This is a genomic window from Bradyrhizobium sp. CB2312 (assembly GCF_029714425.1).
Taxonomy (GTDB): Bacteria; Pseudomonadota; Alphaproteobacteria; order Rhizobiales; family Xanthobacteraceae; genus Bradyrhizobium.
Map to the genome: position 1 here is coordinate 4,186,528 of NZ_CP121668.1, position 111,242 is coordinate 4,297,769.

A 111,242-nucleotide genomic window follows, 5' to 3' on the forward strand; every position below is an offset into this window, starting at 1 on the left:
GCGGGCATCACGCAAGGTATCGCCGGCCGCATCCGCGACGGCACCGCCGCCAACGCCAAGGCGCTGGAATCAGCCAAGCGCACCGTGCCGCTGTCGAAAGCGTCATGGGAGTACGCGCAGAAGGCTGGCGCGGTTTAGCGACAACGAAGGCGCGGCTGACGGCCGCGCTTTTTGCTTTGGTGCGCTGCTGTCTCCACAAGCTCAGTGTCATTGCCCGCGAAAGCGGGCAATCCAGTATTCCAGAGACAGCAGTGCTCGAGCCGAAAAGCCGCGGCGTACTGGATGCCCCGCTTTCGCGGAGCATGACACCGGCTTTGTAGGGACACTTGCGAAAGAACGCTGATCACATGATCGACCACGCCACCTTCATCACTTACATCCTCATCGTGCTCGGCTTCGTCTTCATTCCGGGCCCGGCGACGCTGCTCACCATGGCGCGGGCCGTCAGCTCGGGGACGAAGGTCGGCATCGCGACGGGGGCGGGGATCGCGGCCGGCGATCTGATCCACACCTCGATGGCGATCGTCGGCCTCTCGGCGATCATCGCGACCTCGGCGCTGCTGTTCAGCATCGTCAAATATGCGGGCGCGGCGTTCCTGATCTATCTCGGCATTCGCGCCATGCTCGACAAGGCGCCGATCGAGCTGAACGGAGGCGCGCCGGCGATCGGTGCCGGCCGCGCCTTCCGGCAGGCCGTGCTGACCGAAGTGCTCAATCCCAAGACCGCGCTGTTCTTCCTGGCCTTCCTGCCGCAATTCGTCACGCCGGAGCACGGCGCGATCTCGCTTCAGCTCGCCATCCTCGGCGTCGTCTTCGTGCTGCTCGGCCTGCTCAGCACCGTCGTGTTCGCCGTCGGCGCCGGCCGTCTCGGCAATCTCCTGCGCCGCCATCCGGCGGTGGTGAAGTGGCAGGGCAAGGTGGTCGGCACCGTCTACTGCGCCGTCGGCGTCCGGCTGGCGTTGCAGGAGCGATGAGGCACGTACTCTTGTAGGGTGGGCAAAAGCGCGTAGCGCTGTGCCCACCAGCTCTCCGTGTTCATACCGAGGATGGTGGGCACGCTTCCGCCTTCGCTCTGCAAGCTACGGCGGACAAGCCGCTTTGCCCACCCTACGGCACCTACGATGCCGCCTTCGCACAATGCGCGATCAGCTTCTCGACGAAGCCCGCGCATTTCTCCAGCTCCGCCATCTCCACGAACTCATCCGGCGTGTGCGCCTGCGCGATCGAGCCCGGGCCGATCACGACCGACGGCACATCGGCCATGCTGGCGAACAGGCTCGCCTCGGTGCCGAACGCGACCTTGGCGTGGTCGTTGCGGCCTGCAAGGCTTTTTGCCAGCGTGACGATCGCCGCATCGGCGGCGGTGTCGAGCGCGGGATAATCGAGGATCTCCTCGAAATCGATGCCGCATTCGGGATGCCTCGCCTTCATCGTCGGCTCGAGCTCGGCCTTGGCCCAGGCGACGATCGCATCGGTCACTTCCCGGGATTCGGTGATGCCGATGCCGCGGCATTCGAAATCCACCGTGCAGGTGTCGGGAACGATGTTCAGCGCGGCGCCGCCATGTACGATGCTGGTGAGCAGCGTCGAATGCGGAACGTCGTAGAGGCTGTCCGTTGACCGCGCGGCCGCGAGCTTCTCGGCGCGGCGGCGGATCTCGACGATCAGCTCGGCGGCATATTCGATCGCGTTGACGCCGTCAGGCGCGATCGAGGAATGACGGGCGAGGCCATGGAACGTGGCGCGCACGCCGTGCTTGCCCTTGTGGCCGATGATGACCTGCATCTGGGTCGGCTCGCCGATGAAGGCACCGAGCGGCCTGACCTTCTTCTTTGCCACCTCGCGCAGCATCGGCCGCACGCCGACGCAGCCGATCTCCTCGTCATAGGAGATCGCCAGATGAATCGGCCTGTTCAGTTTGGCCTCCAGCATCTCCGGCACCATGGCGAGGCATACCGCCACAAAGCCTTTCATGTCGGTGGTGCCGCGGCCATAGAGCTTGCCGTCGCGTTCGACCAGCTTGAACGGATCATGGCTCCAGTCCTGGCCGATAACAGGCACGACGTCGGTATGGCCTGACAGCACGAAGCCGGGGCGATCCTCGGGCCCGATCGTCACCCACAGCGAGGATTTTTGCCCGGTCTCGTCGATCATGCGCTCGCCCTTGATACCGAGGAAGGCGAGATAGCTCTCGATGTGGGCGATCAGGGGCAAATTGGTGCGATCGCTGATCGTGTCGAAGCCGACGAGGTCGGCAAGCAGGTGGCGGATGCGATCGGGTCTGGAGCTCGGGAAGATCGGGTTCGGCATTGTCTTTTCTTGTCGGGGATTGCGGAGGCTGAAGTTGGTTGCATGAACCATACCAACGTGGTGGGTAGTCGGGCAAATCAAGATCGCAACCGTCATTCCGGGACGATGCGGAGCATCGATCCCGGAATCCATCGGGCCGCATCACGCGCGGCGAAATGGATTCCGGGTTCGCGCCTTCGTCGCGCCCCGGAATGACGAGGGAGAGCTGCATCTCGTGTTGCCCGTCGGGCAAAACACCCCAATGCTCGGTCAACCCGCGATCTCAAATATATTCCGCTTTACCGAAATTCGGAAATCGCGTATGTGTCGCCGCAACCCGGCCCAAGGAAGAGGGGCGTATCGCGATCGTCACGAACGTGGGCTGGGCGGCGGTGGGCGTGGACCACATCGGCGCGAAAAGCTTCGCAGGGCGGGCAACCGTGAGCGAGGGCCTCGCGCCAACGACAGGTGCGGTTCACGTACGGCAAAATCGTGTGGTCCTGACGCCCGGGGTCTGTGCGTCAAGTCTTGCGGTGATGTGTGCTGTCCAACCGGGCACGCGCATCAGTCATCCGCACGGTGACGGGGGCAATAGTGCATCGCTCCCCGGGGAGATCACGACATAAGCCGTAAAACCACTGCGCAGGGAAGGCCGGGATGTCTCCGGTTGCCCTGTTACCCGCTGTGCATCGTAGCGCAATCTACTCATGGCATAGCGGTCAATGGGAGCCAGCCGGCTCCCGGTCTTCCCTGCGCCCTCTTTCACTGGGGGTGATGAGATGCAGCAAAGCTCGGGCGGAAGATGCCGCGAGGATGCGAAGGCGTGTCTGCGATGAAGATGCAAATTGAAAGAGCGACGCCGTCACCCCACACTCCGTCATTGCGAGGAGCCCTTGCGACGAAGCAATCCAGAGTCCCTCCGCAGAGAAGATTCTGGATTGCTTCGCTGCGCTCGCAATGACGGCGTTGCAACAGGTGTGCACGAAAACTCAGGTCCCGTGCCCCGGACGCGGCGCAGCGCTTCTTCAGCGGTGCGCTGCTGAGCCGGGGCCCATGCTTGAGGCACTCTGGGTCCCGGCTCTGCGCAGCAACGCTTGCGCGTTGCAGCGCGTCCGGGACACGAGAGGGTTAAACCGGCTTGCCCGTATACGGCATCGAGGCCGTCAGACCACCATCCACCGGGAATGCCTGCCCATTCACATACGATGCTTCGTCGCTCGCCAAGAACAATCCCATGGCGGCGAGCTCGTGCGGCTGGCCGGGGCGCTTCAGCGGATTGAGCTGGCCGATCTTGTCCTGGGTGCCGCGCTCCTTGGCGCGGTCGAAGATCGGCTTGGTCATGCCGGTTTCGATCAGGCCGGGGCACACCGCATTGATGCGCACGCCGGTGCCGGTGAGTGAATAGGCGGTGGTCTGCACCAGGCTGATGACGCCGGCCTTGCTCGCCGCGTAGGGATGTCCGCTGGCGCCGGCCTTGAGGCCTGCCACGGACGCCGTGAGCACGATCGCGCCGGACTGCTGCTTCACCATGTGCGGCATCGCGTACTTCACCGCGAGGAACGGCCCGATCAGGTTGACGCGCAAAATCTCTTGCCAGTGCTCCACCGTTTGCTCGGCAAGCGGGACGAGCCCGCCCGAGACTCCAGCATTGGCCCAGATCACGTCGAGCCTTCCGTGCGTCTTCACGGCCTTGTCGATCACCGCGATGACGTCCTTTTCGGAGCCGGCATCGGCGACCATGGCTTCGGCGATGCCGCCGGCCTTCTTCACCTCGTCGACCGTCTCCTTGACGGCCTCGGTGCGATCGACCGCGATCAGCTTTGCGCCTTCCTTGGTGAAGAGGAGTGCGGCGGCGCGGCCGATGCCGCTGCCGGCGCCGGTAATGATGACGGATTTGCCTTGCAGGCGGCCCATGCGCTTCTCCCTGGGTTCGCGCGCGACGCTTGCCGCGCGACGGAATTTCAAACAGAATTTGAAACGGTAAAGTGTCTTGAGACACGTTCACTCCTGACGTACAGCGACATCACACGGGATGGAAGAGCTTCGATGGCAGCCGCAGACAAGCCGAAAGTGGTCACGACACGCTGGTGGTGGGTTCGTCACGCGCCGGTGCGCAATGACGGTGGCAACATCTACGGGCAGAGCGATATCGCCTGCGACACCAGCGACACCTACGTGTTCAATGCTGTTGCCAAGGTGCTGCCACGCAGTGCGGTCTGGTATTCGAGCAATCTCATGCGCACGCACCAGACCGCGGAGGCGATCTGGGAGGCGGGCTACCCGCGGCCCGCATCGATGAAGTGGGAAGCGGACCTCGCCGAGCAAAATCTCGGCCGCTGGCAGGGCATGAATCGCGCCGAGTTCATCGCAAGCCGTCCCGTCGGCACGAGCTGGTTCGCCGACATCAACGAGCCGGCACCCGGCGGCGAGAGCTTCATGGATCTCTACAACCGCACGCGCCGTACCGTCGAGCGCATCAACAATGAGGCGGCTGGCCAGGACGTCATCGCGGTCGCCCATGGCGGCACCATCAAGGCGGCGATCGGTCTGGCGCTCGAGGGCCAGGTGGAGCGGGCGCTGGCGTTCGACATCGACAATGTGTCGATCACGCGGCTTGATTATTTCTCAAGCCCCGAACGCTCGGTCTGGCGGTTGCCGATGGTGAACCAGCAGCCGTGGATCGCGGACGACGCGCATGCGGAGATGCACCAGCCGGCGGGGCCGGAAGTGAAGAAGCTCGCCTGACACCGCTGTCCGCGCGAGCAGACGCGGCGTAGACTTCAGGCCAAATCAAATCGTACCTTGGGAGGAAAGCATGACCTTGTTCGACATGAAGGGGAAAGTCGCCGTCATCACCGGCTCGACGCGCGGCATCGGGCTTGCGATCGCCGAGCGCATGGCCGAGCACGGCGCCAAGGTCGTGATCTCATCGCGTAAGGCCGATGTCTGCGAGCAGGTCGCCAAGGACATCAACGACAAGCTCGGCAAGGGCACCGCGGTCGCGATCGCGGCCAACATCTCGTCAAAAGAGAATCTGCAAAACCTCGTCGACGAGAGCAACCGCGCCTTCGGCAAGATCGACGTGCTGGTCTGCAACGCCGCCTCGAACCCGTATTACGGCCCGCTCGCCGGCATCTCCGACGATCAGTTCCGCAAGATCCTCGACAACAACATCGTCGCCAACAACTGGCTGATCTCGATGGTGGTGCCGCAGATGATCGAGCGCAAGGACGGGTCAGTCATCATCGTGTCCTCGATCGGTGGCCTCAAGGGCTCGACCATCCTCGGCGCCTACGCGATCTCCAAGGCCGCCGACATGCAGCTCGCGCGCAACCTCGCTTGCGAATACGGCAAGCACAACATCCGCGTGAACTGCATCGCGCCCGGCCTGATCAAGACCGATTTCGCCAAGGCGCTGTGGGACAATCCGGAGAATTTGAAAGCCTCGACCTCGCGCTCGCCGCTCCTGCGCATCGGCATCCCCGACGAAATCGCGGGCGCCGCGGTGTTCCTGGGCTCCAAGGCCGGCGACTTCATGACCGGCCAGACCATGGTCATCGACGGCGGCGCGACGATCAGTTGAGACGTCGCGCGGGAGAGGGCACGTGGCCCACCCAACAACAGGTGTCATCGCCCGCGAAGGCGGGCGATCCAGTACTCCGCGGCGGAAGTTTGTTCACACAACTGCGGCCGCGGAGTACTGGATGCCCCGCCGGAGCCTGTCATCGGGCTCGCCGAAGGCGAGACCCGGTGGCGGGGCATGACAGTGAGGGTGGAGATGCTCCGTCCCGTCACTCCACCGCCGCGTAAACCAGATCCCGCACCAAGGTCCTTGTAAAATCACGCTGTCCCGGGCCCTGGCTCATGAACACCGTGAGCAGATCCTCCTTCGGATCGACCCAGAAGAACGTCCCCCCGATGCCGCTCCAGAAATACTGGCCGACGCTGCCGGGGAAGGGCGCGATGCCGGCCTCGCGGCGGACGGCGAAGCCGAGGCCGAAGCCGTGGCCGGGCGACAGCAGCGTGCCGTTGGTGACGACGTGCGGCCCAAGATGATCTGACGCCATCAGCTCCAGGGTCTTGCGGCCGATGATCCTGTTGCCATCGAGCGTGCCGCCATTGCGCAGCATCAGCGCGAAGCGGGCATAGTCCATCGTGGTGGAGACCAGGCCGCCGCCGCCGGATTCCATGACCGGCTGCTCGAGCATGTTGAAGAGGGCGACCTTGTCGCCGGTCCAGGGATCGGCCGCGAACGCCTCGGCGAGCCGGCCAGCATTGGTCTCAGCGGTCGAGAAGCCGGTCTCGGTCATCTGAAGCGGCGCGAGGATGCGCTCGGCGAGGTACGCGCCGAGCGACTTGCCGCTGATGATTTCGATGATGCGGCCGAGAATATCGGTGGAGCGGCTGTAGTTGAACTCGTCGCCGGGATGACAGACGAGGGGGAAGCTCGCCACCAGCGCGGCGTGCTCGGCATTGGTGATCTTGCGGCTGCGGACGCGGGATTCCTGGTAGAGCTTGTGCACGGGGCCGTCGCCTTGGTGCTCGTAGGTCAGGCCCGAGGTGTGGCGGAGCAGGTCCTGCACCATCATCGGCCGCCTCGGCGGAACCAGTTCCAGCTTGCCGCCGCTGACGACGCCGACCTTCTGATTAGCGAACTCCGGAATGAACTTAGCGACGGGATCGCTGAGGAGGAGGTGACCGTCCTCGACCAGCATCATGATGCCGACGGAGACGATCGGCTTGGTCATCGAGAAGATGCGGAAGATCGAATCAAGCGCCATCGGCGCGGACCCCGCCGGGCTCTGCTTGCCGAGCGCCTCGAACCATCCGACCTGGCCGCCTCTCGCCACCAGCACGGTCACGCCCGGAACGGTTCCCTTGTCGATCTCGCGCTTGAACGCATCCGACATGGCCTGGAGGCGGGGCCGCGACAGGCCCAGCGTCTCGGGCTTGGCCTCGGGGAGAGGCGGGGTTTTCGGCGCAGTCGAGGGGCGGGCGGCGGCTGTCGCGGTCATGTTCACTCCCGAGGGCACATTATTGTCGGGAGCGGACTGTGGCCCAGAAGGCGAGGCACAAACAAGCGAAGCCAGCGCGCTTCACCCTTGCAAACCAGCCGCCCCCTGTGCTTGAAAGCGCCCCTGATCCGCGTGGCGACGCGAGGGTCCGTAGGAGTGTAGCTCAATTGGTAGAGCACCGGTCTCCAAAACCGGGGGTCGCAGGTTCGAGCCCTGCCACTCCTGCCACTCCTGCCAGTCCATCCAGGTAATCAGGATCGAGGCAGGTCGGGTAACTCATTGATCCGGATCAGGTCTGCGCGCGGTTGCCGCGGGCATCCGGGCTCCGCCACACCTTGACCTTTGGCCCCATCCGCAGTAGATACCCGGCACTCGCAGCCGGCCCGTTGAGATGCGGATATCCGGCGCGGCTTTAAATCCCCGAACAATCGAGCCCGGTTTCCGGCTCATCCTTCGCGACAGAGGGCTGGGCCAACGGCGGCTGTTCGGGTCCCCGAAATTCATGCGCGTCTGGCGACGGACGTTGGACATTCAAACGATGGCAGTCAGCCCGTTCAAGTTCTTGCAGGAAGTGCGCTCGGAGACCGCCAAGGTCACCTGGCCGACCCGTCGTGAGACCACGATCACCACCATCATGGTGTTCGTGATGGTCGCCGTGGCCTCGGTCTTCTTCTTCGCCGCCGACCAGATCATCCGCTACCTCATCACCTTCCTCTTGGGCATTCACTGATGGCAACAGCAACCGCTCAATTGACCGACAAGCGCTGGTACATCGTCCACGCCTATTCGAACTTCGAGAAGAAGGTCGCCGAATCGATCCGCGAGCAGGCCAAGCAGCGCGGGCTCGAGGAGCTGTTCGAGCTGGTGCTGGTTCCGACCGAGAAGGTCACGGAAGTGCGCCGCGGCCGCAAGATCGACGCCGAGCGCAAGTTCTTCCCGGGCTACGTGCTGGTGAAGATGAAGCTGACCGACGAGGCGTTTCATCTGATCAAGAACACCCCGAAGGTCACGGGCTTCCTCGGCGCGGAAAACAAGCCGATGCCGATCTCGGAAGCCGAGGCCATGCGCATCCTGCACCAGGTGCAGGAGGGCGTGGAACGGCCGAAGGCGTCGGTGTCGTTCGAGATCGGCGAGAACGTGCGCGTGGCCGATGGCCCGTTCGCCTCGTTCTCGGGTGTGGTCGAGGAAATCGACGAGGCCCGCTCGCGCGTGAAGGTCGCGGTGTCGATCTTCGGCCGCGCAACGCCGGTCGAGCTGGAATTCGGTCAGGTCGAGAAGGTCTGACCGGACGAGGCGTGAGGCTTTTGGGCCTCACGTAACAAGAGGCCGTGGGAGGACGAGGGCGGTTGCCAGCCGCTCAAGATCCCGACCACGAACCTGAAACCGCCGGCCCTGCCGGCACAACAGGAGTGATACATGGCAAAGAAAGTGACCGGATACCTGAAGCTTCAGGTCCCGGCCGGTGCGGCGAATCCTTCGCCCCCGATCGGTCCCGCGCTCGGTCAGCGCGGTCTCAACATCATGGAGTTCTGCAAGGCGTTCAACGCCCAGACCCAGAAGGAAGAGAAGAACACCCCGATCCCGGTGATCATCACCATTTACGCGGACCGTTCCTTCACCTTCGAGATGAAGACGCCGCCGATGTCCTACTTCCTCAAGCAGGCCGCCAAGATCCAGTCCGGCTCGAAGGCGCCGGGCCGTGACAAGGCCGGCAAGGTGACCAAGGCGCAAGTGCGCGAGATCGCCGAGAAGAAGATGAAGGACTTGAATTGCGACACCATCGAATCGGCCATGAAGATGGTCGAGGGCTCCGCCCGTTCGATGGGTCTGGAAGTTGCGGGGTAAGCGGTCATGGCAATCGGAAAGCGTTTGAACAAAGCCCGCGAAGGCATTGACCGCGAAAAGCTTTACCCGCTCGCGGACGCCATCAAGATGGTCAAGGAGCGCGCGAAAGCGAAGTTCGACGAGACCATCGAGGTTTCGATCAATCTCGGCGTCGATCCGCGTCACGCCGACCAGATGGTCCGCGGCGTCGTGACCCTGCCGAACGGCACCGGCCGTACGCTCCGCGTCGGCGTGTTCGCCCGCGGCGCCAAGGCTGACGAAGCCAAGGCCGCCGGTGCCGACGTCGTCGGCGCCGAGGACCTGGTCGAGAAGGTGCAGAACGGCTCGATCGATTTCGACCGCTGCATCGCCACCCCCGACATGATGCCGCTGGTCGGCCGTCTCGGTAAGGTGCTGGGCCCGCGCGGCCTGATGCCGAACCCGAAGATCGGCACCGTGACCATGGACGTCACCGGTGCGGTGAAGGGCGCCAAGGGCGGCTCGGTCGAGTTCCGTGTCGAGAAGGCCGGCATCCTGCAGGCCGGCGTCGGCAAGGCCTCGTTCTCCGAGGAGAAGCTGGTCGAGAACATCAAGGCTCTGGCCGATGCCGTCTCGAAGGCGAAGCCGGCCGGCTCCAAGGGCACCTACATCCAGCGCGTTGCGGTGTCCTCGACGATGGGCCCGGGTGTGAAGGTTGAGCCGGGCACCATTCTCGGCTGAGGTTTGGAAATTGCATGAGGCGAGGGGCGGAATTGGGCAACCGATTCCGCCCCTTTCGTTTGTCTGCGGGATTCACCGGAAACAAGAACAATGGCTGACAAGGTCCTGATCTATTCGCGCTTTCCCAAGACGATGATGGCGCGCTTCGCCGAGCGGTTCGAGCTGCTCGACACCGGTGGCAAGCCCGCGCACGAGGTGTTTCCGGCCGGCGAGCTCGGCGACATCCGCGCGATGCTGACCGCGGGCGGCTCGCCGCTCGGCGCGGAGGCGATGGACCTGTTTCCGGAGCTCGGCACCATCGTCTGCTATGGCACCGGCTATGACGGCGTCGATCTGAAGGCCGCCGCCGCCCGCAACATCGCGGTCGGTCACAGCCCGGGCGCAAACGCCGCCTCGGTCGCCGACATCGCGATGACCCTGATGCTGGCGACGACGCGGCGGATTTTGGTGGCCGACCAATATGTCCGCAGCGGCGACTGGGCCGCGTCGAAGCAGTCGCCGATGATGCGGCCTCAGGCCGGCATGCCCGGCCGCCGCATCGGCGTCTACGGCATGGGCGAGATCGGCCGCAAGATCGCCGCACGCTGCGCCGCCTTCGAGAGCGAGGTCGGCTATTTCAGTCGCACCAAGTACGATCTGCCGTATCAGTATTTCCCGTCGCTGGAGGCGCTGGCCGACTGGTGCAGCGTGCTGATGATCGCGGTCCGGGCGGGGGCCGAGACCCAGCACGTCGTCAATGCCGATATCCTGAAGCGCCTCGGCGCGGACGGCTATGTCGTCAATATTTCCCGCGGCTCTGTGATCGACGAGAAGGCCCTGGTCGCGGCGCTCACCGACAAGACCATTGCCGGCGCCGGCCTCGACGTCTTCGAGAAGGAACCGCACGCCCCCGACGCGCTGACCGCGCTGCCCAACGTCGTGTTCGCCCCGCATATCGGCGGCCATACCCTGGACTCGCATGTCGCCATGCAGAACTGCGTGCTGGCAAACCTCACCGCGTTTTTCGCTGGCGAGCCGCTGCCTTACGCGGTCAAATCGGCCTGAATCGGCCCTTATCGGCCCGTCTCAGGCCCGGCCGGCATCAGATTGGAACTGGTGTGAATTTTGCTCTTGGCAAGCGGGCAGAGAGCGGTTAAAGAACCGCCTCCGGACGTGCCGGCCTCGGCTGGCGCGTTCGTGCACGCATTCCGAAAACCCGACACGGCAGGAGATCATTCCTTTTCAGGACGTCCGCGAGGATTTGCCCGAAAAGGAAGGAAAAACTGTCGGCCGGTAGGGGTGCGGGCAGAGGTCGGGCGGTTCGCCGGCTGACCTTGTCCTGTCCAAGACTGCAGGCGCCCGCGGGGAGTTTCGATTTCTCAACGGCTTAATCGCATGGCCTGCATAGACGGGTGAAGACCGGATTTCACTTCGCACCCAGCTTTAAGGGCTGGCTTCGCGAAACGGGTCTGGTTCGGACCTCGACACGCCGTGGACCTCTAAGGGGTTCCCGGAGGGCAGGCTTTGAATCGTCGTCGTGCCCGGCGTGTCCTGGGGGATTTGGCCCCGAGGTTCAGGTTTGGGTGGGACGATGGGTGCAACCCGGCGGTCCCGCTTCTCGCGATGACCGCCAACCGGAGAGAGCTTGCTGTGGAACGAGCGGCAAAAAAGGAAGCGGTCGAACAGCTCAATGAGGTCTTCAAGACCACGAGCGTCGCGGTCGTTGCTCAATATTCCGGCCTCACCGTCGCCCAGATGCAGAAGCTGCGCCAGCAGATGAAGCAGGCGGGCGCTGCGGTGAAGGTCTCGAAGAACCGTCTCGCCAAAATTGCTCTTGAAGGCACTGACGTCGTTGCCATCGGCCCCATGCTGAAGGGACCGACCGTGATCGCCACTTCGAACGATCCGGTAGCGGCGCCAAAGGTCGCCATCGAATTCGCCAAGGCGAACGAAAAGTTCGTCATCGTCGGCGGATCGATGGGGAAGACCGTCCTGAATGTCGACGGCGTGAAGGCGCTTGCCTCGCTGCCGTCGCTTGACGAACTGCGCGGCAAGATCGTCGGCCTCATCGTGGCCCCGGCGACCAAGCTGGCTCAGCTCGCCAACGCGCCCGCGGGCAAGCTCGCGCGCGTCATCCAGGCTCATGCCTCAAAGGGCGAAGCGGCCTGACGCCCTTCGCAAAACTCAAACCCGAACCAGACATACACGTAAGGAAACTGAACAATGGCTGACTTGCAGAAGATCGTTGACGACCTCTCGAGCCTCACCGTGCTCGAAGCCGCTGAACTGGCGAAGCTCCTCGAAGAGAAGTGGGGCGTTTCGGCTGCCGCGGCTGTCGCCGTGGCCGGCCCGGCTGGTGGTGGCGCTGCCGCCGCTCCGGCGGAAGAGAAGACCGAGTTCACGGTCGTTCTCGCCTCTGCCGGCGAGAAGAAGATCGAGGTCATCAAGGAAGTCCGCGCCATCACCGGTCTCGGCCTCAAGGAAGCAAAGGACCTCGTCGAGGGTGCTCCGAAGCCGCTGAAGGAAGGCGTGAACAAGGAAGAAGCCGAGAAGATCAAGGCCCAGATCGAGAAGGCTGGCGCCAAGGTCGAGCTGAAGTAACGCAAGTTACTTCAGCGAAATCCCGGGCTCGCGAAGCGAGACCCGGGATCGTCCCAAGATCGTGGATGGCCGGGTCAAGCCCGGCCATGACGATCGGAAAGACCGAGGCCGGATGCAAAAGGCGTGCGACGGAACGACCCGACGCAGGCCGAACACGAAAAAGTGTGGGGATTTGAGGGTTTGACCCTCGAATCTGCACTATTGTCGCCCCATATCGGGTCGACAGCACGAAAGCACGGTGGGCAGGGATGCCGGATTTCCCTGTAAGCCGTTGGGAGAGCAGGCTATTTCGGGCTTTTGCAGTCCGTGAAGACGATCGTTGTGACGGGCGGGCGCGCAGCAGCGCCCCGCGCGTCGTTTTGCGTTTTGAAGGTCTGAAGAACAGATTCAGGACATTCCCGCCTGAAACTGAGTTTCCGGCCCCCAAAGCGGGTTCGAAAAATTCAACCCGGAGAGCGGTGGCAGCCGCGTTCCGGACGGCGCGCCCAGAGCGGGCGACGAAATGAGAGGCCACGATGGCGCAGCAGACATTCACCGGTCGCAAACGCGTTCGCAAGTTCTTCGGACACATCAAGGAAGTCGCCGAGATGCCGAACCTCATCGAGGTTCAGAAGGCGTCCTATGACCAGTTCCTGATGGTCGACGAGCCCACCGGCGGCCGTCTCGACGAGGGTCTGCAGGCGGTGTTCCGCTCGGTGTTCCCGATCTCCGACTTTTCGGGCACCTCGATGCTGGAATTCGTCCGCTACGAGTTCGAGCAGCCGAAATACGACGTCGACGAGTGCCGCCAGCGCGGCATGACCTTCGCGGCTCCCCTCAAGGTGACGCTGCGCCTCATCGTGTTCGATATCGACGAGGAAACCGGCGCGAAGTCGGTCAAGGACATCAAGGAGCAGGACGTCTACATGGGCGACATCCCGCTCATGACGATGAACGGCACCTTCATCGTCAATGGCACCGAGCGCGTCATCGTCTCGCAGATGCACCGTTCGCCCGGCGTGTTCTTCGACCACGACAAGGGCAAGACCCATTCCTCGGGCAAGCTGCTGTTCGCTGCCCGCGTGATCCCGTATCGCGGCTCCTGGCTCGACATCGAGTTCGACGCCAAGGACATCGTCTATGCGCGTATCGACCGTCGCCGCAAGATTCCGGTGACGTCGCTGATGTTCGCGCTCGGCCTCGATGGCGAAGCGATCCTGTCCACGTTCTACAAGAAGATCCTCTACAAGCGGACCAAGGAAGGCTGGCGCGTTCCGTTCGACGCCAACCGTTTCCGCGGCTACTCGACCGTCAACGACCTGATCGACGCCGACACCGGCAAGGTCGTGCTCGAGGCCGGCAAGAAGCTCACCGTCCGTGCCGCCCGCCAGCTCCAGGAGAAGGGGCTGAAGGCGCTGCGCATGGCCGATGAGGAGCTGGTCGGCAACTACGTCGCCGAGGACCTCGTCAATCCGAAGACGGGTGAGATCCATGCTGAGGCCGGTGAGGAAATCACCGACAAGCTGATGAAGGCGCTCAACGAGCAGGGCTACAAGGAGCTGCCGCTGCTCGACATCGACCACGTCAATGTCGGCCCCTACATCCGCAACACGCTCTCGGCCGACAAGAACATGACGCGCGAGGACGCGCTGTTCGACATCTACCGCGTGATGCGTCCGGGCGAGCCGCCGACGCTGGAATCGGCGCAGGCCATGTTCCAGTCGCTGTTCTTCGACGCCGAGCGCTACGACCTCTCCGCGGTCGGCCGCGTCAAGATGAACATGCGCCTCGACCTCGATGCGCCGGACACCCAGCGCACGCTGCGCAAGGAAGACATCCTCTCGGTCATCAAGACCCTGGTGGACCTGCGCGACGGCAAGGGCGAGATCGACGACATCGACCATCTCGGCAACCGCCGTGTGCGCTCGGTCGGCGAGCTCATGGAGAACCAGTACCGCATCGGCCTGCTCCGCATGGAGCGCGCGATCAAGGAGCGCATGTCCTCGGTCGACATCGACACGGTCATGCCGCAGGACCTGATCAACGCGAAGCCCGCGGCTGCCGCCGTGCGCGAGTTCTTCGGCTCCTCGCAGCTCTCGCAGTTCATGGACCAGACCAACCCGCTCTCGGAGATCACCCACAAGCGTCGTCTCTCGGCGCTTGGACCGGGCGGTCTGACCCGCGAGCGCGCCGGCTTCGAAGTCCGCGACGTGCATCCGACCCATTACGGCCGTATCTGCCCGATCGAGACGCCGGAAGGTCCGAACATCGGCCTGATCAACTCGCTCGCGACCTTCGCGCGCGTGAACAAGTACGGCTTCGTCGAGACGCCTTACCGCAAGGTCAAGGACGGCCGCGTCACCGACGAGGTCGTGTACCTCTCGGCGATGGAAGAGGGCCGCTACACGGTCGCGCAGGCCAACGTGCCGCTCGACCCGAAGGGCCGCTTCACCGAAGACCTCGTGGTCTGCCGTCACGCCGGCGAAGTTCTGCCGGTGACGCCGGACAAGGTCGACTACATGGACGTGTCGCCGAAGCAGCTCGTTTCGGTCGCCGCGGCGCTGATCCCGTTCCTCGAGAACGACGACGCCAACCGCGCGCTGATGGGCTCGAACATGCAGCGCCAGGCGGTGCCGCTGGTTCGCGCCGAGGCGCCGTTCGTCGGCACCGGCATGGAAGGCGTGGTTGCGCGTGACTCGGGTGCCGCGATCGCGGCACGCCGTTCCGGCGTGATCGACCAGATCGACGCCACCCGCGTCGTCATCCGCGCCACGGAAGATCTCGATCCGACCAAGTCGGGCGTCGATATCTACCGCCTGATGAAGTACCAGCGCTCCAACCAGTCGACCTGCATCAACCAGCGTCCGCTGGTGAAGGTCGGCGACATCGTCAAGAAGGGCGACATCATCGCCGACGGTCCGTCGACCGATCTCGGCGAGCTCGCGCTCGGCCGGAACGTGCTCGTCGCGTTCATGCCGTGGAACGGTTACAACTTCGAAGACTCGATCCTGCTCTCCGAGCGGATCGTGAAGGAAGACGTCTTCACCTCGATCCACATCGAGGAGTTCGAGGTGATGGCGCGCGACACCAAGCTCGGGCCTGAGGAAATCACCCGCGACATTCCGAACGTCTCGGAAGAAGCGCTGAAGAACCTCGACGAAGCCGGTATCGTCTACATCGGCGCGGAAGTGCGCGCCGGCGACATCCTGGTCGGCAAGATCACGCCGAAGGGCGAAAGCCCGATGACGCCGGAAGAAAAGCTGCTGCGCGCCATCTTCGGCGAGAAGGCCTCCGACGTCCGCGACACCTCGCTGCGCGTTCCTCCGGGCGTGCAGGGCACGATCGTGGAAGTGCGCGTGTTCAACCGTCACGGCGTCGACAAGGACGAGCGTGCGCTGGCGATCGAGCGGGAAGAGATCGAGCGTCTGGCCAAGGACCGCGACGACGAGCAGGCGATCCTGGACCGCAACGTCTACAACCGTCTTGCCGAGCTGCTCGAGGGGCGGCAGGGCATTGCCGGTCCGAAGGGCTTCAAGAAGGACACCAAGATCACCCGCGCGGTGCTCGAGGAGTACCCGAAGTCGCAGTGGTGGCTGTTCGCTTCGCCCAACGACAAGCTGATGGCCGAGATCGAGGCCATGCGGAAGCAGTACGACGAGTCGAAGAAGGGGCTTGAACAGCGCTTCCTCGACAAGGTCGAGAAGCTCCAGCGCGGTGACGAATTGCCGCCCGGCGTGATGAAGATGGTCAAGGTCTTCGTCGCGGTGAAGCGCAAGATCCAGCCCGGCGACAAGATGGCCGGCCGCCACGGCAATAAGGGCGTGGTGTCGAAGATCGTGCCGATCGAGGACATGCCGTTCCTCGAAGACGGTACGCATGCCGACATCGTGCTCAACCCGCTGGGCGTGCCCTCGCGCATGAACGTCGGACAGATCCTCGAGACCCATCTCGGCTGGGCCTGCGCCGGCCTCGGCAAGCGTATCGGCCAGACGGTCGATGCCTATCTGTCGAAGCAGGACATCAAGCCGCTGAAGGAAACCTTGAAGAAGGTCTACGGCGAGGATGAGACCATCAAGACGCTCAACGACAACGAGCTGCTTGAGCTTGGCCACAACCTCAGCCGCGGCGTGCCGATCGCAACCCCGGTGTTCGACGGCGCCAAGGAAGCCGACATCGAGGAGATGCTGAAGCTCGCCGGTCTGGACGCTTCGGGTCAGTCGACCGTCTATGACGGCCGCACCGGCGATGCCTTCGATCGCAAGGTGACGGTGGGCTACATCTACATGCTCAAGCTGCACCATCTGGTCGACGACAAGATCCATGCGCGTTCGATCGGTCCGTACTCGCTCGTCACCCAGCAGCCGCTGGGCGGCAAGGCGCAGTTCGGTGGCCAGCGCTTCGGCGAAATGGAGGTGTGGGCGCTCGAGGCTTACGGCGCGGCGTACACGCTCCAGGAGATGCTGACGGTGAAGTCGGACGACGTCGCCGGCCGCACCAAGGTGTACGAGGCGATCGTGCGCGGCGACGACACGTTCGAGGCCGGTATTCCGGAATCGTTCAACGTGCTGGTCAAGGAAATGCGCTCGCTCGGCCTCAACGTCGACCTGCACAACTCCAAGATGGGACCGGCGCCGACGTCGGAAGCGGCCGAGTAATTCGACCTTTCATGCCCGGCCGTTGACGGCCGGGCATCGGCGCCCGGCCTGAGGCCTTGAGGGCAGGGCGCCCTGCTCGAGTGATTTTCGAATTTGCGGCCGGAGGCGACCGGCACGCGAGGAGAAGACGATGAACCAAGAAATTATGAATCTCTTCAACCCGACGACGCCGGCTCAGGTCTTCGACCAGATCCGGATCTCGATCGCGTCTCCAGAGAAGATTCTGTCCTGGTCCTACGGCGAGATCAAGAAGCCGGAGACCATCAACTACCGTACCTTCAAGCCCGAGCGCGACGGCCTGTTCTGCGCCCGCATCTTCGGGCCGATCAAGGACTACGAGTGCTTGTGCGGCAAGTACAAGCGCATGAAGTACAAGGGCATCATCTGCGAGAAGTGCTCGGTCGAGGTCACGCTGTCGCGCGTCCGGCGCGAGCGCATGGGCCATATCGAGCTCGCCGCGCCCGTCGCCCACATCTGGTTCCTGAAGTCGTTGCCCTCGCGCATCGGCCTTCTGCTGGACATGACGCTGAAGGATCTCGAGCGGATCCTCTACTTCGAATACTACGTCGTGCTCGAGCCGGGTCTCACCGCGCTCAAGGACCGTCAGCTGCTGTCGGAAGACGAGTATCTGAAGGCGCAGGACGAATACGGCCAGGACAGCTTCACCGCCATGATCGGCGCCGAAGCGATCCGCGAGCTGCTCAAGGGCATGGACCTCGAGAAGCTCGAGGCCTCGCTGCGCGTCGAGATGCAGGAGACCGACTCCGACATCAAGCACAAGAAGCTCGCCAAGCGCCTGAAGATCGTCGAAGCGTTCCGCCACTCCGGCAACAAGCCGGAATGGATGATCATGACCGTGGTTCCGGTGATTCCGCCGGATCTGCGTCCGCTGGTGCCGCTCGACGGCGGCCGCTTCGCGACCTCGGACCTCAACGACCTCTACCGCCGCGTCATCAACCGCAACAACCGCTTGAAGCGGCTGATGGAGCTGCGCGCGCCCGACATCATCATCCGCAACGAGAAGCGCATGCTTCAGGAAGCGGTCGATGCGCTGTTCGACAACGGCCGCCGCGGCCGCGTCATCACGGGCGCCAACAAGCGTCCGCTGAAGTCGCTCGCCGACATGCTCAAGGGCAAGCAGGGCCGCTTCCGTCAGAACCTGCTCGGCAAGCGCGTCGACTATTCGGGCCGTTCGGTGATCGTGGTCGGTCCCGAGCTGCGCCTGCATCAGTGCGGCCTGCCGAAGAAGATGGCGCTCGAGCTGTTCAAGCCGTTCATCTATTCGCGGCTCGACGCCAAGGGCCTGTCCACCACCGTGAAGCAGGCCAAGAAGCTGGTCGAGAAGGAGCGGCCCGAGGTCTGGGACATCCTGGACGAGGTGATCCGCGAGCACCCGGTGCTGCTCAACCGCGCCCCGACGCTGCATCGTCTCGGCATTCAGGCGTTCGAGCCCGTGCTGATCGAGGGCAAGGCGATCCAGCTTCACCCGCTGGTCTGCTCGGCCTTCAACGCCGACTTCGACGGCGACCAGATGGCCGTGCACGTTCCGCTGTCGCTCGAAGCGCAGCTGGAAGCGCGCGTCCTGATGATGTCGACCAACAACATCCTGCATCCGGCCAACGGTCAGCCGATCATCGTGCCGTCGCAGGACATCGTGCTCGGTCTCTACTACGTCTCGATCATGCGCGAAGGCCTGCCCGGTGAGGGCAAGGTGTTCGGCGACATGGCCGAGCTCGAGCACGCGCTGCACGCCAAGGTCATCCACCTCCACACCAAGATCAAGTACCGGTGGGAGGGCATGGACGAGACCGGCAAGGTCTCCAAGCGCTGGATCGAGACCACCGCCGGCCGCGTCATGCTCGGCAACCTGCTGCCGAAGAACCCGCGCGTCACGTACGAGATCATCAACAAGCTGATGACCAAGCGCGAGATCTCGGGCGTCATCGACCAGGTCTACCGCCACTGCGGCCAGAAGGAGACGGTGATCTTCTGCGACCGCATCATGGCGCTCGGCTTCTACAACGCGTTCAAGGCCGGCATCTCGTTCGGCAAGGACGACATGGTCGTGCCGCACGGCAAGTGGAAGATCGTCGACACCACCCGTACGCTGGCGAAGGATTTCGAGCAGCAGTACAACGACGGCCTGATCACGCATGGCGAGAAGTACAACAAGGTCGTCGACGCCTGGTCGAAGGCCACGGAAGAAATCGCCAAGGCGATGATGAAGGAGATCTCCGCCACCAAGAAGACGGCGAGCGGAGCCGATGCCGACATCAACTCGATCTACATGATGGCCCACTCCGGTGCCCGCGGTTCGCCGGCCCAGATGCGCCAGCTCGCCGGCATGCGCGGCCTGATGGCCAAGCCGTCGGGTGAGATCATCGAGACGCCGATCATCTCGAACTTCAAGGAAGGCCTCTCGGTGCTCGAGTACTTCAACTCGACCCACGGCGCCCGCAAGGGCCTCGCGGATACCGCGTTGAAGACCGCGAACTCGGGCTACCTGACCCGTCGTCTCGTCGACGTCGCGCAGGACTGCATCATCACGCAGTCCGACTGCGGCACCAAGCTCGGCATCAAGATGCGCGCCATCGTCGATGCCGGCACCGTGGTTGCCTCGCTCGGCTCGCGCATCCTCGGACGCACGGCCTGCGAGGACATCCGTGACAGCTCGGGCAAGGTGATCATCAAGCGTGACACGCTGATGGAAGAGAGCCATCTGGAAGCCATCCAGCAGGGTGGTGTGCAGGAGGTGAAGATCCGCTCGGCGCTGACCTGCGAGCTCGTCAACGGCATCTGCGGCAAGTGCTACGGCCGCGACCTCGCCCGCGGCACGCCGGTCAACCACGGTGAAGCCGTCGGCGTCATCGCGGCGCAGTCGATCGGCGAGCCGGGTACCCAGCTGACCATGCGCACCTTCCACATCGGTGGTGCGGCGCAGCTCAACGAGCAGTCCTTCGTCGAAGCCAGCTTCGACGGCAAGATCGTGATCAGGAACAAGGCCATCGCCCGCAACAGCGAAGGTCACCTGATCGCGATGGTGCGCAACATGGTGGTGGCGATCGTCGATGCCGACGGCACCGAGCGTGCGACGCACCGCGTCCAGTACGGCTCGCGCCTGCACGTCGACGAAGGCGACATGGTCAAGCGCGGCCAGCGCGTCGTCGAGTGGGATCCCTACACCCGTCCGCTCCTCACCGAAGTCGAAGGTACGATCGGCTTCGAGGACCTGGTCGAGGGGCAGTCGATCTCGGAAACGCTCGACGAGGCCACCGGCATCGCCAAGCGCGTGGTCATCGACTGGCGCTCGACCCGCGGCGGCTCGGACCTGCGTCCGGCCATCGTGGTCAAGGGCAAGGACGGCAAGGTGCTCAAGCTCGCCCGTGGCGGCGATGCCCGCTACATGCTGTCGGTCGACGCCATTCTCTCGGTCGACGTCGGAGCCAAGGTCAATCCGGGCGACATCCTCGCCCGTGTCTCGACCGAAAGCGCCAAGACGCGTGACATCACCGGCGGTCTGCCGCGGGTGGCGGAACTGTTCGAGGCTCGGCGTCCGAAGGATGCGGCGATCATCGCCGAAATCGCGGGCACCATCCGGTTCGGTCGCGACTACAAGAATAAGCGTCGCATCTCGATCGAGCCGATGGACAAGACCGAGGAGCCGCGCGAGTACCTGATCCCGAAGGGCAAGCACATCCACCTTCAGGACGGCGACGTCGTCGAAAAGGGCGACTTCATCGTGGAAGGCAACCCGGCGCCGCACGACATCCTTGCGGTCAAGGGCATCGAGGAGCTCGCGGCCTATCTGGTCAACGAGATCCAGGAGGTCTACCGGCTCCAGGGCGTGCTCATCAACGACAAGCACATCGAGGTGATTGTCCGTCAGATGCTCCAGAAGGTGGAAGTCACCGACCAGGGCGATACGGACATGATCTCCGGCGAGCAGGTCGACAAGATCGAGTTCGACGCGCTGAACGAGAAGGCCAAGGAAGAGGGCAAGAAGCCCGCCACGGGTACGCCGGTTCTGCTCGGCATCACCAAGGCGAGCCTCCAGACGCGCTCGTTCTTCTCGGCGGCCTCGTTCCAGGAGACCACCCGCGTCCTCACGGAAGCGGCGGTCAACGGCAAGATCGATCCGCTCGAAGGGCTCAAGGAGAACGTCATCGTCGGCCGGCTGATCCCGGCGGGCACCGGCGCCTCCATGGCCAAGATCCGCGAAGTCGCGATGAAGCGCGACAAGCTGATCCTGGACGAGCGCGAGAAGCAGGCGGCCGTCGTGTCGCCGGCTCCGGAAGCGGAGCTTCCTGCGCTGCCGCCCGCGGAATGATCGTTCATCCGTAAGAATACCGAGGACAATGAAAAGGCCGGCGCAAGCCGGCCTTTTTGCTGCTTTGTTTGCCTGTTGCGGTGCGGGATCAACCTTTGTTCATCTTTCCTTCAGGCGGAAAAGCGCTTCTGCTAGGGCAGCTTAGACCGGTGGATCCCGTGACGGGGGCAGGGCCGGAGACCACGGAACTGACATGCTTGATCTCGCAATCGTAGGCGGCGGCCCCGGCGGGCTGATGAGTGCCTGGTATCTGAAGCGTAAGCTCGGCGACCTCTGCCGCGTCACCATCTTCGAGGCATCCGACCGGCTCGGCGGCAAGATCGTCACGCGCAAATTCGATTCCGCCCCGGCGATGTACGAGGCCGGCGTTGCCGAGATCTACGACTACTCGATGACCGGTCCGGACCCGCTGCGCGAGCTGATCCAGCATTTCGGACTTCAGACCATTCCGATGGACGCCGAGCAGGTGCAGTTCGGCGGCGAGCTACTCGACGATGTCGCGGGCATGCGCCGCAGATACGGCGCCAAGACCGCGGCCGCGATCGAGGCGTTCCGCGAGCGCTGCTCGGAGGTGATGTCGCCGATCGAATATTACGAAGGCGTCGGCGCGCACGACAACGAGAATCCCTGGGCCTACAAGACCGCCGAGCAGGTGCTCGACGAGGAGGTCGAGGACGAGACCGCAAAGCGCTTCTTCAAGGTGATGGCGCGCTCGGACATCGCGACCGAGAGCCACAACACCAACGGCCTCAACGCGCTCAAGAACTACCTGATGGATGTCGACGGCTATATCGGCCTTTACTCCATCCAGAACGGCAACGAGCAGCTGATCGAGTGCCTGCAGTCGGAGGTCAACGCCGACATCCAGCTCAATCACCGCGTGCTCACCGTCGGCAAGGCGCCGACCGGCCGTTATCAGCTCAAGATGATGAACGGCAAGGGTCCGGAGACGCGCGACTTCGACCTCGTGCTGGTCTGCCTGCCGCATTCCTGGCTCGCCACCATGGGGTGGGAAGGCGAGCAGCTGCGCAAGTCGATGGTCAAGCACGTTTCCTATTTCGACCGTCCCGCGCATTATCTGCGTGTCTCGATCCTGTTCGACACCCCGTTCTGGGGCGAGAAGATCCCCGGCGCCTGGTTCATGTCGGAGGCCTTCGGTGGCTGCTGCGTCTACAACGAGGGCGCGCGCCACGACGTCGGCAAGCACGGCGTGTTGAACTGGCTCATTCCCGGCTCCGATGCGCTGGCCTTCGCCAACCTCTCGGACCAGGAGCTGATCGACGCTGCGCTGAAATCGCTGCCGGCCTCGCTCGGCGATGCCCGCGCGCATTTCATGGAAGGTAAGATCCACCGCTGGCTGTCGTCGGTGAACGCGCTGCCAGGCGGCTTGCCCGTGCGCGACGTCATGACCAATCACCGGCCGGAGCCGAAGGAACATCCCGGCATCGTCGTGGTCGGCGACTATCTGTTCGACTCCACGCTGAACGGCCTGCTCGACTCCTCGGATGCCGCGACCGACATCATCCTGACCGAGATGATGCGCCTGCGCCGCGAGCGCGCGCAGGACGACCAGCCGATCTCCGACAAGATCGACCGCGACTATTTCGAGAACTATCGCGGCCTCGGCCCGTACAGCGAAGCGTGGAAGCACTTCACCGATCCCGATTATCTCACAAAACTGATCGGCATCGTCTGGGGCAAGGCAAAGGGCTCAAAGCTCCTGGTCGCGGGCTCGGCCAGCGGCGAGCTGGTGGGCGCGCTGCGCGAGCGCGGCATCGATGCCTGGGGCATCGAGAACAACCGCGCCATCCACGCCAAGACGCCGAAGGCGCTGAAGAAGTACAACAAGCTCGGCTCGATCACCGACATGCCATTCAAGGACGGCAGCTTCGACTTCGTGTTCGAGACCAGCCTCTGCCACGTGTCCCCGAAGCAGGTGGTCCGCGCGATCCGCGAGCTCAACCGCGTGGTCAGGACCGGTCTCGTGTTCGGCTCGATCACCTCGGACATGGCCTCGGTGGTGATCGACCGCTACGACCTCTTGCGCGGGGTCAAGAAGCTCGGCACCTGGTGGGAATGGTCCGAGCTGTTTTTCGGCAACGGCTTTGACCTGTCGATGCACCGCAAGGACTGCACCGACGCGCTCTGGGAGGCGACGCTTGCCGCGGGCAAGGGCCCGGGTCAATGGTACGCCGACGCCGACAGCTTGCGTTATTCGTTCTTCGACAAGGTCGAGGACGAGGACGACGACTAGCTCTCGAGGAACGACTAGCTCTCAAGGATCGGGTGAATTCGCCAATTGTTTTGCCGAATTCATTTTGATCGCATAGAATCGGTGCAATAGCGGCTCTCCGCTATCTCTTTCTCTGCGGTCATGCCGGCCGTCAGCATCGGTTGGTTTCATGGCGTCCAAGCCTCTCTCGCCCGACAAACAGAAGCTCGCCGCCGAAGAGGCGACCGAGCTCGACGACAAGCTTGCCGCCGCCAAGCCGGACCTCGAAGACGACGAGGACGATGAAGACGAGGAGGATGACGAGCTGGAGCTCGATGATGACGATGAGGACGAGGACCTCGTCGTCTTTACCGCGCGCGAGGCCGCCGGCGCGCTCGCGACCATCCTGGGTTTCGTCAAGCCTTTCCTCGCCAACTACAAGCGGATGCTGTCGTTCGTGGCGTTCGGCGTCGTCGTCGAGACGCTGTTCAACGTCATCATGCCGCTCAGCCTGAAATACCTGATCGACGATGCGCTCGGCGAGGAGGATTTCCAGGCGCTGTACAAGATCCTCGGCGTGCTCGCGGTCGCCGGCATCCTCACCTCCATCATCGCGGTCTGGTACGAGCGCTGGGACGCGCGGCTGGCCGCCTGCATCATCTCCGACGTCCGCAAGCGCCTGTTCGAGCACGTCCAGGAGCTGCCGGCGGCCTATTTCGGCCGCACCAAGCGCGGCGAGATCCTGTCGCGCTTTTCCGTCGACCTCTCGGCGTTCGAAGGCTCGGTGAAGACCTTCGCCAACAGCGCGGCGCTGCCGTTCCTGGAACTGGTCGCCGGCATCATCCTGATGTTGTTTTTGAACTGGCAGCTCGCCGTGGTCGCGCTGCTGGTGTTCCCGATCACGCTGATCGGCCCGCGCATCCTCACCCCGAAGGCGGTGCAGGCCAATTACGAGCAGAAGCTCAACGAAAGCGCGCTGCTCGGCATGGTGCAGGAGAACGTGGCGGCGCAGGCGGTGATCAAGGCGTTCAGCCTGCAGCGCAAGATGTTCGGCTTCTTCCGTTTCCGCAACGACGAGACCCGCAACAGGATCGCCTCCGCCGCGTTCCTGTCGACCATGGTGGAGCGGACGGTCACCATCTCCGTGCTCTTGCTGCACCTCGTGGTGCTCGCGATCGGCGCGTATCTGGCGACCAAGGGCCAGATCACCATCGGCACCTTCGTCACCTTCGAGAGCGCGTTCTGGGAGGTCTCCTACAACATCGCCCATGTGATGCACTTCATCCCGGTGTCAATCTCCTCGGCCGCCGCGATCCGCCATATCCAGGAGCTGCTCGACGAGCCGACCCGCGGCGCCGACCGTCCCGGCGCACCCGACCTGCCGCGCATCACCAACGACATCACCTTCGACCACGTCACCTTCCAGTACGAAGGCAGCCAGACGCCGGTGCTGGACAATCTCAGCCTCAAGCTCAACGTCGGCAGGAGCATCGCCATCGTCGGGCCCTCGGGCTCGGGCAAGAGCACGCTGCTCAATTTGATCCTGCGGCTCTATGTGCCCGACGAGGGCCGCGTCACCATCGACGGCGTCGACGTGCGCAAGGTGACGCTGGATTCGCTGCGCCGGAGCATGGCGGTCGTGTTCCAGGAGAACATGCTGTTCAACATGTCGATCCGGGAGAACATCCGGCTCGGCAAGGAGGGCGCGACCGACGAGGAGGTGGAGGAGGCAGCGAAGAAGGCCGAGATCCACCGCTACATCATGAGCCTGCCGCAGCGCTACGACACCCCGGTCGGCGAGCGCGGCGACACACTCTCGGGCGGCCAGCGCCAGCGCATCGCGATCGCGCGCGCGATCATCCGCAATCCCTCCGTGCTGCTGCTCGACGAGGCCACCTCGGCGCTGGACCAGACCACGGAGGCCGCGATCAACCGCACGCTGCTGAAGGTCGCCAAGGGCCGCACCATGATCTGGTCGACCCACCGCCTGACCTCGGTGGTCGAGATGGACGAGATCATCGTGATTTCAGGGGGCAGGGCGATCGAGCGCGGCTCGCATGCCGAACTGCTCGCCAAGAACGGCACCTATCGCAAGCTGTGGAACGACCAGATGCACCAGCCGCACGGCGCTGCGGCTCAGGCCGATGACGACAGCGAGGATGACGACGAGGAAGACGACGACCTCGAGGATGATGAGGACGAGGACGACGAGGAGGAGTGACCGAGGAAGTTCGGCTCCAGGTCGAAGGCGCCTCCGAGCGGCCGCAATAGCCCCTGAATCGACCAGGCCATGAAACGCGCCCAGCGCTGTGCCGTCCAGTAGAGGCCTGGCGCGGTCGAGACTGCGCGGAAATCGAACGCCTTCGCCGCCGACCATTCGTCGCAGGCCCGCTTGATGGGATCGGCGTAGAATGCGGCGACCTTCGCCGCATCCATCCCGTCGGAGGCGAGCCATTGCGGGATGTAGACATTGCAGAGCCGCTCGACGTCCGTGAAGACCTTGTCGCAGCCGGTGCCCGCGGCGGGGCAGGAGGTCGCGAAGGCATCGCCCACCAATACGAGGCCGGGCTGGCCGCTTGCGTCGTTCACATAGAGATCGACCGGGCGGATCTTGATCTCGCCGGGAATGTCGAACGGGCCGGTGATGCGCCTCAGCCGCGGCAGGGCGGCGTTCAGCGTCTCGGCCGGCCTGCGCCGCAGCTCGCTGAGCCAGGGATCGTCGAAGCTGCGGTAGACGAACAGATTGGCGCGCATCCGCGGGCCGATCGGAAACAGCGTGATGTAGGGAATGCGGTCGCTCGGTCGCTCCGAGAAATAGGTCAGTGCGGGGAAATCGAACGAATTCCGCCCCGCCGGCACCACGTCGAATCCGATTGAGATCGAATGGCAGGCGCTGACGACCTTCCGCACGATGCCGAGCTGGTGGCGCAGGCCGACATTGAGGCCGTTGGCGAGCACGACGAGGCGGGCCGAGATCGTCTCGTCATTGGAGAGCAAGATCCGCTGCCGCTCCCCGCTGGCCTCGACCGAAACGGCCTTGGCGCAGATGCGCTCGACACACGCAGGGATCTCGTCGCGGACCGCGGTGACCAGGGAATCGTAGAGGATGTTGAACTGCCGGCTCGGCGCCTTGTCGAGCAGATGGCCGAACCGTGCGATCCAGTTCTCGCCGGCAAAGGTGGCGCGGCGCAGGACCGATTCTCCGATTCCGGTCTTCAGGAATCGCTCGACCTGGACATGACCGCTGAGTTTCTCGACGCGAAAATCCGCCGGATAGCTCTCATGCGGATCGATCATCACTGTCGAAATGCCGGCGCGGCCGAGCATCGCAGCGGCGGTCGAGCCGGACAAACCCCCGCCGATGATGGCAATGTCGGTGTACCGCATGGCGTAAATCTCTGCCGATGGCGGCAGATTGCCGCACCAACAGGAAAAAAAGCCTTAGCGAGGGATATAAAAGTATATTTCGCCCGGATGTAAATGGGCCGCTGGGGTAGCGGAACAGGGGGCCCATGCCCATATCCGGACGGCGCGGTGAGTGCGGCAAACAGTGATTTCGACAGTCGCGAGAAGCGTTTTTGACTGTCGTTTCACCTTGACTTGACCGATTCTCACTTATAGAAAGCGCCTCACTTAACGACAGGCGGTGAGCATCGCCAACGTCGGAACGGGCCACCCGTTGACCGCCAGGGACCATATCCCGGGGGTTCGTTTAAGGCGGGCACCAACCTCGACGAATGCCGCTCAAACGCTGTCGATCATAGCTAGGCAATGCCAGTGCGATTTTAGTTCTCTTGAGCTCGTTCTCTTGAGATCGAATTCGGATGCATGACCTCGGTGCGCAGGCCGCGGCTTTACGCTGATCGGCCTCAAATATCGCGGTCCTCTGTGGCGTCGAAGCGCTTTCCGCTCGTTGATGGAGCGGTTGGCGCAATTTCGCTTTGCGCGGATTGTTCCGCAAAAAGCGGCCTCGTCGGGCGGGTGGCTCGAGAAGAATTTGCGGTTCCGGCGACGGGCCGTGCCAAGACAGCGGGCCCGGAAGGGGCCGCGACAGAACAAAGGGTAAGGCCAGGATGCCGACGATCAACCAGCTGATCGCTCAACCGCGTGAAGTGCAGAAGTCGCGCAAGAAGGTGCCGGCGCTGCAGCAGTCGCCGCAGAAGCGCGGCGTTTGCACGCGCGTCTACACCACGACCCCGAAGAAGCCGAACTCGGCGCTTCGTAAGGTCGCCAAGGTGCGCCTGACCAACGGCTTCGAGGTGATCGGCTACATCCCCGGCGAGGGCCATAACCTCCAGGAGCACTCGGTGGTCATGATCCGCGGCGGCCGCGTCAAGGACTTGCCCGGCGTGCGCTACCACATCCTCCGCGGCGTTCTGGATACCCAGGGCGTCAAGAACCGTAAGCAGCGTCGTTCGAAGTACGGCGCCAAGCGTCCGAAGTAAGCGGGAACCAGCTCAATGTCTCGTCGCCACTCAGCGGAAAAGCGCGAAGTTCTCCCGGATCCGAAGTTCGGGAACATCATCGTCACGAAGTTCATGAACTCGGTGATGTACGCCGGCAAGAAGTCGGTCGCCGAAGGCATCGTCTATGGTGCGTTCGGTATCATCGAGAGCAAGACCAAGCAGAACCCGCTCGGCGTGTTCGAGCAGGCGCTCGAGAACGTCATGCCGACGATCGAGGTTCGCTCCCGCCGCGTCGGCGGCGCGACCTACCAGGTTCCGGTCGAGGTTCGCTCGACCCGCCGGCAGGCCCTTGGCATTCGCTGGCTGATCTCGGCTGCGCGCGAGCGCAACGAGAAGACGATGACCGAGCGGCTCTCGGCGGAGCTCTTGGACGCATCGAATAACCGGGGGAACGCCGTCAAGAAGCGTGAAGACGTGCACCGGATGGCGGAAGCCAACCGCGCCTTCTCGCACTATCGCTGGTAACGGCGAAACAAACGGACTCGCAAGGAACACCCCATGCCCCGCCAACATGCCATCGAGGACTACCGTAACTTCGGTATCATGGCGCATATCGACGCCGGCAAGACCACGACGACCGAGCGCATCCTCTATTACACCGGCAAGAGCCACAAGATCGGCGAAGTGCACGAAGGTGCCGCGACGATGGACTGGATGGAGCAGGAGCAGGAGCGTGGCATCACGATCACCTCGGCTGCGACCACCGCGTTCTGGAACGGCAAGCGCCTGAACATCATCGACACTCCCGGCCACGTCGACTTCACCATCGAGGTCGAGCGTTCGCTGCGCGTGCTCGACGGCGCCGTCTGCGTGCTCGACTCCAACCAGGGCGTCGAGCCCCAGACCGAGACCGTCTGGCGCCAGGGCGACAAGTACAAGGTTCCGCGCATCGTCTTCGCGAACAAGATGGACAAGATCGGCGCCGACTTCTTCAAGTGTCTGGCCGACATCGTCGACCGTCTGGGCGCCAAGCCCGTCGCCATCCAGCTGCCGATCGGTGCCGAGAACAACTTCAAGGGTCTCGTCGACCTCGTGAAGATGAAGGGCGTCGTCTGGAACGATGAAGCGCTCGGCGCGAAGTTCGACTATGTCGACATCCCGGAAGACCTCGTCGACCAGGCCAAGGAATATCGCGAGAAGATGGTGGAAGCCGCCGTCGAGCTCGACGACGACGCCATGGCCGCTTATCTCGACGGCAAGGAGCCGGACGAGGCGACCCTCAAGCGCCTGATCCGCAAGGCGGTGCTGACCGGCGCGTTCTATCCCGTGCTGTGCGGCTCGGCCTTCAAGAACAAGGGCGTGCAGCCGCTGCTCGACGCCGTCGTCGACTACCTGCCGTCGCCGCTCGACGTGCCCGCGATCAAGGGCACCGACGACAAGGGCAACGAAGTCGTGCGCAAGGCGGACGACAAGGAGCCGCTGGCGCTGCTCGCGTTCAAGATCATGGACGACCCGTTCGTCGGCACCATCACCTTCTGCCGCATCTACTCCGGTATCCTGCAGAGCGGCACCGGCGTCGTGAACTCGACCCGCGAGAAGAAGGAGCGCATCGGGCGCATGCTACTCATGCATGCGAACAACCGCGAGGACATCAAGGAAGCCTATGCCGGCGACATCGTCGCGCTGGCCGGCCTGAAGGAAGCGCGCACCGGTGACACGCTGTGCGATCCCGACAAGCAGGTGATCCTGGAGAAGATGGAATTCCCCGAGCCGGTCATCGAGATCGCGATCGAGCCGAAGTCCAAGGCCGACCAGGAGAAGCTGGGCGTGGCGCTGGCCAAGCTCGCCGCGGAGGATCCGTCCTTCCGCGTGTCGACCGACCACGAGTCCGGCCAGACCATCCTCAAGGGCATGGGCGAACTGCATCTCGACATCAAGGTCGACATCCTCAAGCGCACCTACAAGGTGGACGCCAACATCGGCGCGCCGCAGGTTGCGTTCCGTGAGCGCGTCACCAAGCGGGTCGAGCACAGCTACACCCACAAGAAGCAGACCGGCGGTACCGGCCAGTTCGCGGCCGTGTCGTTCATCGTCGAGCCGAACGAGCCCGGCAAGGGCTACGAGTTCGAATCGAAGATCGTCGGCGGCGCGGTGCCGAAGGAATACATCCCCGGCGTCGAAAAGGGCCTGGAGAGCGTGCTCTCGTCCGGCGTGGTCGCGGGCTTCCCCGTGGTCGACGTCAAGGTGCAGCTCGTCGACGGCAAGTATCACGACGTCGACTCGTCGGCGCTCGCCTTCGAAATCGCCTCGCGCGCCTGCTTCCGCGAAGCGCTGCAGATGGGCAAGTCCGTCCTGCTCGAGCCGATCATGAAGGTCGAAGTGGTGACCCCGGAAGACTACACCGGCTCGGTCATCGGCGACCTGAATTCCCGGCGCGGTCAGATCCAGGGTCAGGACATGCGCGGCAACGCCAACGTCATCAACGCGATGGTGCCGCTCATGAACATGTTCGGTTACGTGAACAACCTGCGCTCGATGAGCCAGGGTCGCGCGACCTTCACCATGCAGTTCGACCACTACGCAGAAGCGCCGGCCAACGTGTCGGCAGAAGTCCAGAAGAAGTTTGCCTGATTGTCGTCGGTCTGAAAGCTGACGATTGAACGGAGAGTCAAATGGCCAAAGCAAAGTTTGAACGTAACAAGCCGCACTGCAACATCGGCACCATCGGTCACGTCGACCATGGCAAGACGTCGCTGACCGCGGCGATCACCAAGATCCTCGCCGAGACCGGCGGCGCGACGTTCACCGCGTACGACCAGATCGACAAGGCGCCGGAAGAGAAGGCTCGCGGCATCACCATCTCGACCGCGCACGTCGAGTATGAGACGCAGAACCGCCACTACGCCCACGTCGACTGCCCCGGCCACGCCGACTACGTGAAGAACATGATCACCGGCGCCGCCCAGATGGACGGTGCGATCCTGGTCGTGTCGGCTGCTGACGGCCCGATGCCGCAGACCCGCGAGCACATCCTGCTCGCCCGCCAGGTCGGCGTGCCCGCGCTCGTCGTGTTCCTCAACAAGTGCGACATGGTCGACGATCCGGAGCTGCTCGAGCTCGTCGAGCTCGAAGTCCGCGAGCTGCTCTCGAAGTACGAATTCCCCGGCGACAAGATCCCGATCATCAAGGGTTCGGCGCTGGCCGCTCTCGAAGATTCGGACAAGAAGCTCGGCCACGACGCCATCCTCGAGCTGATGCGCAACGTCGACGAGTACATCCCGCAGCCGGAGCGTCCGATCGACCAGCCGTTCCTGATGCCGGTTGAAGACGTGTTCTCGATCTCGGGCCGCGGTACCGTCGTGACCGGCCGTGTCGAGCGCGGCGTCGTCAAGGTCGGCGAGGAAATCGAGATCGTCGGTCTCCGCGCCACCCAGAAGACCACCGTCACCGGCGTCGAAATGTTCCGCAAGCTGCTCGATCAGGGCCAGGCCGGCGACAACATCGGTGCGCTGCTCCGCGGCACCAAGCGTGAGGACGTCGAGCGCGGCCAGGTTCTGGCCAAGCCGGGTTCGGTCAAGCCGCACACCAAGTTCAAGGCTGAGGCTTACATCCTCACCAAGGAAGAGGGCGGTCGCCACACCCCGTTCTTCACCAACTACCGTCCGCAGTTCTACTTCCGCACCACCGACGTGACCGGTGTCGTGCACCTGCCGGAAGGTACCGAGATGGTGATGCCGGGCGACAACATCGCGATGGAAGTGCACCTGATCGTGCCGATCGCGATGGAAGAGAAGCTCCGCTTCGCGATCCGCGAAGGTGGCCGCACCGTCGGCGCCGGCGTCGTCGCCTCGATCATCGAGTAATTACGAGAATAGGGACGGCGAGTAGCGAGTGGTGACATTCGCTATTCGCTATTCGCCACCCACTGAAGAGAGACCACGGCAATGAACGGCCAAAACATTCGTATCCGTCTCAAGGCGTTCGACCATCGTATCCTCGATACGTCGACCCGCGAGATCGTGAACACGGCGAAGCGCACCGGCGCGCAGGTCCGCGGACCCATTCCGCTGCCCACCCGCATCGAGAAGTTCACCGTCAACCGTTCGCCCCACGTCGACAAGAAGAGCCGCGAGCAGTTCGAGATGCGCACCCACAAGCGCCTGCTCGACATCGTCGATCCGACCCCGCAGACCGTCGATGCTTTGATGAAGCTCGACCTGGCCGCCGGTGTCGACGTCGAGATCAAGCTCTAAGATTTTGGATCCCGTTCGCGAAAGCGGACAAAGAGAACAGGAAGCAAGCCGATGCGCTCCGGAGTGATCGCACAAAAGGTCGGGATGACGCGGGTCTTCACGGAGGCCGGCGAACATATCCCCGTGACCGTGCTGAAGCTCGGCAATTGCCAGGTCGTAGGCCACCGCACCGAAGAGAAGAACGGTTACGTCGCGCTCCAGCTCGGTTCTGGCGCCCGCAAGACCGTTTACATGCCCAAGGCGGAACGCGGCCAGTTCGCGGTCGCCAAGGTCGAGCCGAAGCGCCGGGTCGAGGAATTCCGCGTCACCGCGGATGCCATGATCCCGGTCGGCGCCGAGATCCAGGCCGACCATTTCGTCGTCGGCCAGTTCGTCGACGTCACCGGCACCTCGGTCGGTAAGGGCTTCGCCGGCGGTATGAAGCGCTGGAACTTCGGCGGTCTGCGCGCCACGCACGGTGTGTCGATCTCGCACCGCTCGATCGGTTCGACCGGTGGTCGTCAGGACCCCGGCAAGACCTGGAAGAACAAGAAGATGCCCGGCCACATGGGTGTCGACCGCATCACCACGCTCAATCTGCGCGTCGTTCAGCTCGACGTCGAGCGCGGCCTGATCCTTGTCGAAGGCGCCGTTCCCGGCTCCAAGGGCGGCTGGATCCGCGTGCGTGACGCCGTCAAGAAGCCGCTGCCGAAGGAAGCTCCGAAGCCCGGCAAGTTCAAGGTTGCTGGCGACGCGGACGCCGCTCCGGCTGCGCAGGAGGCGTGAGATGGAACTGAAGGTCACCACCCTCGAAGGTAAGGAAGCGGGCTCGGTCCAGCTGTCCGACGCCATCTTCGGTCTCGAGCCGCGCGAGGACATCATCGCGCGCTGCGTGCAGTGGCAGCTCAACAAGCGCCAGGCCGGCACGCACAAGGCCAAGGGCCGCGCCGAGATCTGGCGCACCGGCAAGAAGATGTACAAGCAGAAGGGCACCGGCGGTGCTCGTCACGGCTCGGCCCGCGTGCCGCAGTTCCGTGGCGGTGGCCGTGCCTTCGGTCCGGTGGTGCGTTCGCACGCCACCGACCTGCCGAAGAAGGTCCGCGCGCTCGCGCTCAAGCATGCGCTCTCGGCCAAGGCCAAGGACGGCGATCTCGTCGTGATCGAGAAGGCCGCGCTGGAAGCCGCCAAGACCAAGGCGCTGCTGGGTCACTTCTCCGGCCTGGGGCTGACCAACGCGCTGATCATCGACGGCGCCGAGCTCAACAACGGCTTTGCCGCCGCGGCCCGCAACATCCCCAACATGGACGTGCTGCCGATCCAGGGCATCAACGTCTATGACATCCTGCGCCGTCAGAAGCTCGTTCTGACCAAGGCCGCCATCGATGCGCTGGAGGCGCGCTTCAAATGAGCAAGAACATCGAGCCTCGCCACTACGACGTGATCCTGTCGCCGGTCGTGACCGAAAAGGCCACGATCGCCTCGGAGCACAACAAGGTGCTGTTCAAGGTGGCCGCGAAGGCGACCAAGCCGCAGATCAAGGAAGCGATCGAGAAGCTGTTCGACGTCAAGGTCAAGAGCGTCAACACGCTGGTCCGCAAGGGCAAGACCAAGGTCTTCCGCGGCAATCTCGGTTCGCAGTCGAACTCCAAGCGCGCGATCGTGACCCTCGAAGAGGGCCATCGGATCGACGTGACCACCGGTCTGTAAGGTCGTACGACGATGGCACTGAAGACATTCAATCCCACGACGCCAGGCCAGCGCCAGCTGGTCATGGTCGATCGTTCGGCCCTGTACAAGGGCAAGCCGCTGAAGGCGCTCACCGAGGGCAAGAAGTCCTCGGGCGGTCGCAACAACACCGGTCGCATCACCGTGCGTTTCCGCGGCGGTGGTCACAAGCAGACGCTGCGCATCGTCGACTTCAAGCGTGACAAGGTCGATGCGCCCGCGACGGTCGAGCGGCTGGAGTACGATCCCAACCGCACTGCGTTTATCGCGCTGATTAAGTATCAGGACGGTGAGCGGGCCTACATCCTGGCGCCGCAGCGCCTGGCCGTGGGTGACACGATCGTCGCCGGCAACTATGTCGACGTGAAGCCGGGCAACGTCATGCCGCTCGGCAACATGCCGGTCGGCACGATCATCCACAATATCGAGGTCAAGATCGGGAAGGGTGGCCAGCTCGCCCGTTCGGCGGGCACCTACGCCCAGCTCGTCGGCCGCGACCAGGACTACGTCATCATCCGTCTGAACTCGGGCGAGCAGCGTCTGGTGCACGGCCGTTGCCGCGGCACGATCGGCGCGGTGTCGAACCCGGACCACATGAACACCTCGATCGGCAAGGCCGGCCGCAACCGTTGGCTGGGCCGCAAGCCGCATAATCGCGGCGTTTCGATGAACCCGATCGACCATCCGCACGGCGGTGGTGAAGGTCGTACCTCGGGCGGCCGCCACCCGGTCACTCCGTGGGGCAAGCCGACCAAGGGCAAGAAGACCCGCTCCAACAAGTCGACCAACAAATTCATTCTCCTAAGCCGCCACAAGCGGAAGAAGTAAGGAACGCCGGACATGGTTCGTTCAGTCTGGAAAGGCCCGTTCGTCGAGGGTTCTCTGCTCAAGAAGGCAGATGCCGCCCGTTCGTCCGGCCGTCACGACGTCATCAAGATCTGGAGCCGTCGCTCGACGATCCTGCCGCAGTTCGTCGGCCTGACCTTCGGCGTCTACAACGGTCAGAAGCACGTGCCGGTGGCCGTCAACGAGGAAATGGTGGGTCACAAGTTCGGCGAGTTCTCGCCGACCCGGACCTTCCATGGCCACTCCGGCGACAAGAAAGCCAAGAAGGCTTGAGGATTAAACGATGAGCAAACCTAAGCGCGAACGGAGCCTCGCCGACAACGAGGCCAAGGCGGTCGCCCGGATGCTGCGGGTGAGTCCGCAGAAGCTCAACCTGGTCGCCCAGCTCATTCGCGGCCGGAAGGCTTCCGCGGCGCTCGCTGACCTGCAGTTCTCGCGCAAGCGGATCGCGGTTGACGTGAAGAAGTGCCTGGAATCGGCGATCGCCAACGCCGAGAACAACCACGACCTCGACGTCGACGATCTCGTCGTGGCGCAGGCCTTCGTCGGCAACGGCCTCGTGATGAAGCGCTTTGCCGCCCGCGGCCGTGGCCGCTCGGGCCGTGTCTACAAACCATTTTCGCAGCTGACGATCATTGTTCGTCAGGTCGAAGCCGAAGCAGCAGCGGCTTAAGGGTCGCAGGAGAAAACGATGGGTCAAAAGATCAATCCGATCGGTCTGCGTCTCGGCATCAACCGGACCTGGGATTCCCGCTGGTTCGCCGGCAAGCAGGAATACGGCAAGCTGCTGCACGAGGACGTCAAGATCCGCGAGATCCTGCACAAGGAGCTCAAGCAGGCGGCCGTCGCCCGCATCGTGATCGAGCGTCCGCACAAGAAGTGCCGCGTCACCATCCACTCGGCTCGTCCGGGCGTGGTGATCGGCAAGAAGGGCGCCGACATCGACAAGCTGCGCAAGAAGGTCGCGGACATCACCTCGTCCGACGTCGTCATCAACATCGTCGAGATCCGCAAGCCGGAGCTCGATGCGACGCTGGTGGCGGAATCGATCGCGCAGCAGCTGGAGCGCCGCGTGGCGTTCCGCCGCGCCATGAAGCGCGCCGTTCAGTCGGCGATGCGTCTCGGCGCGGAAGGCATCCGCATCAACTGCTCGGGTCGTCTGGGCGGTGCGGAAATCGCGCGCATGGAGTGGTACCGCGAAGGCCGCGTGCCGCTGCACACGCTGCGCGCCGATATCGACTACGGCGTTGCGACCGCGTTCACGACCTTCGGCACCTGCGGCGTCAAGGTCTGGATCTTCAAGGGCGAGATCCTCGAGCACGATCCGATGGCCCAGGACAAGAGAATGGCCGAAGGCGAGACCGGCGGCAGCAGCGATCGCGGTGGCCGTCAGCGCCGCGAGACGGCTGCAGCCTAAAGCCAGACAGGAATTTGAGGGCTTAAGCCATGATGCAACCTAAGAAAACGAAGTTCCGGAAGGCGCATAAGGGCCGCATCCACGGCGTTGCGTCTTCGGGCGCGACGTTGGCGTTCGGCCAGTTCGGCCTGAAGGCGACCGAGCCTGAGCGCGTCACCGCGCGCCAGATCGAAGCCGCTCGCCGCGCGCTGACCCGCCACATGAAGCGCGCCGGCCGCGTCTGGATCCGCGTATTCCCCGACGTTCCGGTGTCGAAGAAGCCGGCCGAAGTCCGCATGGGCTCCGGCAAGGGTTCGCCGGAATTGTGGGTGGCGCGCGTCAAGCCGGGCCGGGTGCTGTTCGAGATCGACGGCGTCAACACCCAGACGGCGCGTGAGGCGCTGACCCTGGCGGCCGCCAAGCTGCCGATCAAGACGCGCTTCGTCGAGCGCATTGCGGAGTAATGGCCATGGCACAGATGAAGATCGAAGACATCCGCGCGATGAGCCCCGACCAGCAGGATGACGCCATCCTGAACCTGAAGAAGGAGCGCTTCAACCTGCGCTTCCAGCGCGCCACCGGGCAGCTCGAGAACACCTCGCGCCTGCGCGAGGCTCGCCGTGACATCGCCCGGATCAAGACCGTCGCCGCGCAGACGCGCGCGAAGAAGAAGTAAGAGGCTTACGAAGATGCCGAAACGTACTTTGCAGGGCGTGGTCGTCAGCGACAAGCAGGCCAAGACCATCGTGGTGCGCGTCGATCGCCGCTTCACGCACCCGATCTACAAGAAGACGATCCGCCGTTCGAAGAACTACCACGCGCACGACGAGAGCAACGAGTTCAAGCCGGGCGACATGGTGTGGATCGAGGAATCGAAGCCGATTTCGAAGCTGAAGCGCTGGGTCGTGATCCGGGGCGAGCACAAGAAAAGCGCCTGATCTGTTGGCTTTAGCCGACTGACTTCAGGGAAATGTTGAGCGCCGGCTGGGCTGGCGCAATTAGAAAGAGGACGAGGTGCATCAATGATTCAGATGCAGACCAACCTCGACGTGGCCGACAATTCTGGCGCACGCCGTGTCATGTGTATCAAGGTGCTCGGAGGCTCCAAGCGCCGCTACGCCACGATCGGCGACATCATCGTCGTCTCGATCAAGGAAGCGATTCCGCGTGGCAAGGTGAAGAAGGGCGACGTGATGAAGGCCGTCGTGGTGCGCGTCCGCAAGGACATCCGCCGCGCCGACGGTTCGGTCATCCGCTTCGACCGCAACGCCGCCGTGCTGATCAACAACCAGTCGGAGCCGGTCGGCACCCGTATCTTCGGGCCCGTGCCGCGCGAGCTGCGCGCCAAGAACCACATGAAGATCATCTCGCTCGCGCCGGAGGTGCTGTGATGGCTGCGAAGATCCGCAAGGGCGACAAGGTCGTCGTGCTGACCGGCCGCGACAAGGGCCGCACCGGCGAAGTGTTCGAGGTTCGTCCCGACGCCGGCACCGCGCTCGTGCGCGGCGTCAACATGGTCAAGCGTCACCAGAAGCAGACGCAGGCCCAGGAGGGCGGCATCATCTCGAAAGAGGCGCCGATCCAACTGTCCAACATCGCGTATGTCGGCAAGGACGGAAAGCCGACCCGCGTCGGATTCAAGATTCTGGCGGACGGCAAGAAGGTCCGCATCGCCAAGAGCTCGGGAGCTGAGATCGATGGCTGAGGCCGCTTACACCCCGCGCCTGCGCGCGGAATACGACGCGAAGATCCGCACGGCCCTGACCGAGAAGTTCGGTTATGAGAACGTGATGCAGGTTCCGCGCCTGGACAAGGTCGTGCTGAACATGGGCGTTGGCGATTCCGTCAACGACCGCAAGAAGGCCGAGACCGCCGCCGCCGAGCTGACCCAGATCGCCGGCCAGAAGGCGATCGTGACCTATTCGCGTATCGCGATCGCGACCTTCAAGCTGCGTGAGAACCAGCCGATCGGCTGCAAAGTCACGCTGCGCAAGGCCCGCATGTACGAGTTCATCGATCGCCTGGTGACGGTCGCGCTGCCGCGCGTCCGCGACTTCCGCGGCCTGAACCCGAAGAGCTTTGACGGCCGCGGCAACTACTCGCTCGGCATCAAGGAGCACATCATTTTCCCCGAGATCGACTTCGACAAGGTCACGGAAGCCCGCGGTATGGACATCACCGTCTGCACCACGGCCAAGACCGACGAAGAGGCGAGGGCCTTGTTGACCGCTTTCAATTTCCCGTTCCGGCAGTGAGACGCTGACCTAAAGCCTCTCAAACGCGGATACCCAGGAGCCAAGCATGGCAAAGAAGAGTTCAGTCGAGAAGAACAACCGGCGCAAGCGGATGGTGAAGAACGCCGCCGCCAAGCGCGAGCGGTTGAAGGCGATCATCGCCGACAAGAAGCTGCCGATGGAAGAGCGTTTCGCGGCGACGTTGAAGCTGGCGGAAATGCCGCGCAACTCGTCGGCGACCCGCATTCGCCTACGCTGCGAGCTGTCGGGCCGCCCGCGCTCGAACTATCGCAAGAACAAGCTGTCCCGTATCGCGCTGCGCGAACTTGGCTCCAAGGGCATGGTCCCGGGCCTCGTGAAGTCGAGCTGGTAAGGAGGGTCGTTTAGATGTCTACGCACGATCCAATCAGCGATCTGATCACCCGCATCCGCAACGCGCAGATGCGCTCGAAGACCAAGGTCTCGACGCCCGGCTCGAAGATGCGCGAGAACGTGCTCGAGGTGCTCAAGTCCGAGGGCTACATCCGCGGTTACGCCACGCTCGAGCACTCCTCGGGCCGCAGCGAGATCGAGATCGAGCTGAAGTATTTCGACGGCGAGCCCGTCATCCGCGAGATCGAACGTGTCTCCAAGCCCGGGCGTCGCGTCTACGCCTCGGTGAAGAACCTGCCGCGGGTCAACAACGGGCTCGGCATTTCGGTGTTGTCGACGCCGAAGGGGATCATGGCCGACCACAGCGCGCGCGACGCGAATGTGGGCGGTGAAGTCCTCTTCACGGTGTTCTGAGAAGGATTTTTGATCCATGTCACGAGTTGGCAAAAGGCCTGTGGCGGTTCCGTCGGGTGTGACCGCGACCGTTGACGGGCAGACCGTCAAGATGAAGGGGCCGAAGGGCCAGCTTCAGTTCGTCGTCCATGACGACGTCGAGGTGAAGCTCGAGAGCGGCCAGATCAAGGTCAAGCCTCGCGCCGAGACCAACCGCGCCCGTGCGCTCTACGGCACCGCTCGCGCCCAGGTCGCGAATCTGGTCGAAGGCGTCACCAAGGGCTTCGAGAAGAAGCTCGAGATCACCGGCGTCGGTTACCGCGCCGCGATGCAGGGCAAGAACCTGCAGCTCGCGCTCGGCTACAGCCACGACGTGATCTATCCGATCCCGGAAGGGATCACGATCACCGTGCCGAAGCCCACCGAGATCACGGTCACCGGCAGCGACGTCCAGCGCGTCGGCCAGGTCGCGGCCGAGATCCGCGCCTACCGTCCGCCGGAGCCCTACAAGGGCAAGGGCGTGAAGTATGTTGGCGAATTCATCTTCCGCAAGGAAGGCAAGAAGAAGTAACGGAGCCGGTCATGTCCAAAGCCAAGGTTACGAATGCCCGGCGCAAGCGGAGTGTGCGGCTGAAGCTGCGCCGCTCCGGTGGCGGCCGTCCGCGTCTGTCGGTGTTCCGCTCGTCCAAGCACATCTACGCCCAGGTCATCGACGACCTGAAGGGCGAGACGCTGGCCTCTGCCTCCTCGCTCGAGAAGTCGATGCGCGACGGCGGCAAGACCGGCGCCGACATCGATGCGGCGAAGGCGGTCGGCAAGCTGCTGGCCGAGCGCGCCGCCGAGAAGGGCGTCAAGGAAGTCGTGTTCGATCGCGGCAGCTACCTCTACCACGGGCGCGTCAAGGCTCTCGCCGACGCAGCGCGTGAGAGCGGGCTGAGCTTCTAACGGAATTTGAGGATTGAGGCGTAAGCCTCTGAAGGATTGGAAAAATGGCAGAACGCGAACAACGTGGTGGACGCGATCAACGCGGCGGCGGGCGTGAACGCAAGGAGCGCGAGGAGCGCGACAGCGAGTTCGTCGACAAGCTGGTCCACATCAACCGCGTGGCCAAGGTCGTCAAGGGCGGTAAGCGCTTCGGTTTCGCAGCGCTCGTCGTGATCGGCGACCAGAAGGGCCGCGCCGGCTTCGGTCACGGCAAGGCGCGCGAAGTGCCCGAGGCGATCCGCAAGGCGACTGAATCGGCCAAGCGCAATCTGACCCGGGTCTCGCTGCGCGAGGGCCGCACGCTCCATCACGACATCGCCGGCCGTCATGGCGCGGGCCGTGTCTATCTGCGTGCAGCTCCGGCCGGTACCGGCATCATCGCCGGCGGCCCGATGCGCGCCGTGTTTGAGACGCTCGGCGTCCAGGACGTGGTGGCGAAGTCGATCGGCTCGTCGAACCCGTACAACATGATTCGCGCGACCTTCGACGCGCTGAAGCATCAGGATTCGCCGCGTTCGGTCGCAGCCCGCCGCAACATCAAGGTGTCCACTCTGCAGTCCCGCCGTATCGGCGGCGATGCCGAGGCGGCTGCCGACTAACGGAAGCTTTCGGAGTAGACTCCCATGGCCAAGGACGCCGCTAAGTCCAGCAAGACGATCAAGCTCGAGCAGACCGGCAGCGCGATCCGCCGCCATCACTCGCAGCGGTCGACCCTGATCGGGCTCAAGCTCAACAAGATCGGCCGCACCAGCGAACTGCCGGATACCCCGGCGGTGCGCGGCATGATCGACAAGGTTCACCATCTCGTCCGCATCGTCGACGAGAAGTAAGCAGGGCGCATGATCCCGAAACCGGGTGCCGGTCTTCGGTGACGATCATGCGCAAGACACAAGGAGAAGGGCGATGAAGCTCAGCGATATCGCCGACAACGCCGGCTCGCGCAAGAAGCGCATGCGCGTCGGCCGCGGCATCGGTTCGGGCAAGGGCAAGCAGTCCGGCCGCGGCGGCAAGGGCCAGACCGCGCGTTCGGGCGTGCGCATCAAGGGTTTCGAAGGCGGCCAGATGCCGATGCATCGCCGTCTGCCCAAGCGCGGCTTCAACAACATCTTCCGCGTCGAGTTCGCCGAGATCAATCTCGACCGGCTCCAGGAGGCGGTCGATGCGAAGAAGATCGACGCCGGCAGCGTCGTGAACGTCGAGGCCCTGGTGAAGGGCGGCGTGCTGCGCCGCGCCAAGGCCGGCCTGCGGCTGCTCGGCCGTGGCGAGCTCAAGTCCAAGCTCAACATCGAAGTGCATGGCGCCACCAAGACCGCGATCGCGGCGGTGGAGAAGGCCGGCGGCTCGGTGAAGATCCTCGCCCCTGCCAAGGAAGAAGGCGAGGCGGCGTAACAACTGCGTCATTGGCCCGCGCCTCGCGGGCCTTTACGCACGCGGGACGATGGACTTATCGAAGCCGAGCCCCAGATAATGTCCGGCGTCCGCTCTAATGTAGCCCGGCCGCGGGCATGACGGCGCAACAGGCGGCGGGAGAAAGTCCAAGATGGTCTCTGCAGCGGAACAACTGGCAGCCAATCTCAATTTCGGCGCGTTCGCCAAGGCCGACGAACTGAAGAAGCGCATCTGGTTCACCCTGGGTGCGCTGCTCGTTTATCGGCTCGGAACCTACATCCCGCTGCCGGGCATCGATCCCAACATCTGGGAGCAGGTGTTCAGGTCCCAGGCGGGCGGCATCCTCGGCATGTTCAACATGTTCGCCGGCGGCGGCATCCACCGCATGGCGATCTTCGCGCTGAACATCATGCCGTACATCTCGGCCTCGATCATCATCCAGCTCCTCACCACCGTCTCGCCGCAGCTCGAGGCGCTGAAGAAGGAGGGTGAGGCGGGCCGCAAGACGCTGAACCAGTACACCCGCTACCTGACGGTGATCCTGGCCGCGTTCCAGTCCTACGGCATCGCGGTGGGCCTCGAAGGCGCCGGCAACGTCGTCAGCGACCCCGGCATGTTCTTCCGCCTGTCGACCGCGATCACGCTGACCGGCGGCACCATGTTCCTGATGTGGCTGGGCGAGCAGATCACCTCGCGCGGCATCGGCAATGGCATCTCGCTGATCATTCTCTCCGGCATCGTCGCCGAGCTGCCCGCGGCGCTCGCCAACATGCTCGAGCTCGGCCGTCAGGGCGCGATGTCGACCGGCCTGATCCTGGTCGTCATCATCATGGCCGTCGCCGTGATCGCCTTCATCGTGTTCATGGAGCGCGCCCAGCGCCGGTTGCTGATCCAGTATCCGAAGCGCCAGGTCGGCAACAAGATGTTCGAGGGTCAGTCCTCGCATCTGCCGCTCAAGCTCAACACCTCGGGCGTGATCCCGCCGATCTTCGCGTCGTCGCTGCTGCTGCTGCCGACCACGGTCGCGAACTTCAATGCCGGCAGCGGGCCGGAATGGTTCCAGTGGATCACCACCCAGCTCGGCCACGGCCGTCCGCTGTTCCTTGTGCTCTATCTCGCGCTGATCGTGTTCTTCGCGTTCTTCTACACCGCTATCGTGTTCAACCCGACCGAGACCGCGGACAATCTGAAGAAGCATGGCGGCTTCATCCCGGGCATCCGTCCGGGCGAGCGCACCGCGGAATATATCGACTACGTGCTGTCGCGCATCACCGTGCTGGGTGCGATCTATCTCGCGATCGTCTGCTTGATCCCGGAGATCCTGATCTCCTACGCCTCGGTGCCGTTCTACTTCGGCGGCACCTCGCTGCTGATCGTCGTCAGCGTCACCATGGATACGGTGGCGCAGGTGCAGGGCTATCTGCTGGCCCATCAGTACGAAGGCCTGATCCGCAAGTCGAAGCTGCGCGGCCGCCGCCGCTGAGCGCTGTGTCCTGCGAAGGCGGCGCAACAGCGCCGCCGATTCGCTGCGCGAGCAACGCGCAGCGTCCGCGGAGACGACCAGCCGGACGTTCGGTCGCATCGGCAGAGCTGCTCTCACCGCGCCACAATCACTGATTTCAAAGGCCTTCTTGGCGTCCGGCCATTCGCTCCCCTATGATATGGGTAGCGGTGCGGCGCCGATTATGGTTTGCACTGTTATCGAACTTTCAAACACGGGTGCGCGACGTATCGCTCACCAATCCGGGGGGCGTACGCCGATGAGAATTATACTTCTGGGACCGCCGGGGTCGGGCAAGGGGACCCAGGCGCAGCTCTTGGTGCAGCGCTATGGCATCGTCCAGCTCTCGACCGGCGAGATGCTGCGCGCGGCCGTGGCGGCTGGTACGCCGGTCGGGCTGAAGGCCAAGGAGATCATGGCCGGTGGCGGCCTCGTCCCCGACGACGTCGTGGTCGGAATCATCTCCGATCGCATCGACCAGCCGGACGCCAAGAACGGTTTCATCCTTGACGGCTTCCCGCGCACCGTGCCGCAGGCCGAGGCGCTGGACGATCTCTTGAAGCACAAGCATCTCAAGCTCGACGCCGTGATCGAGCTCCGCGTCAACGAGAGCGCGCTGCTGAGCCGTGTCGAGACCCGCGTCGCCCAGATGCGGGAGCGCGGGGAGGAGGTCCGGGTCGACGATACCCCGGAGGTTCTGACCAAGCGCCTGGCCAGCTACCGCAGCCAGACGGAGCCGCTGATTCACTATTATTCCGAGCGGCGGAAGCTCTCGACCATCGACGGCATGATGGCCATCGACGAGGTCACCCGTGCCATCCACCGCCAGCTGCTGGCGCTCGGGGCGGTGGAACCGAAGACCCATGCCCGCAGCGCGGCCAAGACAGGCCCGGCCAAGAAGGCCAAGGGACCCAAGAAGGCGGCTAAGACTGCGGGGAAGAAAGCGGCCAAAAAGCCGGCCAAAGCGGCTAAAAAGGCCGCCAGATCGGCCAAAACCGCCAAAAAGGCGGCCAAGAAGGCCGTGAAGGGCGCCAAGAAGACAGCCAAGAAAACGGTCAAAAAGACCGCCAAAGCAGCCGTCAAAAAAGGTTCGAAGAAGGGACCAAAAAAGGTCACGAAAAAGCGAGCCAAGCGCTAGCAGCGGTTGACGAAAGCCCCTGGAATCCCCTAATAAGCCCCGCATCCAAGTCGGATAGTTTCAGACGATGCCGGGCCCCAGGAAGACCGGGGGTGGGCGTCGTGTTCGCGTTTGTGAACACCTGCCCGAGAAAGCAAGCACTTAAAGCCTGGTCCCTGACGAGGGATCGGCAACAGGAGAGAAGGCCGTGGCCCGTATTGCCGGCGTGAACATTCCCACCAACAAGCGCGTGCTGATCGCGCTTCAGTACATCCATGGCATCGGCCCGAAGATCGCCGGTGACATCATCGAGAAGGTGAAGATCCCCTCGGATCGTCGCGTCAATCAGCTCAGCGATGCCGAAGTGCTTCAGATCCGCGAAGTGATCGACCGCGACTATCTCGTCGAGGGCGATCTGCGTCGTGAGGTCGGCATCAACATCAAGCGTCTGATGGACCTCGGCTGCTATCGCGGCCTGCGTCATCGTCGCGGTCTGCCGGTGCGCGGTCAGCGGACCCACACCAATGCGCGTACGCGCAAGGGTCCGGCCAAGGCCATCGCCGGCAAGAAGAAGTAAGTTTTCGAATCCAATCGCGGCGTGTGGCGAAAGGGGACACCCGTTCGCCACGCGCTTTTCGTTCCACAGGTGTAGCCGCTGGCATTACGGCGGCGTTTGAGATCTCCAGGAAAGGTCATCAATGGGCAAGGAAGCCACCCGCGTTCGCCGTCGTGAGCGCAAGAACATCGCCTCCGGCGTTGCGCATGTGAACTCGTCGTTCAACAACACGACCATCACCATCACCGACGCACAGGGCAACACGATTGCCTGGTCCTCCGCCGGCACGATGGGCTTCAAGGGCTCGCGCAAGTCGACTCCGTACGCCGCGCAGGTGGCCGCCGAGGACGTGTCGAAGAAGGCGCAGGAGCACGGCATGCGCACGCTGGAAGTCGAAGTCGCCGGTCCCGGTTCGGGCCGCGAGTCGGCGCTCCGTGCACTGCAGGCCGCGGGCTTCACCGTCACCTCGATCCGTGACGTGACCACCATCCCGCACAACGGTTGCCGTCCCCGCAAGCGTCGGCGCGTTTGATACCAAGTTGCGGGTGCATCGGCGCCCGCAATGACTTTTGTACGAAGCCGCGGGTGTAGCCTGCGGCCTTTCTCCAACGCCAGTGTCTGCAACGGCAGTTCGACTGGCCTGTATGGGTGAAACAGTGACGATCCAGAAAAATTGGCAAGAACTGATTCGGCCGAACAAGCTCCAGGTCACGCCCGGCAGTGACCCCACGCGTTTCGCGACCATCGTCGCCGAGCCGCTCGAGCGCGGCTTCGGCCAGACCCTCGGCAACGCGCTGCGCCGCATCCTGCTGTCCTCGCTCCAGGGCGCGGCGGTGCAGTCGGTGCACATCGACGGCGTGCTGCACGAGTTCTCCTCGATCGCTGGCGTCCGTGAGGACGTCACCGACATCGTGCTGAACATCAAGGACATCTCGATCAAGATGCAGGGCGAAGGCCCCAAGCGCATGGTCGTGAAGAAGCAGGGCCCGGGCGTCGTCACCGCCGGCGACATCCAGACCGTCGGCGATGTCACCGTGCTCAACCCGGACCTGCAGATCTGCACCCTCGACGAGGGCGCCGAGATCCGCATGGAGTTCACGGTCTCGACCGGCAAGGGCTACGTGCCCGCCGAGCGCAACCGTCCCGAGGACGCGCCGATCGGCCTGATCCCGGTCGACAGCCTGTACTCGCCGGTCCGCAAGGTCTCCTACAAGGTCGAGAACACCCGCGAGGGCCAGATCCTCGACTACGACAAGCTGACCATGACGATCGAGACCAACGGCGCGATCTCGCCGGATGACTCGGTGGCTTACGCCGCGCGCATCCTGCAGGATCAGCTCAACGTGTTCGTCAACTTCGAAGAGCCGCGCAAGGAAGTCGCCCAGGAGATCATCCCGGACCTCGCCTTCAACCCGGCCTTCCTCAAGAAGGTGGACGAGCTCGAGCTGTCGGTGCGTTCGGCCAACTGCCTGAAGAACGACAACATCGTCTACATCGGCGACCTCGTGCAGAAGTCGGAAGCCGAAATGCTCCGCACTCCGAACTTCGGCCGCAAGTCGCTGAACGAGATCAAGGAAGTGCTGGCTCAGATGGGTCTGCACCTCGGCATGGAAGTGCCGGGCTGGCCGCCGGAGAACATCGACGAGCTCGCCAAGCGCTTCGAGGATCATTACTAAGCGAATTGGGAGTGGCGAATGGCGAATAGGAATCTATTCGCTGCTCGCCATTCGCTATTCACCACCCTGGGCGAACGCAGGCAGCCCACCTGAGCAACATGTCCGACGAACCGTCGCGGCAGTTTTAACGTAAGGACTACTCACATGCGTCACGGCAAGGTTCATCGGAAGCTCAACCGCACGGCCGAGCACCGCAAGGCGATGTTCGCCAACATGGCGGCCGCGCTGATCAAACACGAGCAGATCGTCACCACGCTGCCGAAGGCCAAGGAACTCCGCCCGATCGTCGAGAAGCTCGTCACCCTCGGCAAGAAGGGCGGCCTCTCGCTGCGCCGCCAGGCGATCTCCGAGCTGCGCGACGTCGACATGGTCAAGAAGCTCTTCGACACGCTGGCGACCCGCTACAAGGACCGCCAGGGCGGCTACACCCGCATCATCAAGGCCGGCTTCCGCTACGGCGACAACGCCGCGATGGCCGTGATCGAGTTCGTCGATCGCGACGTCGACGCCAAGGGCCAGGACTCCGGTCCGGTGCAGGAGAAGGAAGCCGAGGCGGCGTAAGCCGACCGGTATGGAAGTTTCAGAAAGCGGCGCCCCGGGGCGCCGCTTTTTTGTATGGCGCAGCGATTTCTCATGCTGCGCACAATGATTTTGCAGAATTGATTTCGTTTGGGGGATTCCATGAGAACTGCGATTGCCATTGCGCTTGCGCTGCTGATGTCGCCGGCCATGGGCGAGACGCTGGTCGAGCGGGGCGCCTATCTCATCAACAGCGTCATGGTCTGCCACAACTGCCACACCCCGCGCGGCCCGCAAGGGCTTGATCTTTCGCGCGCGCTCTCGGGCGCTCAGACGTTCGACGAGCCGGCCTTCAAGGTCACTGGCTCCAACATCACGCCGGACAAGGACACCGGCATCGGCAATTGGAGCGATGCCGAGCTGAAGCGGTTTCTCGTCAGCGGCATCAAGCCGAACGGAACCAAGGCTGCGCCGATCATGCCGACCGAGTTCTACACCGTGCTCACGGTCCGCGATCTCGACGCACTCGCGGCTTACTTGCGCTCCGTGCCGCCGGTGCGCCACGAGACGCCGGCGCCGGAATACAGGATCGCGTTGAAGCCGGAAGTGCCGACCTATGCCGGCAAACAGGCGAGCGAGCAGGAACTCTCAGACAAGCTCGCGCGCGGCCGCTATCTCCTGACCATCGCCCATTGCCTCGAATGCCACACGCCGGAAGGCCCGTCCGCCGTGCACGATTTCACTGCGGCGAGCGGCAAGGGCGGCCGCACCTTCAGGGGGCCGTGGGGTGAATCCGTCTCTCCCAACATCACCGCGGATCCCGTGGCCGGTCTCGGCAGCTGGAGCGACGACGAAATCAAACGTGCGATTGCGCAAGGCATCGCGCGTGACGGTCGCAAGCTCAAGCCGCCGATGGCGTATGCTGCCTATGCCAGCATGACGTCACAGGATCTCGATGCCATCGTCGCGTTTGTCAGAACGCTGCCGCCGAAGAAATAGGTGGCGTAGGGTGGGCAAAGGGCGCGCGCTGGTCGCGCGCCGTGCCCACCATTTGGCGCTGCCGTCGTGGCGACCGATCCTCACGCGTCGGTGAGGGGTGATTGCATCCGCTTGTGCTGCGCACGATATCCGCACCAACCGCAATGGAGACGACGCATGAAGATCGACCTGTCCGGAAAGACCGCCCTCGTGACCGGCTCGACCGCCGGCATCGGCCACGCCATCGCAAAGGGCCTTGCCGCTTCCGGCGCCAGCGTCGTGATCAACGGCCGCGGCCAGGACAAGGTCGATGCGGCCGTGCGCAAGCTGGAAGGGAGCGGTGCCAAGGTGCGCGGCATCGCCGCCGACGTCTCGACCGCGTCGGGCTGCAAGGCGCTCGTATCGGCGCTTCCCGAGGTCGACATCCTCATCAACAATGCCGGCATCTTCGAGCCGAAGGACTTTTTCGACATCCCGGACGAGGATTGGAACCGCTTCTTCGAGGTCAACGTTATGAGCGGCGTGCGGCTGTCGCGCGCCTACATGAAGGGCATGCTCAAGCGCAACTGGGGCCGCATCGTCTTCATCTCCTCGGAATCCGGGCTCAACATTCCCGTCGAGATGATCCATTACGGCATGACCAAGACGGCCCAGCTCTCGGTCGCGCGCGGCCTCGCGCAGCTCACCCGCGGCACCGGCGTCACCGTCAATTCCGTGCTGCCGGGTCCGACCATGTCGGAGGGTGTCGAGACCTTTGTGAAGGACCTCGCGAAGCAGAACGGCCAGTCGGTGGACGAGGCCGCCGCCAACTTCGTCAGGCAGCATCGCCCGAGCTCGCTGATCCAGCGGTTTGCCAGCGTCGATGAGATCGCGAACATGGTTGTTTACGTCGCGTCGAAGGAAGCCTCCGCCACCAATGGTGCGGCGCTGCGGGCGGAAGGTGGCATCGTCAATACGATCGCCTAGAGCATGATCCGGAAAAGTGCGCAGCGGTTTTCCGACAAGATCATGCTCAAAACAATAGGGCAACGCGGATGACCGCTTATGTGATCTCCGAAGTCGAGATGCGCGATCTCGACGGATTCGAAGCCTATCGCACGCTCGCCGCGAAGACGATCGCGCAGTACGGCGGACGTTATCTCGTTCGCGGCGGCAAGGCCGAGCTTGCGGAAGGCAATCTTCCGCCGAAGGCCATCGTCATCGTCGAATTCGACTCGATGGCGAGGCTGAAGGAGTGGTACGCCTCGCCGGAATATGCCGAGGCCCTGAAGATCCGCGCCGGTGCCTTGGAGCGGCGGCTGCTGTTCGTCGAGGGCGCGGTGCCGTAACGGCATTCGTCATGGCCGGGCTTGTCCCGGCCATCCACGTGTCACCGAAGGCGACAGCGTCCGTGGATGCCCGGGACAAGCCCGGGCATGACGGAGCATGCGGCGTCTACCACCCCTCCAGCACGATCTTGCCGCGCGACTTGCCGCTCTCGAGCAGCGCGTGCGCACGCTTGAGGTTGGTCGCATTGATCGTGCCAAAGGTCTGGTCGAGCGTGGTGCGCAGCACGCCCTTGTCGATGAGGTCGGCGACGTCGTTCAGCAGATGATGCTGAGCGATCATGTCTGATGTCTGGAACGAGGAGCGCGTGAACATCGATTCCCAGTGCACCGAGATCGCCTTGCCCTTGAAGGTGCTCATGGTGAACTCCGGGGGATCGTCGATCAAGCCGAACCGGCCCTGCGGCGCCATGAATTCGGCGATGCTCTTGTAGTGCTGGTCGGTATAGGTGAGGCTCGCCACCAGCGCGACCGGCGGTAGCCTCAAGCTCTCGACCTGCTCCTTCATCGGCTTGCCGTGATCGATCACCGCATGCGCGCCGAGATCGAGGCACCATTTTTGCGATTCCGGCCGCGTCGCGGTTGCGAGCACCGTGAGCCCGGTGAGGCGGCGCGCCAGCTGGATCAGGATCGAGCCGACGCCGCCGGCGCCGCCCGTGATCAGCAGCGTGCGCGGATCGACGCTCTTGCCGGGCACCGCGCCGAGGCGGTCGAACAGCAGTTCCCAGGCGGTGATGGAGGTGAGGGGAAGCGCGGCCGCTTGCGCGAACGACAGGCTCTTCGGCTTGTTGCCGACGATGCGCTCGTCGACCAGATGGAATTCGGCATTGGTGCCCTGGCGCAGGATCGAGCCGGCGTAGGACACTTCGTCACCCGGCTTGAACAGGGACACCTCGGGGCCTACCGCGTCCACGACGCCGGCTGCGTCGTAACCCAGGATCTTCGTCTCGCCTTCCGGCGGGGCGGCGCGCTTGCGCACTTTGTAATCGACCGGATTGGCCGAGATCGCCTTCACGGCGACGCGGATGTCGCGTCCCTTGGGCTCCGGCTTTGCGGTCTCGAAATCGATCAGTGAATCCGCGTCCTCGATCGGAAGCGACTTTTTGTAGCCGACGGCCTTCATGGCTTGTCTCCATCAGTTGGCGCGCAGCTTGTGGCGTGCGCCTGGCCTGCTAACTGTCCCGCTGGCCTCCATTTGGCAAGTACTGTAAATTCGGGGATATAGTCCCTGTTTGGATACTATTGGGAAAATATGCATGAAACGGCGCGACTTTGCCCGTCGTCCCGGCTGCTCGGTCGAGGCGACGCTGGACCTGATCGACGGCAAATGGAAGGGCGTGATCCTCTATCACCTGCAAAGCGGCACCCAGCGCTTCGGCGAGTTGCGCCGCCGGATGCCCGGCATCACCCAGCGCATGCTGACCAAGCAGCTTCGCGCGCTGGAGGAGGACAGGCTCGTCATCCGCAAGGTCTATGCCGAGGTGCCGCCGCGCGTGGAGTACTGCCTCTCCGAGCTAGGGGAGAGCCTCAAGCCGGTGATCGACATCCTGAAGGCCTGGGGCGAGAGCCACCAGCAGCGGCTGTCCTGCGCGCCGCCACCGGTGGTCGTGAAGAAGCCGAAGCGGGCGGCGTAATTTTGCTGCGAAGTTGTTGCGGCACCCTCGGTGTCGTCCCCGCGAAGGCGGTGACCCATAACCCCGGGGAGAAGTTTTGGCGCGAGCCGGCAACTCCGAGTCCTCGCCAAACTCCAGCTTGTGGCTATGGGTCCCGGGTTCGCGCTGGCGCGCGCCCCGGGACGACAGCGAGGATCAGAACGCAAACTGCGTGCGCAACGCGACAGCGTCGAACTTCGAGCCAGTGTCCGTCGCCGACACCGCCGAGGCCTGCTTCGACACCGTGCCATGCAGATAGTCGAGCATGAAGCGCACATTGCCGTTGACGTACCAGTTGAGCGCCAGCGTGTAGATGGTCTGCCGCCCGCCAGCGATGCCGGCGGCGGTCGCCAGCTGATCGTTCAGATCCACGGTCGAGTAGCGACCGGCGATCTCCCAGGCCCCCCAGCCGCCGCCGTTGATCGAGAACGGATTGTTCGGCTTGACGCCGCCATAGGCCGCACTGGCCGGATTGTACTTGCGCGATTCACCGGTCAGGACATAGGCCGCCTGTGCGTAGCCGCCCTGGAATTTCAGGCTCGACGTACCGACGGGCGCCACCGCGGTGTTCGCATCGCGATCGATGTTGAACCAGTAGTATTCGCCCTGGACCCACAGCGGTCCATAGGTGGCCGCGGCTTCCACGCCATAGACCTGCGCGCCCGACACATTTGCAATCGCTCCGGTCGAGATCAGCGACGTGGGATCGATGCGCAGCTCGGGACGATCGCTGAGCGTGAGCGTTTGCGTGTTCGCGATCAGATTGCGCGGTGGCTGGATCAGCCACTCGGCGTCGGCGCCGAGATGCACCGAGTAGTCGTTGCCGCTCACGACCTGGCCCGCAACGCGGGCGGTCGCGCCGTATTGCTCGCTGGTCCCGGGAGGCGAAGCGGTCGAGGCGGAGTGAATGGCACCTGTCGTCGGGCCGGTCACGTAGGCGCCGGCGTAGAACACGTCGTTGTACCAGCGGGCACCGGCGGCAGAACGAAAATCGCCGGCGGCGATGTTTTGCGCGATGATGCCGACCGAGGCGCGCTCCATGAAGGCGATGTCGTTGGAGCTCGTGGATTCATCCAGGGTCCAGGCGATATCCATGATGCCGGCCTCGATCGCCATCTTGCCGCCGAACGGCTTCAGTCCAGTGTAGCTCACAAACGCGTTTTCGATGCCGGATGTGCCGCCTCCGGGCAGGAAGCCGACAGGGGTGGTGCCAGCGGCTCCCGTGCCGCCAAATCCGTCCGACGAGCCGCCGAAATCGTAGATCAGCGCGAAATTCCAGTCTTCGAGGAATTTGCCGACGACACCGATGCGGGCGCGACGCACGTTTTCGCCGCTGTCGAGCTTTTGCGGCACAGTCGCCGCCGTGTTGGGGCGGAAATCGTAGCCGCCGACGTCCCAATGCACGCGGCTCGTGATGGCGACGCAGTTCGCCCCGTCGGCGGTGCAGATGGTCGGCCGGTTGTTCGGCATCGTCACCACGGCACCGGACACAGGCGGCGGAGTCTTGAACGGGACCGCCGCATTGGCATTGGCGACGACCGCCTTCGCCTCCGAGCGTGCCTCGGCCTTCGCTTCGGCTTTGGCCTCGGCCCTTGCCTTCGCCGTGGCCGCGGTGTTCGCCGCGGTCTGGCTCTGGAGCTTGTCGAGCTTCTGCTCCAGCATCTTCAGCTGCTGCTTCAGCAGCGCGATCTCCTGTTCGCTGCTGCTGGCCGATTGGGCCTGGGCCTGCGAGGCCGCCAGCGCGCCGGCGAGCCCAATCGCCGCGGCTGCAATTCTTGTTTTGCTCACGTCATCACTCCATCGGTTGACGAACTTCCCCAAGTCGCAGGCGGAGAGCCTAGGAATGGTCGATGACTGCCCCGCGACGGCGCGCCCCGGTTGCGCGGGTTCCTACTGATGTAATTTCGTCGCAACCGAATCCGCCACGGGTAGCATGCTGGATGACGTGCATCATGCCAATCCACCACCGCAGGCGGGTTGTCATTTCGCACGCGGGGCTTGCAGGCGGGACACACCCGAAGGGGCAATATTGCCGCCCGCCGCCCTTCTATTGCCCGGCGAACGCGCCTATATTCCGGCGTCTTTTCCGAGAGGTAGGAATGTTTCGATCGATCCGTCCCGCAGCTATCATCACGGCATTGTGCATAGCGTTTTCAGCCCACTTCAATCCGGTCGCCGCACAGGACCGCCGCGTCCCGTCCTCGCAGGCCGAGCTGCGGCTGTCCTATGCGCCGATCGTGCAGCGGGTGCAGCCGGCGGTCGTCAACGTCTATGCCGCCAAGGTGGTGCAGAACCGCAATCCGCTGCTCGACGACACGATCTTCCGCCGCTTCTTCGGCGTGCCGGGCCAGCAGCAGGAGCAGGTGCAGCGCTCGCTCGGCTCGGGCGTCATCGTCGATGCGACCGGACTCGTCGTCACCAACGTCCATGTCATCGAGGGCGCCGACCAGGTGAAGGTGTCGCTGTCGGACAAGCGCGAGTTCGAGGCCGAGATCGTGCTGAAGGATTCCCGCAGTGATCTGGCGGTGCTGCGCCTGAATGACACCAAGGAGAAGTTTCCCGCGCTCGAATTCACCAATTCGGACGAGCTGATGGTGGGCGACGTCGTGATGGCGATCGGCAACCCCTTCGGCGTCGGTCAGACCGTGACCCACGGCATCATCTCGGCGCTGGCGCGCACGCAGGTCGGCATCACCGATTACCAGTTCTTCATCCAGACCGATGCGGCGATCAATCCCGGCAATTCCGGCGGCGCGCTGGTCGACATGAACGGCCGGCTCGCCGGCATCAACACCGCGATCTATTCGCGCTCCGGCGGCTCGCAGGGCATCGGCTTTGCGATCCCGTCAAACATGGTGCGCGTCGTCGTCGCCTCCGCCAAGAGCGGCGGCAAGGCGGTGAAGCGGCCGTGGCTGGGGGCCAAGCTGCAGGCGGTGACGCCCGAGATCGCCGAGAGCCTCGGCCTGCGCTCGCCGACCGGCGCGCTGGTCGCGAGCGTGGTCGCGAGCGGCCCGGCGGCGAAGGCCGGTCTGAAATCCTCCGACCTCATCACCGGGATCGATGGCCAGAGCGTGGACGATCCAAACGCCTTCGACTACCGCTTCGCCACACGTCCGCTCGGCGGTACCGCGCAGATCGACGTGCAGCGCGGCGGCAAGCCGCTCAAGCTGACGGTGGCGCTGGAGACCGCGCCCGATACGGGCCGCAACGAGCTCGTCATCACCGCGCGTTCGCCGTTCCAGGGCGCCAAGGTCTCGACCATCACGGCGGCGGTGGCCGACGAGCTGCATCTGGACGCCGACACCGAAGGTGTCGTGGTCACCGATCTCGGCGGCGACAGCGCGGCTGCGAGTGTCGGCTTCCAGAAGGGCGACATCATCCTGGCGGTCAACAACCAGAAGATCAGCAAGACCGGCGACCTCGAAAAGGCCGCGAGCGAGCGGCCGCGGATCTGGCGCATCACGGTGGTGCGCGGCGGCCAGCAGATCAACGTCACGCTGGGCGGATGAGTCCGAAGCGACCACAGGACACGCCGACCCTCTTTGCCGCGGCGGGGCTCGACCACGAGGCACCGCATCCGCTGCCGGACCGGCTGCGCCCGCGCGCGCTGTCGGAGGTCGTCGGCCAGGATCACATCCTCGGCCCCGATGGCGCGCTGACGCGCATGCTGGAAACGCGCACGCTCGGCTCGCTGGTATTCTGGGGCCCGCCCGGCACCGGCAAGACCACGGTGGCGCGGCTGCTGGCGGATGCCACCGATCTGCATTTCGAGCAGATTTCCGCGGTGTTCTCCGGCGTCGCCGACCTGAAGAAGGCCTTCGACGCCGCGCGCGCCCGCCGCGAGATGGGCAAGGGCACGCTGCTGTTCGTCGACGAGGTGCACAGATTCAACCGCGCCCAGCAGGATTCGTTTCTGCCCGTGATGGAGGACGGCACGGTGGTGATGATCGGCGCCACCACCGAGAACCCGTCCTTCGAGCTCAACGCGGCGCTTCTGTCCCGTGCGCGCGTGCTGGTGTTTCGCTCGCTCGATGCGGCCGCGATCGAAAAGCTGTTCGCGCATGCCGAGGCGGTCGAGGGCAAGAAGCTGCCGCTCGATGCCGAGGCGAGGGCGGTGCTTGTGCGCATGGCCGACGGCGATGGAAGGGCCTCGCTGACGCTCGCCGAAGAGGTCTGGCGTTCGGCGCGGGCGGATGAGATCTTCAATGCCGCACAGTTGCAGGACATCCTGCAGCGCCGTGCGCCGATCTACGACAAATCGGCCGATGGCCATTACAATCTGATCTCGGCGCTGCATAAATCGGTGCGCGGCTCCGATCCCGACGCCGCGCTGTATTATCTCGCGCGCATGCTGGACGCCGGCGAGGACCCGCTGTTCCTGGCCCGCCGCGTGGTGCGCATGGCGGTGGAGGACATCGGCCTTGCCGACCCGCAGGCGCTCGTCATCGCCAATGCCGCCAAGGACGCCTTCGACTTCCTCGGCCATCCCGAAGGCGAGCTCGCGATCGCGCAGGCCGTCGTCTATCTCGCCACCGCGCCGAAATCGAACGCGGTCTACACCGCCTTCGGCACGGCGATGCAGGTCGCAAAGCAGGCCGGCTCGCTACTGCCGCCAAAGCATATCCTGAATTCCCCGACCAAGCTAATGAAGTCGGAAGGCTACGGCGCAGCTTACGAATACGACCACGACGCCCCCGACGCCTTCTCGGGCCAGGATTACTTCCCGGAGGCCCTGGGCCGGCAGACCTTCTACGACCCGCCCGAGCGCGGCTTCGAGCGCGAGATCAGGAAGCGGCTGGATTACTGGGCCAAGCTGCGGAAGGAGCGGGGCGGCTCGCGCTAGAAACGGCCATTTCGCCGTGACGAAAGGCCGCTTTTAGGGTACGCAGGCAATCATGAGCCGCCGCATCAAGAGAATGAATCCAAAGCCCCGTTCGCGTGACGAGCGCGACGACTCACGTCCGCATCAGGCGCGCGGCGCGAAGAAGGCCGGGCCGCGTTCGGGCGGTAAGCCCGGCAGCAAGCCGCCGCGCTTTGCCGGAGAGCGTGCCGAGCGGCGTGGCCCCGAGCGCGCCGAGCGGCGTCCGCCCAAGTCCGCGCTTGAGAAAGCCGCGCCGGCAAAGCCCGTCGAGGCGCTGCTGCCGACCAAGGTGCAGACCGTCATCGTCACGGCCGATGAGAACAACATGCGCGTCGATCGTTTTCTCGAAGCGCGCTTTCCCGGCCTGTCGTTCTCGCACATCCAGCGCGTCGTCCGCAAAGGCGAGCTGCGCGTCGACGGCAAGCGTGTCGACAGCAAGGACCGCCTGGAGGAGGGCCAGAGCGTCCGCATTCCGCCACTGAAGCTCGACGCGCCGAAGGTCGTCGGCGAGCTCTCCGAGGCTGCGCAGAAGACGCTCAAGGCGCTGAAGGAGATGACGATCTGGGAGGACGACGACGTCCTCGTGCTGAACAAGCCGGCCGGCCTTGCGGTGCAGGGCGGCTCGGGCATGACGCGGCACATCGACCAGATGCTGGAGGTGATGCGCGATGCCAAGGGCCAGAAGCCGCGCCTCGTGCACCGCATCGATCGCGAGACCTCGGGCTGCCTCCTGATCGCCAAGACGCGCTTTGCCGCCTCGCATCTGACCGGCGCGTTCCGTTCGCGGTCGGCGCGAAAGGTCTACTGGGCGCTGGTGCCGGGCCTGCCGAAGCCGAAGCAGGGCCGCATCTCGACCTTCCTCGCCAAGGAGGAGAGCGAGGACGACACCATCATGCGCATCGCCCAGCATGGCGACGAGGGTGCAAGCCACGCAGTGACGTATTACGCGGTGGTCGAGACCGCCGGCAACAAGCTGACCTGGGTGTCCCTGAAGCCGGTGACGGGACGCACCCATCAGCTGCGCGCCCACATGGAGCATATCGGCCACCCCATCGTCGGCGATCCCAAATATTTCAACATCGAGAACTGGCAGCTGCCGGGTGGCCTGCAAAACCGGCTGCACCTCTTGGCACGCCGCATCGTCATCCCGCATCCGCGCGGTGGCGTGATCGACGCCACTGCGCCGCTGCCGCCGCACATGCAGCAGTCGTGGAATCTGCTCGGGCTCGATGCCAGCCGGTTCGATCCGATCGAGAACGCGCCGGAGGAGTAGGGGGCGAGCTCCGTTGCTAACACCGTCATTGCGAGGAGCCCTTGCGACGAAGCAATCCAGACTGCCTCCGCGGAAAGATTCTGGATTGCTTCGCTGCGCTCGCAATGACGGTGTGGAGACAGCGGTGTCTAATTCCGAAACTGCTCCAGAAACATCCGCAAGCTGTCATGCGGGCTCTCGACATCCGTGATCAGCCAGCCCTCCGGCCCGTTGACCACGATGAAGTTCAGCGTCACCGGCCGGCCGCGATTGTCGAAATTCGCCGTGACATAGGTCTTGTCGTATTGCCTGCGGATGATAGCGATCGCGATCGGGCCGAGCTTCCAGCTCTGGCTCTGCACCAGGAAGTCGTAGGGCTCCGCCCGCGGCGCGCTCCAGGCCTTGCGCAGGGGTGGATCGAAGAACTGCCGGGCGGTGGCCGCATCCCGCGGCAGGCCTTTGGACAGCTCCGGCGCGCCCTCGCCGTAATGGGCGTAGACGTTGCGGACCAGCGATTCCGGGGTGCGAAAGCCGGCCTCCGCCGCGGCCAGCCAAAGCGCGGCGAAAAGGGCCACGATGCCCGCAAGTTCCCTCATGCCTGCCGCTCGCTTTATCGGCTGCAAGTACTGGCCTAAAGGCTTATCTTAAAAGTCTAGCATCCAGCGACCGGGACCGAAAACTCACATGCGCGAATTGTTCGAAGAAGCAGCAAGCCAGCCCCCGCCGGATCCGCGGGACTCGGCGCGTGCCTCCGCGCGCACGCCGCTGCGCAAGCGCTTCTACAAGGAGGTCGGCGTCACCGAGGCCGAGGGCGGCTTTGCCATCACGCTCGACGGCAAGCCGATCCGCACCCCGTCCGGCCGCCAGGTGGTGATCCTCTCGCGCCCGCTGGCCGACGCCGTGGCTGCGGAATGGGCGGCCCAGGGCGAGGCGATCGATCCCGTGACCATGCCGCTGACCCGGATCGCCAACAGCGTGGTCGAGGGCGTCGTCGATCGCGTCGAGCTGGTCCGCGACGACCTCGCAAAATACTTCGAGTCCGATTTGCTGTTCTATCGCGCCGGCCACCCGGAGGGACTGGTCGCCCGCGAGGCCGCGCATTGGGATCCCGTGCTGTTCTGGGCCGCGGAGACGCTGGGCGCGCATTTCATCCTGTCCGAGGGCGTCATGCATGTGAAGCAGCCGGACGAGGCGCTCCAGGCCGCCCGCGCCGCGCTGCCGGGGGATGCCTGGTCGGTCGCCGCGCTCCATATGGTGACGACGCTGACCGGCTCGGCGCTGCTGGCGCTGGCGCTGGCCCATGGCGTGCGCGATGCCGGCCAGGTCTGGGCCGCCGCCCATGTCGACGAGGACTGGAATGTCGAGCAATGGGGCGTGGACGAGGAAGCGGCCGCCCGTCGCGCCGCCCGCCTCAGGGATTTCGAGGCCGCCGTCGCGGTTCTGGCCGCCGTGAAGGCGCCAGCGGCCGAAGGTCCTTAACGACAGGTTTACGACGGCGGCCTTAGGGTGGGAAGCGCATTCCCTGGGCCCCAAAATGCCGACGCCGATAAGCTCGATCGTACCGGTCAGTGCCGCCAGCCCCGTGGCTGATGCGGCGACGCCCGATCTCGTGCTTCAGGCCGGCAGCGTCGTCGACGCAAAAGTCGTCAGCGTCCTCGCCGACAATCTGGTGCGGATCGCGATCGCCACCCTCTCGATGGATGTAATGTCCGAGGTGTCGCTGACCCCGGGGCAGAACCTCCAGCTCGCGGTGTCGCAGAACGAGGGCACCATCCGCCTTGCCGTCATGAACGGGGCAGGCGAGGCGAGCGCCGATCAGATCACGCTGACGCCGGCTGCGGCTTCGCTGGTGGAGAGCCCGTCGCTCGCGCCATCCGCAACCGCGGCGCGCAATACGCTGACGCCGCTGGAGCAGGTCGCCGTCACCGCCGCCTCGGCCGAGGCGGTTACAAAACAGGGCAGCCAGGCGCCGCTGTTCGCCAATCTCGCCTCCGTCGTCACCGCCAGCGATCTGCCTGTTGGCCTGAAGCAAGCGGTGCTGGACGTGCTGGCGCAGCAGACGCCGCTCAACACCGCCCTCGACGGCGGCGATATCGAATCCGCCTTTCAGAAATCAGGCTTGTTCCTCGAGGCTTCGCTCGCCGCCGGCGCAACGCCGTCATCCGGCAATCTGCCGGACCTGAAGGCCGCGCTGCTGGTGCTGCGCCAGACGCTGGCGACGATCGAGACCGCCGCGCCACCGGCACAGGGCGGCGCGATCCCAACGAGCGGCACGGGGGCCACGCAGGTCGCTACAGCGCCGGCACAGGCAGCAGGCGGAACAGCCCAGGCCGCATTGCCGGCGGGCGAAGGCGAGATCGCGCAGCCGCCGCAGATGCCACGCGGCGCCAGTCTCGCGGCGACAGTCCTGGCTGATATCGCCCCCGGCGTGTCGCAGGCCGCGATGCCGCGCACCATGTCCGCCGGCCTCGCCGCGAGCCTGCTGCAAGAGGCCGCACAGAATCTGCCGCGCCTGACCGGCAATTTGCCGGGCTCCAACAAGGCCGTGCCCGACGGTCATATCTTCGAGGCCGCCGCGCGCACGACGCCACCGCCGTTCCGCGGCGCGCTGCCGGCGGCGCAGGCCATTGCGGCGCCCTCGCTGGCGCCGGATACGCCGCTCTCCGCAACCGTGCATCGCCTGCTCGACGACACCGATGCGGCGATCGCGCGGCAGACGCTGCTGCAAGTTGCCTCGCTTCCCGACCGCATCGATGCATCCGGCCATCGCATCGATCCGTCCGTGCCGCAGTGGAATTTCGAGATTCCGTTTGCGACGCCGCAGGGCACCGCGATGGCGCAGTTCGAGATCTCGCGCGACGGCGGCAATGAGTCCGCCGATCCTGCCAAGCGCGCCTGGCGCGCGCGCTTCACGCTCAACGTCGAGCCGGCCGGCCCCGTGCATGCACTGGTCACGTTGAGCGGAGACAAGACCTTCGTGCGGATGTGGGCGGAGCGGCCGGCGACCGCGCAGCAGCTCCGCGCCGGCGTCGGCGAGCTCAACCAAGCCTTGGTGCGGGCCGAGCTCAAGCCCGGCGACATCCTGGTCCGCGACGGCACGCCTCCGCAGCCGGCACCGGCGCGCGCCGGCCATTTCCTGGATCGCGCCACATGAGCGACCCGTCCAAGCTCGCGATCGCGCTGCACTACGAGAAGGGCTCTGGCGCGCCCGTCGTCGTCGCCAAGGGCAAGGGCACCATCGGCGAAAAGATCGTCGAGATCGCGAAAGCCAACGACATCCCGATCGAGGAGAACGAAATCCTCGCGGGCGCGCTGTCCAAGGTCGAGCTCGGCGATGAGATCCCGCCCGACCTCTACAAGGCTGTCGCCGAAGTGCTGGTGTTCGTGCTGCGGCTGTCGGGCCGGGGCGGTAGAGCATGATCCGGAAAAGTGTGCAGCGGTTTTCCGAATAGATCATGCTCAAGAAGTAACCTGTCATCGTTTCACCACGTAGCGGCTGCATGGTCGCGCCGGCTCTCATTGCTCAACGGATACCGCTCTTGATCACCCGCCGTTCCACCCTCGGTCTTCTCGCCGCAACTGCGATCCTGCCGCAGCGCGCGTTCGCCCATGTCGCGCCACCGCGCAACGAGATCCGCGACAGCCTGGCAAAACGTTTCACCGATCTCGGCACGTCGGGCACCTTCGTCGGCTACAAGGTCGAGGACTATCTGATCGTCGCCAGCGACAAGGAGCGCTCGGGCGAAGCGAAGCTGCCGGCCTCGACCTTCAAGATTCCGAACTCGCTGATCGCGCTGGAGACCGGCGTCGTCGCCGACCCCGACAAGGACATCTTCCCGTGGGACGGCGTGAAGCGGCCGATCGAGGCGTGGAACAAGGATCACACGCTGCGCAGTGCCATCGCGGTCAGTGCGGTGCTGGTCTATCAGGAGATCGCGCGACGCATTGGGCAGGAGCGCATGCAGAAATATGTCGACGAGTTCGACTACGGCAATCGCGACATCGGCGGCGGCATCGACCAGTTCTGGCTGACCGGCAATCTCCGCATCGATCCGGTCGAGCAGATCGATTTCGTCGACCGTCTTCGCCGACGTGCACTGCCGATCTCAAAGCGCAGCCAGGATCTCGTCGCCGACATCCTGCCGGTGACGAAGGTGGGCGACAGCATCATCCGTGCCAAGTCAGGTCTACTGGGCGCCGAGCGCGGCGAGCCGTCGCTGGGCTGGATGGTGGGCTGGGCCGAAAAGGGCGAGGCGCACACCGTGTTTGCGCTCAACATGGATTGCAAGGAGCCGCGCCACATCGAGGCGCGCATGAACCTGACGCAAGCCTGCCTTGCCGAGATCGGCGCGATCTAGCGTTACCGCGCTGGCGCTGTTCTCTCTCCAACGTCATTGCGAGGAGCTCTTGCGACGAAGCAATCCAGAGTCTTTCCAGAAAGGGAGTCTGGATTGCTTCGCTGCGCTCGCAATGACGGAGCATGTGGCGCCGCCGTCACTCCCACCTAACCCTCATAGGGAGGAGCCAGCGATGCGGGGCGTCGTGAACCATGCAGGCCGCGCGGCCACTCAGCTCAGCTTGAACAGCGCCTGCAAAAATTCCTCCACCGCCTTCCGCGCCTCCGCGGCGGTCGCGGGATTGCCGCCGACATGCGGGTTGAGCTCGACGCAGGCATCCTTGTAGGTGAACGGCGCATTGGTCTCGCCGTTCATCAGCACGCCGCCGTCGCCCTCCTTGATATGGCAATTGCGCACGGTCTGCGCGTTGGCGGAGACCGCAACCGTGTTGACGCCGAGCAGGCCGCTGTCGAAACCGTGGGCGCTGTCGGGGTATTCGGTCAGCGCGACGTCGCGGCCCGCGGCCTTGAGCCGCTCGACGAAGGCCTTGCAGCTCTTCACGGGATTATAGTCGTCGGGCGTGCCGTGGAAGATCCGGATCGGGCGCGCGGCGACCTCGCTGTCGCCGACATAGGTCGTCGAGCAATCCGGATAGAACGGGATGTAGGCCGCGAACTGGATGCCGGACTTGTTCCAGAGCTTGTTGAAGCGCTCCAGGCTCGCATAGAGCGTCGCCTGTCCGCCGCGCGAAAAGCCCATCAGCACGATGCGATTAGGGTCGACGCGCGGATGTTTGGCGAGGATCTCCAGCGAGCGGTAGATATCGATGATGAGATTGAGCCGGCCGAGCAGCGCCTGGTTCGGCCCGACGACCGTGAGCCCGCGGCCGGTAAAGCCGTCGATCACGAAGGTCGAGATGCCCATGGCGTTGAACGCGTGCACCCAGGCTTCCGTGGTGGCGCCGACGCCGCTCGAGCCATGCATCAGCACCACGACGGGAAGTTTCCCGGTGCCCTGCGCGACGCGGAATTCGCCTGCGACCGTCACCGGCTTGGCCGCGGCCGCATCGCCGCTGAGAAATTGCTGGTCGGAGAGGGTGAGCGAGGGGATCGGGTAGATCTCGGCGCGTGTTGCGACTTCCTTCGGCAAGGATTGCGCGCTGGCTTCGCCGACTGCAAATGCACTCGAAACGCATAGCGCCATAAGCACCGCTGCGGTACGCCAATTGGTGGCCATCGGATCCCCCCGGATATTTTGGGCGAGTAGACCAACCAGCTCGCGCGTTGTCAATTTTACGCAGGCTGCAGCAGGGCAAGGTGCTTCCTCAGCGTCATGGCCGGGCTTGTCCCGGCCATCCACGGACTCCTCCAACGGCCGCTGCAAAGAACGTGGATGCCCGGGACAAGCCGGGCATGACGACCTCATGCGGCGCTCGTCTCAGGCGGTGTCGGCCTTCTTCGCCGTCAGCGCCTGGTCGATGGCAAAGCCGCCGATCTCGCTCATGGTCTGGGAGATCACGTCGCCGCGCTTGGCGAAGCCGCTGGAGAGATAATCGAACTGGGTCCGCGCCAGCCGCAGCACCTCGATCGGCACCGAGACCGCGGTCTCGTTGAAACCGTCAACCGAGGCGCGCAAGCTCTCGAGCTCGGTCGCGAGCTTGCGGATGTGGCTCTCCGCATCCTGCATCAGGCCGAGCAGCTTGCCGCGCTCGGCATCGAAGGCGACGCGCTCGTCGGCAGCCGCCGCGGTCACCTCGACAAGCTGCGCGCGCAGCGCCTCGATCTGGCCGACCATGGCATCGGAGGCGAGCTCGGCAGCCTCGCGCAGCTCGACGTGGCGCGTGTTCTCTTCCTGCGTCTCGTGATAGAGCCGCTCGGCCGACCTCGCCCGCTGCGCCAGCGACTCGATCAGCGCGGCCGCACGCAGCAGCATCTCGCCGTTGCGTCCCGACACCATGCTGGCCATGCGCCGCAGGAAGTCGACGGTTTCGGACGAGGATTTGGGCGGCAGTGGGACGACCGTCGCGGACATGGGTGATGCCAGGGCGTGATGACCGCCGCCGTACCGACTGGGCTCACGCAACATTCGGCGCCTGATCGAAGGCCTTGAAGCAAGCCTGAATCGGCCGGCCCGGTCAACCGGCGAGGGCCGCCAAATTTGAGATCAGGCGTCCTTCTGGCGGCCGATCCGCCCCAAATGGGTGAAGCCGAACCCGGCCGAATATTTCAGGCCATAGCCGAGCGCCCGGTCGATGCCGATATGGGCGAGCCAGATCAAGGCGATGGACAGGGTGAGCGGCGAGGCGAGGCCGAAGCCCAGCGTCAGCAGCGCCACCGGCGCCATGTAGCTGTGGGCGGCGTTGTAGACCAGCGCGCCGAATTTTGCGTCGGCCAGATAGGCCAGAAAGCTCAGATCGGGCACGAAGAACAGCACGGCAAAGACCAGCCAGGAGCCGTCCCAGGCCCAGTAGAGCATCACCATGCCAACGAACAGGGTCAGACCCTCGAGGCGGAGCAGGATGTTGACGCCGCCTGTCACGGAGCCAGTCTCGGCAGCTTGTTCGTCCATCGTCGCCTCCCAGGCAAAACTTTGTGATTCCTTGCGCTTTCACGCTGCGTCAGGGCAGCCCTGCGGCGCCGAAAGCCGCTTCCCGGTCCGCAAAATGGCGTGTTAGAACCCCCGGCAAACGTGGCTTAGTTAAGAACTGGCGGGAGCAAATGAAACATATCCTGGACGCCCTTGAGGAACGTCGTGCGGGCGCAAAGCTCGGCGGCGGGGAAAAGCGCATCGAGGCGCAGCACGCCCGCGGCAAGCTGACGGCGCGCGAGCGCATCGAGCTCTTGCTCGACAAGGGATCGTTCGAGGAGTTCGACATGTTCGTCGAGCACCGCTCCACCGAGTTCGGCATGGAGAAGACCAAGGTGCCCGGCGACGGCGTCGTTACCGGCTGGGGCACCGTCAACGGCCGCAAGACGTTTGTCTTTGCCAAAGACTTCACGGTGTTCGGTGGGTCGCTCTCGGAAACGCACGCGCTGAAGATCACGAAGCTCCAGGACATGGCGATGAAGGCGCGGGCGCCCATCATCGGCCTCTATGACGCGGGCGGCGCCCGCATCCAGGAGGGCGTCGCCGCGCTCGCCGGCTATTCCTACGTGTTCCGCCGCAACGTGCTGGCCTCGGGCGTGATCCCGCAGATCTCGGTCATCATGGGCCCGTGCGCCGGCGGCGACGTCTATTCGCCCGCCATGACCGACTTCATCTTCATGGTGAAGAACACCAGCTACATGTTCGTCACCGGCCCCGACGTGGTGAAGACCGTGACCAACGAGGTCGTCACCGCCGAAGAGCTCGGCGGCGCCTCGGTGCACGCGACGCGCTCCTCGATCGCAGACGGCGCCTTCGAGAACGACGTCGAGACGCTTCTGCAGATGCGGCGCCTGATCGACTTCCTGCCGTCCAACAACACCGACGGCGTGCCGGAATGGCCGAGCTTCGATTCCATCGAGCGGCTCGACGATTCCCTGGACACGCTGATCCCGGACAATCCGAACAAGCCCTACGACATGAAGGAGCTGATCCTGAAGGTCGTGGACGAGGGCGACTTTTTCGAGATCGCGGAAGCCTTCGCCAAGAACATCGTCACCGGCTTTGGCCGTATCGCCGGCCGCACCGTCGGCTTCGTCGCCAACCAGCCGATGGTGCTGGCCGGCGTGCTCGACAGCGACGCCTCGCGGAAGGCCGCGCGCTTCGTTCGCTTCTGCGACGCCTTCAACATCCCGATCGTCACCTTCGTCGACGTGCCGGGCTTCCTGCCGGGCACCGCGCAGGAATATGGCGGCCTGATCAAGCACGGCGCAAAGCTGCTGTTCGCCTATTCGCAGTGCACCGTGCCGCTGGTGACCATCATCACCCGCAAGGCCTATGGCGGCGCCTTCGACGTCATGGCCTCCAAGGAAATCGGCGCCGACATGAACTACGCCTGGCCGACCGCCCAGATCGCGGTGATGGGCGCCAAGGGCGCGGTCGAGATCATCTTCCGCAGCGACATCGGCGACCCCGACAAGATCGCCTCCCGAACGAAGGAATACGAGGACCGCTTCCTCTCGCCGTTCATCGCGGCCGAGCGCGGCTACATCGATGATGTCATCATGCCGCACTCGACGCGGAAGCGGATCGCAAGGGCGCTGGCGATGCTCAAGGACAAGAAAACGGAAATGCCGGCGAAGAAGCACGACAATTTGCCGTTGTGAGATGGACGTAGCCCGGATGGAGCGTAGCGAAATCCGGGTTCTCATTCAGCAGTTGCCGCATGTCACTTCGCTGATGCGGGCTATCAGGTTCGTTTCTGATCCGGCACCCTCGATCAAACCCAATGACCGAAGACGATCCGACCGACGAAATCTCCGACATCGAGGACCGGATCGAGGCGCTCGCCGAGATCGCCGAGCGGTGCCGCAAGTACATCCTCGCGTCCAAGATCGCCATCGGCAGCGGTGCGGCGCTCTTGTTGATCACGATCCTCGGCCTGTTCGGGACCGGCCAGACCGCCGCGCTCGGATCGATCGCGCTGGTGCTGGGCGGGATCGTGTCGCTCGGCTCGAACATCAGCACGTTGCGGCAGACGCACGAGGCGATCAGCGCTGCGGAGGCGCGGCGCGCGGCGCTGATTGGAACGATCGACCTGCGCCTGGTCGCCGATGCGCCGCTGAAGCTGGTGTGATAAGCCTCACTGCCCGCCGGGCGATCAGGAACTTGCGATGTCCACGCTGTTCGCCTTCTTCCATCACCTCTGCGCCTTCACGCTGGTTGCGGCGGTTGCGGTCGAGTTCACGCTGATCCAGCAGGAACTGACGGTGTCGATCGCGCGACGGCTCCAGATCACCGATATCGTGCTGGGTGCGGCGGCAGCGGCGCTGCTCGGCGTCGGGCTGCTGCGGGTGCTCTTTTTCGAGAAAGGCTATGACTACTACCTGCATAGCTACGCGTTCCTGACGAAGATCGCACTCTTCGTCATCCTCGGGGCGTTGTCGGTCATTCCGACGCAGGAGTTCTTGTCGTGGAGTGCGTCGATCAAGGCGGGACAGGCGCCTGTCCTCGATGCAAGGCAGAAGTGGCTGGTGTCGTCGATCATTCACTGTGAGCTCGCGGCCATCGTGGTCATCCTGCTCTGTGCGGCTGTCATGGCGCGGGGAGGGTGGGTTTAGAAACTCATCACAGTCGTGACGATACCAGCAGCCACGCGCCCATGATCACGCAAGCAATGCCGGCAGCACGCGCGATCCATCGTCCGACCGGCGTCAATTTCTCCAACAGGACGAGCAGCGCCAGAAGCGCGATCCAGAGCACGTTCATCACGCCGCCGATGAACAGGAGCGCCATCAACAGCCAGCAGCAGCCGACACAATAGCTTCCGTGCCGAAGTCCCAGCAGCAGGCAGCCTCGCGGCGTGTCGCGAAAGCCGCCGTGGCGCATCAGGAACAGGAACGGCGACTGGCATTGGACGAGGCAGACGTCCTTGAGTGGCGTCCATTGATAGATCCCGGCTGCGATCAGCACGATTGCGCCGACGAGGTTGCTGGCGAGCGTCATCCGGGAGTCGAGAAGGGCTGCGCGATCGATCACCCATTGCAGAAGGGTTGCGACAAGCGAAAAGCCGGTCCAGGCGAGGAGATAACCGGCCGCAAACCAGCCGGTTGCCGCGTACGGCTTGGCCTGTGCCTTCGCTTGCCGGCCGACGCTGGCATACATGAGGATCATGGGCGCAGCCGAGGGCGCCATCATTCCGACCATCATCACCGCCCACATCAGGAACACATATGCGAACTCGAACATCCGCCACGGCTCGGTGGCGGGCAGCATGATTCCGATCCCGGCCGGAATCATGCGGAAGCCGGTCATGTCCATGCCGCCCATGTCCATGTCGTCGGCGAGCCAGAGCACATAGGCCCAGGCCAGCGCGACGATGACCAGAATCGCGCCGCCGACGATCCAGCGGTCGCGGCGCAGCACGGTTTCGAGAGCGCTGTCGGTCATTTGTGATGCGTGTTGCCGGCCTGCTCGCAGACCGTCACATCAGGAGCGGCATCAAGCCTGGTTCGACCATTGGATCGGCGCATAGAGGCCGTTCCTGCCGGAATTGTCCCAGCGCATGCCATGATCGCTGTAGGTGTTGCCGGCGGCGCCGACCGCCATCACCATCCTGTCGGGACTGACGGGGTGGCCGATGTTGGCCCACATTTCGCCGCTCGGGTGCATGGTCGGCAACGGATCGACGGACATGTGCAGAATGCCCGGGATTTCCGCCGAGCGCGTCTTGCCCTCGATCCGGAACGTGATCGGGGCCTTCTTCACCCCGAGGTTCTTGCTGATCAACGGTCCGAACGCGGCCATGGGACCACCGGCCGTGCCGCCGAAGATCGCAGCCAGCGCCTCAGTCTGCCGGTCGTCGGCGCGCTCGTCGACATAGGTAGCCTGCGACCAGTTTCCGTCAGCCATGATTCCGGGCGCGTGGAGGATCACCAGGACGTTCAGTCCATCGAGTGCGACGTCGCCGTAACGGCCACTCTCGACGTGGAAGATCAGCGGTACGTTGCAGAAGCCCTCGGTCGGTCGCGCGGTCAGCGGGGCACCCGCAGACACGAGGCACGGACACACGATGCTGCAACTGCAATTTTCGAAATAGTCACCGGAAAGGTGCCACGAGACCTGAGATGAGACCTGAGATGAGACCTGGTCCACCATCGCTTCCTCCCGCTAGGCCGAACCCGACAGATCACTTTCGAACGAGCTACCTGTGGTCGAAAGCTACGCTGCGTGCGCGGAAACCGCAAGGCGATGCGCCAATGAAGTTGGTGTGAAGCGCCGACGCGCGTGGAGGTGCGCAGAGCCTGATCCGGAAAAGTGCGTAGCGGTTTTCCGAAAAGATCATGCTCAAACAATAACCTAAAGCGCGATGGTGATCCATCTTGATGCCATCGCGCTTTAGGGTGGGTCAGCGCCAGCGTAACCCACCGCCTCTCCATTCGTTCGGGCAGACCCCAGGTGGTTACAGCTTCGCCCGACCCATCCTGAGAGCTACGAGCTGTTCCGTTCTATCATCGCGCCGCATCGGCCGCGGCAAAATGTGCCAGCTGGTCCGCGTGGGCCTTGGCGAACGCTGGCCGCGCGGTGGCGCGTGCGACGTAGCCGCGGCAGGCCGGGTGCTCCGACAGGCCGCCGAACTTATCGACGACGCGCAGCACGTCCGACATCAGGATGTCGGCGACGGAAAAGGACCCCGCCAGCCATTCGCGCCTCGCAAGCACCGTCTCCATGTGCTTGAGGCGGAGTTTGAGGAAGTCGTCGACGAACTTCACGGCAGGCGAGCCGTCGAAACTGCCGGTGAACTTGAACATGGTCCAGGGCAGGGCCGGCATCTCAACCGAGTTGAGCGCGGCGAACACCCACTCCATCGCTTCGTTACGGCCGCGGGGATCGGTCGGCATCAGTTCGGGGTTGCGCTGACCCAGATGCAACAGAATCGCGCCGCTCTCGAAGATCGAGAGGTCGCCGTCGGTCAGCCACGGCACCTGGCCGAACGGCTGGTGCGCGAAGTGCGCGGCATCGCGCGGGTTGAACGGCACGCTCGCGACGCGGTAGGGCAGGGCGGCTTCTTCCAGCGCCCAGCGTACACGAAGGTCGCGCACGAAGCCGCGGGGCATCTCGGGAACCCAGTCGAAGGTGGTGAGGATGAGATTGGGCATGTGGGATCTCCGTGCTGTCTAAGCGTAGGACGGATGAGGAGCGGGCGTTCCGACAGCGGGGACAGAAAAAAGGGCGATCTCGTAGGATGGGTAGAGCGAAGCGAAACCCATCAACGCTATTCACGCAGCCGGAACGATGGGTTTCGCTGCGCTCTACCCATCCTACGGACCGGTGCTTACTGCCCAAGCTTCGCCAGCTTGCCTTGCTTGGCGGCCTCTACCGCGCGTTCGGCATCCTCCGGCAGCAAGATCCGCTCCGCCACCTGCCGGGCCGCCTCGCGCTTCACTGCCGACACATATGCGCCGTCGTCGGCATATCGTTCTGCGATCGACAGCCTGGGATCATGCACCTCCTTCCGCGCGGCCTCCGTCGGCGCGAACGGCACCACCGCGCCTTGCAGCGGATAGAGCGCCGTCGGCCCAAACCCCTGCGCGCGCGGATTCCATGCGGTGTAGGTCGCGCGCGGGACGGCGAGGGCGAGCTGTCGGATGCCCGCGATCGCCATGCCGTCATCATCCGCCTTCGGCACGAACACGGGATAGCGGCCGATCTCCTTCGGCGGCAGCACGCTCTGGTCGGAGAAGGCCGCGAGCGTGTGGATGCCGGCGTAGGGCAGGCCGGGGATATCCGTCGGCACGGCACCTTGCGCCGAGACCAGCGTGCCATGGGCGCGCATGGGGACGCGGCTTGAGGGCGGTTTGATGCCGTCGCTGATCCAGGCATTGAGGTCGGTGAGCAGCGCGCGCATCGGCATGCCCGCATGAACAGGGTTTTGCGGCAGCGACATCGCCGGCACACCCTTCTTCATCACGTCGGCGGCTTCCGCGAAATGCGGCGCGCCCGAGATCATGTAGGCGCGGACATTGTCGGGCAGGTCGAGATGGTTGCCTGCGAGGTCGGTGACCAGCAGCGAGGCGTGCGAGGCCCACCATTCGTGCTCGCTGTCGGTCTGCATCACCTTCGGGCAGGTCGCCGAGAGCGAGCAGCGGCGCAAGAGGCCGTCGGTCTTGCCGGAATAGGGATCGCTCAGGCTAGCATAGGTGAAGGGGAAGAGATCGGCCTGCCACGCCGGATCCTGCGGATGGCGCGGGTTGCGGCCGGGCTGGCCGAAGCGGACATTCGTCGCCATCCGCCGCGTGCCCGCGACATGCGGCATCAATCCGTCGAACACGGTGCGGCCGGATAGGTCCTCGTTGAAGCCGAGATAGAGAAAATCGCGCAGGAAGCGGCCGGATTGCGAGACACCGAAGCCGATGGCGCGGCTCACCGATGGATGCAGTCCATTGAGCAGCGGGTTCGCTTGCGTCTCGTCGTGGCGGAGGAAGCTGACGACATCGCGCACGGCGGCATAGCCCATGCCGAGCGGCACCGGATCGCGCGCGGTGTAGGTGATCTCGTAGAGCGCGCCGGCATCAAAGCCATCGGGGCGGGTGATCTCCACCATGGTGGGATCGACGAGTTTTGCCGAGAGGCCGGACAGTGTCTGCCGCGCGTCGGCCCAGGCCGCGCGCACGGTGACGTGGAGGTTGGCGGCCTCACCCGCCGGCCAGGTCAGAATGGCGCGCGCAGGATTGGTCGTGTTGTCGAAGACGAATTCTTCTCGCGCGGGCCCGCTGATGTTCTTGATCACCGGCGCGCTCAGCGCCATCTGGCCGGGCTTGGATGGGATGTCGCCCTGCCAGCCGACCCAGACCATCGTAAAACCTTGGCGGTGCAGGAAGCCGATGCCGGCATCCTCTGCCTTGTCGGCATTGTTGGCGCCGGGCTGGGCGGAATCGTCGAACAACTGCGGGGCCAGCTTGCGGCCGCGATTGGGCACCTCCAGCAGCAGCGTGCCGTTGCCATGCGTGGCATCGCCGGGCCTGAGGATCACGACGTCGGCGGTGCCCTCGACCTTGCCGTCGGCACTGCGCGGCGCGAGCGCAAGGTCGGTGATGACGGCGTTGCGATCGTCGGCCGGGTTGAGCGCGAAGGTGGCGCGCGCGGTGATGCGTTCATAGGTGCCGACATTGCCGAAGCTGCGGCCGGCGAAGGCGGGCACGCGTTCCACAATATCGAAGCGAACGATTTCGGCGACTGATACGGCCGGCCACAGGCAGGTGATCGCAAACAGACCCGAGATGATCCTGCGCATGGCCATTCCTTCCCTCAGGTAGGCGCAGCGGCAAAATCCGCCGCGCGGGCTTTTTGTTGCCGCCACTATAACCGTCTATGCTGAGGCCAAACAACAGGAGGAAATCCGATGCCCGCTGCCCACTTCGTCGTCCGTGCCATCGTTGCCGACGCCGACAAGCGCGCCGCATTCGACCGATGGTACGAGACCGAGCATATGCCTGATGCGGTGAAGGCGTTCGGCGTGAGCAAAGCCTGGCGGTTCTGGAGTCTGGATGATCCCTCGCTGCACCACGCCATGTATCAGTTCGACGACGAAGCGGCGCTCGCGGCGATGCTGAAGGGCGAGGCGCTGAAACGGCTCGTCGCCGATTTCAACCGCGACTGGCCTGATGTGAAGCGTACGCGCGAGACGCTGGTGCTGGCGCAGGAGTTCGTGAAGTAGCTCCTGTCACCTCGCAACGAATCTGAATGCACGATTCAGCTCTGGTTCATGTCATGACCGCGACACTTCCTCAGCATCACTTGCGCGAAAGATCAGAGGACTTGTCATGGAGCGTCGGAACTTTTTGAAACTTGCATTGGGTGTGACGGCCGGCGCCGCCGCCCTTGCAGCGACCGCGCAGGCCGCACCGTTGTCACCGCAGCCGGTCGGACCGGCCCGCATGCCGGAAGGCAATCCCGACGCCCATCCCGCCGTCACCACCAGCGACGAAGCCGCGCAGCTCAAGCCCGAGCAGGTTCGATGGGGCCACGGTCACGGCCATTGGCATCACCGCCATTGGGGCTGGCGTCACCGCCATTGGGGCTGGCGTCATCGCCACTGGGGCTGGCGCCGCCGGCACTGGCGTCGTCATTACTGGTAAGCTTCACGACTGGTAAGCTTCACGCAAGCCAGGCCTTGGACGGGGATCGCGGTTCGCGGTCCCCGTTTTGATTCGACGACATGGTGAGATGATGCGCCGAAGAGCCTTCAAAAAACAAAATGGCCGCGCAGGCTGATGCCGCGCGGCCACTTCGCAGTGCGAAATGACGAGATCAGATCGGGCGGCAGCGGCCACCCCACCAGCGGAAGCCATAGGGGCAAACGCGCGGGCGCACCACGACGACGGGCGCGGGCGCCGGCACGACGACGACCGGCCCGCGTGCGGCCATCGGACGGCAGCCGCCATAGGGGCCGCGATACCAGCCGGGGCCGCAGCCGCCAGCGGCGCTGGCCGCTTCGCTGAAACCGACGACCGCGCTGGCAAGCATGACGGCGGCGAAGAGATATTTCATTTGATCTTCCTTCTCGTCCTTGAGGCTGGGCTTTGGGGGGCGAATCTTCGGGGCTGGGCGCTCGCGGCGCACAATGAATCAAAAGACACGATTCGACACGTTAAATCGGGGAGGCAACGTGCATCGCGATCCAAACCTGCCAATCATGACCTGAATGCGGCATGAACATTCCCCGCATGCGGCTTCAGGCGACACTCATCTGTCGCTAGCGGCCGAGAAAGCCCAGCACCAGATCCCTGTACTTCTCGGGCGCCTCCAGGAAGACGAGGTGGCCGGTGTCCGGGATCACCTCGGCCCGCGCATTCGGCATCTTCGCAGCGAGCTGCTTTGCCAGCTCCGCGTTCTGGCCCATCTTAGGCCGCAACGCCTCGGGCGCGAGCGGCCGGCCCGGCGCGTTGTGGTCGTCGGCGCCCATGATGAACAGCGTCGGCTCGGTGATGAGCGGGATCTCGTGCGCCACCGGCTCGCGATAGATCATCTGGCCGGACGAGACGAAGGCGCGCAGCCAGCGTGGATAATCGGGGCTGCCCTTGATGTTGAAGCGGGCGTCGACAAACGGCGTGATCGCTTCCGGCGGCAGCTTGATCGCGTAGTTGGTCTGGAGCTGCTTGCGATAACCTTCAGCCGTCAGCTTGTCCTCGGTCTCGATGATCTTCTCGGTCGACGTCGGCGGCACGTAGAGGCGGTAGTCCTCGAGCCCGATCGGTGCAGTCAGCACCAGATGGCTGACGCGGTCCGGATAGGCTCGGGCGATGCGCACGCCCAGCATGCCGCCGAGCGAATGGGCGACGATGTCCGCCTTGTTGATCTCTAAGTGATCGAGCAGCGCGATGGTGTTGCGCGCCAGATTGTCGAAGTGCAGCTCGCCCGTCGGCTTGGAGGACTTGCCGAAGCCGATCTGGTCCGGCACCACGACACGATAGCCGGCCTCGCTCAACATCTTGATGACAGGCGCCCAGTAGCTCGACGGGAAATTGCGGCCGTGCAGCAGAACGACGGTGCGGCCGTTTGCTTGCGCGGGTGTCACGTCCATATAGGCCATGCTGAGCTGCTCGCCGTCGTTGACCACGGGAAGCAGATGCACGGGATAGGGATAGGCGAAGCCTTCGAGCGCGATGCCGTAGGGCTCGCGGGGCGCGGTGTCGGCGGCGTGGGATGCAAGCGGAATAGTCACGAGGGCGACAGCGATCGCTGCCGAGAAGATGCGGTTCATTGGGGTCTCCGTCATGCCCGGCGAAAGCGCGAAGCGCGTCTTCGCGCAGATGTCCCGGGCATCCACGTGCCAGCCGCAATAAAGACGTGGATGGCCGGGTCAAGCCCGGCCATGTCGACAGAGAGAGTTCACACGCGATTGTGTGCCGACGCGCAGTTCGCGTGACTAATCCTTGCCGTTCCCAAACAACGCCGCGAACTGCTTCTCGCCGGTGCGGGTGAAATTCACAACGCGGCTGCCGGGCGTGGGATCGCGCGCGGCCCATTTCAATTCCGCGAAACGCTGCATCATGGCCGCGCCAAGCGTGCCGGCGAGATGGTGGCGCCGCTCGCTCCAGTCGAGGCAGGCCTTGCAGACCGGCCGGCGCGGATGGCTGAGCATGTCGGATGAGATCTGCAAGTGCTTGGCGAGGAAGCGCTCGCCGTCAGCCGTCAGCTCGATCTCCTGCTTTCTCTGCCTGACCAGATTTCGCTCGCGCATGGTGTCGAGCATCTGCACGCCGAGATCACCGGCAAGATGGTCGTAGCAGATCCGCGCCCGCCGCAGCGCCGGGTCCTTCGGCCCGGTGCGCACGCGCATGTGGCCGGTGCGTGCGGCAAGGCCCGCAAGGCCTTCGAGCACGCCGGCGACGTCGTCATCGGTGAGGCGGTAGTAGCGATGCCGGCCCTGCTTCTCCGGCTCGACGAGGCCGCCGGCCTCGAGCTTTGCCAGATGCGAGCTCGCCGTCTGCGGGGTGATGCCGGCCTCCTGCGCGAGCTCGCTCGCGGTCAGCGCGCGGCCGTTCATCAGCGCCGTGAGCATGTTGGCGCGGGCGGGATCACCGACCAGCGAGGCGACCATGGCGATGTCGGGTCCTGATTTCATGCTTCGATGGTAGCCGAAGCATCGCGGTCGGGCAAGGGCGTAGCTTCTCACTACGTCGTCATTGCGAGGAGCCGTAGGGTGGGCAAAGGAGCGTAGCGACGTGCCCACCAATCATCGTTGCGAAGAAACGAGGTGGGCACGCTTCGCTTTGCCCACCCTACGAAACCTGCGCTCGCAATGACGGAGAAAGCACCAGAGGAGCCCACCATGTCCGTCACCGTCTTCATCCGCTATCAGCTCGATCCGTTCAAGCGCACCCAGTTCGAGGAATATTCAAAACGCTGGCTCACCATCATCCCGAAATGCGGCGGCGATGTCATTGGCTATTTCATGCCGCATGAGGGCACCAACAACATCGCATTCGCGCTGATCACCTTCGAGAGTCTGGCCGCCTACGAGGCCTATCGCGCGCGGTTGCGGCAGGATACGGAAGGGATGGCGAATTTCCATTTCGCCGAGGAGAACAAATTCATCCTCGCGGAAGAGCGCACCTTCCTGCGCAAGGTGGTATTGTAGGCCACGCCAGCATGATCCGGAAAAGTGCAACGCGGTTTTCCGAAAAGATCATGCTCACATAAGAGGAGACGCCCATGATCGCCGTGATTTTCGAGGTCTGGCCCAAGCCGGAACATCGCCAGGACTATTTCGATCTCGCCGCCGATCTGAAGCCGCTCCTGCAAACCATCGACGGCTTCATCTCGGTCGAGCGCTTCGAGAGCCTGACCGAGAAGGGCAAGATCCTGTCGGTGTCGTTCTGGCGGGACGAGGCAGCAGTCCAGGCCTGGCGCAACACGATGGAGCATCGCCGCACCCAGGCCAAGGGCAGGGCTCAGATCTTCGCCGACTACCATTTGCGCATCGCCAGCGTCATCCGCGACTACGGCATGAATGATCGCGAGCAGGCGCCGAAGGATAGCCGCGCGGTGCACGACGCGCACTAGCGCCGGCCGCGACGCATCCCCATGTCTGCGCGGCCAACAAGGGAGAGAAACATGCATGTTACGACCGCCGACAAGCGCGCGACGTTCAGGAAGTTGCACGAGAGCGGCTGCTTCATCCTGCCCAATCCGGTCGATGTCGGCAGCGCGAAAGCCTTGCAGCATCTCGGTTTCAAGGCGATTGCCTCGTCGAGCGCGGGCTTTGCCTGGACCATCGGCAAGGCCGACAACCACGTCACCGTCGAGGATGTCTGTCAGCATCTGGCAGCATTGAGCTCGGCAGTCGAAATTCCCGTGAATGCGGATTTCGAGGGCGGCTTTGCCGTCGAGCCGGACAAGGTCGCCGACAATGTCGAGCGCTGTGTGCGCACCGGCGTCGCCGGCCTGTCGATCGAGGATTCCACCGGCGACAAGGACAAGCCGATCTATGAGCGCGCGCTCGCGGTCGAGCGCATCAAGGCCTCGCGCAAGGCGATCGGCGACAGCGGCACGCTGCTGGTCGGCCGCTGCGAGGCGTATTTGTGGGGCGTGACCGACCTCAAGCTCGTCATCGACCGCCTTACGGCGTACGCCGATGCCGGCGCGGACTGCCTCTACGCGCCGGGTCTGAAGACGCGCGAGGACATCGCCGCGGTGGTGAAGGCTGTCGCACCGAACCCGTTCAACCTGTTGATCGGTGGCTCCAGCCTATCATTGAAGGAAGCCGAGGATCTCGGCGTGCGCCGCATCAGCGTCGGCGGCTCGCTCGCCCGCGCCGCCTGGGGCGGCTTCATGCGGGCCGCGAAGGAGATGGCGGAGAAGGGAACGTTTGCCGAGCTCGGCAGCGGCTATCCCGGCGGCGAGCTCAACAAGATGTTCAGCTGAAGGCAATCAAATAGAGCAAACGAAAAAGCGGCGGGACTTTCGTCCCGCCACTCTATCGTCCCTCTCGGTGTCATGCCCCGCGGAAAGCGGGGCATCCAGTACGCCGCGGCTTATCGATTGAATCACTGCCGTTTCGGAGTACTGGGTCGCCCGGTCAAGCCGGGCGACGACAGCTATCGTTACGTCTTACTTCGCGCCGTCAGACGGAGTCTGCGTATCCGGCGCTGGCTTTGCCGCAGGCGTATCTGCCGGCGCGGCCGGCTTGCTCGGCGCAGCACCCGTGGTCACGCCCGGCGCGGCGTTGTTGCGCGGCGTCACGTCGCGCATGCCGGGAGGCGCGGCCGGATTGGCGGGCTGCGACTGCTGCGCGGTCTGCGTCGCCGGCGTGTTGCTCGCCTGGTTGCCTGTACTCGAGTTGTTCAAGCCATAGAACACGGCGCCCAGCACCAGGGCGATCGCCACCGCGAACAGCGCGACCTTGCCGCTGGAGGCGGGGCCTTCGCCAAGCTCGGGATCGGCCTGCAGGTCGGCATCCCGGCGCGCCGCGCGAAGATACTCATCGTCGGCGAGGTTCGGGCGGTACGGATCGTTGGGAAAACGGTCGTCAGCCATCGATTGGTCTCCTCCGTTAAGACGCCGGGACAACCCTCAGGTGCGAGATTCCGTTCCGCCTCCTTTATGCTTTCGTCGCATGTTGCTTCGGCTGAGGGAATCGGGAACCTGTTCGCCGGGGAACCCAAAGCGTGAGTTCCACCCGCGGAGGAAGGGAACAAGATCATGTGGAGCCTACCGCCAAGCGATAGCGTGCTGCATTTCCTGTCGCTCGTCGCGGTCGCGGCGCAAGGCATGACGGCCGCGCTCGCCGCCGGCCGCCGCAGCATGGACTGGCTGGGGGTGTGCTTCCTCGGCTGCATCACCGCGCTCGGCGGCGGCACGCTGCGCGATCTCTTCCTCGGGCACTATCCGCTGGTCTGGGTGCAGCACCCGATTTATCTCGCGCTTGCCGGCGGTGCCGCCTTCCTCACCATCCTGACCGCGCGCCTCGTGCACCGGCTCAAGGTCGCCTTCATCGTGCTCGATGCCATCGGCCTCGTCGTCTTCACCATGGCCGGTTGCGATGTCGCCTGGCAGATGGATGCCTCGCTGCCGATCGTCATCGTCTCCGGCATGGTGACGGGCTGCGCCGGCGGCATCCTGCGCGACGTGCTCTGCAACGACGTGCCGCTGCTGTTCCGCTCCGAGCTCTATGCCAGCGTCTCGGTGGTGACCGGCCTGTTCTATGCCACCGCGTTCGGCCTCAAGCTCAACGCCGAGCTCTGGACCATCCTGACCTTCGTCCTCGGCATCAGCTTCCGCCTGCTGGCGGTGCGCTACAAATGGGAGATGCCGAAATTCGTCTTCACGGAGGACGAGAGGAGGTAGTCGCTCTTCGCCTCACTCTGTCCGCTACGTCATGGCCGGGCTTGTCCGGCCATCCACGACCTTACCGCGGCACGAAGAACGTGGATGCCCGGGCCTTCGCCTCGCCGAAGCGGCTTCGGCCGCGCAGGCGGGACAAGCCCGGGCATGACGATCTCCTGAATTCGGAAAGGACCAACTACGGCTTCTCCTTCCTTGCCTTCGCCACCTGCGCCGGCGTCACCATCGGGCCGGCATTGCCCCAGGAGTTGCGGATATAGTTCGTCACCGCCGCGATCTCGTCGTTCGACAGCTGCTTGGCATAGGCAGGCATCTCGCCGGTGTTGGGCGCCCGCGGCGTCGTCACGGTGTGGGCGCCGTCGAGGATGATGCGCAAGGTCGAGGACGGATTGACCGATTGCAGCAGCGCGTTGCCGGGCAGCGGTGGATAGATCCGCGGCGCGCCCGAGCCGTCGGCCTCATGACAGGCGATGCAGAGCTTTGCGTAGATGGCCTGGCCGGCTTTCATCTCGGCCTCGTCGGGCGGCGTCACGATGCTCTCGCGCCGTGACGGCGCCAGGCTCTTCAAATAGAGCGCGATCGCCGTCACGTCGGCATCGCTCATTTTCGAGGTCGAGTTGACGACCACCTCGGCCATCAGCCCGTCGGCATGACTCTTGGCATTACGTCCGCTCTGGAGATATTCGGCGATGTCCTCGACGCTCCATGACTTCAGCCCGGTGCGCGCGGCGCCGTCGAGCCGTGGCGCGTACCAGCCGCCGACCTCGTTGCCGGAGAGCGCCTGCGCGGCCTTGTCCGCGCCAAAATAGTTCTTCGGGGTGTGGCAGGCGCCGCAATGGGCGAGCCCGGTGACGAGATAGCCGCCTCTGTTCCATGCCGCGCTCTGGCTCTGGTCCGGCTCGAACAGGCTGGGCTTGAAATAGAAGGCGTTCCAGACCCGCATCAGACGGCGATAGCCGAACGGCCAGCGCAGCTCCGGCGGCTTGTTGCGGTTCACCACCGGCGCCAGCGTGCCGAGATAGGCACGGATCGCCAGCGTGTCGTCCTTCGTCATCTTGGTGAAGTAGGGATAGGGGAACCCCGGATAATAGTACGAGCCGTCAGGCGCGATGCCGTAGCGGAGCGCGCGGGTGAAATCGGCATCCGCCCAGGCGCCGATCCCGGTGTCGCGGTCGGGCGTCAGGTTCGGCGCATAGACCGCGCCGAAGGGCGTGTCGATGCGCGTGCCGCCCGCGAACGGCCGCGCCGGATCGGCGGTGTGGCAGCCCGCGCAGCCGCCGGCCTCGACCAGCGTCTTGCCATAGGCGATCAGCTCTGGCGAAGGATCGGCGGCGAAAGCCGCGCTCGCAACTGCACTGCACAACGCGATCACTGCCAGAATCGTCCGCATGCCCGGTCTCTCCTGCGACCAATGGCCCGCATCCCGCAGGATCGGGCATCGATTCATTTCGCGACGACGGGGGTATGGTGACACAAATTGAAAATCCCCGGTGTGCTTCCGGCCACGAAATTGCGATTTTTACCCGGCGCTCCCTTTGGTCCAGATTTGTGATGCGGAGCGTGAAATATCCGACATAGAGTGGCGAAGGTGGTCGGCGCGCCCTAGCTAAAAACAACGGGCAGGCAACGGCTTAAGCGACCTAAAGCAACAAGTGCCTGAACAGGGCGGCAAAACGAGGACAGCATGGGCATCAACCAGGGTCCGATCAGTCTCGACCAAAAATACACCCAGCAAACCGGACATGTCTTCACCACGGGCATCCAGGCCCTGGTCCGCCTTCCCATGGCCCAGATCCGGCGCGACCGCGCCAACGGCCTCAACACCGCGGGTTTCATCTCCGGCTATCGCGGCTCGCCGCTTGGCGGCTACGACCAGCAGCTCTTCGCCGCCCGCAAGCATCTCGAACAGTACAACATCAAGTTCCAGCCCGGCGTGAACGAGGATCTGGCGGCCACGGCCGTCTGGGGCTCGCAGCAGCTCAACCTCTCGCCCGGCGCCAAATATGACGGCGTGGTCGGCATCTGGTACGGCAAGGGCCCCGGCGTCGACCGCTGCGGCGACGTGTTCCGCCACGGCAATGCCGCCGGCTCCGCCAAGAATGGCGGCGTGCTCTGCCTTGCCGGCGACGACCACGGCGCAAAATCCTCCACGGTTCCGCATCAGTCCGATCACGCCTTCATCTCGGCGCTGATGCCTTATCTCTATCCCTCGAGCATCCACGAGATGATCGAGATGGGCCTGCTCGGCATCGCGATGTCGCGCTATTCCGGCTGCTGGGTCGGCATGAAGGTGATCACCGAGACGGTGGAGACCACCGCCGAGATCGACCTCACCGACGAGATGAAACCCTTCATCATCCCCACCGATTTCGAGCTGCCGCCCGGCGGCCTCAACCTGCGCTGGCCCGACGACCGCTTCGAGCAGGATCGGCGCCTGCAGGATTACAAGGGCTTTGCCGCGATCGCCTTTGCCCGCGCCAACAAGGTCAATCGCATCACCATGGATTCGCCGAACGCCCGCTTCGGCATCATGGCCTCGGGCAAGAGCTATGAGGACGTGCGCCAGGCGCTGCGCGAGCTGGGGATCACCGAGGAAGTCGCCGCAAAAATCGGCCTTCGCCTCTACAAGATCGGCATGCCCTGGCCGCTGGAGCCGGAAGGCGTGCGGCAGTTCGCCGTCGGGCTCGAGGAGATCTTCATCGTCGAGGAACGCCGCGAGATCGTCGAGAACCAGGTCAAGCAGGAGCTGTTCAACTGGCGCGACGATGTCCGCCCGCGCATCGTCGGCAAGATGGACGAGCACGACAAGCGTTTCCTCACCTTCGCCGCCGAGCTCAGCGTCGCCTCGCTCGCGACCTCGCTTACCGAGCGGCTTCTCAGGCTCGATCTCAACCCCGAGATCGCCGAGATGCTTCGCGCCAAGGCCGACTGGTTTAACGGCCGCCAGGCCACCCAGATGCAGGCGACGCCGCCTGTTTCCCGCGTACCGTATTTCTGTTCCGGCTGTCCCCACAACACATCGACCAAGGTCCCCGAAGGCAGCCGCGCGCTCGCCGGCATCGGCTGTCACTTCATGGCGCTGTGGATGGACCGCTCGACCGAGACCTTCACCCATATGGGCGGCGAGGGTGTGCCGTGGGTCGGCATCGCGCCCTTCACCAACGAGAACCATATCTTCGCCAACCTCGGCGACGGCACCTATTTCCACTCCGGCATTCTCGCGATCCGCCAGGCGGTCGCTTCCAAGGCCAACATCACCTACAAGATCCTCTACAACGACGCCGTCGCCATGACCGGCGGCCAGCGCCATGACGGCGATCTCTCGCCCGAGAAGATCATGGCCCAGCTCCACGCCGAGGGCATCCGCGAGATCTATCTCGTCTCGGAAAACCCGGACGCCTATCCCGCGGACACCATCGCGCCGGGCGTGAAGAAATATCATCGCGACGACTTGCAGAACGTCATGAAGATGTGCCGCGAGTTCAAGGGCACCTCAGCGATCGTCTTCGTGCAGACCTGCGCCGCCGAGAAGCGCCGTCGCCGCAAGCGCGGCCTGATGGAAGATCCGGCGCGCCGCGTCATGATCAATCCGGCCGTCTGCGAAGGCTGCGGCGATTGCTCGGTGCAGTCGAACTGCATCTCGGTCGAGCCGCTGGAGACCGAATTCGGCCGCAAGCGCGCCATCAACCAGTCGTCCTGCAACAAGGACTATTCCTGCCTGAAAGGCTTCTGCCCGTCCTTCGTCAGCATCGACGGCGGCGCGCCGCGCCATCGCGCGCCGGCCGAGTTCGCCGACATCGGTGCGCTGCCCGAGCCGGCCTCGCGCCCGGCACTGGACAAGCCCTACAACATCGCGGTCGGCGGCGTCGGCGGCACAGGCGTGCTCACCATCGGCGCGCTGCTCGGCATGGCCGCCCATATCGAGGGCAAGGCCTCGATGATCCTCGACATGTCGGGCCTCGCGCAAAAGGGCGGGGCGGTGCTCAGCCATGTGCGTCTGTCTGACCATCCGGCGGAGGTGACCTGCTCGCGCATCGTCACCGGCACGGCCGATCTCGTGCTCGCCGCCGACGAGGTGGTCGCGGTCGCCAAGGATACGATCTCGCTGTGTGATACCAGCCGCACCCGCGGCATCATCAACAGCCACGTCATTCCCACCGCCGACTTCATCCTCAACCGCGACTTCAATTTCCAGACCCGCAAGCTGAATGGCCTGCTGGAGACGGCGCTGCATAAGGACTCGGCGTTCTTCGACTTCACCAAGCCCGCCGAGCAGCTGCTCGGCGACAGCATCGCCACCAACATGATGATGATGGGCTATGCCTATCAAAAGGGGCTTTTGCCGCTGTCGGCCGAAGCGATCGAGCAGGCGATCGAGGTTAACGGCGTCTCGATCAAGATGAACAAGGAAGCCTTCCGCCTCGGCCGGCTCGCGGTCGCCGATCCCGCGCGTCTTGCGGAGATGCTGAAGGGCACGGATGAGGTGGTCGCGCCGAAGACGCTTGATGCCATGACGCTCGACGAGGTTATCGAGCACCGCGCCAAGCATCTGACCGCCTACCAGAACGGCCGCCTTGCCAAACGCTATCGCAAGCTGATCGACCAGGTTCGCGATGCCGCGAAGCAGGGCGGTTTTGGCGAAGCGCTGCCGCGCGCGGTCGCGGTGAACTACGCCAAGCTCTTGGCCTACAAGGACGAATACGAAGTCGCGCGTCTCTTCACCGACGGTGCCTTCGAGCAGCAGCTGCGCGACCAGTTCGAGGGCGACTTCAAGTTCAGCTTCAACCTGGCGCCGCCGATTCTGGCGAGTGGCGTCGATGCGCTCGGCCGCCCGAAAAAGCGCGCCTTCGGCCCGTGGATGCTGAAGGCATTCCGTGTGCTCGCAAAATTCAAGTTCCTGCGGGGCACCCCGCTCGACATCTTCGGCCGCAGCGCAGACCGCAAGCTCGAGCGCGACCTGATCGCCGGCTACGAGAAGGACGTCGCCACCGTGCTCGGCCTTCTGTCCCCGGTTACGGTCGATACTGCGGTTGAACTCTTGTCACTGCCCGACCGCATCCGCGGCTACGGCCCGGTGAAGGAGAAAGCGGTTCAGGACGCCAAGGCCCGCTACGCCCAACTCGCCGCGGATCTTGCGAGCCCGCCGCCGGCGCCACGGCAGATCGCGGCGGAGTAGGCAGTCCCGTAGGGTGGGCAAAGGCGCAAAGCGCCGTGCCCACCATCTGTCATTGATCACGACGAAAACGTGGGTACGCTTCGCTTTGCCCACCCTACGGCACCATCCCTTGCGTTGCCCGTCGGGCAAAGCACCCACGCCATGGGTCAATCCACCGGCACAAAAACATTCCACTTTACCGAAATTCGGAATTATCGTATTCGTCCATCACCTCATCCCAGTCAGAGGGGCGTATCGCGATCGTCACGAAACGCGGGGTGAGCGGCGGTGGACACGGGCTGCGTTACGCGAGCGATTGTCTCGCGGCACGACGGGCGCGGTCTCGCGTACGGCAAAATCGTGTGGTCCTGACGCCCGGGGTCTGTGCGTCAAGTCTTGCGGGTCGCTCGCAAGCCGACGGGGGCAATAGTGCATCGCTCCCCGGGGAGAGCGCGACATAAGCCGTAAAGCCACTGCGCAGGGAAGGCCGGATGTTTGGCTTCACCTGTATGCCGCTGTGCATCTGTTCTTCGCGCATTCGCACAGCGGACCGTGGGTGCCCAGCCGGCACCCGGTCTTCCCTGCGCCCTCTGTTTCGAGATGGAGCAAGACGGAAGCAAAGCTCGGGCGAACCCGCCGCGAGGATGCGGGGGTGTGTCTGCAAGGCAAAGTCTCGTGCCCCGGACGCTGCGCAGCACGTAGTGATGCGCTGCACAGCCGGGGCCCATCTCGCAACGAGTGCGGGGTGACATGGGTCCCGGCTCTGCGCAGCAACGCCGAGGCGTTGCTGCCGGGACACGAGAGCATCACCCCACTTGCGCCAACCCGCTGCCCTCTCGCGCGACGGAATATTTCCGCGCTTGCCAATCAGGCCGGTGCGGTTCAGAAAAACGAGCCAAGAAGAAACGCGAGCGGAGACCTCTGTTTTGACCATCAAGGGCAAGGCCTACATTGCCGGGATCTACGAACACCCGACCCGGCATGCGCCGGACAAATCCACCGCCCAGCTCCATGCCGAGGTCGCCAAGGGCGCGATCGAGGATGCAGGGATCAGCAAGGACGATGTCGACGGCTATTTCTGCGCGGGCGACGCGCCCGGCGGCGCCTGGCCGATGGTCGACTATCTCGGCCTGAACACCAAAAAGCTCCGCCACGTCGATTCCACCGAGACCGGCGGCTGTTCCTACATCATCCATCTCGGCCATGCCGCCGAGGCGATCGCCGCAGGCAAGTGCTCGATCGCGCTGATCACGCTCGCGGGCAAGCCGCGCACCGGCGTGATGCCGCCGCGTGCGGCTGGCGCCGAGGTCGATTTCGAATCCGCGTACGGCGCGACCACGCACAATGCCTATGGCATGTGTGCCATGCGCCACATGCACGACTACGGCACCACCAGCGAACAGCTCGCCTGGATCAAGGTCGCGGCCTCCCATCACGCCCAATACAATCCGCATGCGATGCTCAAGGACGTCGTCACCGTCGAGGACGTGCTGAACTCGCCGATGATCTCCGATCCGCTGCATCGCATGGATTGCTGCGTCGTCTCCGACGGCGGCGGCGCGCTGATCGTGACGACGCCGGAGATCGCGAAAAGGCTGAAGAAGCCGCAGGTGCGCTTGATCGGCCATGGCGAAGCCATGAAAGGCCCGCGCGGCGGCAAGGATCTCGATCTCACTTACTCCGCCGGCGTCTGGTCCGGTCCGCGCGCGTTCGAGGAAGCCGGCATCACGCCGAAGGACATCAAATACGCCTCGATCTATGACAGCTTCACCATCACCGTCTTGATGCAGCTCGAGGACCTCGGCTTCTGCAAGAAGGGCGAGGGCGGCAAGTTCGTCGCCGACGGCAATCTGATCTCGGGCGTCGGCAAGCTGCCGTTCAACACCGATGGCGGCGGCCTCTGCAGCAATCATCCGGTCAACCGCGGCGGCATGACCAAGATCATCGAGGCCGTCAGGCAGCTGCGCGGCGAGGCGCATCCGAAGGTACAGGTCAAGAATTGCGATCTCGCCATCGCCCACGGCACCGGCGGTCTTCTGGGTGTTCGCCACGCCGCCTCGACGGCCATTCTGGAGCGCGTGTGATGAGCGAAACGAAAAAGTATCCGGCCCCGGTGACCAATCCGGAAACCGCAGCGTTCTGGGACGCAGCGAAGCAGGGCAAGTTCATGATCAAGCGCTGCACCGCCTGCGGCGAAGCGCATTACTTCCCGCGCGCGATCTGCCCGTTCTGCTACTCCGACAAGACTGTGTGGGAGGAAGCTTCGGGCGAGGGCACGATCTACACCTACAGCCTGATGCGGAAGTCGCCGACTGGTCCCTATGCCATCGGCTACGTCACGCTGAAGGAAGGCCCGTCCGTGCAGACCAATTTCGTCGACTGCGATCTCGAGAAGCTGAAGATCGGCCAGAAGGTGAAGGTGGTGTTCAAGCCGACCGACGGCGCGCCGCTGCCGTTCTTCACGCCGGTGTAGTTGCTTTCTTCCTTCTCCCCTTGTGGGAGAAGGTGGCGCGAAGCGCCGGATGAGGGGTATCGCTCCGCGGAGAAGGCGTTCAATGCGGAGCCAACCCCTCACCCAAACGAGTACGTGGCCGGCACCTCGTAGCCCTCTCCCACAAGGGGAGAGGGCGCATCAATGAGCACCGGTGAAATTCCGGGAGGAAGCAGAAAAATGTCCGCCAGATACGAAGAACTCAAAGGCCTGAAAAACCTCGGCCAGAAATATTCCTACGGCGACCGCGAGGTCATGCTCTACGCCTATGGCATCGGCCTCGGCGCCGATCCGATGGACGAGAACGAGCTCGCCTTCGTCAACGAGGGCACGTTCACGCCACGGCCGCTGAAGGTGGTGCCGACCTTCGCCTCAGTCGCGGCCTGGGGCTCGGGACCGGGCGAGATGAATCTCAACCGCGTCATGGTAGTGGACGGCGAGCGCGACATCACCTTCCATCAGCCGCTGCCGGTGGCCGCCAACATCACCGCAGACTCCTCCGTGCTCGAGGTCTACGACAAGGGCAAGGACAAGGGCGTCGTTATCGCGCACCAGACCGTGCTCAAGAACGAGAAGGGCGAGAAGCTCGCGACACTCGTCGCCTCGCGTTTCGCCCGCGGTGACGGCGGCTTCGGCGGGCCGAACTTGACCCAGCCCGATCCGCACAAGATCCCCTCGCGCAGCCCCGACAAGACGATCGATATCGTCACGCGCCCCGATCAGGCGCTGGTCTATCGCCTCTGCGGCGACCGCAATCCGCTGCACAGCGATCCCGAGTTTGCCAAGAAGGCCGGCTTCCCGCGCCCGATCCTGCACGGCATGTGCACCTACGGCATCACCTGCCGCGGCGTGCTTCAGACCTATGCCGACTATGACGCTTCCGCCTTCCGCCAGCATGTCGCGCGGTTCTCTTCGCCCGTCTATCCCGGCGAGACCGTCACCATGGACCTCTGGAAGGACGGCAACGTGATCTCGTTCGAAGCCAAGGTGAAGTCGCGCGGTGTCACCGTGATCAAGAACGGCAAGACGGTGCTGGGTTAGGCGGGCCGCTTGCGTCGCTCTGAATTATTTCGTCATGCCCGGGCTTGTCCCGGGCATCCACGTTCTTTCGTGCAATTGGCGGCCAAGTTCGTGGATGGCCGGGACAAGCCCGGCCAGGACGGAGCAAGAAACAAAAACAGGGAGAAGCCACCATGGGACTACTCGACGGCAAGGTTGCGCTGATCACCGGCGCGGGCGGGGGGCTCGGTGAGGCCTACGCAAAACTGTTCGCGCGAGAAGGGGCCTCGGTCGTCGTCAACGATCTCGGCGGTCCCCGCGACGGCTCCGGTGCTGACAAGTCGATGGCGCAGCTTGTGGTGGATGCGATCAAGGCCGAGGGCGGCAAGGCGGTCGCCAACGGTGCCGACATCTCCACCATGGAGGGCGGCCAGTCGGTGTTCGACGACGCCATCAAGCACTTTGGTCGGGCCGACATCCTCGTCAACAATGCCGGCATTTTGCGCGACCAGACCTTTGCCAAGGCCAGCGAGGCCGACTGGGACAAGGTCATCAAGGTCCACCTGAAGGGTACCTTTTGTTGCACCATGCCGGTATTTCGCTGGATGCGGGAAAACGGCGGCGGCGTCATCGTCAACACTTCCTCGACATCAGGGCTGATCGGCAATTTCGGCCAGACCAATTACGGCGCGGCGAAGGGCGGCATCTGGGGCCTGTCCAACGTGCTGGCGATCGAGGGCCGGAAGTACAACATCCGGATCTGGACGCTGGCCCCGGGCGCGCTGACCCGCATGACCGCAGACCTGCCCCGCTATAAGGAGAACCCCTCGGCGGCGCTGGGGCCGGACGGCATCGCGCCGGCCGTGCTATACATGGTCAGCGATTTGTCGGGCGACCAGACCGGCAAGGTGCTGGGCGTGTCCGGGCCCCGCGGCGTGCGCGAAATGCGGATGATGGAGATGGAAGGCTGGAAGCCGCCGCACACGGGCTGGAACGCCCAGGACATCGTCGATCATGCCAAGGAGATCTTCTTCTCCGAGGAGCAGATCAAGATGGGGGCGCGGAGGTTTTAGAAGGCCGTCATCCCGGGGCACGCGAAGCGTGAGCCCGGGATCCATACTCCGGATCGTGGTTATGGATTCCGGGCTCGCGACTACGTCGCGCCCCGGAATGACAGATAGAGAGAGAGAGACGAGGACTAGATGAAACTCACCGCCGACGCCAAGGGCACTTTCGCAATCGCGCCGACGCCGTTCCACGACGACGGCCGGATCGACGAGCGCTCGATCGACCGCCTGACCGATTTCTACGAGGAGGTCGGCTGCGACGGCGTCACGGTGCTGGGCATCCTGGGTGAGGCCCCGAAGTTAGACGCCGCCGAGGCCGAGCAGGTGGCGGTGCGTTACGTCAAGCGCGCCAAGAAGATGCAGGTGATCGTCGGCGTCTCCGCACCGGGCTTTGCCACCATGCGCTCGCTGGCGAAGGCCTCGATGGATGCGGGCGCGGCCGGCGTCATGATCGCGCCGCCGCCGTCGCTTCGCACCGACGACCAGATCGTCGGCTATTTCAAGCAGGCTGCCGAGGCGATCGGCCCCGATATTCCCTGGGTGCTCCAGGATTATCCGCTGACGCTCTCGGTGGTGTTCACCCCCTCGGTGATCCGCAAGATCGTCATGGACAATCCGAACTGCGTGATGCTCAAGCACGAGGACTGGCCGGGCCTGGAGAAGATCTCGACCCTGCGCGGCTTCCAGAAGGATGGCTCGCTGCGTCCGCTCTCGATCCTCTGCGGCAATGGCGGCACGTTCCTCGATTTCGAGATGGAGCGCGGTGCCGACGGCGCCATGACCGGCTACGCCTTCCCCGAACTCCTGATCGACGTCGTGAACCTTTCCAAGGCCGGCAAGCGCGATGCCGCACATGACATCTTCGACGCGCATCTGCCTCTGATCCGCTACGAGCAGCAGCCCGGCGTCGGCCTCACCGTGCGCAAATACGTGCTCCAGAAGCGCGGCATCATTGCCTCCAGCGCGCAGCGCAAGCCCGGCGCGACGATGACGGCGACGGCGAAGGCCGAGGTCGACTATCTCCTGTCGCGCGTCGCCCGTTTCGACAAGCGCGCCAATCTCGGCCCGCAATCCAGCGCCGCAGGTTAGTTGAATGCCAGAAACATCAGCATCACGCCCGGCGTCGACGATCCTCCTGCTGCGCGATGGCGCGAAGGAAATCGAAGTCTTCATGATGGTTCGCCATCATCAGATCGAGTTCAACTCGGGCGCGCTGGTGTTTCCGGGCGGCAGCGTCGATGCCGGCGACAACGAGATCGTCGCCCGCGCCGACCTCTATTCGGGCGGCGAGGGCTTGAGCGAAGCGGACCGCGGTTTTCGGATCGCCGCGATCCGCGAGACTTTTGAGGAGAGCGGCATCCTGCTCGCGCGCTCCAAAGACTCCGGCACGCCGATCAATGCGAAGCGGGCTGGCGAGATCGCGGACAAGCATCGCATCGCGCTCAACGAGCACAAGATCAGCTTCCTCAGCATTCTCGCCGACAACGGCCTCCAGCTCGCGCTGGACACGCTCGTGCCCTACGCGCACTGGATCACGCCCGAGGGCATGCCGAAGCGGTTCGACACCTGGTTCTTCCTGGCGGCCGCGCCGCCGGACCAGCTCGGCGCGCATGACGGCCGCGAGTCCACCGATTCGATCTGGGTCTCGCCGCGCGAGGCGGTGGAGGGCGGCGAGAGCGGCCGCTTCAAGCTGCCGTTCCCGACCACGCGCAATCTGATCCGGCTCGCCAAGCAGCCAAACGTGAACGCCGCGATCGAGCACGCCCGCGGCATGTCCATCGTCACGGTGATGCCTGTGATGACCAAGACCGAAACCGGCCGCCAGCTCCGCATCCCCCGCGAGGCCGGCTATGATGGCGAGGTGTTCGAGGTCGGGGCGGTCGGCTAGTACACTTCGACACGCAACGAAGTATTGGGGAGCGCGAACGCGCTAGGTTCCGTCCATTGCGGAATGGACGGGCGCATCATGGATACGAGGCAGGACACCAACATCGCCGTCGAGCTGGCGCTGCTGGTTATGCTCGCGACGCTCTGGGGCGGCTCCTACACCTTCATCAAGCTCGGTGTCGCCACCATCCCGCCGATCACGCTGATCGCGGCGCGGACCGCCATTGCGGGGCTGCTGCTGCTGCTCGTGATGTGGGTGAGGGGCATCCGGATGCCGACCGATGCGGCGACCTGGCAGCGCTTCGCGTTCCAGGCCGTGCTCAACAGCGTCATCCCCTGGACCCTGATCGCCTGGGGCGAGCGCCACGTCGATGCCGCGCTTGCCACCATCCTCAACTCGGCCGGCCCGATCTTCACCTTCCTGCTCACCGCAATCGTCACCCGCCACGAGGCAACGACGCCGCGAAAGCTGTTCGGCGTGGTCGCCGGCATGGCTGGTATCCTGCTGATCGTCGGCGTCGATGCGGTCCATGACGTCGGCAGCGGCATCGTTGCGGAGGCCGCGATCGTCGCCGCCACCGTCTGCTATGCCTGCGCCGCGATCTTCGGCCGCAGTTTTAAAGGCCTCGATCCCATGGCGCCTGCCGCCGGCTCGCTGCTGGCGGGGGCGGCGGTGCTGATCCCGGCCTCGCTGGTCGTCGAGCAGCCCTGGACGGTAACGCCCTCGCTGAGCTCGGTGCTGGCCTTGCTCGCGCTCGCCGTATTCTCGACCGCGGCGGCGTTCGCGATCTACTTCCGCCTGATCCAGACCCTGGGCTCGGTCGGAACCACCGCGCAGGCGTATCTGCGCGTCCCCATCGGGGTCGCCATCAGCGTCGCCTTCCTTGGCGAGACCCTGAGCCGGACCGCCTGGATCGGGCTCGCCTGCGTCGTCCTCGGCGTCGCCGCCATGACGATCCCCGCCCGCCGGCCGGCCAGCGCCCAGGCGTCATAAAGTCGAGGCGGAGGAGGGCGGTAGGCCGGAATATTAAGGATATTGGACGTCCCGAGGCATGTTCCCCCGGGCCTGCAATACGTCGTATATTGGGCTACCAGTAGCCCGGTCCTCAAAACACCAATGTCCGCCGAATTGACGCCGACCCCTGAGAAAAAGCGAACATTCTCGCTCTCCATCGGCCAGCTCACCTTCGGCAGCTTCCTCCTGGTGCTGGCGGTGATGATCGTCACCTCGACCGCGAGCGTGATCGCGATCCGGCACATTGACACGACCTTCGCCGAGCTCCAGCGGCTCCAGAGCGTCGGCGACCTCGCCGAGGACATCGATCGCCGCATGAACGAGCTGCGGCTCGCCGCGCGCGACTTCGTCACCGATCCCGGCGCCGGCATCCAGTTCAAGCAGGTGGGCGAGGCGGCCTCGACCCTCAGCGACATCCTGAAGAAAACCCGCATCGAGCTCGCGCCCGAGCAGCAGGACATGATCGACGGGGTCACCGAGCGCCTTGCGACCTATCGCAGTGGCCTGGAGCGGATCTCGACCCTGATCGACCGCCGCGCCCAGCTGCTCGCCGGCCTGCCGCCGCTGCGCGACCGGTTCGACGCGGCCGTGTTGGGCGCCGCGGACCGCGAGCTGGCCTCCCGCCTGTCCGAGGCGCAGAGCCGGATCGCGCTCGGCTTGCTCGCGCGGAACCCGTCGGCGGCCGAGCAGGCGGCGCAGGGCATGCGGACGATGGACATCGCCGACAGCGGGTTGAAGACGGCCGTCAACGACTACGCCGAGGCCATCATTGCAGTCGCCGTCCGGGAGCGGCAGATCGCCGACATCGACCGCGAGGTGCTGGGCACCGAGGGCCGGCTGATCGGCCGCGTCACCGAACTGCTGCGCGATGTCAGCGACCGCCGCGGCCACGTGCTGTCGCGCGACTTCGCCCGGACGCTTGCGGAGGCGCGGTGGCAGAGCATCGTGCTCGGAAGCGTCGGCGTGCTGATCGGCATGGTCGCGGCCGCCTTCGTGGTACGGCGGACCGTCCGGCCGCTGGCAAAGATCGCGCGATCCATTCGCGCGCTTGCGGCCGGCGAGAAGAACACTTCGATCCCGTCTGCCGACCTCGACAACGAGATTGGCGACATCGCGCGCGCAGCCGAAGTGTTCCGCCGCGCACTGGAGGAGGCCGACACCGCGCGCGAGGCGGCGGTGCGCGCGCTCACCGAGCAGCGCCTCGCGGAAGAGAGCTATCGGAAGCTGTTCGAGGGCTCGGTCGACGGCATCTACGTGACAACGCCGGCCGGCGACCTCCTCAACGCCAATCCGGCGCTGGCGCGGATGATGGGCTATGACAGCCCGCAGCACCTGATCGACAGCATCAACGACATAGCCCACACCATCTACGTCCTTCCCGAGGCGCGCGACGAGTACCAGCGGCTGATGGCGCGCGACGGCATGGTGCGCGAGTTCGAGTACCAGGTGCGCCAGCGCAGCGGCAACATCCTGTGGCTCTCCGATAGCGCCACCGGCGTGCGGGACGAAGCCGGCAACATCGTCCGCTACGAGGGCACGCTGCGCGACATCACCGACCAGAAGCGGGCGGAAGACGCCATCGCCGAAGGCCGGCGCCTGCTCCAGCAGGTCATCGACACCGTGCCCGCGGTGATCAACGTCAAGGACCGCGACCTGCGCTATGTGCTGATGAACCGCTACATGGCCGGCATCTTCGGCATCGAGCCCGGCGATGCGCTCGGCCGCACCACCGCGGACCTGATGTCACGCTACGGCGCGGCCAAGACCGACGAGAACGACAAGCGCGTGCTCAGGCTGCGCAAGGGGCTCGGCTTCTACGAGGAGGAGTACAAGGACGCCGCCGGCAACATGCGGCAATGGCTTGTCAACAAGCTGCCGCTGCTCGACGCCGAGGGCGAGATAGAGCGGATCGTCACCGTCGCGCTCGACATCGGCGAGCGCAAGCGCGGCGAGCAGGAGATGCGCAAAGCCAAGGAATCCGCCGAGACCGCGCTGCGCAATCTGCGCGAGACCCAGGCCTCGCTGATCGAGGCGGAGAAGCTTGCTGCGCTCGGACGCCTCGTTGCCGGCGTCGCGCACGAGGTCAACAACCCCGTCGGCATCAGCCTCACGGTCGCCTCCGCGCTGGAGCGCAAGACTGCGACCTTTACCTCCGAGGTCGAGCGCGGCGAGCTTCGTCGCTCCACACTCAACGACTTCCTCAACACCAGCCGCGATGCGTCCTCGCAGCTCGTTTCCAATCTCAACCGCGCCGCCGAGCTGATCCAGTCGTTCAAGCAGGTCGCGGCCGACCGCAACTATTCGGATCAGCGCATGTTCGATCTCGGCGATCTCACCGAGCAGGTGGTGATGAGTTTGCGGCCGGGCCTGCGCAAGCACAATCTGACGCTCAATGTCGAGTGCCAGCCGGACCTCACCATGAACAGCTATCCCGGTCCCTACGGCCAGGTGCTGACCAACCTGTTTCTCAATTCGGTGGCACACGCCTTCCCGGACGGCCGTCCCGGGACCATCGACATCCAGGTGCGCGAGTCCGGCAAGGACAATGTCGAGATCATCTTCTCGGACAATGGCTGCGGCATGTCGCTCGACGTCCGCCGCCGCGCATTCGATCCGTTCTTTACGACAAGGCGCGACCAGGGTGGCACCGGTCTCGGGCTGCACATCGTCTACAGCATCGTCACCAACCGCCTCGGCGGGCGGCTCGATCTCGATTCCGAGCCGGGCAGCGGCACGCGTATCCAGATCATCCTGCCGCGCACGGCGCCGCTTGAGCAGGCTGCGGAATAGCTAATCCGCGTCAGCGAGCCGGTGCAGGGTGGCGCCGAAGATCTGGCTGGCCTTGCCGACGAGAGCCGTGCCGGTCATCTCCGCGCGAGTGTCCGTGAAGGTCCCGCTGACGCCGATGCCGACCGGGGCAGGGCCGCCGAACAGGGGATTGTCGTCACCCCGTGGCGAGGTGTGGCGCTGCACCAGCACCTCACCCTTGAAGGTGTTGTCCTTCACGATGTAGCTGCCGGTGTAAAACAGGTAGGCGTCGCCGCCAAGAATCCTGCCGTCGCGAAAAAGAATCACGCCGCTGCCCTTGCCGACTCGACCATCGAGCAGACTCACGTGAATCGAATAGAGGCCGTTCTTCATAACGTCCCGTAGGCCGGCCGCCATCGCCCAATGGGGCAACCGGTAAAGCTTTTATGCCAAAGCGCAATCCCGCACGCAACGCGGCAGTTTGCCGGCCGGCAAGCTATCCCCGCCACGCGCACCGTAATTGTCCCGGCTTGTCTGTGACACCGATATGACGGTCTCATTATGAGGCGAGGCCAGTCATTGCGAATCAAGTTGGCCCGCGAAATGCATAACCATTGTTGCACTGGCCGCGGGGTGCTGGAGCAAGACAAACGTGAGCAACTGGATCGATTCCGGCGGCGATGAGCCGCGTCAGTACAGTGCGCGTCCCACGATTTGCAAAAACGAACTGCGGATTGGCAGCGCGGCACGCTGGCGACGCGTGACGAAGCTGGCTTGCGCCGCGGCTCTGATTGCGCTCGCAGTCCCTTTCGGGCACGCGCGCGATCGCGGCCAGTTCGTCAACACCAATGCCGATCTGAAGGCTTGGTTCGACGGCCTGCGCAGTGGCAAAGGGCCGTGCTGCTCCGATGCCGACGGCTCGGCGCTCTCGGATACCGACTGGGAGAGCAAGGACGGGCACTATCGCGTCCGCATCCCGCGCCTGGGCTATATGCTCGACCGCCAGCAGCAGCAGGAGATGGTCTGGGTCGACGTGCCCGAGGAGGCCGTGATCTCGGAGCCGAACCGGGTGGGGCGCACCATGGTGTGGCCGATCTACGGCTACACGGGCGTGACCATCCGCTGCTTCATGCCCGGTAGCATGACGTAGCGCCACCCGGCGATGCTCGGGCGGCGGCTGATGCCTGATGCGGCTTGCGTCAGGTGTATTTCTTGTCGCGCTCGAGCAACTCGATGGAGATGCCTTCCGGGCCGCGGATGAAGCAGATGCGCACGCCGGGGCGGATCGTGGTCGGCTCGCGCGTGAAGGTGACGCCCTTGGCCTTGATCTCGGCCGCGACGGCGTCGATGTCCTTCACCGTGAGGCCGAAATGGTCGAGGCCCTGATGCGGGTGCGGGGGCGGCGGGTTGACGGCGTTGTCGCCCTCGAGCGGCGCGATGAAGATTTTTGCGCCGCCGAGGTTCACGTCGATCCGTCCGGGCGCGCGTACGATCTCACCACCAAGGATGTCCCGCAGCCAGGCCGCCGTGGCCTCCGGATCGGGGCTGCGCAGATGGACGTGATCCCAGGTGACGACGACTGGCATTTCTTGTTCTCCCGACAGGGGCTTTCGATGTTGCAGTGCATGTTAGCGGCCTCGGGGAGTGATCGCCACCGCCCTTGCCGACTCGTCTGAAGCGCGGGAACCTTAGTTCGTCTGCCGGATTAAGGTAAATAGCGGCCAGATCTGTCGTCGAACGGGCTGTGGTCGCTATCGGTGCAACGATGAACGCCAGGCTTGACCGTATCGGTTTGGGACGTTTCGCCGGGACCGGCGAGCGGCTGGCGCGGAGCGTGACGATCGCGAGCGTCTCATTCGGCCGCAGCCTTTTATGGTTGCTGGCGGCCATCATCGTCGGCTGCGGTGTCTGGATGCTGCTGCCTCTTTCCAAGAGCAACAGCGCCGAGCCGGCAAAGCCGGAGCTCGCATCTGTCGAGACGGCGCCTTCGGGTGATGCCGCAGCGGCGGTCACGCCGGCTTCTGAAGCCCAGGCGCCGGCGATGGCTGAACTCGGTCATCTCAGGATTTCATCGCAGACCTGGCGTCGCGGCGGCCTCGGCTCGAAGGCACTGGTGACGTTCACGCTGCGAAACGACAATGACTATGCCGTAAAGGATATCGAGATCGTTTGCGCATTCGCCCGACGCGACGGCAGCCATCTCACCGATCGCACCCGCGTGCTGGCCGAGCCGGTCAGCATGAAGAGCCGCAAGACGTTTGCGCGCGTCTCCGTCGGCTTCGTCAACGTGAACGCGGATCAAGCGAAATGTTCGCTTGTCGCAGCACGGCGCGCCTGAAAGACGGCGTCCTCCGGTAGCGGAAAAGTTACCGTCCGCAGCCTCCGCACCCCTTGGCCAAAAATCTTGGCGTTGCCACTTGAACCAAAGGGCTGAGCTAGGAACCAATTAGAGTATCGCCTGTTGAGGCGGAGTGCCCACGCGGGGATTGCGGGGGGGCGGAGTGCGGCCAATGCCCATCTTTCGGTATTTCGTTTATGTCGGTGGAGCTTTGCTCGCACTGTTGTTGGCGGTGAGCTACATGGCGCCGGCGGCGCCAGTGGCGCAGGCAGTTGCCACCGCAAGCAATGATCAACCCCTGATCCGGATCAGGTCCGATCGCCACCTGCCTGAGCGTGTCGTGCTCGACACCACCCAGCCGACGATTGCGGCGCCGGTGGTGAAGACGGCCGTGGCGGCGCCTCAGCCGCCGGACGCCGCGTCGGCAGCGGCCTTGGCGGAGATGTCGGCCAAGGCACGGGTGCGCGAGACCTTTGCCCAGTTTACCCCTGGTTCGAAGCCCGACGCCGCCAAGAAGCCGGCTCAGCCCAAGCGTAAGGTCGCCAGAGCGCATCCGGCTCCGCAGTATTATGGTGGGCCACAATATGGTGGGCCGCAGTATGGCCGGCCGATGATGGTGGCACAGCAGCCGCATTTCGGCCTCTTCAACACGACCTGGTGACAAGCCCGCTGTTACCCGCCTCCGCGGAGGCGGGAAGGGCTTTTTATTGGCCAGCCTCTCTGCTAATTCGAACCCGTCCGAACGCACCCGGTGCGCTGGCTCGCCAGCCTCGGTCCGGCGTTTCGCGGTTAACGGCCCAAACCCCCGGGCCAGGGCGCTCGTAGCTCAGCTGGATAGAGCATCGGATTTCGATTCCGAGGGTCGGAGGTTCGAATCCTTCCGAGCGCGCCACGAAATTCTCCAATCAGATCATACTATTACGCAGACTTCTTATTCTGTTCTTTCTCCTCATTCCGAATCCTATTTTCTGGCTCATTCCGATGACGCGTATCCGCGCCAGCCATCGGCTGGATGTGGTCTTCTTCCCGGATGACAAACCGAACGTTCAACCCAAAGGTCCGCACTTGGATGTCCCGCAACAAGGTGACCGCTGAAGAAATAGCGCACGTTTTCCACGTCGATGGCGAGGCGGTGGACGTGATCGTTGACACGGTGCCAGGCAAAGGCGCAGGCGATCAACGCCTACATGCCGACCGGCATCGCGGAGTTTCTGAAAACCGGTGAGTCGAAGTTTGCCGACAAGGTGGCGCGCGAAACCTGCAAAAAATTAGGCTGTTACGGCGAAACCAATCACGCAACGTAAATGAAAAAGCCGGGCAATGTGCTGAGTGGCTCGAAGAAAAGCGGCTGGACCGTTACTGGATGAAAACCGCGGCTGAACTCATCAAGGAGTTCATCGCTGAGGAAGTCACCCTCTGACAGTGGGCGCCATCGCCAAGACTACTAGACGCCACCCCGCCGCCACCGGACGAAGCGATCACAACAAGTGGGGCAGGACCTTCTCCAGCGACATCAATGATCCGTCGCTGCGGCGCTTCTCTGAGTCTAATTCCGCTTTCGGTGGCACAGCGGACGTAACTGGGCTCGCTGCTGGATCGCCCCAAACGAAAATGACCCTGGCTGTGTGAAAACGCTGTGCCGCTGCTATGATTCTCCGGTGATTCTTTTTGGGGGAATCGATGAGGCGCTTCGTTGAGGAGGCGGATCGTGGGCAATGCACGCTGTTGCCGGAATGCCTCGATGATTTCATTGACGAGAGTAATCCTGTCCGTGTGATCGATGCGTTTGTCGATGCGCTCGATTTGGCCGAGATGAGCTTCGAGGTTGAGCCGGCGGCGACCGGTCGGCCATCGTACCATCCCTCGGTTCTCTTGAAGCTCTACATCTATGGCTATCTGAACCGGGTGCAGTCGAGCCGGCGGCTCGAACGAGAAGCCGGACGCAATGTCGAACTGATGTGGCTGCTGGGTCGGCTCACTCCCGATCACAAGACGATTGCCGACTTCCGCAAGGACAATGGCCTGGCGCTGCGCAGGGTGTGTGCGCGCTTCGTTGAACTCTGCCGTGGGATGGGTCTCCTGACGACGGCGAGCGTTGCCATCGACGGCAGCAAGTTCAAAGCGGTGAACAACCGGGACAGGAACTTCACCCGGGCGAAGGTGGAGCGGCGACGCTCCCAGCTGGAGGAGAGCGTCGCGCGGTATCTAGGCCAACTTGACACGGCCGACCGGCAGGAGCCGACGGAGGCCCTGGCCACGAAGGTGACGAGGCTTACCGAAAAGCTGACGAAGCTGAAGGAGGAAATGGGCAAGCTTGCCGCTTACGAGAAGCAGATGCTTGCATCGCCTGACCAGCAAATCTCCTTGACTGATCCCGATAGCCGCTCGATGGCGACGAGCGGCCGCGGCTCCGGCGTCGTCGGCTACAATGTGCAGGTCGCCGTGGATACCGAGCACCATCTGATTGTGACGCATGAGGTAACGAACAGCGGCTCAGATCGGGCTCAACTGGCCAATATGGCAAAGCAGGCGAAAGAAGTGCTCCAGACCGATGCGCTCGAGGCCGTTGCCGATCGCGGCTACTTCAGCAGCGTGGAGATCCTCGCGTGCCACGAGGCCGGCATCACGGTAACTCTGCCCAAGCCACAGACGTCGGGTGCCAAGTCAGATGGGCGCTTCGGCAAGCAGGATTTTGTCTATTTGCCTGAAGAGGACGCCTATCGCTGCCCAGCTGGAGAGCAACTGCCTTATCGCTTCACGAGCGAGGAAGACGGGAAGCGGCTACGGCGCTACTGGACCACGGCCTGTCAAAATTGTTCGCTTAAATCGCAGTGCACGACAGGGCCAGAGCGGCGGATTCCACGATGGGAGCATGAGCATCTGCTCGAGGCTGTGCAGCAGCGTCTCGATGCAAACCCACAAGCCATGCGCCAGCGTCGAGAGACAGTCGAGCATCCGTTCGGCACGATGAAGGCCCGCATGGGAGCGACACACTTCCTCACCAAAACGCTTCCAAAAGTAGCCGCCGAAATGGCACTCTCGGTGCTGGCCTATAATCTGACACGGGTCATGAACATCGTCGGGATCAAGCCGCTGATCGCTGCGATCGGGGCCTGAGACACACGCGGCTCCCCGCTTCCGGGACCGACGCCCTTTGAGATCGTTTTTACACGGCCAAGACCCATAGGCGACATGCGGCAAATCTTTTCGCCGAGTTCCAGCTCTCTATAGGTTGATCTATGTCAAAGGCTGCTCCGGCCGGATTGCTACGCTATCGATTTCCCCAGTCATCACGCTGCAAAGGGAAGCTACTCGCAGCTCAGATACGCAGCCCAACCTGATTGTGAACGGGCATGGAAGATCCATTCCTGAATTACTTCGCACTGGGCTTGCTGTTTTTCGTGGTGATCGTGCTGGTGTACGGCATCATCGCGATCCACGACATTCCAGCGCGGATCGCGCACGCGCGTCATCATCCGCACCAGGACGCCATCCACGCCGCCGGTTGGATCAGCCTGTTCATGCTGCACCTGCTGTGGCCGTTCCTCTGGATTTGGGCGATGATGTATCGGCCGGATCGAGGCTGGGGCTTCGGTCACAAGCCGGGCGAGCCGGCCTCGCCAACGGAAGCGGTGGCTGAACTGGAGAAACTCAGGCGTCGAATGACGGAGGTCGAGGCCAGGCTCGAGCACAGGGACCCCGCAGTTCAATCGGGCAAAGGACAGCCTCAGCCTGCAATCGAGCAGCCGGGATCGTTGGCCTTGGCTGCCGAAGAAAGCGTTCCTGCGACGGACGCGGCTGCTGTGGAGAGCCGCGGCGGCCGCCGATAGCAGATGCGCTCTCAAAGCTCGGAGTGGAGGTCACTAATGGAACTCCTGCTCACGTTGACCTACGTGGCACTCTGCGTCGCTATCTTCAAGCTTTTCAGAATTCCGGTCAATCAATGGACGCTCGCGACAGCCGCACTCGGTGGCGTCTTCGGGCTTGCGCTGCTGTTCATAACGATGGCCTACAACCATCCATTTTCCACCAACGCGCGCATTTATTTCACGGTTACGCCGATATTGCCTTCCGTTCGAGGTCGGGTGATTGAAGTACCGGTCGAGTATCGTACCAACCAGCACCTCGACGCTGGAGAAGTTCTCTTCAAGATCGATCCCAAGCCTTACGAATATATCGTCGGGCAAAAGCGTGCCGGGCTGGCGGACGCCGAGGCCAATGTTGCCCAGCTCAAGGCATCCGTCGATCAGGCATCGGCAACGGTCGAAAAAGCGAAGGCCCAACTGCAGCTCGCGCAGGACAACTACGACCGACAATCGACGCTGTTCCAGAAAAACGTGTGGCGCAGGCAACGCTTGACACCGCAACGCGTAATCTCGATGCGTCAAAACAGACGGTTGCCGAGGCCGTCGCTGCAGAAGATCGTGCCCGGCAAGCGTATGGCGCGACCGTTGATGGTGAACACTCGGCCATCGTTCGCTTACGCAATGAGCTTGCCGATGCTCAATACGATCTGGACCAGACCGTTGTTCGAGCCCCTACAAGCGGTTTTGTCACCGAGCTGGCTCTGCGGCCGGGGGTGTACGTGGTTCCGGCGCCCTTCCGTCCAGCGATGATTTTCGTCAACGACACCCAAAGTGATCGGGCTTTGGTAGCGGCGTTCCAGCAGAACGCGCTGCAGCGCGTTCGTGTCGGCGACAACGCCGAAGTTCTGTTCAAAGCCATACCGGGTCGGGTCTTCAAGGCCAAGGTCAACCTCGTGATTGATGCGATTGCTGCTGGCCAGCTTCAAACCACGGGCGCGCTACGGAATGTCGAGGCGCTGCCCGAAGGCCGGGCTCTGGTCAAGCTGGACCTCGTCGATGACATCTCGGGTTACCAGGTGCCGCTTGGTTCGGGAGGCGAAGCCGCCATCTACACCGAGCATTTTCACGAGCTGTCGCTGCTGCGAAAAATCCTTCTGCGCATGCGAAGCTGGCAGAACTACGTCTTCCCTGAGAGCCTCTAGAAGATCGATGACGCGCACCTTCTGGGCTCGGCGGCGGCAAGGGCCTCTACACCGAATTTTTTTGGTGGCGCCAATCGCGTCAGGATTGGGTCGCGCGGATGCTCGATAAATCCTTTCGAGGCGAGCGCAGGGCGTGTGAGGCGCCACATTCGGTCTCGCCTAATTTGAATCGCTTGATCTGGATCAAGTACGAAGATCTGGAAGTCTCGCATGTAGAACCCGCAACTATCAACTATTGGCGAGGACAATCTCATGAAAAAGATGAGCGTGCTCGGAGCAATTTTGGTGGGAGCCACGATATTGTGCGCCGCGCCGATTTCAGTTCAGTGGTCGCAAGAGAAGGGCTTGTCCGTATCGTCGAACAATGCCTACGCCCGAGTAGGAAGACCGGCAACTGCAACGAGCGTCGCTGGCGTTGCGCGGAGAGCGGATCGACGGGCGGTGCGCCGCTGCGCAACGGGAGTTACCTGCTAGGGTTCAGACCCTCACTGTTGGATCTCGAGGACGCGACGCCTCGGCCTCAAAGAGCCGAAGGCGCTCCAATCTTCAGATTAGCCCTTGGTTACTACCGGGGCCGGAGCTTTGCCGATTGGGTATTTGCCGACCGGGGTTTTGCCAACGCGCCACTTACCAATTGGCGCAGTCTGGACAACTGGCTGCGGGCGGCCGCAAGGCCAGTCAGTCTGCCGAAAACCTGGTCTGCCGGCCCCGCGCCAGCGTGTCGGAGGGCGCTTCGTGGAACGTCGCGCGATAGGCCGCGGCGAACTCGCCGAGATGATGGAAACCCTGGGCGCGCGCGCATGTGGCGACGGTGGCGCCGCCGCCTTTGAGGAGCCGGGCGCGGGTGGCCCACAGCCTTTTGAGGCGGATGTACTGGTGAAGGCTCATGCCACGCACCTGGCTGACCGCGCCGCCGAGCGTGCGGATCGAGACGCCGAACTCACCGGCGAGATGGGCCGTGTAGATCGGGGCGGTCGGATAGGCTGCGACGTAGTCGTCGATCCGCTGCACCAGCTTGGCCGACCGGTCGGCCTGAACTGAGGCGCTCCGATGCGAGGGCGGCTCGATCCGGAACAAGTCATCGAGCGCGAGCAGCAGGCCTTCCTGGAGATGGGCGGCGGCCTCGGTGGTTTCGAACAGGAACGGCTGCACCGATGCGGTTCGCAGAATGTCGAGCAGCAGTTGGCGCGTGTGCAGCAGCGCGGGCCTGTTCGCGACATAGGCCCGCAGATCGTCGGCATGGTCGAACCAGCCCCGGTCTTTCAGGCCGGGTGAGAAGATGATCATCGCATAATGATTGGTCTGGGGTTCGACGAAATGGCACTCTTCGTTGCCGCGGAGCACAACGAAGAAGCGCGCGTCGAGATCCATTCCGTTGGCATTGGCCTGAAGGTCGTCGGTCATGGACAGGATCACCATCCCGCCCGGCATCCGATAGGCAGCGTCGAGGATGCGCGCGAACGACTTCATTACGATGATGCGGCATGCCGGCAGCGAAACGACGGCGCGGGCCGCGGCGAAGTTCGAGACGTCGAGCGGAATGCTTCTCGCGTCCTCCATCGACTCGATCGGCCGAAACGCATCGACGTCGGCAAAGCCGATCAGTTGAAGCGCGGAGGACGGGGCGAGGGCGTCGAACAACATAGGTCTGGCCGGCCGCTGCAATGTGACAATGAAATGAACGTCTGTACATTGCCATCAATGGCGAAACATCCGGCTTCAGTAAACCGGATTCCGGGCCGTAGTATTGCGGACATCATGCCAAGGGTGGTCAGGCCAATGTCACCGTCAACGTTCTCGGCTCATTGGCTGGCCCGAGGCAAGGTCGATGAAATGCAGCCGCGTGCAGGCGGGACAGGCGAAGGACGCAAAGCTGCGTCCCTCCTGTCTCTGCTGCCTCTCCAGATGCGTCTGCACGTTCATGCCCGTCTGCGGGCATCGAAAAACGATCAAATCGGCCATCGTCACAGAATGACGGCCTGGCGGATTTCCACTTTGATCTAGATCAGTTTTGTAAGCGCTCCAGGCGATCGCGCCGGTGCGCATAGGCAGTTTTCGATTCCGCAAAAGCGAAGGGGCCTCGAGGGCCCCTTCGAATGTCACCAGCGGCGATAGCCGCCGTAATAACCATAGTAGCGCGGGCCGTAATAGCGGGGCCCATAATACCGTGGGCCGTAATATGGCCGCGGTCCGTAATATCCATAATAGTTCGGGCGCCACCAGCACTGTCCCCAGGCGTTGCAGACCATGCGGACCTGCTCGACGTCGGAAACCTGCGGTGTCGCAGGCGCGGGCGCAATGGGCATGGCGGACGCCGCCGGCGATGCCGCGAGAGCACCGAACAGGGACGCGGCGACGAGGCCAATCTTGAGATTCATGATGTCTTCCTCTGCTTACGCGATGCAAGATATCGAAGTCGTTCTGATCAAATTGTGGCGGAACCGAAATGTAATGCTGATGAATAGATCTTCAGCCAGTCCGCCCCAGGCCTGACCTTCTTTAGTCTCGCCAGACTATCCCAGGTTCGCACGCATGACCAATGCAGCATCTGCGCTGCTATTGGCCCGCAGAACATCGCGGTCATGCTTGATCTTGCGCAATTCATCTGTGCGGCTTCATCCCTAGTCTTGTCGCTGTGGCCCAGTCTTTCGAGAAACGCGAAGGAGGGGCCCGCAAAATGCTTAGAGCTGTGCTTTGGAGCTGTGCAATGGACAAGATGAGATTGGACAAGGGTGACTGGCTGGTCGTGTGCGACGGGCGCAAGGCGCTCATTCTGGAAAACCTCGGCGACGGGATGTTTCCGAACCTCCACACCAGGGAGGTGCATGAGCAGCCCAATCCTGCGACCAGCGCGCAAGGGAGCGATGCCCCGGGGCGACTCCACGGTGCGGCCGGCGGGGCACGCAGCTCGGTCGAGCAGACCGACTGGCACGATGAGGCTGAGCGCGCCTTCCTGCGAAGCCTCGCCGGCCGGCTCGATGCCGCCATTAGTTCGGGCGAGACCTCGGCCCTGACCATGGTGGCTTCACCACGCGCGCTCGGCATGATCCGCGCCGACTATTCGGACGTCCTGCGCAAGGCGCTGCAAGGCGAGGTCGGCAAGGACCTGGTCAAGCTGCCGGTCTACGAGATCGAGAAGCAATTGCTGCGGTCGGGCGCCGGCCGATAGGGATGCCCGCGCTGGCGCCCCTCAGAAGCAGGGGTGCCGGCGGCGGTCCTGGCCGACATAGGCGGCGGCGCTCCGGTAGCAGTGGTTGGTCGACGGGCCGTCGTAAAAGGCGAAGGTGCCGGGGGTGATGCCGGGGCCATAATTGTGCAGATAGCTGATCGAGTAGGGCAGCGGGTTGGCGTAATAGCGGTGGTACCGGTGATGTCCCCGCGCCTCTGCAAGACCAGGGACCAGGATTGCGGCCGACAGGGCAGCAACTGCGGCTACAAGCGTCAACTTGCTCATCTCGATTCTCCGGAACCCCGCGAATAGGTCGCTCATCTATAGCCATTTCGGGCCGCCGGGGCACCCGTCCGGAGGCCCGAAAACGGGGCCAATCCCGCAGATTTCCGGGAGGGTGTGACAGAATTGCCGGAAACGGCCTCCAGGGCTGCCCATTTTTGGCCTTTTCGGAATGCTTAACAAATTCCCCACACAAGTATGACCAAAGAGAATTCGGCTAAGAAATCCTGTCGCCGGCCTTATGGGGCTCCTTTGAGGCCGATCCATTCCTGAAGGCTGTCGCCGTCACGCCGCCATGCGCATCACGCTTCTGAGTTTGCTGCTGCTCTTCGTCGCCGCCGCCACGCCGGCGCGGGCCGAGCTGCACATCACCCGCGATCACGGCGGTTATGTCGAGGAGTACAAGGTCAAGTACAAGCGCGTCCGCGACAAGGGCGAGCGCGTCATCATCGACGGCATCTGCAACTCGGCCTGCACCCTGGTGCTCGGCATCGTGCCGATGAACAAGATCTGCGTGACGCCGAAGGCGAGTCTCGGTTTCCACCAGGCCTATTACGACAAGGCATTCACCTTCGGCATCAAGGTCACCAGCGCAGAGGGGACGTCCGACCTGATGTCCTACTATCCGGACACTGTGAAGGATTGGATCCGACGCAATGGCGGGCTCACCACCGACATGAAGAAAATCAAGAACGGCGTCGAGCTCTGGAAGATCATCGATCCCTGTCCGGAAGAATGGTGAGCGGCTGAGCTGAGCCGCCTGCCGCAGTGCAGCACCCACTCAGGTACAAATTCGCATTGCCGCATAGGCCCCCATGAGGCATGAGGGCGGCAATGGACCATAATCAAGAAGCCCTGACCGCTCGCGCCGCGCCGATCCTGTTCGTGCTGCTTTGGAGCACCGGATTCATCGGCACCAAATACGTCATCAACAACGCCGATCCCTTGACCTACCTCGCCATCCGCATGGCGATCGTGGTCGGCCTGATGGTGATCATCGCAGCCATCGCGCGGCCGAAATGGCCGGACCGTGCCGGCATTGCGCATAGCGCAGTCGCCGGCATCCTCGTCCATGGCTTCTATCTCGGCGGCACCGCGATCGCGATCGCGCATTCGATCCCGGCCGGGCTCTCCGCGCTCATTCCAGGCCTTCAGCCGATCCTGACCTCGACCATCGCCAACCGCTGGCTCGGCGAGAAGGTGACGCCGGTGCAATGGGGCGGCCTCGTCCTGGGTCTCGGCGGCGTGGTGATGATCCTGCACAACCGCCCGATGACCGGCGAAGCCGGCCTCGGCTGGCTCGCCTCGGTCGTCTCGCTGATCAGCATCACACTCGGTACGCTGTACCAGCGCCGCTACTGCAACCACATCGACTGGCGCGCCGGCAATCTCGTGCAATACGTCTCCGTCACCATCTTCTTCGCAATCGGCGCCTTCCTGTTCGAGGACCGCGTGGTGCACTGGACGCGCGAGTTCATGCTCGCGCTGGCCTGGCTCGCGGTCGCGCTCTCGATCGGATCGATCGGGCTGCTGTACTGGCTGATCCGCCACGCCGCGGCGACCTCGGTCGCGAGCCTGTTCTATCTGGTGCCGGCGGTGACCGCGCTGATGGCCTATCTATTGTTCGGCGAAAAGCTCGATGCGCTGGCGATTGCCGGTATGGCGATGTGCGCAGCCGCGGTGTTTGTGGTCAACCGGCGGTTCTAAAGCGCGATGAATCGTCATCGCGCTTTAGGGTATTGTTTGAGCATGATCTTCTCGGAAAACCGCTGCGCACTTTTCCGGATCATGCTCTAGGCGGATGATGAGGTGCGGCGGAATACATCCCTGACGTGCGGGCCGCGTCCGTGTTAGGTTGAGCACATTTCAGCTTCCCCTTTCGCAACGGTGATTGCCATGAAGAAGGCGAGACGTGCGCTGCTCGGCCGATCCCTGAAGCCGGTCCGGATTGCCTGCATCAATTACGCGGAGGAGTCGATCAGCGGCCGCATGATGAGCCGGCTCACCGCGGCGCTGCAGAAATGCTACGACAAGCACTTCCTCCCCGTATGGGGCTATCCGGTCGATCTCTACGTCACCCGGACGCCGAAGCCGGCGGATTGGCAGCTGGTCTATTTCGACGATGCCTCGCACAAGAACATGCTCGGGCGTCACGAGCTGACCCATCGCGGCCAGCCGATCTCGAAAATATTCGTCAAGGCGCTCGGCGACGAGCCGGTCAGCGTCGCTGCCTCGCACGAGCTGTTTGAGATGGTGCTCGACCCCATGGCCAATCTCTGGGCCGACAAGAATCCGAACACCCAGTATGCCTATGAGGTCTGCGACGCCGTGGAGGAGGATTCCTTCCGCGTCGGCGGCTTCGAGATGTCGAACTTCGTCTACCCGTCCTGGTTCGAGCCGTTCAAGCATCCCCGCGGCACCAAGTTCGATCACAAGGGCACACTAAAGGAGCCGTTTTCGATGACCGAGGGCGGCTACGTCATCAAGAAGGTCAACGGCAGGAAGGTGATCAAGGCGTTCGGCTCACCCGCGAAGCGACGGCGCTTCAACGCCGAAGACCGGCGCGGCCATCGCAGCGAATTCCGCGATCCGCAAGGAGAGCATCACCCGGGCCGGCGGGCGGATAAAAGGCGAGGGTAGGTCTTGCAGGAGCCGTCTCCGGGCGCGCCCGCACCTGGAGACGTGCTCGGGCTTGCGATCAGCGCTTGGACTTCTTGGCCTTCTTTTTCTTTTTTGCGACCTTCTTCGCGGATTTCTTCACCGCCTTCTTTGCGGTCTTCTTGGCGGTCTTCTTGGCCGCCTTCTTCGACGATTTCTTTGCAGCCTTCTTCGAAGACTTCTTCGCCTTCTTCTTCTTCGGCGCTACTTTCTTTGCGACCTTCTTGGCGGCCTTCCTGACCTGCTTGACGGCAGTGACTGCGGCATCCTTGGTCGTTTCCACGGCGGCGGTGATGCTCTCCATCGCCTGTTCGGTGATCGGCTTCTCGTCGTCCATATCGTCCCCCACGGTTTGTATGGAGCGATGACGATAGCCGGTTTCATGATTGTGTCAAAGCAACGCTCAACCTCTGCGGATCTTTGCGTAGGCGGCGAGCGCGCGCTCGCGTCCCTTCGCATGATCGATGAGCGGCCGCGGATAGGTCTTGCCGAGCGTGATGCCGGCGCTCGCGAGTTCGATTGGCGTTGCCTGCCACGGCTGGTGGATCAGCTTGGCCGGCAAGTCTTTCAGCTCAGGCACCCAGCGCCGGACATAGGTTCCATCAGGATCGAACTTCTCGCCCTGGAGTGTTGGGTTGAACACGCGGAAGTAGGGCGCGGCATCGGCGCCGCAGCCGGCGATCCATTGCCAGTTGGCGGGATTGCTGCCGGCATCCGCATCGACCAGCGTGTCCCAGAACCAGCTCTCGCCGTCGCGCCAGTCGATCAGGAGGTGCTTGACCAGGAAGGACGCGACCACCATCCGGACCCGGTTGTGCATCACGCCAGTGCGCCAGAGCTCGCGCAGGCCGGCATCGACGATCGGGTAGCCGGTAGCCCCGCGCTGCCAGGCGGCGAGCGCTTTCTTACCGCCCTTCCAGGGGAAGCCGTCGAAGTTGGCTTGCAGGTTTTCGGCGGCGAGGCCCGGATGGTCGTGCAGCAGATGGCGGCAGAACTCGCGCCAGCCGAGCTCGCTCAGGAATTTTTCGATACCCGGCCCGAGCGCGGGATCCTCCGCCGCTGCAAAGCGTGCGGCGTGCCAGACCTGGCGCGGGCTGAGCTCGCCGAACCTGAGATGCGGCGACAGGCCTGAAGTGCCCTGGCGGTCTGGACGGTCGCGGTCGCCGACATAGGAGCGGGCGATGTGCTTGAGGAAGTCGCGCAGCCTCATGCGGGCCGCGGCTTCGCCCGGCGTCCATGTTTCGCGTAGGCCGCCCGCCCAGTCCGGCTTGGCCGGCTCGAGCTTCCAGCTCTCCAATGGGTCGCTGGCGATCGTCGGCGCAGGGCCCAGCTGCTTCGGTGCGGGGAGCGGCTTGGGCGGATCGCCGAGTGACAGCACGCGCCGCCAGAACGGCGTGAACACGCGCAGGCCCCGGCCTTCCTTGTTGCGGATCGCAGAAGGCCGGACCAGCAGGTCGCCGGGAAAGCTTTGCGAGTCGACGCCGAGCTTGGCCAGCGCCGCTTCGAGCTGGCTCTCAACAGCCTGGTGCGGCGCCTGCTCGACCGTATTCCAATAGACGGCGCGGGCGCCGCTCTCGCGCGCCGTTTCGGAGATCACCTTGGCCGCCGGGCCCCTGCGCAGGATCAGCGAGCCGCCGCGCGCGGCGATCTCGGCGCCGAGCGCCCCCAGCGACTGCGCCAGCCACCAGCGTGCCGCGCCGCCCGGCGCTCGTCCGGCCGCATCGTCCAGCACATAGAGGCAGATCACCGGCGCGTCCGTCTTGGCGGCAGCTTGGAGCGCGGGGTGATCGGACAGGCGGAGGTCATCGCGGAACCAGACGATGACAGGCGGCGCGCTTGGCGGGGTCAGGAGGGCCTCGTTTACAATTTGGAAACCATGCCGCGGGCGGCCCTGTGAACCGTCGTTAATGGGGCCGTAAGTCGATTGCACGAATATGCAGGAATTACGGGGGTCATTCCATTCATGTCCAGACTTTCAACGGCGAAGTTCTTGCCGCGGTTCAAGCTCGGCACCAAGGCCGTGCTGTGCGCGGTGTTGCTGATCGCCGTGAACACGGCGCTGGTGGTCGGTGCGGGCTATTGGTCGCTCACCTCCGCCTTCAATGATCGCGCGCTCCGCGACATCGAGGTCAATCTGCGCACGCTGGCGCTGGCTTTTGCCGAGATCGTTCCCGACGCCAAGATCACGGTGAGGGACGGCGCGGTGGTGCGCGCCGAGATCCCCAAGATGCCCGAATTCAGGGATCACGCCATCGTCGATCGCGCGGTGTCCTATGTCGGCGGCAACGCGACACTGTTCGTCTTTGACGATGCGAGCGGGCAGTTCGTGCGCCGCTCGACCAATGTGAAGAAGGAGAATGGCGAGCGCGCCGTCGGCACCCAGCTCGCCGCCGATCATCCGGGCCAGGCGCTGCTGCGCCGCGGCGAAGCCTATAAGGGGCCTGCCACACTGTTCGGCAAGTCCTTCATGACCGCCTATTTCCCGGTCGTGGACGGGGCCGGCAAGGTCGCCGGCATTCTCTATGTCGGCATCCCCATGGCCCAGTTCGAGAGCATGCTGGCCCGGGCAATCGAGAGCATGGCGGCCGCCGCCGGCCTTGCCGCGCTGCTGGTGCTGGTCCTGACCCTCGTGATCGTCCGCCGCGTCACCCGGCCGCTCACCTCGGTCGCGCGCTCGCTCACGGCATTGGCCGAGGGTTCGAGCAACGTCACGATCGAGTGCGAGGATCGCGCCGACGAGATCGGCGAGATCGCCCGCACGGTGGCGGTGTTCAAGAGCAATTCGCTGGAGCGGGCGCGCCTGCGCGGCGAGCAGGCGGCGGCTTCAGCGGCCGCAGCCGAACAGCGCAAGGCGGAGCTGCGCAATTTCGTCGAGGAGTTCCGCGGCAGCGTCGGCGGCATCCTCGACAAGGTGCTGACATCGTCAGGCGAATTCGAACGGGTGGCGCGGCAGCTCACCGACACCGCGCGCTCGACGGCAGAGCTGTCGGCGCACTCGGCCGGGGCGTCCGAAAGCGCCTCCGAGCACGTCCGCTCGGCAGCGTCGGCCTCCGACGAATTGTCCCAGTCGATCTCCGAGATCACCCGGAGGGTGCAGGAATCGAGCGAGATCTCCGCCGAGGCGGTGCGGCAGGCCGAAGCGACCGACCAGCGCATCGCGCAGCTCTCCGAGGCGGGCGCGCGTATCGGGGACGTCGTCAAGCTGATCACCTCGATCGCCGAGCAGACCAACCTTTTGGCGCTCAACGCCACCATCGAGGCGGCCCGCGCGGGCGATGCCGGTCGCGGTTTTGCGGTGGTGGCCCAGGAGGTCAAGACACTCGCCGGCCAGACTGCCAAGGCGACCGACGAGATTTCGAACCAGATCGCCAGCATGCAGCTTGCAACCGAGGAATCGGTCGCCGCGGTCAAGGGGATCGGCCAGACCATCGAGCGCATCAGCGGCATCGCGAGCTCGATCTCGGCTGCGGTCGAGCAGCAGCGGAGCGCGACCCATAACATCGCGGCCAGCGTGCGCGCCGCGGCCTCGGGCACAGCGGATGTTGCGGTCAATGTCCGGCACGCCGCCAAGGGCGCGAGCGAGACAGGCGAGACCTCGAGCCGGATGTTTGCATCGGCCCAGGCGCTGTCGGGCGAGAGCCTGCATCTGAAGGCCGAGGTCGACGGCTTTCTGGACCGCGTGCACGCGGCGTAATGTGAACTGACACCGTCATTCCGGGGCGGTCCGAAGGACCGAGCTCTGGTGCGCAATTGCGCACCAAAGAATCTCGAGATCCCGGGTCTGGTCCTTCGGACCATCCCGGGATGACAGTAAGTTACTTCGGCTGCGGCACGATGCGGATGTAGGGCTTCGGCTCTTTCCAGCCCTGCGGGTAGATCGTCTTGGCCTCATCGTTCGAGACCGAGCCCGCGATGATGACGTCCTCGCCCTGCTTCCAGTCTGCGGGGGTCGCGACGCGGTGCTTGGCGGTCATCTGAAGCGAGTCGATCACGCGCAGGATCTCCTGGAAGTTCCGGCCCGTGGTCATCGGATAGACCAGCACCAGCTTGATCTTCTTGTCCGGCCCGATGATGAAGACGTTGCGGACGGTCTGGTTGTCGGCAGGCGTGCGGGTGAGGGGATCGCCCGAGGTCGAAGCCGGCAGCATCTCATAGAGCTTCGAGACGTTGAAATCGGTGTCGCCGATCATCGGATAGTTGGGAGCCGCGCCCTGTGTCTCCTTGATGTCCTCGGACCATTTGGCGTGGCGGTCGACCGGGTCGACCGACAGGCCCATCAGCTTGACGCCGCGCTTGTCGAATTCCGGCTTCAGCTTGGCGAGTGCGCCGAGCTCGGTCGTACAAACCGGCGTGAAGTCCTTGGGGTGCGAGAACAGGAGCGCCCAGCTGTTGCCGATCCAGTCGTGGAACTTGATCTTCCCTTCGGTGGTCTCAGCTTCGAAGTCGGGTGCGGTGGCGCCGATCGGAAGTGTCATGGTTCTACCTCATCACATTGAATTTGCTTGTGAATTTGTCCTGGCCGTCATCGTCAGTATAGGCTGTGAGCGAGCTCAAGTGAACCGGCTCAAGTAAAATGTGAATTCCTTCTCTGAAGGGCCCATGTCCTAGCACCTTTCTGTTACAGGGGCGCCTGCGGCGAAAC

114 protein-coding genes, 2 tRNA genes and 1 pseudogene (1 of these 117 running past the window's edge) are annotated in these 111,242 nt (G+C 64.1%); 90 read left to right on the plus strand and 27 right to left on the minus strand.

What is annotated here, in order from left to right:
* On the plus strand, positions 1-138 hold the final stretch of the coding sequence (locus QA642_RS20370) for a phosphotransferase family protein (RefSeq protein ID WP_283086222.1). Its footprint begins 921 nt before the window's first position; only the last 138 of its 1,059 coding nucleotides appear in the window; its start codon lies off the left edge, out of view; it ends in the stop codon at positions 136-138.
* 209 nt (positions 139-347) lie between these two features.
* Positions 348-974: a LysE family translocator gene (locus tag QA642_RS20375; protein ID WP_283086223.1), complete on the plus strand. Its 627-nt coding sequence runs from the start codon at positions 348-350 to the stop codon at positions 972-974.
* A 142-nt stretch (positions 975-1,116) separates the two neighbouring features.
* On the opposite strand, the gene argE is transcribed toward QA642_RS20375, so the two are convergent.
* Together argE and QA642_RS20385 are read right to left on the minus strand one after the other, a co-directional pair.
* Entirely contained in the window at positions 1,117-2,310 is a 1,194-nt protein-coding gene (gene argE / locus QA642_RS20380) for an acetylornithine deacetylase (protein WP_283086224.1), read from the minus strand.
* 1,107 nt (positions 2,311-3,417) lie between these two features.
* Positions 3,418-4,203 (minus strand): SDR family oxidoreductase, encoded by a 786-nt coding sequence (locus QA642_RS20385; RefSeq protein WP_283086225.1) that lies wholly within the window; start codon positions 4,201-4,203, stop codon positions 3,418-3,420.
* A 132-nt stretch (positions 4,204-4,335) separates the two neighbouring features.
* Between QA642_RS20385 and QA642_RS20390 the strand changes: the two genes are divergently transcribed.
* Together QA642_RS20390 and QA642_RS20395 are read left to right on the plus strand one after the other, a co-directional pair.
* Positions 4,336-5,034: a histidine phosphatase family protein gene (locus QA642_RS20390; protein WP_283086226.1), complete on the plus strand. Its 699-nt coding sequence runs from the start codon at positions 4,336-4,338 to the stop codon at positions 5,032-5,034.
* A 70-nt stretch (positions 5,035-5,104) separates the two neighbouring features.
* Positions 5,105-5,872: an SDR family oxidoreductase gene (locus QA642_RS20395; protein WP_283086227.1), complete on the plus strand. Its 768-nt coding sequence runs from the start codon at positions 5,105-5,107 to the stop codon at positions 5,870-5,872.
* Positions 5,873-6,080: 208 nt separating this feature from the next.
* On the opposite strand, the gene QA642_RS20400 is transcribed toward QA642_RS20395, so the two are convergent.
* Positions 6,081-7,304: a serine hydrolase domain-containing protein gene (locus QA642_RS20400; protein WP_283086228.1), complete on the minus strand. Its 1,224-nt coding sequence runs from the start codon at positions 7,302-7,304 to the stop codon at positions 6,081-6,083.
* A 152-nt stretch (positions 7,305-7,456) separates the two neighbouring features.
* Here QA642_RS20400 and QA642_RS20405 point away from each other — a divergent pair.
* From QA642_RS20405 to QA642_RS20460, 12 genes are all read left to right on the plus strand, one after another.
* A tRNA-Trp gene (locus QA642_RS20405) sits at positions 7,457-7,532 on the plus strand.
* Positions 7,533-7,842: 310 nt separating this feature from the next.
* Positions 7,843-8,034, plus strand: coding sequence for a preprotein translocase subunit SecE (gene secE / locus QA642_RS20410; protein WP_027564420.1), 192 nt, complete (start codon positions 7,843-7,845; stop codon positions 8,032-8,034).
* Positions 8,034-8,588 (plus strand): transcription termination/antitermination protein NusG, encoded by a 555-nt coding sequence (gene nusG / locus QA642_RS20415; RefSeq protein ID WP_027564419.1) that lies wholly within the window; start codon positions 8,034-8,036, stop codon positions 8,586-8,588. The genes secE and nusG overlap by 1 nt, the downstream gene beginning before the upstream one ends.
* Positions 8,589-8,720: 132 nt before the next feature.
* A complete protein-coding gene (gene rplK, locus QA642_RS20420) occupies positions 8,721-9,149 on the plus strand; it encodes a 50S ribosomal protein L11 (RefSeq protein WP_011088164.1) in 429 nt (142 codons plus the stop codon).
* A gap of 6 nt (positions 9,150-9,155) precedes the next feature.
* Positions 9,156-9,848 (plus strand): 50S ribosomal protein L1, encoded by a 693-nt coding sequence (rplA, locus tag QA642_RS20425; protein WP_035729586.1) that lies wholly within the window; start codon positions 9,156-9,158, stop codon positions 9,846-9,848.
* A gap of 90 nt (positions 9,849-9,938) precedes the next feature.
* Complete coding sequence (locus QA642_RS20430; protein WP_283086229.1) at positions 9,939-10,892, plus strand: 2-hydroxyacid dehydrogenase; 954 nt, start codon at positions 9,939-9,941, stop codon at positions 10,890-10,892.
* Between the two features lie 585 nt (positions 10,893-11,477).
* Positions 11,478-11,996 (plus strand): 50S ribosomal protein L10, encoded by a 519-nt coding sequence (rplJ, locus tag QA642_RS20435; protein WP_025037001.1) that lies wholly within the window; start codon positions 11,478-11,480, stop codon positions 11,994-11,996.
* Between the two features lie 54 nt (positions 11,997-12,050).
* Positions 12,051-12,428: a 50S ribosomal protein L7/L12 gene (rplL, locus tag QA642_RS20440; RefSeq protein WP_018647233.1), complete on the plus strand. Its 378-nt coding sequence runs from the start codon at positions 12,051-12,053 to the stop codon at positions 12,426-12,428.
* A 515-nt stretch (positions 12,429-12,943) separates the two neighbouring features.
* Positions 12,944-17,062 carry a DNA-directed RNA polymerase subunit beta gene (gene rpoB, locus QA642_RS20445; RefSeq protein ID WP_027564414.1) on the plus strand — a complete coding sequence of 1,373 codons (4,119 nt, stop codon included), beginning with the start codon at positions 12,944-12,946 and terminating at the stop codon, positions 17,060-17,062.
* Positions 17,063-17,192: 130 nt separating this feature from the next.
* Positions 17,193-21,389 carry a DNA-directed RNA polymerase subunit beta' gene (gene rpoC, locus QA642_RS20450; protein WP_283086230.1) on the plus strand — a complete coding sequence of 1,399 codons (4,197 nt, stop codon included), beginning with the start codon at positions 17,193-17,195 and terminating at the stop codon, positions 21,387-21,389.
* Between the two features lie 193 nt (positions 21,390-21,582).
* Positions 21,583-23,643 (plus strand): FAD-dependent oxidoreductase, encoded by a 2,061-nt coding sequence (locus tag QA642_RS20455; protein WP_283086231.1) that lies wholly within the window; start codon positions 21,583-21,585, stop codon positions 23,641-23,643.
* A gap of 148 nt (positions 23,644-23,791) precedes the next feature.
* Positions 23,792-25,822, plus strand: a complete 2,031-nt coding sequence (locus tag QA642_RS20460; protein WP_283086232.1) for an ABC transporter ATP-binding protein — start codon at positions 23,792-23,794, stop codon at positions 25,820-25,822.
* Here the strand turns inward: QA642_RS20460 and QA642_RS20465 are convergent.
* The gene (locus tag QA642_RS20465; RefSeq protein ID WP_283086233.1) at positions 25,738-26,988 is read right to left on the minus strand and encodes an NAD(P)/FAD-dependent oxidoreductase; all 1,251 of its coding nucleotides are present in this window, start codon (positions 26,986-26,988) and stop codon (positions 25,738-25,740) included. The genes QA642_RS20460 and QA642_RS20465 overlap by 85 nt on opposite strands.
* Before the next feature lie 686 nt (positions 26,989-27,674).
* On the opposite strand from QA642_RS20465, the gene rpsL reads away from it, so the two are divergent.
* The 34 genes from rpsL (at position 27,675) to QA642_RS20635 (ending at position 49,253) form a co-directional block, all read left to right on the plus strand.
* Positions 27,675-28,046, plus strand: coding sequence for a 30S ribosomal protein S12 (gene rpsL / locus QA642_RS20470; protein ID WP_007603006.1), 372 nt, complete (start codon positions 27,675-27,677; stop codon positions 28,044-28,046).
* Between the two features lie 15 nt (positions 28,047-28,061).
* On the plus strand, positions 28,062-28,532 hold the full coding sequence (rpsG, locus tag QA642_RS20475) for a 30S ribosomal protein S7 (protein WP_008136420.1): 471 nt from the start codon (positions 28,062-28,064) through the stop codon (positions 28,530-28,532).
* A 33-nt stretch (positions 28,533-28,565) separates the two neighbouring features.
* Positions 28,566-30,638 (plus strand): elongation factor G, encoded by a 2,073-nt coding sequence (fusA, locus tag QA642_RS20480; RefSeq protein ID WP_283086234.1) that lies wholly within the window; start codon positions 28,566-28,568, stop codon positions 30,636-30,638.
* A gap of 41 nt (positions 30,639-30,679) precedes the next feature.
* Positions 30,680-31,870 carry an elongation factor Tu gene (gene tuf / locus QA642_RS20485; protein ID WP_028177965.1) on the plus strand — a complete coding sequence of 397 codons (1,191 nt, stop codon included), beginning with the start codon at positions 30,680-30,682 and terminating at the stop codon, positions 31,868-31,870.
* Between the two features lie 81 nt (positions 31,871-31,951).
* Positions 31,952-32,260, plus strand: coding sequence for a 30S ribosomal protein S10 (rpsJ, locus tag QA642_RS20490; protein ID WP_002712302.1), 309 nt, complete (start codon positions 31,952-31,954; stop codon positions 32,258-32,260).
* Between the two features lie 51 nt (positions 32,261-32,311).
* Positions 32,312-33,025 (plus strand): 50S ribosomal protein L3, encoded by a 714-nt coding sequence (gene rplC, locus QA642_RS20495; protein ID WP_283086235.1) that lies wholly within the window; start codon positions 32,312-32,314, stop codon positions 33,023-33,025.
* A gap of 1 nt (position 33,026) precedes the next feature.
* On the plus strand, positions 33,027-33,647 hold the full coding sequence (gene rplD / locus QA642_RS20500; protein WP_018647243.1) for a 50S ribosomal protein L4: 621 nt from the start codon (positions 33,027-33,029) through the stop codon (positions 33,645-33,647).
* A complete protein-coding gene (locus QA642_RS20505; RefSeq protein ID WP_027564406.1) occupies positions 33,644-33,946 on the plus strand; it encodes a 50S ribosomal protein L23 in 303 nt (100 codons plus the stop codon). The genes rplD and QA642_RS20505 overlap by 4 nt, the downstream gene beginning before the upstream one ends.
* 12 nt (positions 33,947-33,958) lie before the next feature.
* Entirely contained in the window at positions 33,959-34,792 is an 834-nt protein-coding gene (gene rplB, locus QA642_RS20510; RefSeq protein ID WP_283086236.1) for a 50S ribosomal protein L2, read from the plus strand.
* Positions 34,793-34,804: 12 nt separating this feature from the next.
* Positions 34,805-35,083 (plus strand): 30S ribosomal protein S19, encoded by a 279-nt coding sequence (gene rpsS / locus QA642_RS20515; RefSeq protein WP_007603021.1) that lies wholly within the window; start codon positions 34,805-34,807, stop codon positions 35,081-35,083.
* A 10-nt stretch (positions 35,084-35,093) separates the two neighbouring features.
* A complete protein-coding gene (gene rplV / locus QA642_RS20520; protein ID WP_035729589.1) occupies positions 35,094-35,483 on the plus strand; it encodes a 50S ribosomal protein L22 in 390 nt (129 codons plus the stop codon).
* A gap of 18 nt (positions 35,484-35,501) precedes the next feature.
* A complete protein-coding gene (gene rpsC, locus QA642_RS20525) occupies positions 35,502-36,227 on the plus strand; it encodes a 30S ribosomal protein S3 (RefSeq protein ID WP_027564403.1) in 726 nt (241 codons plus the stop codon).
* A gap of 29 nt (positions 36,228-36,256) precedes the next feature.
* The gene (gene rplP / locus QA642_RS20530) at positions 36,257-36,670 is read left to right on the plus strand and encodes a 50S ribosomal protein L16 (protein WP_008136349.1); all 414 of its coding nucleotides are present in this window, start codon (positions 36,257-36,259) and stop codon (positions 36,668-36,670) included.
* Positions 36,671-36,675: 5 nt separating this feature from the next.
* Positions 36,676-36,882, plus strand: coding sequence for a 50S ribosomal protein L29 (gene rpmC, locus QA642_RS20535; RefSeq protein ID WP_011088144.1), 207 nt, complete (start codon positions 36,676-36,678; stop codon positions 36,880-36,882).
* 13 nt (positions 36,883-36,895) lie between these two features.
* A complete protein-coding gene (gene rpsQ / locus QA642_RS20540) occupies positions 36,896-37,144 on the plus strand; it encodes a 30S ribosomal protein S17 (RefSeq protein WP_007603028.1) in 249 nt (82 codons plus the stop codon).
* Between the two features lie 84 nt (positions 37,145-37,228).
* A complete protein-coding gene (rplN, locus tag QA642_RS20545; RefSeq protein ID WP_007603030.1) occupies positions 37,229-37,597 on the plus strand; it encodes a 50S ribosomal protein L14 in 369 nt (122 codons plus the stop codon).
* Positions 37,597-37,911: a 50S ribosomal protein L24 gene (gene rplX, locus QA642_RS20550; protein WP_018647249.1), complete on the plus strand. Its 315-nt coding sequence runs from the start codon at positions 37,597-37,599 to the stop codon at positions 37,909-37,911. Before rplN ends, rplX begins: the two co-directional genes overlap by 1 nt.
* Positions 37,904-38,461: a 50S ribosomal protein L5 gene (rplE, locus tag QA642_RS20555; protein ID WP_018647250.1), complete on the plus strand. Its 558-nt coding sequence runs from the start codon at positions 37,904-37,906 to the stop codon at positions 38,459-38,461. Before rplX ends, rplE begins: the two co-directional genes overlap by 8 nt.
* Positions 38,462-38,507: 46 nt before the next feature.
* Positions 38,508-38,813 carry a 30S ribosomal protein S14 gene (gene rpsN / locus QA642_RS20560; RefSeq protein WP_018322268.1) on the plus strand — a complete coding sequence of 102 codons (306 nt, stop codon included), beginning with the start codon at positions 38,508-38,510 and terminating at the stop codon, positions 38,811-38,813.
* 14 nt (positions 38,814-38,827) lie between these two features.
* Positions 38,828-39,226 (plus strand): 30S ribosomal protein S8, encoded by a 399-nt coding sequence (rpsH, locus tag QA642_RS20565; RefSeq protein WP_018322269.1) that lies wholly within the window; start codon positions 38,828-38,830, stop codon positions 39,224-39,226.
* 16 nt (positions 39,227-39,242) lie between these two features.
* On the plus strand, positions 39,243-39,776 hold the full coding sequence (rplF, locus tag QA642_RS20570; protein ID WP_283086237.1) for a 50S ribosomal protein L6: 534 nt from the start codon (positions 39,243-39,245) through the stop codon (positions 39,774-39,776).
* Between the two features lie 11 nt (positions 39,777-39,787).
* Positions 39,788-40,150, plus strand: coding sequence for a 50S ribosomal protein L18 (gene rplR / locus QA642_RS20575; protein WP_007603036.1), 363 nt, complete (start codon positions 39,788-39,790; stop codon positions 40,148-40,150).
* 44 nt (positions 40,151-40,194) lie between these two features.
* Positions 40,195-40,788 carry a 30S ribosomal protein S5 gene (gene rpsE, locus QA642_RS20580; RefSeq protein WP_283086238.1) on the plus strand — a complete coding sequence of 198 codons (594 nt, stop codon included), beginning with the start codon at positions 40,195-40,197 and terminating at the stop codon, positions 40,786-40,788.
* A 24-nt stretch (positions 40,789-40,812) separates the two neighbouring features.
* Positions 40,813-41,019 (plus strand): 50S ribosomal protein L30, encoded by a 207-nt coding sequence (gene rpmD / locus QA642_RS20585; RefSeq protein ID WP_027564398.1) that lies wholly within the window; start codon positions 40,813-40,815, stop codon positions 41,017-41,019.
* Between the two features lie 73 nt (positions 41,020-41,092).
* Positions 41,093-41,578, plus strand: a complete 486-nt coding sequence (gene rplO / locus QA642_RS20590) for a 50S ribosomal protein L15 (RefSeq protein WP_018322273.1) — start codon at positions 41,093-41,095, stop codon at positions 41,576-41,578.
* A 151-nt stretch (positions 41,579-41,729) separates the two neighbouring features.
* The gene (gene secY, locus QA642_RS20595) at positions 41,730-43,061 is read left to right on the plus strand and encodes a preprotein translocase subunit SecY (RefSeq protein WP_027564397.1); all 1,332 of its coding nucleotides are present in this window, start codon (positions 41,730-41,732) and stop codon (positions 43,059-43,061) included.
* Between the two features lie 277 nt (positions 43,062-43,338).
* On the plus strand, positions 43,339-44,217 hold the full coding sequence (locus tag QA642_RS20600; protein ID WP_283086239.1) for an adenylate kinase: 879 nt from the start codon (positions 43,339-43,341) through the stop codon (positions 44,215-44,217).
* 187 nt (positions 44,218-44,404) lie between these two features.
* Complete coding sequence (gene rpsM, locus QA642_RS20605) at positions 44,405-44,773, plus strand: 30S ribosomal protein S13 (RefSeq protein WP_027564395.1); 369 nt, start codon at positions 44,405-44,407, stop codon at positions 44,771-44,773.
* Positions 44,774-44,894: 121 nt separating this feature from the next.
* Positions 44,895-45,284, plus strand: a complete 390-nt coding sequence (rpsK, locus tag QA642_RS20610) for a 30S ribosomal protein S11 (RefSeq protein WP_007603045.1) — start codon at positions 44,895-44,897, stop codon at positions 45,282-45,284.
* A 112-nt stretch (positions 45,285-45,396) separates the two neighbouring features.
* Positions 45,397-46,428, plus strand: coding sequence for a DNA-directed RNA polymerase subunit alpha (locus QA642_RS20615; RefSeq protein ID WP_035729592.1), 1,032 nt, complete (start codon positions 45,397-45,399; stop codon positions 46,426-46,428).
* Between the two features lie 144 nt (positions 46,429-46,572).
* Positions 46,573-46,989 (plus strand): 50S ribosomal protein L17, encoded by a 417-nt coding sequence (gene rplQ, locus QA642_RS20620; RefSeq protein WP_025036979.1) that lies wholly within the window; start codon positions 46,573-46,575, stop codon positions 46,987-46,989.
* Between the two features lie 120 nt (positions 46,990-47,109).
* Complete coding sequence (locus QA642_RS20625; RefSeq protein ID WP_283086240.1) at positions 47,110-47,946, plus strand: c-type cytochrome; 837 nt, start codon at positions 47,110-47,112, stop codon at positions 47,944-47,946.
* A gap of 156 nt (positions 47,947-48,102) precedes the next feature.
* On the plus strand, positions 48,103-48,891 hold the full coding sequence (locus QA642_RS20630) for an SDR family oxidoreductase (protein ID WP_283086241.1): 789 nt from the start codon (positions 48,103-48,105) through the stop codon (positions 48,889-48,891).
* 68 nt (positions 48,892-48,959) lie between these two features.
* Positions 48,960-49,253 (plus strand): DUF1330 domain-containing protein, encoded by a 294-nt coding sequence (locus QA642_RS20635; RefSeq protein ID WP_283086242.1) that lies wholly within the window; start codon positions 48,960-48,962, stop codon positions 49,251-49,253.
* Between the two features lie 106 nt (positions 49,254-49,359).
* Here QA642_RS20635 and QA642_RS20640 read toward each other — a convergent pair whose 3' ends face one another.
* A complete protein-coding gene (locus QA642_RS20640) occupies positions 49,360-50,373 on the minus strand; it encodes a zinc-binding alcohol dehydrogenase family protein (RefSeq protein ID WP_283086243.1) in 1,014 nt (337 codons plus the stop codon).
* A 133-nt stretch (positions 50,374-50,506) separates the two neighbouring features.
* Here QA642_RS20640 and QA642_RS20645 point away from each other — a divergent pair, with 133 nt between their 5' ends.
* Positions 50,507-50,884, plus strand: coding sequence for a helix-turn-helix domain-containing protein (locus QA642_RS20645; RefSeq protein WP_283086244.1), 378 nt, complete (start codon positions 50,507-50,509; stop codon positions 50,882-50,884).
* A 174-nt stretch (positions 50,885-51,058) separates the two neighbouring features.
* On the opposite strand, the gene QA642_RS20650 is transcribed toward QA642_RS20645, so the two are convergent.
* A complete protein-coding gene (locus QA642_RS20650; protein ID WP_283086245.1) occupies positions 51,059-52,690 on the minus strand; it encodes an OprO/OprP family phosphate-selective porin in 1,632 nt (543 codons plus the stop codon).
* 311 nt (positions 52,691-53,001) lie between these two features.
* Here QA642_RS20650 and QA642_RS20655 point away from each other — a divergent pair, with 311 nt between their 5' ends.
* The 3 genes from QA642_RS20655 to QA642_RS20665 are packed head-to-tail and all read left to right on the plus strand — an operon-like array spanning position 53,002 to position 57,036.
* Positions 53,002-54,411: a DegQ family serine endoprotease gene (locus tag QA642_RS20655; RefSeq protein ID WP_283086246.1), complete on the plus strand. Its 1,410-nt coding sequence runs from the start codon at positions 53,002-53,004 to the stop codon at positions 54,409-54,411.
* Positions 54,408-55,745, plus strand: a complete 1,338-nt coding sequence (locus tag QA642_RS20660; RefSeq protein ID WP_283086247.1) for a replication-associated recombination protein A — start codon at positions 54,408-54,410, stop codon at positions 55,743-55,745. The genes QA642_RS20655 and QA642_RS20660 overlap by 4 nt, the downstream gene beginning before the upstream one ends.
* Positions 55,746-55,797: 52 nt before the next feature.
* Positions 55,798-57,036, plus strand: coding sequence for an RluA family pseudouridine synthase (locus QA642_RS20665; RefSeq protein WP_283086248.1), 1,239 nt, complete (start codon positions 55,798-55,800; stop codon positions 57,034-57,036).
* Positions 57,037-57,164: 128 nt separating this feature from the next.
* On the opposite strand, the gene QA642_RS20670 is transcribed toward QA642_RS20665, so the two are convergent.
* A complete protein-coding gene (locus QA642_RS20670; RefSeq protein WP_283086249.1) occupies positions 57,165-57,611 on the minus strand; it encodes a hypothetical protein in 447 nt (148 codons plus the stop codon).
* Between the two features lie 88 nt (positions 57,612-57,699).
* On the opposite strand from QA642_RS20670, the gene QA642_RS20675 reads away from it, so the two are divergent.
* The 4 genes from QA642_RS20675 (at position 57,700) to blaOXA (ending at position 61,373) form a co-directional block, all read left to right on the plus strand.
* On the plus strand, positions 57,700-58,494 hold the full coding sequence (locus QA642_RS20675) for an ATP12 family protein (protein WP_283086250.1): 795 nt from the start codon (positions 57,700-57,702) through the stop codon (positions 58,492-58,494).
* 55 nt (positions 58,495-58,549) lie between these two features.
* Positions 58,550-60,169, plus strand: a complete 1,620-nt coding sequence (locus QA642_RS20680; RefSeq protein WP_283086251.1) for a flagellar hook-length control protein FliK — start codon at positions 58,550-58,552, stop codon at positions 60,167-60,169.
* On the plus strand, positions 60,166-60,435 hold the full coding sequence (locus QA642_RS20685; protein WP_283086252.1) for an EscU/YscU/HrcU family type III secretion system export apparatus switch protein: 270 nt from the start codon (positions 60,166-60,168) through the stop codon (positions 60,433-60,435). Before QA642_RS20680 ends, QA642_RS20685 begins: the two co-directional genes overlap by 4 nt.
* A 119-nt stretch (positions 60,436-60,554) precedes the next feature.
* The gene (gene blaOXA, locus QA642_RS20690; RefSeq protein ID WP_283086253.1) at positions 60,555-61,373 is read left to right on the plus strand and encodes a class D beta-lactamase; all 819 of its coding nucleotides are present in this window, start codon (positions 60,555-60,557) and stop codon (positions 61,371-61,373) included.
* Between the two features lie 210 nt (positions 61,374-61,583).
* On the opposite strand, the gene QA642_RS20695 is transcribed toward blaOXA, so the two are convergent.
* From QA642_RS20695 to QA642_RS20705, 3 genes are all read right to left on the minus strand, one after another.
* On the minus strand, positions 61,584-62,588 hold the full coding sequence (locus QA642_RS20695) for a dienelactone hydrolase family protein (protein ID WP_283086254.1): 1,005 nt from the start codon (positions 62,586-62,588) through the stop codon (positions 61,584-61,586).
* A gap of 201 nt (positions 62,589-62,789) precedes the next feature.
* Positions 62,790-63,383, minus strand: coding sequence for a hypothetical protein (locus tag QA642_RS20700; protein WP_283086255.1), 594 nt, complete (start codon positions 63,381-63,383; stop codon positions 62,790-62,792).
* 132 nt (positions 63,384-63,515) lie between these two features.
* A complete protein-coding gene (locus QA642_RS20705) occupies positions 63,516-63,920 on the minus strand; it encodes a DUF4260 domain-containing protein (protein WP_283086256.1) in 405 nt (134 codons plus the stop codon).
* Between the two features lie 149 nt (positions 63,921-64,069).
* Between QA642_RS20705 and QA642_RS20710 the strand changes: the two genes are divergently transcribed.
* From QA642_RS20710 to QA642_RS20720, 3 genes are all read left to right on the plus strand, one after another.
* Positions 64,070-65,602 (plus strand): acyl-CoA carboxylase subunit beta, encoded by a 1,533-nt coding sequence (locus tag QA642_RS20710; protein WP_283086257.1) that lies wholly within the window; start codon positions 64,070-64,072, stop codon positions 65,600-65,602.
* Between the two features lie 122 nt (positions 65,603-65,724).
* A complete protein-coding gene (locus QA642_RS20715) occupies positions 65,725-66,072 on the plus strand; it encodes a hypothetical protein (RefSeq protein WP_283086258.1) in 348 nt (115 codons plus the stop codon).
* Positions 66,073-66,109: 37 nt separating this feature from the next.
* Positions 66,110-66,556: a DUF2214 family protein gene (locus QA642_RS20720; protein WP_283086259.1), complete on the plus strand. Its 447-nt coding sequence runs from the start codon at positions 66,110-66,112 to the stop codon at positions 66,554-66,556.
* 7 nt (positions 66,557-66,563) lie between these two features.
* Here the strand turns inward: QA642_RS20720 and QA642_RS20725 are convergent, their stop codons facing one another.
* The 4 genes from QA642_RS20725 to QA642_RS20740 all read right to left on the minus strand — a co-directional run bounded on the left by QA642_RS20725 (position 66,564) and on the right by QA642_RS20740 (position 71,229).
* Entirely contained in the window at positions 66,564-67,385 is an 822-nt protein-coding gene (locus QA642_RS20725) for a DUF2182 domain-containing protein (protein ID WP_283086260.1), read from the minus strand.
* A gap of 51 nt (positions 67,386-67,436) precedes the next feature.
* A complete protein-coding gene (locus QA642_RS20730; protein WP_283086261.1) occupies positions 67,437-68,093 on the minus strand; it encodes a DUF1326 domain-containing protein in 657 nt (218 codons plus the stop codon).
* A 353-nt stretch (positions 68,094-68,446) separates the two neighbouring features.
* Positions 68,447-69,094 (minus strand): glutathione S-transferase family protein, encoded by a 648-nt coding sequence (locus QA642_RS20735; RefSeq protein ID WP_283086262.1) that lies wholly within the window; start codon positions 69,092-69,094, stop codon positions 68,447-68,449.
* Positions 69,095-69,270: 176 nt separating this feature from the next.
* Positions 69,271-71,229: an alpha/beta hydrolase domain-containing protein gene (locus QA642_RS20740; protein WP_283086263.1), complete on the minus strand. Its 1,959-nt coding sequence runs from the start codon at positions 71,227-71,229 to the stop codon at positions 69,271-69,273.
* Positions 71,230-71,337: 108 nt separating this feature from the next.
* Here QA642_RS20740 and QA642_RS20745 point away from each other — a divergent pair, with 108 nt between their 5' ends.
* Positions 71,338-71,652, plus strand: coding sequence for a hypothetical protein (locus QA642_RS20745; RefSeq protein WP_283086264.1), 315 nt, complete (start codon positions 71,338-71,340; stop codon positions 71,650-71,652).
* A 106-nt stretch (positions 71,653-71,758) separates the two neighbouring features.
* Positions 71,759-72,073, plus strand: coding sequence for a twin-arginine translocation signal domain-containing protein (locus QA642_RS20750; protein ID WP_283086265.1), 315 nt, complete (start codon positions 71,759-71,761; stop codon positions 72,071-72,073).
* 172 nt (positions 72,074-72,245) lie between these two features.
* On the opposite strand, the gene QA642_RS20755 is transcribed toward QA642_RS20750, so the two are convergent.
* The 3 genes from QA642_RS20755 to QA642_RS20765 form a co-directional block, all read right to left on the minus strand.
* Positions 72,246-72,485 (minus strand): hypothetical protein, encoded by a 240-nt coding sequence (locus QA642_RS20755; protein WP_027564369.1) that lies wholly within the window; start codon positions 72,483-72,485, stop codon positions 72,246-72,248.
* A gap of 205 nt (positions 72,486-72,690) precedes the next feature.
* Positions 72,691-73,698, minus strand: coding sequence for an alpha/beta hydrolase (locus QA642_RS20760; protein WP_283086266.1), 1,008 nt, complete (start codon positions 73,696-73,698; stop codon positions 72,691-72,693).
* A 165-nt stretch (positions 73,699-73,863) separates the two neighbouring features.
* Positions 73,864-74,562, minus strand: a complete 699-nt coding sequence (locus tag QA642_RS20765) for a winged helix-turn-helix domain-containing protein (protein WP_283086267.1) — start codon at positions 74,560-74,562, stop codon at positions 73,864-73,866.
* 207 nt (positions 74,563-74,769) lie between these two features.
* On the opposite strand from QA642_RS20765, the gene QA642_RS20770 reads away from it, so the two are divergent.
* The 3 genes from QA642_RS20770 (at position 74,770) to QA642_RS20780 (ending at position 76,364) form a co-directional block, all read left to right on the plus strand.
* Complete coding sequence (locus QA642_RS20770; protein WP_283086268.1) at positions 74,770-75,078, plus strand: NIPSNAP family protein; 309 nt, start codon at positions 74,770-74,772, stop codon at positions 75,076-75,078.
* A 74-nt stretch (positions 75,079-75,152) separates the two neighbouring features.
* Positions 75,153-75,503, plus strand: coding sequence for an antibiotic biosynthesis monooxygenase (locus QA642_RS20775; RefSeq protein WP_092219111.1), 351 nt, complete (start codon positions 75,153-75,155; stop codon positions 75,501-75,503).
* Positions 75,504-75,554: 51 nt separating this feature from the next.
* Complete coding sequence (locus QA642_RS20780; RefSeq protein ID WP_283086269.1) at positions 75,555-76,364, plus strand: isocitrate lyase/phosphoenolpyruvate mutase family protein; 810 nt, start codon at positions 75,555-75,557, stop codon at positions 76,362-76,364.
* 186 nt (positions 76,365-76,550) lie between these two features.
* Here QA642_RS20780 and QA642_RS20785 read toward each other — a convergent pair whose 3' ends face one another.
* Complete coding sequence (locus QA642_RS20785) at positions 76,551-76,976, minus strand: hypothetical protein (protein ID WP_283086270.1); 426 nt, start codon at positions 76,974-76,976, stop codon at positions 76,551-76,553.
* Between the two features lie 165 nt (positions 76,977-77,141).
* Between QA642_RS20785 and QA642_RS20790 the strand changes: the two genes are divergently transcribed.
* Complete coding sequence (locus tag QA642_RS20790; protein WP_283086271.1) at positions 77,142-77,786, plus strand: trimeric intracellular cation channel family protein; 645 nt, start codon at positions 77,142-77,144, stop codon at positions 77,784-77,786.
* Positions 77,787-77,961: 175 nt separating this feature from the next.
* Here the strand turns inward: QA642_RS20790 and QA642_RS20795 are convergent, their stop codons facing one another.
* On the minus strand, positions 77,962-79,173 hold the full coding sequence (locus QA642_RS20795; protein WP_283086272.1) for a c-type cytochrome: 1,212 nt from the start codon (positions 79,171-79,173) through the stop codon (positions 77,962-77,964).
* Between the two features lie 294 nt (positions 79,174-79,467).
* Here QA642_RS20795 and QA642_RS20800 point away from each other — a divergent pair, with 294 nt between their 5' ends.
* From QA642_RS20800 to QA642_RS20840, 9 genes are all read left to right on the plus strand, one after another.
* Positions 79,468-82,959 (plus strand): indolepyruvate ferredoxin oxidoreductase family protein, encoded by a 3,492-nt coding sequence (locus tag QA642_RS20800; RefSeq protein WP_283086273.1) that lies wholly within the window; start codon positions 79,468-79,470, stop codon positions 82,957-82,959.
* 905 nt (positions 82,960-83,864) lie between these two features.
* Complete coding sequence (locus QA642_RS20805) at positions 83,865-85,022, plus strand: thiolase domain-containing protein (RefSeq protein WP_283086274.1); 1,158 nt, start codon at positions 83,865-83,867, stop codon at positions 85,020-85,022.
* The gene (locus tag QA642_RS20810; protein WP_283086275.1) at positions 85,022-85,411 is read left to right on the plus strand and encodes an OB-fold domain-containing protein; all 390 of its coding nucleotides are present in this window, start codon (positions 85,022-85,024) and stop codon (positions 85,409-85,411) included. The genes QA642_RS20805 and QA642_RS20810 overlap by 1 nt, the downstream gene beginning before the upstream one ends.
* Before the next feature lie 198 nt (positions 85,412-85,609).
* The gene (locus QA642_RS20815) at positions 85,610-86,470 is read left to right on the plus strand and encodes a MaoC family dehydratase (protein WP_283086276.1); all 861 of its coding nucleotides are present in this window, start codon (positions 85,610-85,612) and stop codon (positions 86,468-86,470) included.
* 152 nt (positions 86,471-86,622) lie between these two features.
* Positions 86,623-87,501, plus strand: a complete 879-nt coding sequence (locus QA642_RS20820; protein WP_283086277.1) for an SDR family oxidoreductase — start codon at positions 86,623-86,625, stop codon at positions 87,499-87,501.
* 129 nt (positions 87,502-87,630) lie between these two features.
* Complete coding sequence (locus QA642_RS20825) at positions 87,631-88,584, plus strand: dihydrodipicolinate synthase family protein (RefSeq protein ID WP_283086278.1); 954 nt, start codon at positions 87,631-87,633, stop codon at positions 88,582-88,584.
* A 4-nt stretch (positions 88,585-88,588) separates the two neighbouring features.
* Positions 88,589-89,383 (plus strand): NUDIX hydrolase, encoded by a 795-nt coding sequence (locus tag QA642_RS20830; protein ID WP_283086279.1) that lies wholly within the window; start codon positions 88,589-88,591, stop codon positions 89,381-89,383.
* A gap of 78 nt (positions 89,384-89,461) precedes the next feature.
* Complete coding sequence (locus QA642_RS20835) at positions 89,462-90,376, plus strand: DMT family transporter (protein WP_283086280.1); 915 nt, start codon at positions 89,462-89,464, stop codon at positions 90,374-90,376.
* Between the two features lie 123 nt (positions 90,377-90,499).
* Complete coding sequence (locus tag QA642_RS20840; RefSeq protein ID WP_283086281.1) at positions 90,500-93,187, plus strand: PAS domain S-box protein; 2,688 nt, start codon at positions 90,500-90,502, stop codon at positions 93,185-93,187.
* Here QA642_RS20840 and QA642_RS20845 read toward each other — a convergent pair whose 3' ends face one another.
* On the minus strand, positions 93,188-93,538 hold the full coding sequence (locus QA642_RS20845) for a GrlR family regulatory protein (RefSeq protein WP_283086282.1): 351 nt from the start codon (positions 93,536-93,538) through the stop codon (positions 93,188-93,190).
* Between the two features lie 259 nt (positions 93,539-93,797).
* Between QA642_RS20845 and QA642_RS20850 the strand changes: the two genes are divergently transcribed.
* Positions 93,798-94,295 carry a hypothetical protein gene (locus QA642_RS20850; RefSeq protein ID WP_283086283.1) on the plus strand — a complete coding sequence of 166 codons (498 nt, stop codon included), beginning with the start codon at positions 93,798-93,800 and terminating at the stop codon, positions 94,293-94,295.
* Positions 94,296-94,344: 49 nt separating this feature from the next.
* Here the strand turns inward: QA642_RS20850 and QA642_RS20855 are convergent, their stop codons facing one another.
* A complete protein-coding gene (locus tag QA642_RS20855; protein WP_283086284.1) occupies positions 94,345-94,731 on the minus strand; it encodes a VOC family protein in 387 nt (128 codons plus the stop codon).
* 179 nt (positions 94,732-94,910) lie between these two features.
* Between QA642_RS20855 and QA642_RS20860 the strand changes: the two genes are divergently transcribed.
* The 8 genes and pseudogenes from QA642_RS20860 (at position 94,911) to QA642_RS20895 (ending at position 100,491) form a co-directional block, all read left to right on the plus strand.
* The gene (locus tag QA642_RS20860) at positions 94,911-95,483 is read left to right on the plus strand and encodes a hypothetical protein (protein ID WP_283086285.1); all 573 of its coding nucleotides are present in this window, start codon (positions 94,911-94,913) and stop codon (positions 95,481-95,483) included.
* A 172-nt stretch (positions 95,484-95,655) separates the two neighbouring features.
* On the plus strand, positions 95,656-96,144 hold the full coding sequence (locus QA642_RS20865; protein WP_283086286.1) for a hypothetical protein: 489 nt from the start codon (positions 95,656-95,658) through the stop codon (positions 96,142-96,144).
* Positions 96,145-96,298: 154 nt separating this feature from the next.
* Positions 96,299-96,375, plus strand: a tRNA-Arg gene (locus QA642_RS20870).
* A gap of 253 nt (positions 96,376-96,628) precedes the next feature.
* Positions 96,629-96,787 (plus strand): hypothetical protein, encoded by a 159-nt coding sequence (locus tag QA642_RS20875; RefSeq protein WP_283086287.1) that lies wholly within the window; start codon positions 96,629-96,631, stop codon positions 96,785-96,787.
* A 376-nt stretch (positions 96,788-97,163) separates the two neighbouring features.
* Positions 97,164-98,600 carry an IS1182 family transposase gene (locus tag QA642_RS20880; protein ID WP_283079740.1) on the plus strand — a complete coding sequence of 479 codons (1,437 nt, stop codon included), beginning with the start codon at positions 97,164-97,166 and terminating at the stop codon, positions 98,598-98,600.
* A gap of 236 nt (positions 98,601-98,836) precedes the next feature.
* Positions 98,837-99,166, plus strand: a pseudogene (locus QA642_RS20885) (DUF3302 domain-containing protein); the annotation flags it as partial.
* 183 nt (positions 99,167-99,349) lie between these two features.
* Positions 99,350-100,099: a hypothetical protein gene (locus QA642_RS20890; protein WP_283087172.1), complete on the plus strand. Its 750-nt coding sequence runs from the start codon at positions 99,350-99,352 to the stop codon at positions 100,097-100,099.
* Positions 100,051-100,491 carry a hypothetical protein gene (locus QA642_RS20895; protein ID WP_283086936.1) on the plus strand — a complete coding sequence of 147 codons (441 nt, stop codon included), beginning with the start codon at positions 100,051-100,053 and terminating at the stop codon, positions 100,489-100,491. The genes QA642_RS20890 and QA642_RS20895 overlap by 49 nt, the downstream gene beginning before the upstream one ends.
* A 678-nt stretch (positions 100,492-101,169) precedes the next feature.
* On the opposite strand, the gene QA642_RS20900 is transcribed toward QA642_RS20895, so the two are convergent.
* A complete protein-coding gene (locus tag QA642_RS20900; protein ID WP_283086288.1) occupies positions 101,170-102,135 on the minus strand; it encodes an AraC family transcriptional regulator in 966 nt (321 codons plus the stop codon).
* Between the two features lie 455 nt (positions 102,136-102,590).
* Positions 102,591-102,869, minus strand: a complete 279-nt coding sequence (locus tag QA642_RS20905; protein ID WP_283086289.1) for a hypothetical protein — start codon at positions 102,867-102,869, stop codon at positions 102,591-102,593.
* 329 nt (positions 102,870-103,198) lie between these two features.
* Between QA642_RS20905 and QA642_RS20910 the strand changes: the two genes are divergently transcribed.
* Positions 103,199-103,660, plus strand: a complete 462-nt coding sequence (locus QA642_RS20910) for a host attachment protein (protein WP_283086290.1) — start codon at positions 103,199-103,201, stop codon at positions 103,658-103,660.
* A 21-nt stretch (positions 103,661-103,681) separates the two neighbouring features.
* On the opposite strand, the gene QA642_RS20915 is transcribed toward QA642_RS20910, so the two are convergent.
* On the minus strand, positions 103,682-103,945 hold the full coding sequence (locus tag QA642_RS20915) for a hypothetical protein (RefSeq protein WP_283086291.1): 264 nt from the start codon (positions 103,943-103,945) through the stop codon (positions 103,682-103,684).
* A 292-nt stretch (positions 103,946-104,237) separates the two neighbouring features.
* Here QA642_RS20915 and QA642_RS20920 point away from each other — a divergent pair, with 292 nt between their 5' ends.
* From QA642_RS20920 to QA642_RS20930, 3 genes are all read left to right on the plus strand, one after another.
* A complete protein-coding gene (locus QA642_RS20920; protein WP_283086292.1) occupies positions 104,238-104,684 on the plus strand; it encodes a hypothetical protein in 447 nt (148 codons plus the stop codon).
* Between the two features lie 92 nt (positions 104,685-104,776).
* On the plus strand, positions 104,777-105,649 hold the full coding sequence (locus QA642_RS20925; RefSeq protein WP_283086293.1) for a DMT family transporter: 873 nt from the start codon (positions 104,777-104,779) through the stop codon (positions 105,647-105,649).
* 189 nt (positions 105,650-105,838) lie between these two features.
* Entirely contained in the window at positions 105,839-106,582 is a 744-nt protein-coding gene (locus QA642_RS20930; protein WP_283086294.1) for a hypothetical protein, read from the plus strand.
* A gap of 58 nt (positions 106,583-106,640) precedes the next feature.
* Here the strand turns inward: QA642_RS20930 and QA642_RS20935 are convergent, their stop codons facing one another.
* Both QA642_RS20935 and QA642_RS20940 read right to left on the minus strand, forming a co-directional pair.
* The gene (locus tag QA642_RS20935) at positions 106,641-106,937 is read right to left on the minus strand and encodes a histone (protein WP_283086295.1); all 297 of its coding nucleotides are present in this window, start codon (positions 106,935-106,937) and stop codon (positions 106,641-106,643) included.
* Positions 106,938-107,003: 66 nt separating this feature from the next.
* Positions 107,004-108,395 (minus strand): deoxyribodipyrimidine photo-lyase, encoded by a 1,392-nt coding sequence (locus tag QA642_RS20940; RefSeq protein ID WP_283086937.1) that lies wholly within the window; start codon positions 108,393-108,395, stop codon positions 107,004-107,006.
* A gap of 168 nt (positions 108,396-108,563) precedes the next feature.
* On the opposite strand from QA642_RS20940, the gene QA642_RS20945 reads away from it, so the two are divergent.
* Positions 108,564-110,294 (plus strand): Cache 3/Cache 2 fusion domain-containing protein, encoded by a 1,731-nt coding sequence (locus QA642_RS20945; RefSeq protein ID WP_283086296.1) that lies wholly within the window; start codon positions 108,564-108,566, stop codon positions 110,292-110,294.
* Between the two features lie 121 nt (positions 110,295-110,415).
* Here the strand turns inward: QA642_RS20945 and QA642_RS20950 are convergent, their stop codons facing one another.
* A complete protein-coding gene (locus tag QA642_RS20950) occupies positions 110,416-111,075 on the minus strand; it encodes a peroxiredoxin (protein WP_235545731.1) in 660 nt (219 codons plus the stop codon).
* Positions 111,076-111,242 lie beyond the last annotated feature (167 nt).

Bases quoted from the DNA above. Each gene is read 5' to 3' on its own strand.
- QA642_RS20375 (WP_283086223.1), top strand. From the start codon at position 348: ATGATCGACCACGCCACCTTCATCACTTACATCCTCATCGTGCTCGGC.
- argE (WP_283086224.1), bottom strand. From the start codon at position 2,310: ATGCCGAACCCGATCTTCCCGAGCTCCAGACCCGATCGCATCCGCCAC.
- QA642_RS20385 (WP_283086225.1), bottom strand. From the start codon at position 4,203: ATGGGCCGCCTGCAAGGCAAATCCGTCATCATTACCGGCGCCGGCAGC.
- QA642_RS20390 (WP_283086226.1), top strand. From the start codon at position 4,336: ATGGCAGCCGCAGACAAGCCGAAAGTGGTCACGACACGCTGGTGGTGG.
- QA642_RS20395 (WP_283086227.1), top strand. From the start codon at position 5,105: ATGACCTTGTTCGACATGAAGGGGAAAGTCGCCGTCATCACCGGCTCG.
- QA642_RS20400 (WP_283086228.1), bottom strand. From the start codon at position 7,304: ATGACCGCGACAGCCGCCGCCCGCCCCTCGACTGCGCCGAAAACCCCG.
- secE (WP_027564420.1), top strand. From the start codon at position 7,843: ATGGCAGTCAGCCCGTTCAAGTTCTTGCAGGAAGTGCGCTCGGAGACC.
- nusG (WP_027564419.1), top strand. From the start codon at position 8,034: ATGGCAACAGCAACCGCTCAATTGACCGACAAGCGCTGGTACATCGTC.
- rplK (WP_011088164.1), top strand. From the start codon at position 8,721: ATGGCAAAGAAAGTGACCGGATACCTGAAGCTTCAGGTCCCGGCCGGT.
- rplA (WP_035729586.1), top strand. From the start codon at position 9,156: ATGGCAATCGGAAAGCGTTTGAACAAAGCCCGCGAAGGCATTGACCGC.
- QA642_RS20430 (WP_283086229.1), top strand. From the start codon at position 9,939: ATGGCTGACAAGGTCCTGATCTATTCGCGCTTTCCCAAGACGATGATG.
- rplL (WP_018647233.1), top strand. From the start codon at position 12,051: ATGGCTGACTTGCAGAAGATCGTTGACGACCTCTCGAGCCTCACCGTG.
- rpoB (WP_027564414.1), top strand. From the start codon at position 12,944: ATGGCGCAGCAGACATTCACCGGTCGCAAACGCGTTCGCAAGTTCTTC.
- rpoC (WP_283086230.1), top strand. From the start codon at position 17,193: ATGAACCAAGAAATTATGAATCTCTTCAACCCGACGACGCCGGCTCAG.
- QA642_RS20455 (WP_283086231.1), top strand. From the start codon at position 21,583: ATGCTTGATCTCGCAATCGTAGGCGGCGGCCCCGGCGGGCTGATGAGT.
- QA642_RS20460 (WP_283086232.1), top strand. From the start codon at position 23,792: ATGGCGTCCAAGCCTCTCTCGCCCGACAAACAGAAGCTCGCCGCCGAA.
- QA642_RS20465 (WP_283086233.1), bottom strand. From the start codon at position 26,988: ATGCGGTACACCGACATTGCCATCATCGGCGGGGGTTTGTCCGGCTCG.
- rpsL (WP_007603006.1), top strand. From the start codon at position 27,675: ATGCCGACGATCAACCAGCTGATCGCTCAACCGCGTGAAGTGCAGAAG.
- rpsG (WP_008136420.1), top strand. From the start codon at position 28,062: ATGTCTCGTCGCCACTCAGCGGAAAAGCGCGAAGTTCTCCCGGATCCG.
- fusA (WP_283086234.1), top strand. From the start codon at position 28,566: ATGCCCCGCCAACATGCCATCGAGGACTACCGTAACTTCGGTATCATG.
- tuf (WP_028177965.1), top strand. From the start codon at position 30,680: ATGGCCAAAGCAAAGTTTGAACGTAACAAGCCGCACTGCAACATCGGC.
- rpsJ (WP_002712302.1), top strand. From the start codon at position 31,952: ATGAACGGCCAAAACATTCGTATCCGTCTCAAGGCGTTCGACCATCGT.
- rplC (WP_283086235.1), top strand. From the start codon at position 32,312: ATGCGCTCCGGAGTGATCGCACAAAAGGTCGGGATGACGCGGGTCTTC.
- rplD (WP_018647243.1), top strand. From the start codon at position 33,027: ATGGAACTGAAGGTCACCACCCTCGAAGGTAAGGAAGCGGGCTCGGTC.
- QA642_RS20505 (WP_027564406.1), top strand. From the start codon at position 33,644: ATGAGCAAGAACATCGAGCCTCGCCACTACGACGTGATCCTGTCGCCG.
- rplB (WP_283086236.1), top strand. From the start codon at position 33,959: ATGGCACTGAAGACATTCAATCCCACGACGCCAGGCCAGCGCCAGCTG.
- rpsS (WP_007603021.1), top strand. From the start codon at position 34,805: ATGGTTCGTTCAGTCTGGAAAGGCCCGTTCGTCGAGGGTTCTCTGCTC.
- rplV (WP_035729589.1), top strand. From the start codon at position 35,094: ATGAGCAAACCTAAGCGCGAACGGAGCCTCGCCGACAACGAGGCCAAG.
- rpsC (WP_027564403.1), top strand. From the start codon at position 35,502: ATGGGTCAAAAGATCAATCCGATCGGTCTGCGTCTCGGCATCAACCGG.
- rplP (WP_008136349.1), top strand. From the start codon at position 36,257: ATGATGCAACCTAAGAAAACGAAGTTCCGGAAGGCGCATAAGGGCCGC.
- rpmC (WP_011088144.1), top strand. From the start codon at position 36,676: ATGGCACAGATGAAGATCGAAGACATCCGCGCGATGAGCCCCGACCAG.
- rpsQ (WP_007603028.1), top strand. From the start codon at position 36,896: ATGCCGAAACGTACTTTGCAGGGCGTGGTCGTCAGCGACAAGCAGGCC.
- rplN (WP_007603030.1), top strand. From the start codon at position 37,229: ATGATTCAGATGCAGACCAACCTCGACGTGGCCGACAATTCTGGCGCA.
- rplX (WP_018647249.1), top strand. From the start codon at position 37,597: ATGGCTGCGAAGATCCGCAAGGGCGACAAGGTCGTCGTGCTGACCGGC.
- rplE (WP_018647250.1), top strand. From the start codon at position 37,904: ATGGCTGAGGCCGCTTACACCCCGCGCCTGCGCGCGGAATACGACGCG.
- rpsN (WP_018322268.1), top strand. From the start codon at position 38,508: ATGGCAAAGAAGAGTTCAGTCGAGAAGAACAACCGGCGCAAGCGGATG.
- rpsH (WP_018322269.1), top strand. From the start codon at position 38,828: ATGTCTACGCACGATCCAATCAGCGATCTGATCACCCGCATCCGCAAC.
- rplF (WP_283086237.1), top strand. From the start codon at position 39,243: ATGTCACGAGTTGGCAAAAGGCCTGTGGCGGTTCCGTCGGGTGTGACC.
- rplR (WP_007603036.1), top strand. From the start codon at position 39,788: ATGTCCAAAGCCAAGGTTACGAATGCCCGGCGCAAGCGGAGTGTGCGG.
- rpsE (WP_283086238.1), top strand. From the start codon at position 40,195: ATGGCAGAACGCGAACAACGTGGTGGACGCGATCAACGCGGCGGCGGG.
- rpmD (WP_027564398.1), top strand. From the start codon at position 40,813: ATGGCCAAGGACGCCGCTAAGTCCAGCAAGACGATCAAGCTCGAGCAG.
- rplO (WP_018322273.1), top strand. From the start codon at position 41,093: ATGAAGCTCAGCGATATCGCCGACAACGCCGGCTCGCGCAAGAAGCGC.
- secY (WP_027564397.1), top strand. From the start codon at position 41,730: ATGGTCTCTGCAGCGGAACAACTGGCAGCCAATCTCAATTTCGGCGCG.
- QA642_RS20600 (WP_283086239.1), top strand. From the start codon at position 43,339: ATGAGAATTATACTTCTGGGACCGCCGGGGTCGGGCAAGGGGACCCAG.
- rpsK (WP_007603045.1), top strand. From the start codon at position 44,895: ATGGGCAAGGAAGCCACCCGCGTTCGCCGTCGTGAGCGCAAGAACATC.
- QA642_RS20615 (WP_035729592.1), top strand. From the start codon at position 45,397: ATGGGTGAAACAGTGACGATCCAGAAAAATTGGCAAGAACTGATTCGG.
- rplQ (WP_025036979.1), top strand. From the start codon at position 46,573: ATGCGTCACGGCAAGGTTCATCGGAAGCTCAACCGCACGGCCGAGCAC.
- QA642_RS20625 (WP_283086240.1), top strand. From the start codon at position 47,110: ATGAGAACTGCGATTGCCATTGCGCTTGCGCTGCTGATGTCGCCGGCC.
- QA642_RS20630 (WP_283086241.1), top strand. From the start codon at position 48,103: ATGAAGATCGACCTGTCCGGAAAGACCGCCCTCGTGACCGGCTCGACC.
- QA642_RS20635 (WP_283086242.1), top strand. From the start codon at position 48,960: ATGACCGCTTATGTGATCTCCGAAGTCGAGATGCGCGATCTCGACGGA.
- QA642_RS20640 (WP_283086243.1), bottom strand. From the start codon at position 50,373: ATGAAGGCCGTCGGCTACAAAAAGTCGCTTCCGATCGAGGACGCGGAT.
- QA642_RS20645 (WP_283086244.1), top strand. From the start codon at position 50,507: ATGAAACGGCGCGACTTTGCCCGTCGTCCCGGCTGCTCGGTCGAGGCG.
- QA642_RS20655 (WP_283086246.1), top strand. From the start codon at position 53,002: ATGTTTCGATCGATCCGTCCCGCAGCTATCATCACGGCATTGTGCATA.
- QA642_RS20660 (WP_283086247.1), top strand. From the start codon at position 54,408: ATGAGTCCGAAGCGACCACAGGACACGCCGACCCTCTTTGCCGCGGCG.
- QA642_RS20665 (WP_283086248.1), top strand. From the start codon at position 55,798: ATGAGCCGCCGCATCAAGAGAATGAATCCAAAGCCCCGTTCGCGTGAC.
- QA642_RS20670 (WP_283086249.1), bottom strand. From the start codon at position 57,611: ATGAGGGAACTTGCGGGCATCGTGGCCCTTTTCGCCGCGCTTTGGCTG.
- QA642_RS20675 (WP_283086250.1), top strand. From the start codon at position 57,700: ATGCGCGAATTGTTCGAAGAAGCAGCAAGCCAGCCCCCGCCGGATCCG.
- QA642_RS20680 (WP_283086251.1), top strand. From the start codon at position 58,550: ATGCCGACGCCGATAAGCTCGATCGTACCGGTCAGTGCCGCCAGCCCC.
- QA642_RS20685 (WP_283086252.1), top strand. From the start codon at position 60,166: ATGAGCGACCCGTCCAAGCTCGCGATCGCGCTGCACTACGAGAAGGGC.
- QA642_RS20695 (WP_283086254.1), bottom strand. From the start codon at position 62,588: ATGGCCACCAATTGGCGTACCGCAGCGGTGCTTATGGCGCTATGCGTT.
- QA642_RS20700 (WP_283086255.1), bottom strand. From the start codon at position 63,383: ATGTCCGCGACGGTCGTCCCACTGCCGCCCAAATCCTCGTCCGAAACC.
- QA642_RS20705 (WP_283086256.1), bottom strand. From the start codon at position 63,920: ATGGACGAACAAGCTGCCGAGACTGGCTCCGTGACAGGCGGCGTCAAC.
- QA642_RS20710 (WP_283086257.1), top strand. From the start codon at position 64,070: ATGAAACATATCCTGGACGCCCTTGAGGAACGTCGTGCGGGCGCAAAG.
- QA642_RS20715 (WP_283086258.1), top strand. From the start codon at position 65,725: ATGACCGAAGACGATCCGACCGACGAAATCTCCGACATCGAGGACCGG.
- QA642_RS20720 (WP_283086259.1), top strand. From the start codon at position 66,110: ATGTCCACGCTGTTCGCCTTCTTCCATCACCTCTGCGCCTTCACGCTG.
- QA642_RS20725 (WP_283086260.1), bottom strand. From the start codon at position 67,385: ATGACCGACAGCGCTCTCGAAACCGTGCTGCGCCGCGACCGCTGGATC.
- QA642_RS20730 (WP_283086261.1), bottom strand. From the start codon at position 68,093: ATGGTGGACCAGGTCTCATCTCAGGTCTCATCTCAGGTCTCGTGGCAC.
- QA642_RS20735 (WP_283086262.1), bottom strand. From the start codon at position 69,094: ATGCCCAATCTCATCCTCACCACCTTCGACTGGGTTCCCGAGATGCCC.
- QA642_RS20740 (WP_283086263.1), bottom strand. From the start codon at position 71,229: ATGCGCAGGATCATCTCGGGTCTGTTTGCGATCACCTGCCTGTGGCCG.
- QA642_RS20745 (WP_283086264.1), top strand. From the start codon at position 71,338: ATGCCCGCTGCCCACTTCGTCGTCCGTGCCATCGTTGCCGACGCCGAC.
- QA642_RS20750 (WP_283086265.1), top strand. From the start codon at position 71,759: ATGGAGCGTCGGAACTTTTTGAAACTTGCATTGGGTGTGACGGCCGGC.
- QA642_RS20755 (WP_027564369.1), bottom strand. From the start codon at position 72,485: ATGAAATATCTCTTCGCCGCCGTCATGCTTGCCAGCGCGGTCGTCGGT.
- QA642_RS20760 (WP_283086266.1), bottom strand. From the start codon at position 73,698: ATGAACCGCATCTTCTCGGCAGCGATCGCTGTCGCCCTCGTGACTATT.
- QA642_RS20765 (WP_283086267.1), bottom strand. From the start codon at position 74,562: ATGAAATCAGGACCCGACATCGCCATGGTCGCCTCGCTGGTCGGTGAT.
- QA642_RS20770 (WP_283086268.1), top strand. From the start codon at position 74,770: ATGTCCGTCACCGTCTTCATCCGCTATCAGCTCGATCCGTTCAAGCGC.
- QA642_RS20775 (WP_092219111.1), top strand. From the start codon at position 75,153: ATGATCGCCGTGATTTTCGAGGTCTGGCCCAAGCCGGAACATCGCCAG.
- QA642_RS20780 (WP_283086269.1), top strand. From the start codon at position 75,555: ATGCATGTTACGACCGCCGACAAGCGCGCGACGTTCAGGAAGTTGCAC.
- QA642_RS20785 (WP_283086270.1), bottom strand. From the start codon at position 76,976: ATGGCTGACGACCGTTTTCCCAACGATCCGTACCGCCCGAACCTCGCC.
- QA642_RS20790 (WP_283086271.1), top strand. From the start codon at position 77,142: ATGTGGAGCCTACCGCCAAGCGATAGCGTGCTGCATTTCCTGTCGCTC.
- QA642_RS20795 (WP_283086272.1), bottom strand. From the start codon at position 79,173: ATGCGGACGATTCTGGCAGTGATCGCGTTGTGCAGTGCAGTTGCGAGC.
- QA642_RS20800 (WP_283086273.1), top strand. From the start codon at position 79,468: ATGGGCATCAACCAGGGTCCGATCAGTCTCGACCAAAAATACACCCAG.
- QA642_RS20810 (WP_283086275.1), top strand. From the start codon at position 85,022: ATGAGCGAAACGAAAAAGTATCCGGCCCCGGTGACCAATCCGGAAACC.
- QA642_RS20815 (WP_283086276.1), top strand. From the start codon at position 85,610: ATGTCCGCCAGATACGAAGAACTCAAAGGCCTGAAAAACCTCGGCCAG.
- QA642_RS20820 (WP_283086277.1), top strand. From the start codon at position 86,623: ATGGGACTACTCGACGGCAAGGTTGCGCTGATCACCGGCGCGGGCGGG.
- QA642_RS20825 (WP_283086278.1), top strand. From the start codon at position 87,631: ATGAAACTCACCGCCGACGCCAAGGGCACTTTCGCAATCGCGCCGACG.
- QA642_RS20830 (WP_283086279.1), top strand. From the start codon at position 88,589: ATGCCAGAAACATCAGCATCACGCCCGGCGTCGACGATCCTCCTGCTG.
- QA642_RS20835 (WP_283086280.1), top strand. From the start codon at position 89,462: ATGGATACGAGGCAGGACACCAACATCGCCGTCGAGCTGGCGCTGCTG.
- QA642_RS20840 (WP_283086281.1), top strand. From the start codon at position 90,500: ATGTCCGCCGAATTGACGCCGACCCCTGAGAAAAAGCGAACATTCTCG.
- QA642_RS20845 (WP_283086282.1), bottom strand. From the start codon at position 93,538: ATGAAGAACGGCCTCTATTCGATTCACGTGAGTCTGCTCGATGGTCGA.
- QA642_RS20855 (WP_283086284.1), bottom strand. From the start codon at position 94,731: ATGCCAGTCGTCGTCACCTGGGATCACGTCCATCTGCGCAGCCCCGAT.
- QA642_RS20860 (WP_283086285.1), top strand. From the start codon at position 94,911: ATGAACGCCAGGCTTGACCGTATCGGTTTGGGACGTTTCGCCGGGACC.
- QA642_RS20865 (WP_283086286.1), top strand. From the start codon at position 95,656: ATGCCCATCTTTCGGTATTTCGTTTATGTCGGTGGAGCTTTGCTCGCA.
- QA642_RS20880 (WP_283079740.1), top strand. From the start codon at position 97,164: ATGAGGCGCTTCGTTGAGGAGGCGGATCGTGGGCAATGCACGCTGTTG.
- QA642_RS20890 (WP_283087172.1), top strand. From the start codon at position 99,350: ATGGAACTCCTGCTCACGTTGACCTACGTGGCACTCTGCGTCGCTATC.
- QA642_RS20900 (WP_283086288.1), bottom strand. From the start codon at position 102,135: ATGTTGTTCGACGCCCTCGCCCCGTCCTCCGCGCTTCAACTGATCGGC.
- QA642_RS20905 (WP_283086289.1), bottom strand. From the start codon at position 102,869: ATGAATCTCAAGATTGGCCTCGTCGCCGCGTCCCTGTTCGGTGCTCTC.
- QA642_RS20910 (WP_283086290.1), top strand. From the start codon at position 103,199: ATGGACAAGATGAGATTGGACAAGGGTGACTGGCTGGTCGTGTGCGAC.
- QA642_RS20915 (WP_283086291.1), bottom strand. From the start codon at position 103,945: ATGAGCAAGTTGACGCTTGTAGCCGCAGTTGCTGCCCTGTCGGCCGCA.
- QA642_RS20920 (WP_283086292.1), top strand. From the start codon at position 104,238: ATGCGCATCACGCTTCTGAGTTTGCTGCTGCTCTTCGTCGCCGCCGCC.
- QA642_RS20925 (WP_283086293.1), top strand. From the start codon at position 104,777: ATGGACCATAATCAAGAAGCCCTGACCGCTCGCGCCGCGCCGATCCTG.
- QA642_RS20930 (WP_283086294.1), top strand. From the start codon at position 105,839: ATGAAGAAGGCGAGACGTGCGCTGCTCGGCCGATCCCTGAAGCCGGTC.
- QA642_RS20935 (WP_283086295.1), bottom strand. From the start codon at position 106,937: ATGGACGACGAGAAGCCGATCACCGAACAGGCGATGGAGAGCATCACC.
- QA642_RS20945 (WP_283086296.1), top strand. From the start codon at position 108,564: ATGTCCAGACTTTCAACGGCGAAGTTCTTGCCGCGGTTCAAGCTCGGC.
- QA642_RS20950 (WP_235545731.1), bottom strand. From the start codon at position 111,075: ATGACACTTCCGATCGGCGCCACCGCACCCGACTTCGAAGCTGAGACC.